This window comes from Brevibacillus fortis, assembly GCF_003013395.1.
Lineage (GTDB): Bacteria > Bacillota > Bacilli > Brevibacillales > Brevibacillaceae > Brevibacillus > Brevibacillus fortis.
This window is the reverse complement of sequence record NZ_PXZM01000007.1, coordinates 1-100,152: the sequence shown is the minus strand read 5'-3', so window position 1 is coordinate 100,152 and position 100,152 is coordinate 1. Positions and strand designations below refer to the sequence as shown.

General features: G+C 44.3%; 80 protein-coding genes and 3 pseudogenes. 26 read left to right on the top strand and 57 right to left on the bottom strand.

Annotated features, from left to right (window positions below; all coding sequences use genetic code 11):
* Positions 1-171 precede the first annotated feature (171 nt).
* The 4 genes from C7R93_RS06485 to coxB form a co-directional block, all read right to left on the bottom strand.
* On the bottom strand, positions 172-489 hold the full coding sequence (locus C7R93_RS06485; RefSeq protein WP_106838039.1) for a cytochrome C oxidase subunit IV family protein: 318 nt from the start codon (positions 487-489) through the stop codon (positions 172-174).
* Between the two features lie 3 nt (positions 490-492).
* Positions 493-1,116: a cytochrome c oxidase subunit 3 gene (locus C7R93_RS06480; RefSeq protein WP_106838038.1), complete on the bottom strand. Its 624-nt coding sequence runs from the start codon at positions 1,114-1,116 to the stop codon at positions 493-495.
* Complete coding sequence (gene ctaD / locus C7R93_RS06475) at positions 1,116-2,960, bottom strand: cytochrome c oxidase subunit I (RefSeq protein ID WP_106838037.1); 1,845 nt, start codon at positions 2,958-2,960, stop codon at positions 1,116-1,118. The genes C7R93_RS06480 and ctaD overlap by 1 nt, the downstream gene beginning before the upstream one ends.
* 71 nt (positions 2,961-3,031) lie before the next feature.
* Complete coding sequence (gene coxB, locus C7R93_RS06470; protein WP_106838036.1) at positions 3,032-4,060, bottom strand: cytochrome c oxidase subunit II; 1,029 nt, start codon at positions 4,058-4,060, stop codon at positions 3,032-3,034.
* 338 nt (positions 4,061-4,398) lie between these two features.
* Between coxB and C7R93_RS06465 the strand changes: the two genes are divergently transcribed.
* Positions 4,399-5,235 carry an oxidoreductase gene (locus C7R93_RS06465; protein WP_106838035.1) on the top strand — a complete coding sequence of 279 codons (837 nt, stop codon included), beginning with the start codon at positions 4,399-4,401 and terminating at the stop codon, positions 5,233-5,235.
* 60 nt (positions 5,236-5,295) lie between these two features.
* Here C7R93_RS06465 and C7R93_RS06460 read toward each other — a convergent pair whose 3' ends face one another.
* The 6 genes from C7R93_RS06460 to C7R93_RS06435 form a co-directional block, all read right to left on the bottom strand.
* The gene (locus tag C7R93_RS06460) at positions 5,296-5,646 is read right to left on the bottom strand and encodes a DUF2512 family protein (RefSeq protein ID WP_106838034.1); all 351 of its coding nucleotides are present in this window, start codon (positions 5,644-5,646) and stop codon (positions 5,296-5,298) included.
* 47 nt (positions 5,647-5,693) lie between these two features.
* Positions 5,694-5,921 (bottom strand): hypothetical protein, encoded by a 228-nt coding sequence (locus C7R93_RS06455; protein WP_106838033.1) that lies wholly within the window; start codon positions 5,919-5,921, stop codon positions 5,694-5,696.
* Positions 5,922-5,949: 28 nt separating this feature from the next.
* Positions 5,950-7,131, bottom strand: a complete 1,182-nt coding sequence (locus tag C7R93_RS06450) for a Ger(x)C family spore germination protein (RefSeq protein ID WP_106838032.1) — start codon at positions 7,129-7,131, stop codon at positions 5,950-5,952.
* Between the two features lie 35 nt (positions 7,132-7,166).
* Positions 7,167-8,675 (bottom strand): spore germination protein, encoded by a 1,509-nt coding sequence (locus C7R93_RS06445; RefSeq protein ID WP_106838031.1) that lies wholly within the window; start codon positions 8,673-8,675, stop codon positions 7,167-7,169.
* Positions 8,676-8,817: 142 nt separating this feature from the next.
* A complete protein-coding gene (locus C7R93_RS06440) occupies positions 8,818-9,462 on the bottom strand; it encodes a SurA N-terminal domain-containing protein (protein WP_106838030.1) in 645 nt (214 codons plus the stop codon).
* Positions 9,463-9,571: 109 nt separating this feature from the next.
* Complete coding sequence (locus C7R93_RS06435) at positions 9,572-9,991, bottom strand: hypothetical protein (protein ID WP_106838029.1); 420 nt, start codon at positions 9,989-9,991, stop codon at positions 9,572-9,574.
* Positions 9,992-10,210: 219 nt separating this feature from the next.
* On the opposite strand from C7R93_RS06435, the gene C7R93_RS06430 reads away from it, so the two are divergent.
* Both C7R93_RS06430 and C7R93_RS06425 read left to right on the top strand, forming a co-directional pair.
* The gene (locus C7R93_RS06430) at positions 10,211-10,957 is read left to right on the top strand and encodes an ABC transporter ATP-binding protein (protein WP_106838028.1); all 747 of its coding nucleotides are present in this window, start codon (positions 10,211-10,213) and stop codon (positions 10,955-10,957) included.
* The gene (locus C7R93_RS06425) at positions 10,954-12,093 is read left to right on the top strand and encodes an ABC transporter permease (RefSeq protein WP_106838027.1); all 1,140 of its coding nucleotides are present in this window, start codon (positions 10,954-10,956) and stop codon (positions 12,091-12,093) included. Before C7R93_RS06430 ends, C7R93_RS06425 begins: the two co-directional genes overlap by 4 nt.
* A 324-nt stretch (positions 12,094-12,417) precedes the next feature.
* Here C7R93_RS06425 and C7R93_RS06415 read toward each other — a convergent pair whose 3' ends face one another.
* Both C7R93_RS06415 and C7R93_RS06410 read right to left on the bottom strand, forming a co-directional pair.
* Complete coding sequence (locus C7R93_RS06415) at positions 12,418-14,142, bottom strand: methyl-accepting chemotaxis protein (RefSeq protein WP_106838026.1); 1,725 nt, start codon at positions 14,140-14,142, stop codon at positions 12,418-12,420.
* Positions 14,143-14,351: 209 nt separating this feature from the next.
* Positions 14,352-15,116, bottom strand: a complete 765-nt coding sequence (locus C7R93_RS06410) for a class I SAM-dependent methyltransferase (RefSeq protein ID WP_106838025.1) — start codon at positions 15,114-15,116, stop codon at positions 14,352-14,354.
* 180 nt (positions 15,117-15,296) lie between these two features.
* Between C7R93_RS06410 and C7R93_RS06405 the strand changes: the two genes are divergently transcribed.
* Positions 15,297-17,429, top strand: a complete 2,133-nt coding sequence (locus C7R93_RS06405) for a multicopper oxidase family protein (protein WP_106838024.1) — start codon at positions 15,297-15,299, stop codon at positions 17,427-17,429.
* A gap of 54 nt (positions 17,430-17,483) precedes the next feature.
* Here C7R93_RS06405 and C7R93_RS06400 read toward each other — a convergent pair whose 3' ends face one another.
* From C7R93_RS06400 to C7R93_RS06365, 8 genes are read right to left on the bottom strand one after another with little or no spacing between them, the layout of a single operon-like run.
* On the bottom strand, positions 17,484-20,333 hold the full coding sequence (locus C7R93_RS06400; RefSeq protein ID WP_106838023.1) for a VWA domain-containing protein: 2,850 nt from the start codon (positions 20,331-20,333) through the stop codon (positions 17,484-17,486).
* A complete protein-coding gene (locus tag C7R93_RS06395) occupies positions 20,323-22,197 on the bottom strand; it encodes a vWA domain-containing protein (protein WP_106838022.1) in 1,875 nt (624 codons plus the stop codon). The genes C7R93_RS06400 and C7R93_RS06395 overlap by 11 nt, the downstream gene beginning before the upstream one ends.
* Positions 22,198-22,213: 16 nt before the next feature.
* Entirely contained in the window at positions 22,214-23,095 is an 882-nt protein-coding gene (locus tag C7R93_RS06390; RefSeq protein ID WP_106838021.1) for a DUF58 domain-containing protein, read from the bottom strand.
* Positions 23,092-24,075: an AAA family ATPase gene (locus C7R93_RS06385; protein ID WP_106838020.1), complete on the bottom strand. Its 984-nt coding sequence runs from the start codon at positions 24,073-24,075 to the stop codon at positions 23,092-23,094. The genes C7R93_RS06390 and C7R93_RS06385 overlap by 4 nt, the downstream gene beginning before the upstream one ends.
* Before the next feature lie 31 nt (positions 24,076-24,106).
* Complete coding sequence (locus C7R93_RS06380; protein ID WP_106838019.1) at positions 24,107-25,810, bottom strand: hypothetical protein; 1,704 nt, start codon at positions 25,808-25,810, stop codon at positions 24,107-24,109.
* A gap of 3 nt (positions 25,811-25,813) precedes the next feature.
* Positions 25,814-26,674: an ABC transporter permease gene (locus tag C7R93_RS06375; protein WP_106838018.1), complete on the bottom strand. Its 861-nt coding sequence runs from the start codon at positions 26,672-26,674 to the stop codon at positions 25,814-25,816.
* Positions 26,671-27,597 (bottom strand): ABC transporter ATP-binding protein, encoded by a 927-nt coding sequence (locus C7R93_RS06370; RefSeq protein WP_106838017.1) that lies wholly within the window; start codon positions 27,595-27,597, stop codon positions 26,671-26,673. The genes C7R93_RS06375 and C7R93_RS06370 overlap by 4 nt, the downstream gene beginning before the upstream one ends.
* Positions 27,594-29,969, bottom strand: coding sequence for a DUF7408 domain-containing protein (locus C7R93_RS06365; protein ID WP_208637793.1), 2,376 nt, complete (start codon positions 29,967-29,969; stop codon positions 27,594-27,596). Before C7R93_RS06365 ends, C7R93_RS06370 begins: the two co-directional genes overlap by 4 nt.
* Before the next feature lie 223 nt (positions 29,970-30,192).
* Between C7R93_RS06365 and C7R93_RS06360 the strand changes: the two genes are divergently transcribed.
* Genes C7R93_RS06360 through C7R93_RS06340 form a run of 5 tightly spaced genes read left to right on the top strand, consistent with a single transcriptional unit; the run spans position 30,193 to position 34,006 of the window.
* Positions 30,193-30,906 carry a hypothetical protein gene (locus tag C7R93_RS06360; protein WP_106838016.1) on the top strand — a complete coding sequence of 238 codons (714 nt, stop codon included), beginning with the start codon at positions 30,193-30,195 and terminating at the stop codon, positions 30,904-30,906.
* A gap of 17 nt (positions 30,907-30,923) precedes the next feature.
* Complete coding sequence (locus tag C7R93_RS06355) at positions 30,924-31,631, top strand: cytochrome c biogenesis CcdA family protein (RefSeq protein WP_106838015.1); 708 nt, start codon at positions 30,924-30,926, stop codon at positions 31,629-31,631.
* 17 nt (positions 31,632-31,648) lie between these two features.
* The gene (locus tag C7R93_RS06350; protein ID WP_106838014.1) at positions 31,649-32,218 is read left to right on the top strand and encodes a peroxiredoxin family protein; all 570 of its coding nucleotides are present in this window, start codon (positions 31,649-31,651) and stop codon (positions 32,216-32,218) included.
* A 20-nt stretch (positions 32,219-32,238) separates the two neighbouring features.
* Complete coding sequence (locus C7R93_RS06345) at positions 32,239-32,934, top strand: response regulator (protein WP_106838013.1); 696 nt, start codon at positions 32,239-32,241, stop codon at positions 32,932-32,934.
* Entirely contained in the window at positions 32,918-34,006 is a 1,089-nt protein-coding gene (locus C7R93_RS06340) for a sensor histidine kinase (protein ID WP_244191461.1), read from the top strand. Before C7R93_RS06345 ends, C7R93_RS06340 begins: the two co-directional genes overlap by 17 nt.
* Here C7R93_RS06340 and C7R93_RS06335 read toward each other — a convergent pair.
* The 9 genes from C7R93_RS06335 to pdxR all read right to left on the bottom strand — a co-directional run bounded on the left by C7R93_RS06335 (position 33,998) and on the right by pdxR (position 42,694).
* A complete protein-coding gene (locus tag C7R93_RS06335; protein WP_244191460.1) occupies positions 33,998-34,447 on the bottom strand; it encodes a proline dehydrogenase family protein in 450 nt (149 codons plus the stop codon). The two genes, C7R93_RS06340 and C7R93_RS06335, sit on opposite strands and share 9 nt — an antisense overlap.
* A gap of 204 nt (positions 34,448-34,651) precedes the next feature.
* Positions 34,652-34,876 carry a hypothetical protein gene (locus C7R93_RS30005; RefSeq protein ID WP_158264010.1) on the bottom strand — a complete coding sequence of 75 codons (225 nt, stop codon included), beginning with the start codon at positions 34,874-34,876 and terminating at the stop codon, positions 34,652-34,654.
* A gap of 332 nt (positions 34,877-35,208) precedes the next feature.
* Complete coding sequence (locus C7R93_RS06320) at positions 35,209-35,763, bottom strand: glycerol-3-phosphate responsive antiterminator (protein WP_106838010.1); 555 nt, start codon at positions 35,761-35,763, stop codon at positions 35,209-35,211.
* Positions 35,764-35,776: 13 nt separating this feature from the next.
* Positions 35,777-37,447, bottom strand: a complete 1,671-nt coding sequence (locus tag C7R93_RS06315; RefSeq protein ID WP_106838009.1) for a glycerol-3-phosphate dehydrogenase/oxidase — start codon at positions 37,445-37,447, stop codon at positions 35,777-35,779.
* Between the two features lie 147 nt (positions 37,448-37,594).
* Positions 37,595-39,094, bottom strand: a complete 1,500-nt coding sequence (glpK, locus tag C7R93_RS06310) for a glycerol kinase GlpK (protein ID WP_106838008.1) — start codon at positions 39,092-39,094, stop codon at positions 37,595-37,597.
* A gap of 54 nt (positions 39,095-39,148) precedes the next feature.
* Positions 39,149-39,979 (bottom strand): MIP/aquaporin family protein, encoded by an 831-nt coding sequence (locus tag C7R93_RS06305; protein WP_106838007.1) that lies wholly within the window; start codon positions 39,977-39,979, stop codon positions 39,149-39,151.
* A 255-nt stretch (positions 39,980-40,234) separates the two neighbouring features.
* Positions 40,235-40,597: a DMT family transporter gene (locus tag C7R93_RS06300; protein ID WP_106838006.1), complete on the bottom strand. Its 363-nt coding sequence runs from the start codon at positions 40,595-40,597 to the stop codon at positions 40,235-40,237.
* Positions 40,598-40,612: 15 nt separating this feature from the next.
* Positions 40,613-41,182 carry a TetR/AcrR family transcriptional regulator gene (locus C7R93_RS06295; RefSeq protein WP_106838005.1) on the bottom strand — a complete coding sequence of 190 codons (570 nt, stop codon included), beginning with the start codon at positions 41,180-41,182 and terminating at the stop codon, positions 40,613-40,615.
* Between the two features lie 90 nt (positions 41,183-41,272).
* Positions 41,273-42,694 (bottom strand): MocR-like pyridoxine biosynthesis transcription factor PdxR, encoded by a 1,422-nt coding sequence (gene pdxR, locus C7R93_RS06290; RefSeq protein ID WP_106838004.1) that lies wholly within the window; start codon positions 42,692-42,694, stop codon positions 41,273-41,275.
* 115 nt (positions 42,695-42,809) lie between these two features.
* On the opposite strand from pdxR, the gene C7R93_RS06285 reads away from it, so the two are divergent.
* From C7R93_RS06285 to C7R93_RS06275, 3 genes are all read left to right on the top strand, one after another.
* On the top strand, positions 42,810-43,385 hold the full coding sequence (locus C7R93_RS06285; protein WP_106838003.1) for a GNAT family N-acetyltransferase: 576 nt from the start codon (positions 42,810-42,812) through the stop codon (positions 43,383-43,385).
* 143 nt (positions 43,386-43,528) lie between these two features.
* On the top strand, positions 43,529-44,806 hold the full coding sequence (locus C7R93_RS06280) for an erythromycin esterase family protein (RefSeq protein ID WP_106838002.1): 1,278 nt from the start codon (positions 43,529-43,531) through the stop codon (positions 44,804-44,806).
* A gap of 277 nt (positions 44,807-45,083) precedes the next feature.
* Positions 45,084-45,587, top strand: a complete 504-nt coding sequence (locus C7R93_RS06275; protein WP_106838001.1) for a hypothetical protein — start codon at positions 45,084-45,086, stop codon at positions 45,585-45,587.
* Between the two features lie 140 nt (positions 45,588-45,727).
* On the opposite strand, the gene C7R93_RS06270 is transcribed toward C7R93_RS06275, so the two are convergent.
* From C7R93_RS06270 to C7R93_RS06260, 3 genes and pseudogenes are all read right to left on the bottom strand, one after another.
* On the bottom strand, positions 45,728-46,396 hold the full coding sequence (locus tag C7R93_RS06270) for an MBL fold metallo-hydrolase (protein ID WP_106838000.1): 669 nt from the start codon (positions 46,394-46,396) through the stop codon (positions 45,728-45,730).
* 316 nt (positions 46,397-46,712) lie between these two features.
* Positions 46,713-48,095: a ribonuclease H-like domain-containing protein gene (locus tag C7R93_RS06265; protein ID WP_106837999.1), complete on the bottom strand. Its 1,383-nt coding sequence runs from the start codon at positions 48,093-48,095 to the stop codon at positions 46,713-46,715.
* Positions 48,085-48,696 (bottom strand): annotated as a pseudogene (locus C7R93_RS06260) (Zn-binding domain-containing protein); the annotation flags it as partial. The pseudogene C7R93_RS06260 and the gene C7R93_RS06265, both read right to left, overlap by 11 nt.
* A 129-nt stretch (positions 48,697-48,825) precedes the next feature.
* Here C7R93_RS06260 and C7R93_RS06255 point away from each other — a divergent pair.
* From C7R93_RS06255 to C7R93_RS06240, 4 genes are read left to right on the top strand one after another with little or no spacing between them, the layout of a single operon-like run.
* Positions 48,826-50,127 (top strand): hypothetical protein, encoded by a 1,302-nt coding sequence (locus tag C7R93_RS06255; RefSeq protein ID WP_106837998.1) that lies wholly within the window; start codon positions 48,826-48,828, stop codon positions 50,125-50,127.
* A complete protein-coding gene (locus C7R93_RS06250) occupies positions 50,124-52,838 on the top strand; it encodes a hypothetical protein (protein WP_106837997.1) in 2,715 nt (904 codons plus the stop codon). Before C7R93_RS06255 ends, C7R93_RS06250 begins: the two co-directional genes overlap by 4 nt.
* Before the next feature lie 14 nt (positions 52,839-52,852).
* Complete coding sequence (locus C7R93_RS06245) at positions 52,853-54,559, top strand: site-specific integrase (RefSeq protein ID WP_158264009.1); 1,707 nt, start codon at positions 52,853-52,855, stop codon at positions 54,557-54,559.
* Positions 54,556-55,320 carry a hypothetical protein gene (locus tag C7R93_RS06240; protein WP_106837995.1) on the top strand — a complete coding sequence of 255 codons (765 nt, stop codon included), beginning with the start codon at positions 54,556-54,558 and terminating at the stop codon, positions 55,318-55,320. Before C7R93_RS06245 ends, C7R93_RS06240 begins: the two co-directional genes overlap by 4 nt.
* Positions 55,321-55,655: 335 nt before the next feature.
* On the opposite strand, the gene C7R93_RS06230 is transcribed toward C7R93_RS06240, so the two are convergent.
* Complete coding sequence (locus tag C7R93_RS06230; protein WP_106837993.1) at positions 55,656-57,938, bottom strand: DEAD/DEAH box helicase; 2,283 nt, start codon at positions 57,936-57,938, stop codon at positions 55,656-55,658.
* Positions 57,939-58,156: 218 nt separating this feature from the next.
* Complete coding sequence (locus C7R93_RS06225) at positions 58,157-58,516, bottom strand: helix-turn-helix domain-containing protein (protein ID WP_106837992.1); 360 nt, start codon at positions 58,514-58,516, stop codon at positions 58,157-58,159.
* Between the two features lie 136 nt (positions 58,517-58,652).
* Here C7R93_RS06225 and C7R93_RS06220 point away from each other — a divergent pair, with 136 nt between their 5' ends.
* The 6 genes from C7R93_RS06220 to C7R93_RS06195 all read left to right on the top strand — a co-directional run bounded on the left by C7R93_RS06220 (position 58,653) and on the right by C7R93_RS06195 (position 64,038).
* A complete protein-coding gene (locus C7R93_RS06220; protein WP_106837991.1) occupies positions 58,653-59,654 on the top strand; it encodes a DGQHR domain-containing protein in 1,002 nt (333 codons plus the stop codon).
* 110 nt (positions 59,655-59,764) lie between these two features.
* Positions 59,765-60,058: a hypothetical protein gene (locus C7R93_RS06215; RefSeq protein WP_106837990.1), complete on the top strand. Its 294-nt coding sequence runs from the start codon at positions 59,765-59,767 to the stop codon at positions 60,056-60,058.
* 296 nt (positions 60,059-60,354) lie between these two features.
* Positions 60,355-61,551: a ComF family protein gene (locus C7R93_RS06210; RefSeq protein ID WP_106837989.1), complete on the top strand. Its 1,197-nt coding sequence runs from the start codon at positions 60,355-60,357 to the stop codon at positions 61,549-61,551.
* 80 nt (positions 61,552-61,631) lie between these two features.
* Positions 61,632-62,621 carry a DNA-processing protein DprA gene (locus tag C7R93_RS06205; RefSeq protein ID WP_106837988.1) on the top strand — a complete coding sequence of 330 codons (990 nt, stop codon included), beginning with the start codon at positions 61,632-61,634 and terminating at the stop codon, positions 62,619-62,621.
* Positions 62,622-62,624: 3 nt separating this feature from the next.
* The gene (locus C7R93_RS06200; RefSeq protein ID WP_106837987.1) at positions 62,625-63,140 is read left to right on the top strand and encodes an HAD family hydrolase; all 516 of its coding nucleotides are present in this window, start codon (positions 62,625-62,627) and stop codon (positions 63,138-63,140) included.
* Between the two features lie 676 nt (positions 63,141-63,816).
* Positions 63,817-64,038 carry a helix-turn-helix domain-containing protein gene (locus tag C7R93_RS06195; RefSeq protein WP_106837986.1) on the top strand — a complete coding sequence of 74 codons (222 nt, stop codon included), beginning with the start codon at positions 63,817-63,819 and terminating at the stop codon, positions 64,036-64,038.
* Positions 64,039-64,621: 583 nt separating this feature from the next.
* Here the strand turns inward: C7R93_RS06195 and C7R93_RS06190 are convergent.
* From C7R93_RS06190 to C7R93_RS06180, 3 genes are read right to left on the bottom strand one after another with little or no spacing between them, the layout of a single operon-like run.
* Positions 64,622-64,999 carry an epimerase gene (locus C7R93_RS06190; protein WP_106837985.1) on the bottom strand — a complete coding sequence of 126 codons (378 nt, stop codon included), beginning with the start codon at positions 64,997-64,999 and terminating at the stop codon, positions 64,622-64,624.
* A gap of 21 nt (positions 65,000-65,020) precedes the next feature.
* A complete protein-coding gene (locus C7R93_RS06185; RefSeq protein ID WP_106837984.1) occupies positions 65,021-70,471 on the bottom strand; it encodes an RHS repeat domain-containing protein in 5,451 nt (1,816 codons plus the stop codon).
* A 21-nt stretch (positions 70,472-70,492) separates the two neighbouring features.
* The gene (locus C7R93_RS06180; RefSeq protein ID WP_106837983.1) at positions 70,493-72,406 is read right to left on the bottom strand and encodes a hypothetical protein; all 1,914 of its coding nucleotides are present in this window, start codon (positions 72,404-72,406) and stop codon (positions 70,493-70,495) included.
* A 744-nt stretch (positions 72,407-73,150) separates the two neighbouring features.
* On the opposite strand from C7R93_RS06180, the gene C7R93_RS06175 reads away from it, so the two are divergent.
* On the top strand, positions 73,151-74,281 hold the full coding sequence (locus C7R93_RS06175) for a hypothetical protein (protein ID WP_106837982.1): 1,131 nt from the start codon (positions 73,151-73,153) through the stop codon (positions 74,279-74,281).
* A 526-nt stretch (positions 74,282-74,807) separates the two neighbouring features.
* Here the strand turns inward: C7R93_RS06175 and C7R93_RS06170 are convergent.
* The 15 genes and pseudogenes from C7R93_RS06170 to C7R93_RS06095 form a co-directional block, all read right to left on the bottom strand.
* Positions 74,808-77,180, bottom strand: a complete 2,373-nt coding sequence (locus tag C7R93_RS06170) for a DUF2726 domain-containing protein (protein WP_106837981.1) — start codon at positions 77,178-77,180, stop codon at positions 74,808-74,810.
* Between the two features lie 242 nt (positions 77,181-77,422).
* On the bottom strand, positions 77,423-78,634 hold the full coding sequence (locus C7R93_RS06165) for a hypothetical protein (RefSeq protein ID WP_146142410.1): 1,212 nt from the start codon (positions 78,632-78,634) through the stop codon (positions 77,423-77,425).
* A 107-nt stretch (positions 78,635-78,741) separates the two neighbouring features.
* On the bottom strand, positions 78,742-79,167 hold the full coding sequence (locus C7R93_RS06160) for a DUF3908 family protein (protein ID WP_106837979.1): 426 nt from the start codon (positions 79,165-79,167) through the stop codon (positions 78,742-78,744).
* Between the two features lie 91 nt (positions 79,168-79,258).
* Positions 79,259-80,230, bottom strand: a complete 972-nt coding sequence (locus tag C7R93_RS06155; protein WP_106837978.1) for a toll/interleukin-1 receptor domain-containing protein — start codon at positions 80,228-80,230, stop codon at positions 79,259-79,261.
* A 283-nt stretch (positions 80,231-80,513) separates the two neighbouring features.
* A pseudogene (locus tag C7R93_RS06150) lies at positions 80,514-82,190 on the bottom strand (DEAD/DEAH box helicase); the annotation flags it as partial.
* Between the two features lie 441 nt (positions 82,191-82,631).
* Entirely contained in the window at positions 82,632-83,990 is a 1,359-nt protein-coding gene (locus C7R93_RS06145) for a PepSY-associated TM helix domain-containing protein (protein ID WP_106837977.1), read from the bottom strand.
* A gap of 542 nt (positions 83,991-84,532) precedes the next feature.
* On the bottom strand, positions 84,533-85,474 hold the full coding sequence (locus C7R93_RS06140; protein WP_106837976.1) for an NAD(P)-dependent oxidoreductase: 942 nt from the start codon (positions 85,472-85,474) through the stop codon (positions 84,533-84,535).
* 26 nt (positions 85,475-85,500) lie between these two features.
* Complete coding sequence (locus C7R93_RS06135; protein WP_244191459.1) at positions 85,501-86,412, bottom strand: sugar phosphate isomerase/epimerase family protein; 912 nt, start codon at positions 86,410-86,412, stop codon at positions 85,501-85,503.
* A gap of 17 nt (positions 86,413-86,429) precedes the next feature.
* On the bottom strand, positions 86,430-87,164 hold the full coding sequence (locus tag C7R93_RS06130) for an HAD hydrolase-like protein (protein ID WP_106837974.1): 735 nt from the start codon (positions 87,162-87,164) through the stop codon (positions 86,430-86,432).
* Between the two features lie 34 nt (positions 87,165-87,198).
* On the bottom strand, positions 87,199-88,524 hold the full coding sequence (locus C7R93_RS06125; RefSeq protein WP_106837973.1) for an ABC transporter substrate-binding protein: 1,326 nt from the start codon (positions 88,522-88,524) through the stop codon (positions 87,199-87,201).
* A gap of 31 nt (positions 88,525-88,555) precedes the next feature.
* Positions 88,556-89,377 (bottom strand): carbohydrate ABC transporter permease, encoded by an 822-nt coding sequence (locus tag C7R93_RS06120; protein WP_244191458.1) that lies wholly within the window; start codon positions 89,375-89,377, stop codon positions 88,556-88,558.
* A 16-nt stretch (positions 89,378-89,393) separates the two neighbouring features.
* On the bottom strand, positions 89,394-90,281 hold the full coding sequence (locus tag C7R93_RS06115) for a carbohydrate ABC transporter permease (protein WP_106837971.1): 888 nt from the start codon (positions 90,279-90,281) through the stop codon (positions 89,394-89,396).
* The gene (locus tag C7R93_RS06110; RefSeq protein ID WP_106837970.1) at positions 90,282-91,436 is read right to left on the bottom strand and encodes an alkaline phosphatase family protein; all 1,155 of its coding nucleotides are present in this window, start codon (positions 91,434-91,436) and stop codon (positions 90,282-90,284) included.
* Positions 91,433-92,521, bottom strand: coding sequence for an ABC transporter ATP-binding protein (locus tag C7R93_RS06105; protein ID WP_106837969.1), 1,089 nt, complete (start codon positions 92,519-92,521; stop codon positions 91,433-91,435). The genes C7R93_RS06110 and C7R93_RS06105 overlap by 4 nt, the downstream gene beginning before the upstream one ends.
* Before the next feature lie 293 nt (positions 92,522-92,814).
* On the bottom strand, positions 92,815-93,402 hold the full coding sequence (locus C7R93_RS06095) for a TetR/AcrR family transcriptional regulator (RefSeq protein WP_106837967.1): 588 nt from the start codon (positions 93,400-93,402) through the stop codon (positions 92,815-92,817).
* A 154-nt stretch (positions 93,403-93,556) separates the two neighbouring features.
* Here C7R93_RS06095 and C7R93_RS06090 point away from each other — a divergent pair, with 154 nt between their 5' ends.
* On the top strand, positions 93,557-94,120 hold the full coding sequence (locus tag C7R93_RS06090; RefSeq protein WP_106837966.1) for a hypothetical protein: 564 nt from the start codon (positions 93,557-93,559) through the stop codon (positions 94,118-94,120).
* An 84-nt stretch (positions 94,121-94,204) separates the two neighbouring features.
* Here the strand turns inward: C7R93_RS06090 and C7R93_RS06085 are convergent, their stop codons facing one another.
* A complete protein-coding gene (locus C7R93_RS06085; RefSeq protein WP_106837965.1) occupies positions 94,205-94,966 on the bottom strand; it encodes a DUF4241 domain-containing protein in 762 nt (253 codons plus the stop codon).
* Between the two features lie 180 nt (positions 94,967-95,146).
* On the opposite strand from C7R93_RS06085, the gene C7R93_RS06080 reads away from it, so the two are divergent.
* Complete coding sequence (locus C7R93_RS06080) at positions 95,147-96,325, top strand: oxalate decarboxylase family bicupin (protein WP_106837964.1); 1,179 nt, start codon at positions 95,147-95,149, stop codon at positions 96,323-96,325.
* Positions 96,326-96,372: 47 nt separating this feature from the next.
* On the opposite strand, the gene C7R93_RS06075 is transcribed toward C7R93_RS06080, so the two are convergent.
* Together C7R93_RS06075 and C7R93_RS06070 are read right to left on the bottom strand one after the other, a co-directional pair.
* A complete protein-coding gene (locus C7R93_RS06075; RefSeq protein WP_106837963.1) occupies positions 96,373-97,605 on the bottom strand; it encodes an MFS transporter in 1,233 nt (410 codons plus the stop codon).
* Positions 97,606-97,670: 65 nt separating this feature from the next.
* Positions 97,671-98,270, bottom strand: a complete 600-nt coding sequence (locus C7R93_RS06070; protein ID WP_106837962.1) for a TetR/AcrR family transcriptional regulator — start codon at positions 98,268-98,270, stop codon at positions 97,671-97,673.
* A gap of 120 nt (positions 98,271-98,390) precedes the next feature.
* On the opposite strand from C7R93_RS06070, the gene C7R93_RS06065 reads away from it, so the two are divergent.
* Positions 98,391-98,600: a hypothetical protein gene (locus C7R93_RS06065; protein WP_244191457.1), complete on the top strand. Its 210-nt coding sequence runs from the start codon at positions 98,391-98,393 to the stop codon at positions 98,598-98,600.
* 50 nt (positions 98,601-98,650) lie between these two features.
* Here C7R93_RS06065 and chrA read toward each other — a convergent pair.
* A pseudogene (chrA, locus tag C7R93_RS06060) lies at positions 98,651-99,514 on the bottom strand (chromate efflux transporter); the annotation flags it as partial.
* 149 nt (positions 99,515-99,663) lie between these two features.
* A partial coding sequence (locus C7R93_RS06055; RefSeq protein WP_146142409.1) for an RNA-guided endonuclease TnpB family protein occupies positions 99,664-100,152 on the bottom strand: 489 nt, incomplete at its 5' end.

Here is a 100,152-nt window from a genome sequence, read left to right as displayed (position 1 = left end):
TGACAGGGGTCAGTGCATTTTTTCCGGAGCGGACAGTCAATCCCTCAGCGGGGCGTAGGCCGAAGCGTAGACTGGAAATTCGCTTCTTCCCCTCCACTACAGCTACTTACAAAACCAACAAAAAAAAAAGAGGACAGACCCAATGTCTGTCCTCCCGCATCGCTCCACTTCCTAGATCCACACCCAGAAAATAAAGACGAAAATCGCTAACAGGATTACGAACAATCCTGCAAAAATACTGATCCGTGCAAACTCATGACCTTTTTGATCCATGTGCATCCAGACATACAGCTGGAAGAACGCTTGAACAAAGGCCAGTGCTACGATGAATGGTACGGTAAAACCTACTGGAATCGCTTCATACGCCACTGCAATAAATGCCAGTGCAGTCAATACGAGAGATCCGATGAAAGCAACCAGATGTCTTTTCGGACCATCGTGTTTAACTTTCGGCTTACGTACCTCTTCATTATGAGCTTGTGCTCCCATAGATTATCCCACCTTTCCACCGATCATACCCATGAGATATACCACGGTAAAGATGAATACCCATACTACGTCGATAAAGTGCCAGTACAGACATGCCAGATAGAACTTTGGTGCAGTTACTACCGTCAGGCCCTTTTTCGTCGCTGATAATTGCAAAAGGATGATCCAACAAATCCCGAACGCTACGTGAGCTCCGTGGAATCCAACCAATGTGTAGAAGGCAGATGAAAATGCACTCGTTGACATTTTCAGTCCTTCATTCACATAGTGCACGAACTCGTAAATCTCCAAAGCAAGGAATCCAAGACCGAGCAATACGGTGATTGTCAGCCATAGCTGAATCTTCTTCAGGTCTTTCTTGTGGAGAGCCAGTGTGGCCATAACACTTGTCATCGAGCTGGTGAGCAAGAGTAGTGTTGCCACAGCAACGAGATTCATGTCAAACAACGCTTGGGACGTTGGTCCACCATTTGCCTGATCACGAAGAGCGATAAATGTTGCAAACAAGGAACCGAAGAGAACTGTCTCTCCACCGAGGAAGAGCCAGAAGCCAAGAACCTTATTCTTGCCTTCAAGGGTGGCTTTTTCTGGTTCGTCAGGCAATACTGCATGATGATTGGTAGCCATTAAGCCTTAACCCCTTTCTCTTCAAGTTCATCCTCGTGAATGTGATAACCTGGATCGTCTTTCACAGAACGTGTGAACATGCAACCCAGTGTAAAGAGCATTCCAATAACGACTACCACGTAGTTGTGGTAGATAAAGCCATAGCCTGCCACGAACAAACCGAGAGACATCAGGAATGGCAAGAACGATGGCGATGGCATGTGAATATCGCCAAGAGGTTCCGCAGGCGTCATGCCTTTGTTACCAGCCATTTTCTCCACCCACAACGCATCCAAACCGCGAACGAGAGGGGTTTGAACGAAGTTGTATTCTGGAGGCGGCGAAGGAATTGCCCACTCCAATGAACGTCCATCCCATGGATCTGCTGGAGCTCGCTTGGAGCTTTTCGCTGCAACGACTACGTTGATCAAGAATAGGATGGTACCGATCGTCATTCCAAATGCACCAATCGTACTGATAAAGTTCCCCATATCCAGGTTCTGATCTTTGAGGTATGTAAAGACGCGGCGCGGCATCCCCATCAGACCCAGGAAGTGTTGCGGGAAGAAGGTAAGGTGGAAACCAATGAAGAACGTCCAGAAGTTCCATTTACCGATTGTTTCGTTCAGCATTTTACCGAACATTTTCGGCCACCAGTAGTAAAGACCTGCGAAGAGACCGAATACGAGACCCCCTACGATAACGTAGTGGAAGTGAGCTACTACGAAATAACTGTCATGGTATTGGTAGTCAGCTGGCGGAACCGCAAGCATAACCCCTGTCATACCACCGATTGTAAATGTTGGGATGAAGCCTACTGCAAACAGGTTTGCGGTAGGGAAGCGGATTTGACCGCCCCACATGGTCAACAGCCAGTTAAAGATTTTGATACCTGTAGGAACAGCAATCAACATGGTTGCAAGTCCAAACAGTGTGTTGGCGATAGCACCGAGACCTGTTGTGAACATGTGGTGAGCCCACACCATGAAGCCCAAGAAACCGATCAGCGCAGTTGCAAATACCATGGAGCTGTAACCGAACAGGCGCTTTCTTGAGAAGGTAGAAACCACTTCAGAAATAATACCGAATGCTGGGAGAATCAAAATGTATACTTCGGGGTGACCGAAGATCCAGAACAAGTGCTCCCAAATGACAACGTTACCACCCGCGTCAGGATTGAAGAAGTTTCCGCCGAACAAACGGTCAAACATCAGCAGAACCAGACCAACCGTAATCGCTGGGAATGCGAAGAGGATCAAACCGGATGTAATAAAGGACGACCAGGTGAACATTGGCATACGCATGAATGTCATACCTGGAGCACGCATGTTGATGATAGTAACCAAGAAGTTAATACCACCAATCAGCGTTCCGAGACCGGCAATTTGCAAACCGAGTACGTAGAAGTCTACGCCGCTTCCACTGTATTGATTTAAAGCCAAGGTTGTATACGAAGTCCAACCAGCATCAGGTGCGCCACCCAAGAACCAGCTTGTGTTCAGTAGCACTCCCCCGAAGAAAAATAGCCAGAATCCGAGTGCGTTAACAAACGGGAATGCTACGTCGCGTGCACCGATTTGAAGGGGAACAATCGCGTTCATCAAAGCAAAAATGATCGGCATAACTGCCAAGAAAATCATCGTAGTGCCGTGCATCGTAATTAATTCGTTAAACGTCTTGGCACCAATCAGTTCAAGCTCTGGGTACATCAACTGCAAACGAATCAGCAGGGCTTCCAAACCACCGGCCAAGAAGAAAATTCCACCAGCAATCAAATACAGGATCGCAATTTTCTTATGGTCTACTGTCGTAAGATAATCCCACAGCCCCGAGCGATTTGGTGCATGAGAAGCATGTGCAGACACGGGTTTACCTCCTTTTTAAGCGTCACTGCCTATGACGATTGTCAATGCAACAAGTTTTATGAGGTTTTACTTTACTTTTTCTCGCTTACACTCAATGTTTCCATGTACTCTACAAGCGCTTTCACTTGCTTGTCATCGAGGTTGAGGTTAGGCATTTTATTGCCCGGCTTCATTTTTTGCGGATCTTTCAGCCACTCTGCCAAGTTTTCAGGCGTATGCGCTTTGATACCTGCTACACGTTCGCGATCTGCAAAGTTAGTCAGGTTTGGACCCATCTTACCGCCTTTACCTGCCACAGCGTGACATCCCAAACAGCTCTTATCGAAGATTTGTTGACCTTCTGCAGCCAATGGAGAAGTTGCAGTTACAGGTTCTTTTGCCTGAACGCCCTTCATGTTCGCTACCCAAGTGTCAAAGTCTGCTTGTTCCATTACTTCTACCTTGAAGTCCATCAAGGCATGGGACGCTCCACAGAGCTCCGCACATTTACCATAGTAAATGCCTGTCTTGTCTGCTTGCAGCCACAATTTGTTTTCTTGCCCTGGGTTCGTGTCAATTTTACCGCCCAACGCCGGAATCCAGAATGCGTGCTTAACATCAGATGCGCTTAATACGAATTGAACCTTTTTGCCTACTGGCAATACCAAGTCTTGTGCAGTCGCTACTCCAAGATCAGGATACTCGAATTCCCACCAGAATTGGTGAGCCGTAACCTTTACTTGAACTGCTTCCTCTTTTGGATACTCCTTGTGCAGAGCGAAACCGGTAGTAACAGTTGGAATCGCCATGATGATGAGGAGCAAGAAAGGAATTACCGTCCAAAGAATTTCAAGTGCATGATTTCCTTCGACCTGCTTAGGAATACCTTGCTGTCCGGGACGCTTACGATAACGGATAAGGACGTACGTAAAGATCAGCATAACGACAATGAAGACGCCGATCATGATAGCGGAGGACAGCTTCATCAGGTCAAACTGCATCGCAGCTACCGGACCAGAGGGCTTGAGCGCTGAGAGCTCATCTCTGCCACACCCGGTTAACACTAGCGCCAGCAAACCAAATAGGGAAAGCTGACGCCAATACTGTTGCCAACCCTTCATACCAATGAACCCCTCTTTCTTCGTGTTGGTAACGTTCTAGCCACGCCCTACAACTAGAAGTCTTCGTACTCTTCTATTTGCATTAAGAAATCGCCTTCAATACTTTCCACAATCTATAATGCCCAAACGGGAAAAGTATTAGCAGCCATTCCAAAAACAAACAGGAAAGTAAGGGGCAGTATTGCACACTTCTACCCAAGCGTGGTAACCATTTAAGTATACATAAATTTTCCTTAATACAAAGTCTATTTGTTATGATTTTGTTAACAAATTTATGAACAAATTTGTGAACTTTCAAGTTAATGATTACCTAATAACCCATTTTATAGGAGAATTCTATGCAAAAAAGACCGATTGCACTAGTCACTGGTACCTCAAGTGGCTTTGGCATGCACGCATCAGTCGCATTAGTCAAGGCTGGTTTTCAGGTAATTGCTTCTATGCGTGACCTAGCAAAAAGAGACCCCCTTGACAAATTTGCAAGCTTGCAAATAGATCCTGAACATCTGGAAGTCATTTCCCTTAATGTTACGCATCCGGAACAAATTCGAGAAGTGATTGCCTCTATCCTGGCACGGCATGGACGTATTGATCTTTTGCTGAACAATGCCGGCTATGCGTTAGGTGGCTTTGCTGAGGAAGTCACTTCTGAGGAATGGCGTAAGCAGTTTGATGTCAATGTGTTCGGCCTGATTGATGTCACTCGGGCAGTCTTGCCTTATATGCGGCAGCAACAATCTGGACGGATTATTAACGTAAGCAGCATCAGTGGGCGATTTGGTTTCCCCGGTCTCTCCCCATATGCTGCATCCAAGCATGCAGTCGAAGGCTTCAGTGAATCGCTTCGACTTGAAATGTTACCCTTTCAGGTCCAAGTCGTCCTTGTTGAGCCCGGCTCCTTTCGTACAGCAATCTGGGAGAAAGGCATGCAAGAAAAACAGCTTGATGAAGCCTCTCCTTACGCCTCCCAAATGAAACAACTGATGCGTCACGTAGATGCAATCATAGAAAAGGCACCTGCACCTGACGCAGTCATCTCAACGATTGTCCATGCTGCCACCACTCCCAAGCCACGATTCCGCTACCCGGTTGGCCGAGGCGTGGCACTCACGATCGCCGCAAAAAATTGGCTTCCGTGGTCATGGATTGAACGAATCGTGACAAAGCGATCGTGATGATTTGTTTTATGCATAAAAGAACACACCCCTGAAAGGAGTGTGTTTGCACGTTGAACACTATACACTTTCCGTTCGTCCTGTGCGTATCAGCCAAACATGTTGGATATATTCAGCTACGCCAAAAAATATCGCAACAAAGCCTGCCCCGATAGCAGCGATTTGAGCCGTCGGCAAAAACACAATGCTTCCATAAACGATCAAAAAGCCGATAATCAAGTCAAACATGGTCGTCAGCCAAAGACTCCCTGCTGTAAGAATCGCCCTATCTAAAAAATATCCGGCGACTGCCAAGACAAATCCGACTCCGACAGACTGATATAGATTTGCGAAATTCACTTCTGGAAAGAGAGCATCTGCCAAAACGACCAACACCGGACTAACAAGCAGCTTCATCAAAAGACCGTCCACGTCTATTTACTCTCCTTTACTGGGGGTGTACTCAGTATGCCCCTCGCTTACTTCAGCCATGTCATGACTCCATCGTATACCGGCTTGTAAACCATTTCCATCCAATAAACAGGATTGGGGACAACCTCTTTTTCGGCTCCTGCGTACAAGCCCACACTGATGACAAGCACCCCAAGAAAGACAGCGATCTCTTTGCGCTGCCGCTTCCGAATCAATCGGGGCAGCTCGTATGCACAAACCATGATGGATACAACGATGACAGCAAATGTAGACATACAAACTCCCCCTGATTCTGTTACACAGTCATTTTTCTTCAAACGCATTATTGATGGTCCCTAAACGTCTGATTTTCACATTGGCTATGACATGGACAGGAAGCTTGGCAAATTCCTTTCCCCAATCGTCCCCTATCTTCTTCCATACTTTCGGGTATTTTCGGTGGATCGCTTCGCCGAATCCATATATGTCTATTCCATTTTTTTTGGCATTGGCAATTGCTTTTGTCGCCAATGCTTCCATTGATTTTTCCGACTCTTTTTCCAGCTCCTTGATCGTATCCTTCTCTGTCAGATCTAGCTTGCATTGCACTTCCCCAATATCGTTTTCCAAACCGATGTGAACGATGATTTCAGGCGTGCCATTTTTCATGGTAGCCTCGATTTTAGCGTCGGCGCGCATGACTTCCATCGTCAAGAGTCCTCCCCCCTTGCAAGGCATGCTTCCAACTGTGCTTTTTACTTTGCCTGTAATGTAACTATATGCTTTGCTGTCCGATTCACTCAGCCATGTAATCAGCTTGTCTCCTCGGAACGTAGCCAATGTCGTGTATTGAAGCAGGACAGGTGTATCTATTTCTTCGACATTTTTTCGTTCGTCTCCCTCACTTCCTGGCCCAGACAAGCGGATACCTGTCAATACTGCTTGCTTTCCCTTGCTGGTAAAGTCGGTAATCAATTGATCCATCGTAATTGCTGCGGTAGGCGCCCATACTTTGGAAGATGTCTCCAAAGAAGCAAACATTTCTGTGGAAGGAATTTGTTCAAGCGGTGTGATCACTTTCAAGATATTGCGGGCCGTTGTTCCTCTAGCTACGGCGATATAAAAATCAGTTCGAAACTCATGGTCGCGTGAGACAAAATCAGTGATTGGAGAGATCCCTTCCCTGGCCACTTCCTCGCCAAATATGAGCATCCTGGTGTGCGCCATGTATATTTTACGCGGAGATACCGTAGTCATTTTACGCACAGCCTCAAAGATGGTCGGAGCGTTCATGGTAAAGAGCGTAACGGGCGAACGTCCAGGCTTCCCTTTGTTGGCTGCGACCTCTGCCGGGTCTACTACTTGGACCGAAACTTGATAGCCTCCTTGCACTTTATCAATACCGATCCCGACAGCAATCGCCAAATCGTTTAGTTCTTTTCGATCCCAACAACCAGCTAGGATAATAACGAGCACGATGCAGAGAAGAACTTTTATCCCTTTCACTGCTGCCCACTCCTTTACATGCTGTGAAAAGCCTCTTACTTCTGGGGTGGTAATGGCTTTATCCCTCTAGATTGGCGGCGCAGATTGTTTTTGGTAATCGATTCAGGTCGTTTGTCCATGGCCCAACGAGGCAAGCGAAGAATCGTGTCTCTTTGCTCTTTCAAAGAAAACGGGGCAAACGATTCCATATACGGTACGCCAAATGAGCGCAGACTGCATAAATGCAGCACTAAGGCAAGCATCCCTACAATGACTCCGTATATGCCAAAGGAAGCAGCCAGAACCATCAGGGGAAAACGAAGAATCCTCACGGTAATCGACATGTTGCTCGCTGGGAAAATAAAGCTGGATATTGCGGTAATCGAGACCACAATGACCATCGCTGCCGAAACAATCCCCGCTTCCACCGCTGCTTGTCCGATGACCAGCGTTCCCACGATGGAAATGGCTTGACCTACTGCGCGCGGCATGCGGATTCCAGCCTCTCGCAATATCTCAAAAGCCACTTCCATCATGATCGCCTCGATAAAGGCTGGAAATGGCACTCCTTCCCGCTGTGCCGCCAAGCTGATCAGCAGCTGTGTCGGGAGCATCTCTTGGTGGAAGGTCGTAATAGCGATATAGAGGGAGGGAGCAAGCAATGCTATGAAAAAACAGGCGAATCGCAGCATGCGAATCAACGTACTAAAATCAAAGCGCTGATAATAGTCTTCCGCTGAATGAAAAAACTCCACAAAGAGAGAGGGCACGGTCAAAACAAAGGGAGTCCCATCTACAAGAATCGCTACGCGTCCCTCTAATAGATTCGCGGCCACCACATCCGGGCGCTCCGAGTTAGCGATGGTGGGGAATGGTGTGTAGGCTTCGTCCTGGATCAGTTCCTCAATCATTCCGCTTTCCATGATGCCATCGATGCTGATTCGATCCAGTCTATTGCGTACTTCTTCTACAACCCCCTCTTCTACAATCCCTTTCATATACACAACCGCGACTTCTGTCTTGGTTTCCTCGCCGATTCTGTTGATTTCAATCCACAGCTTTTCACTGGAAATACGTCTCCGCAGCATCGTAATATTCGTGCGAAGTGTCTCCGTGAAGCTTTCCCGCGGTCCACGAATGACTGTTTGCGATGACGGCTCAGTAACTCCTCTGTCCTTCCATTCCTGCAAACCGACGTGAATCCCTTGCGAGGAGCCATCCATGAGAATGATGACACAGCCAGACAGCAATGCAGTAAACAATGTGGGAAAATCAAATAAATCTCCCATGTCCCCTACGGTCAGGACTGACTCTTTTAAAAAGGGAATGAACTCGTCCTCGCGTATCCCTGCCCATTCCTTCAAACGCGTCTTGTATAAAAGACTATCAATTAATACGGCTTGTACCAGGTACGAATCAACCATGCCATCCGCATAAAGGACAGCTGCCCGAACAGGTTCTAGGCTATTTATGACTACTTCTCGAATCACAATGTCATCGCTGTATCCGAGCGATTCTTTTACATAGTGAACGTTGTCGTCTAAGCTGCAACCAATCTGAGCCATTCGGATTTCTCCTCACATCGGCAATTATGAACACAGTTTTTCCGATTGCTCCCATTACTAAACAAAACGATCATGACCATTTTCACAGAAAAAGACCTCGCACTCATTTAAGAGGACAAGGTCTTTGCGTATATATTCTACACTATGGAGCAGGTGTTTGTTCATCACCTGGCAATGCTGCATCGTCAAAGGAAGGGTCTAACCATTCTACTTTGTGTTTTTCCTGAAGCGTGTTTAACCAGGTACCGTAGTTCTGACTGCGATTTTGGTCAGTCAGCATCATCTTGATCTGGTCTTTCACTTTATCAAACTCAGGTGCCGGTGACCCCAGCTGTTCTTTATTTGTATCGTAATAGGTTTTGACTTGCTCCTCGGTGACCGGGAATGCTTTATCCAGCAATTTATCCCGTGTCATGAGCACGCTCAACTTATCTCGCAGCTGAGCTTCAGTCATTCCCATACTTTTCAAGTAGTTTTGAAATGCCTCAGGTGAACCTACCTGTTGTTTCATTGAATCAATCTCTTTATCCATATCTTCTTGCGTCACCACGGCGTTTTGCGCCTTGGCTTCCTGCTTGATCAACGCTTCCGCAACAAGTTCATGTATCATTTGTTTTCCGTACATTTTCTTCATTTCACTGTAAAGCTGATTTTGTGTAATGGAGGTATTGCCGGCCGTTACCAATACAGGGTCATTACCTTTTGCCCACGATTGATAAAACCCTAAAACAGCTAACCCCGTTAATAATATGGCAACCGAAAGCATGGAAATATCAAACTTCTTCACTTGGATATCCTCTCTTTCTATAATCTGCCCTCCAAGTATAGAAAGAAGTTACGGTAGAAAAATGGAAAGCGTATTACACAACTTTTCCACATTTTAAACATATTATGCGCTACATAAAAAATCGGGTGAAAAAAGAGGAGAGAACGGAGGCGATGACAGGACCTAAAACTGCCCAAACCTGTAAAAAGCGTTCTTGCTTCCTGTCTTTTTCTACTTCCATATACTGAGCGAGTGATTCTTTGTCCCGATTATCGTTATTTAGCAATTGCAAGATAATATCTTTGTCTTTTTCCGTTTTCTCTACTTTCATTTCAAACTCAGTCTGCAGTTTGTTCAACACTTGCAGTACATCATAACGCACATCCTCCATGCGTCCCAATCGGTGTTCAATTCGTTCCAACCATTTCGTGACTACAATCATTTGTCCCTCAAGCTGATCGATTCGTTCATCGAATTTGTCTAATTTTAAATAGATACGTTGGATATGCTGATCTATATCTTTCTGATTTTCATACGGTCCCGCTGTCATAGATTCCACCTCCCCCGTCCGTCCTTTATACTACTTGTTTATGTAGCGGAGAGGAGCCTTGCTTGTATGGTTATCCCTCTTTGTTCAGTCTCGTGTAAAAAAAGGCGGTAAAACAAATGTATTTCCAAATCCTGAATTCAGCTAAAATAGATGGAAGACTATCTAGCATTTCTCTCAAATAAACGGGAGCATGACAGTTTATTCATAAAGGAGGATACCATGACAACAACCTTGTTGGAGGTAAAAAGGGTAACGGGTGGGTACTCTTACAACCACGCTGTAATTAAAGACGTCTCCTTTCACATACGCGAAAAAGAAATTGTGGCGCTAATCGGGCTGAATGGCGCAGGCAAAAGCACGACAATCAAGCATATTTTAGGACTCTTGGAACCAATCGCAGGCGAAATCAGCATTGCAGGGAAAACCTTTCAATCAGACCCCGAAAACTATCGTTTGTCTTACGGGTATATCCCCGAGTCTCCCATTTATTACGAGGAGCTTACGCTGTGGGAGCATATCGAGTTAATGGCAATGAGTCATGGGCTTTCGCAGGAAGTTTTTTATGAACGAGCTCGTCCTCTCTTAAAAGAATTCCGCATGGAAGAAATGAAGGACCGCTTTCCCCAACAGTTTTCCAAAGGTATGCGACAAAAGCTCATGATCATGATGGCGTTGCTCGTACAACCGTCTCTGTACATCGTGGATGAACCGATCCTGGGGCTGGACCCTCTGGGGATTCGTTCCCTGCTCTCGTGGTTAAACCGTTGCAAGGAGCAAGGGGCTGGCATTCTGATGTCCACACATATTTTGGCGACCGCCGAGAAGCATTGCGACCGATTCATCATCTTGCACAAAGGCGAGATTAGAGCCCAAGGAACGCTAGAGGAGCTTCGGCGTATTACAGGGCTCCCAGATAGCTCCTTGGACGACATATACTTGCATATCGTAGAGGATGACAGCCAGTGAAAATAGACGTAGATCAATTATTTCGCAAACGATTCCATGCCTTTTCAGTAGAATTCATTCGGTATGCCCAGTACATGGCCAATGGCGGTTTGATGTTCGTCGCGATCTTTTTGATGGGGCTGCTCGCCTTCTACTACCGCAGCATCATCACGCTGATACCAGCCTGGTTCCCTTTGCCGTATGTCATAGCTCTCGTGATTGCAACCGTCGTCGTGAGAAGCCCCCTGCGCACGTTTTTGCAGGAAGCGGATTTGCTTTTTTTGACTCCGCACGAAGTCAGGCTGGATCGCTATTTCCGGAAGGCGCTCGTCTACAATTTTGTCATTCAGAGCATAGTGGTGTTTATCGTTCTGCTGCTGCTCATGCCTATGTATACAGAGGTCGTAGGCGCACAAGGCGTGCAGCTGTGGGTTTATTGGTGCATTCCCCTACTCTTGAAGGGCTGGAATGTTTATAGCAGTTGGATATTCTTACGCTTGCCAGATCAGAAGAAGATCGGATTATATACGCTCGTTCGATTTGTCTTTTCGTATATCCTCTTGGCTTGGGTATTGAGCGAAGGGCAATTCTTACGCTTGGGTCCTATCCCATTTGGCGTTCTGATCTGCGCTGCGCTCTTGATCTGGCTCCATTCGCGAATGTTGACCTATAAGAAAAAACATTCCATTCAATGGTATCGCCTGCTGGCCATCGAAAGCGGCCTGCGTAACCGCTTTTATCAGTTCGTGAACAACTTCAGGGATGTTCCAGCCATGCAGCACCAGGTGAAGTCACGGTCTTGGCTCATTACCCTGACCAAATGGCTGCCTTACGGTCAATCAACCGCAGGACGTCATTTGTTTGCTAAAAAATTTATTCGCTCAGGTGACTTTGCAGGCATATACTTTAGACTCATCCTGCTGTCAGGCTTCGTCGTTCTCATATTGCCCGGTCCGTATGCAAAAATCATTGCTGGCCTGCTCTTTATTTACATGACAGCCAGCCAGATCAGCAGTCTCTGGCGCCACCAGCTAAAGCGCAACGGATATGCGATCTTTCCGATTCGGGATAGTCAGTTAAAACAGGCATTTAGCTGGCTGCGTATGGTGCTATTAGGTGTGCACGGTGTAGTTCTTGTGATCATTGGAATTTTGTAGTGTAGGCTTGCAGTCAAATGAAAAGCCGCGTGGAAGAAGCGCATTTCCAGTCCAAGCGCCTCTGGAGCCCGACAAAGCGGAGGTCTGAATGGCGGGAGTGCTTTTAGCTTCAACTCTGCAAACTCCTCATCGAAACCTCTACTTTTGAAGCGGCTCCCGCCATTCAGACCGGAGCGGACAGTCTTCACCCACAGCGGGGCGGAGGCCGAAGCGTAGACTGGAAATGCGCTTCTTCCCTCCACTACAGCCAAAAAAAAACAGCTCTTCTCGGCACCGTTTTGCCAATAGAAGAGCTGTTTTTCATTGATAGATAAAGTAATTACTTTACAGTCGGAACGTATCAACCTTGTTGCGCAGCTCCTGAATGCTGTCTGTCACCTGCTCGGTTTCAGACACGAACTGATCAACGTTTCCACTGACCTCGTGCATCGTAGCAGATACTTCTTCGGTTGCTGCTGCTGTTTGTTCCGAGATTGCAGTAACCGTCAACACGGATTCATTCACCTTGTTCTGACCTTGCTTCATCGTCTCTACACTTGCAATAACATTCGCAAGCGACGTCTTCAAGGTATGCGTCATGTCAGACAGAGCCGTAATGCCTTGTGTGACGGAATCCAATCGCTCTGTACCCGCGTTGTAGCGATCCAGCGTCGCATTTGTTTTTTCCGTAGCTTGTCTTACCTGATCTTGAATATCTTTGATGCTCTCCTGGATAACGTGTGTTGCTGCTCCTGTCTGTTCAGCCAGCTTGCGAACTTCTCCCGCTACCACAGCGAAGCCTCTGCCCGCTTCACCAGCACGCGCACTCTCGATGGCTGCATTCAATGCCAACAGATTGGTTTGTCCAGCGATTTGCTGAATCGTTTCAATCACGTCGTTAATTCGGCTCGATTTTTCTTCGAGAATCGCCATTGTATTTTGCACTTCATGAAATTGTTTGTTCGTCTCTGTTCCATCTGCCAAAAACTCTTGCAATACTTTGTAGCTGCTCTCTCCGATATCGGACACGCGATTGGATACCGTATCCATTTCGTCAATCGCCTTATTCAATTCAGTCAGCTCGCTCAGGAATTCTTGAACCGTTTGCACCGTCATCTCCATCGCAGTTGCAGTCTGTTCATTCCCCTGTGCAATCTCTTGGCTGGTGACTACGATATTTTTGTTTTGTTCACGAACGGAAGTGGCCCCTTCCCGAATGGAATTCGCCATGCTGTCGATATGCTCGGTTGTCTCTTTTACTCCGCCAATGATTTGACGAAGCTGAGCCGTCATCTCACTAAAAGCAACGACAATTCGGCCAATCTCGTCTTTTTGGTTGGAAACAGAAATCTCTGTAGACGTGAGATCACCAGAAGCGATACGCATAGACGCCTCTTGTACAACTTGCAGTGGACGCAGCATCTTTTTGATCAAGAAGAATACAGCAACCAAAGCAATGATCGTTACTACAATCATCGCGAGAATGATGCGTGGCATGGTTTCATCCAAAACCTGATCGTTAATCAGCTCAACTTTATCTGCCGCCGTATCCACACCAAGCACGGCAATCACTTGACCGGATGAATCTTCAATTGGGGCGAATGCACTTAGGTAGTCCCCATACACAGGGTCTTTGACGATTGGCGTGCTGTTTGAGCCGCCTTCCAGAGCAGGAGCAATTTCAGCCCTGCCGGTAGAGGTCGTCTCTTGACCGATTGCAGAGGCTCCCTCTGCTCCTTTCGCCGTTCCATCGACCATAATTTTTACTTTTTCACCGTCTGCATGAAGAATATAAACATAAAGGGCACCTGTCTTTTCGGTGTAATCAAGCAAAGTATTGCGGATCTTCCAGTAATCATCACTCTCTTGTGGTTGAGATATAAATTTCGCTATCAATTCAGAATCGAGCCCTTGAGAGATATGCAATGCTGTGTTGATGCTTGAGCGCGAGAGTGTCTTTTCAACAGTGGTTACGCTGTTTTGGTAAATCATGAAAATATTGATTGCCAACATGACGGCTATGATCACCGCTACAAGAGCAACGACCCGTGTTGCCAAGCTCTTACTCATCCTGTTTCACTTCTCCTTCGCCGGTTACGATATGTGTACTGCGGACCACCCACCCGGGAGTGGACGCATTGTTGCGGGAGGTTTTGCCTTTTCGTAAAAGGATCAGCATTGTGTTCTCACACGGTGCCACTCGATAAAAAAAGCACCCAAAAAGGGTGCTTTTCCTCAACACTCCCTACCAGTCTTATCGACAATCGGTAGTGAATTAATTAGGACTTTTGTTGGGCGATTATGAGAAATCGATGGGTAGGAATATCGATATAACCAACCTCTTCGATTTTCTTGTGCAGATCGAGCAGGGCATCGGCGTACTTTTCTACAGTAAAGTCACGAATCTGCCATTCGATTGCCTTCAAGTAGTAAACAATGGCACCTATGTCGTAGAAACGGGAAAAGCTCATTTCCTCTTTTTGCTCCAAAACCGTAAGACCGGCTTCCTCCAGTTCATTCACTGCATAGGCAAGATTCCAGTGCAAGTAGTCTGGTGGGATCGGAGCTCCCAACAATCGATTCAGCTCGAGATTGTCTTGACCGCCTACTTGCTGGGTAACAAATGTACCCCCTGGTTTCAACAGGCGCTTCATTTCAGGCGGCAAATAAGCTTCGTGTCGGTTGATGATCAAGTCGAGTGACTGATCCTCAAAAGGCAATATTTCTTCCCCGTCTACGGCAAATACACGAACACCCAAGGGCTCCAGATTGGCTTTTGACACGGCTACATTCGGCTCATAGCCTTCTGTCGCATACGTCTCCAAAGGAAACGGCGCCAGCATAGAAAACAGCTCTCCACCACCTGTTCCCATATCCAGCATAGAGCGAATACCGTTCATGTGGTTTTTCACGATGTTTACGTAGTTCCAGCTAAGTGGTGCATCCTGCATCCTGCCTGTCGCAGTCAATCTGGCAAAATCCCACCCAGCGAATGGTGCCTCGATTTCTTCTTGAAAGCTTTTGATCCAATCCTTGTTCTCCATGTCTGCTTCTCCTCTCGTTTATACTAATCTGTTCGCGTCCATACCAGACGAGGCGGGAGAAGCTCGAGCACGTGCACTTCTCCGACTTAAGGCGGAGTGAAAATACTGCCTCGGTACGTTTGGTCCTCAGCCGTTTCTCTATATCATTAGTATCGAACTAGTAAACAGGAGGATCTGATCATGGCTGATTTTGAAGTGCTTGCCGGGATTCATCAAGGATTGTTTCTGGTCCTTCTCATCGTCATGCTGCTCCCGACAATGATGGCAAACCAGCTCGTTTTCCTTCCGACGAAACGGGCTTTCATAAGCAGTGCTCGTATCACTTTATGTTTTTCATGGTCGGCCCTTTTTGTATTGGCGGGTCATTTGGTGATGACGTGGGTTTTGTTTGAATCCTTTGGTTGGCTTTACATAAAGGATAAGCTGCTTGGCTTTTTACCTTTTATTTTTGTTCCATTGCTCTGCTGCCTGCTCTCTACTTTTCCGCGACTGTGGGAGTTGGCCGGGAAAGGCAGCAGAGAGTCAAGGCAGTCACTAGTAGATACGGAATATACCCGAATTTTGTTACACGTGAAAAATGTCAGGCATGCAAAAGCAATCTCCACGAATCTAGACGACACGTTAGATGCAGAGTCGCGAGGAGACGCATCTTGCCCCGAATTGCTCGTTCCGCTGCAAGCAAGCGTCTTGGGCTGTCTGATTGCACTCTTCCTTCAAGTCTTTTTTCCGGCAGTTACGCTGGAACCGTCCATCTTGTTTCTCGCTTGGGGCGTTTTTTTAGCCGGGGTCTCCCTGCTCTGGATTCGGCAATCGTGGAAGCATCAATACCACTCCACTGCGGAAAATTGGGTAAAACCACGTCGGCTGCACCGCTTTATCCGTTTTGCCGCGTTTCTCCTGATGACTGCTTTTATTGCGACGATCTGGGGAAATCAAGCAATGGTAGCGAGTCGCCTTTCCGATCATTCACCTTTGCGAGATCAGAATCAGGACGATCACGCTCTCCCCGATTTCGTTTTCCCTGTAACGGCAAGTGCCCAATCGATGCCTTCCACAGGGATACTTGGAAGTGTCGATGAACCAACAAAGCCAAACAAAGGAAAGCCTGATCGAACGTTTTCACTGAGCGCACAGAAAACAAGCGTCCGTCAAGTATCAGGCAAAACCGTGGAAGCATGGACCCTGAATGGTCAATATCCCGGACCTGAGCTGCGTATGAAGCAAGGTGAGCTCGTTGAAATCATCCTTATGAACAAGGATATTTCCGAAGGGATAGACATCCACTGGCATGGTATGCAAACTCCTGCTAGCGATAATCGCATTGCAAAAGGAGAAAAATCTGTTTATCGTTTTCGCGCAGAACAAACAGGAACGTATTGGTATCATTCTCATCAGCAAATTCCTGGGCAAGTAGTGAATGGGCTGTTCGGTGCCCTTGTGATCGAGCCGTCGGAAGCAACAGCTACGGGCGCCCCTATCCGCGATATCGCCATGATTCATCACAAGGACGACAAGGCAGGCGCAACGTTAAACGGCTCACATACGCGAATAAACGAAACGATTGCTCCTGGGACAACGGTTCGTCTACGTTTTATAAACGCCGAAAATGCTCCTGTTAGCTATTTGCTGCAAGGAACTCCTTTTCAAGTAGTCGCGATTGACGGGACCGAGGTAAACGAACCGAATTTGATTGCCAATCAAGCCATGCAGCCGGGGGCAGGCGGTCGATACGACATTCAGTTTACGATGCCCAATCGTCCCGTGCTATTTGCTCCTGCTGCAAACCAACATGACAAAGGGCTACTGCTAAGTCCAGATGGGTCCGAAGATGCTGTGCCCTTCATCGATGCAGAGCTTTCTGTCTTTGACCCTGCACGCTACGGCAGTCCGATTGCCACACCCTTTGATCTCTCTTCCCATTTTGATCGGGAATACCAACTGCTCATCGATGGGCAGTACGGGTTTTATAACGGTCAATTCGAGCGTTTGTCGACCGTAAATGGCGACTTGCTTCCGGATACCCGCATGATACTTGAAGAGGGAGATCTCATAAAGCTGACCTTCGTCAACCGTAGCTTCAAGGATCAATCGATATATCTGCACGGTCATCACATGCTCATCTTGAGCCGGGACGGAAAAAAAGTGACAGGAAGTCCATGGTGGACGGACACTCTCCAGATAGCGCCGGGTGAAACCTATGAAGTCGCTTTCCGCGCGAATAATCCTGGTGCATCGATGGAAGAGAGCCTGCCTAAAGGTGAGACCGCTTTTGGCATGGCAATCCCGCTGGTGTATGAAGAGCAGCAACAATAAGAAAACAGCAGCCCGTAGCGATTCGCCAGGCTGCTGTTTTCTTTTATTCTCTTGTTACTGAGACTTTTTCCGGTTCTTTGCCGCCAATAATCTGTTTAGCGTTTCGTCGGGCTGGGTCTGCGTTTGCTTCTCCAGGTTCTCTTTTGCTTGCTCGTTCTTGACTGCGGCTGGCTTCACCCGATTTCCAGCCGTCCCTACCGGATGAATGGGAGGAGCAGATACGACTTTCTGGTCATCTGTCCGGTCTTCACGTGTCCGTCTTGTCGCAGAGCGCTTCTCACCGAGGCGAGTCAATACTGCCTGTTGTTTCGCATCGGCAGACGTGGACTTGCGCTGTCTCCTTAGGTTAGAAAGCCTTGCCCACCACTGATCCGGCAACTGCAGACGGCGAACGGCGATATCGATTGGCAGCAGCAAAGCCGCCAACATCAGCAACCACTCACTGATCGACTGTGTGTCCCATTTATCTGGAAGCGTGCCGCCAAAAGCTTCTTCCGGTTTGCTAATCTGATTCCCTCCACCAGCACTTAGCCACTCTTGAAGCTCTTTCTCTCCATCGGCAGGCATTCCGTATTCGGGTGAATAGGAAACGGTCAATCCTGTCGTTTGGCTCGCCATGACTCTGCCTTGATTTTTTTGTGAGATCTGAATCATGTAAGTGCCCGGATCAGCCGTCTCGAATTCACCCTCCATGACGCCTGGCGCAATCGGCTTAAGCTTGATGACCTCGCGCTTCATCTCTTGATTGAGAACGACTGCCTCCATCTCTTGAGGCAGGCTTCCCCCGGTTGGCATCGTAACCGTCACATTGCCTTTTGCACCGTTCACACTCGTGGTCGTCTTCCAAGCGCCTTCTGTAATTTGTGGGAAAGTCCATGCCACGATTTCGTTCCACAGACGGCTGTTTCCTCCCCAAGCTACCCAGTCCGGTGACCATTTCCCTTCCAGATCACTCGTCCAGGCGACAGAACGGCCCAAACCATACTGCCAACGGGTGAGAATCGGATCATCGTCAGCGCTCACCAACGATGATTCTGCTGTTTGCTTCGGTGTCGTCGCTATATAAGCACGCACCGGTGGCAATAACTGCTTCAGCGTAGGCCATGCTCCCACCCCTGTAAAGCCAGGTACTTGGGGCTTCTCCACAATAAACGTACGACTGGCTAAGGCTGTTTCTTTACTGAAGATTTTCGGGATCGATTCGGCATCGTTTGCAAAGTAAAATCTACCCTTCCCTAACTCGGCAATCATCTCCAGCAGCGATCTATCCGAATCGTCACCCAGCGCCACTGTTGAAACGGTAATATTTTCAGCCGTCATTTGTTGTAGCAGACCCTCGTAATCGTCGTCGAGCGCAGACTGCCCATCTGTGAGCAAGATAACATGCTTACGCTGCGTGTTCATCGCCTTTACACGTTCATAGCCCAGCTGTAAGGCAGGGAAAATATCGGTCCCGCCATCCGCTTGGATTCTGCTGATCTGCTGTTGGATTTCATCCAGCTTCGTGACGGACTGTGGAGCTACGACATCCCATGGTGCATCGTCAAAGGCGATCACCCCAATGTAGTCCTGTGCATTCATCATGGTTGTCGCTCGAATCGCGGCTACCCTAGCCAGAGCCATCTTATCCGCACCTCTGGCATCCGCGCTCATACTGCCTGACTTGTCGATGACCAGTTGGAGGCCGAGCGAAGGGAGCTGTTCCTTCCCTTTTAAATCCATGTGTACGGGTAATGCCTCTTCGATTGGTGTCTGGAACCAGCCACCCATGCCGAAGCTGTCTTTGCCGCCTGTCATGATCAAACCAATGCCCAAATCACGTACAGCGGTCCGCATGCGTTCCATATCCGCATCAGTCATGCTGGTAGCGGGCACATCTGCCAGTACAATGGAGGAAAATTGCTTGTAGCCCTCTAGCTCCTTTGGCAGAATTGCGAGATCGCGCAGCTCCACCTTGATATTGCCTGCTTCCAGCGCTTGAATGAGGTTGCTGGCGGCACCCGAATGCCCTTCGGCTACGAGTACGACTGGTGCCCCGGCTACCTGCGTATAGGCTGTAGCCTGATTGTTCGCCGCTACGGTATCTCGTCGCGGCTCGATTTCCACGCGATAGCGATGGAACCCCTGCTGCATCGCTTTTTGCGAAAAAACGAAACGGTTTTTGCCCTTGTCGATCTGTACTGTTTGCTGGCCTGCCTCGCGATTGCCTTCATACAGGCGAAGGGTTGCCTCGGTCGCTAGCGTACTCTCCACATCAACGGTGATGCCGTATTCCTCGCCCGCATACAGCCTTTGCGGTATCTGTACAGATGTAAGAACGACCTCATCCCCATTGGGCTGCTGCAAGGAAACGGCCTCTACAGCGATTCCACGCTCCCGCGCCAGTCTCGTCTGCCGTGCCGCATCTCCGTTTGTTTCCAGACCATCTGTCAACAAGACGACTTTTCCTCTGGCATTGGTAGGGATCATGGCAGACGCCAAGCGGATTCCTTCTGCCAAATTGGTAGCATTCCGGTTGACATCCACGCCCAAGGGCTGTACCTCCTGGCGTATCGTCAACGGTTGATCGACCGCCGCCTCCGCACCTACTGCAATAACAGCATACTTATCCTCTGCCTGCTTTTGCCCGATCGCCTCGCGCAAAAAGGAGAGAACCCGCGGATCGTCCTTCATGGAAGCCGATCGATCTACAACAAACACAATCGTTTTCGCCTGGACAGGTGTCAGTAGCTGTGTCCCTGCCAACGCCAAAACCAGAAGGAGGAATAGAATCGAGCGAATGGTAGCGATTGTCGCCTTTCTACTGACGGGCATTTGCTTTTGACGTCCCCACCAGCTGATAATGACATACGCAACGGGAAGCAATAGCAACAGGAATAGCGGCTGTATAAAGTTAATACCCACGCTGGTACACCCTCCATTCCACCAATAACACCAAGAGAGCAAACGCCGCCAACCAATAGGTCAGCTCCTTCGTTCCCAGCGCTCCTGTTGTGTCAGTCGCTGTTGCTTCCTCCCTCTCCTTTTGTCCTTCGACATTCTTTTGGACAACGCTCACAGACTTTGGTGTAATATTCGATTCTTCCTCATTCATTTGGACAGTAAAATACGTACTTTTAGTCCCTGTATCCATCCCTTCGTCAAGGCGATACAATCCGGTCAACTCCGGTAGCTGCATCGTTTTGGACGTGGCGTCCTCCGTTAGAGACTGCTGGTGTCCATTCGGATACGTCAAGGTACGTGTTGTCGCTCCCGGTGAAAGTGGGATGGTCAAAACCTCTCCCGGATGTGCCAGGGGGATAGGGGCCGTTTGACCAGGAGACAACCAGTTGACGACATTTTGCATGAAAATCGGAAAAGCAGGACGAAGCGGAAAGTCCGAAGCATGCAAATCAAATCCGATGATGACCATTCGTCGACCGTCCATGATCCCGGCTCTCACCAGATCGACATCGCCTGCGCGTACCAATGACTTCATACCGGGCATCTCGTCCAATACGTATCCTTTTGCGACATGCACATCTCGCCAATCTACGTGCTTGAGCAGCGGGTCATCCGGGGTTACTGGTCTTGGCTGTTGATCCAATTCTTTTTCTCCAGCAAGGGGCAACCACTCTGATTTCTTGTTTGGAGCAATCAACAGGATGTTTCCTTTTGGCAGCTTGTCTGGCACGACTCCGTCAAAAACCCACAGGTCACGCGCAGGCGCCGCAGCATCCGGTGCCTGCTGAGCCGTTTCCACCTCCAGGCTGCCAACGGTCTGCAACACCTGATGCAAGAAACGGTTCCCTTCTGGCGAATACAGCACTGCTTTTCCCTTCCCGGCAGCAAATGGGACACTCCACATGACATTATCCTGGGAAAGTCCGTCCTGCTCCGGTTCGATGACTGCACGATAGACGCTGGACACCGCCAGCTTCTGAAACGAAAAGGTCTGGGAGCTACCCGCTCCAATCGCAAAAGAATCCGTATCCAGCAACTTGTCTTGCTCATCAAAAACAGTGACTTTTCCTTTTGCAGGCATACTGCCGTGATTGTCCACCCGCAGCAATCCCTCTATCCCTTTTTCCGTAGGCTGGGTCACAAAAACGCCGATTGCGGCATTCTCGCGGGTGCTTCCCATCTGCATGAACTGAAAGCTCCCGGAAAAAGCAGGAACTGAGCCTCCATCCAACTTGCGCTCCCCGCTTCCGTCCCCCATCCAAACCACTCCACTGCCTGGTTCATTCTCTGCAATGGCTCCTGCCAATGACAAGGCTGCGATTTGATCGGATGTCCCAGAAAAAGGCGCAAGCTTTTCAATGGCCTGCAAGAGCAGTTCTTTGTCTGCACTTTTCGAAACCAACACATTCGGCTCACGCCCTGCCTCGATGAGGGTCATCGTCTGTCCGCTTCCCAGCTTCTCTACGAGCGCTTTTGCCTGCGATACGGCTCGTTCCAGCCGCGTCTCGTTCCCTTCCTTCGCCATCATGCTCCCTGATGTATCCACGACTATAATGGTATGGTCGGATGTGATTCCCTCAGTGAGAACGGCCGGTCGTATCAAAGCCAGTACGAGCAAGCAGGCAGCGAGCAGTTGCAGCAGCAGCAACAGGTTGCGCCGCAGCCTTTCCCACGGTTTTACCGCTTCCCAGTTTTGCATCGTACGCTGCCACAGGAGCGTACTTGGTATGACACGATCCTCTACTTTTCGCTTGAGCAGATAGAGGACGATAATGGCCGGGATAATCAGTGCAAACCACAAGTTGCCCAAACCCATCCACTGCATGTTGTCTCTCTCCTCTCTAGCGAATCAAGCCGGCCTGACGAAAGACATGGAAGACGATCGACTCCAGCGATTGTTCAGCCTCGACGCTGACACTGGCAATTCCTCTTCCATAAGCAAACGCGGACAGTTCTTGTTGATAATCTCGCAAGCTCTTATGGTACTCTTCCATCAAAAGGCTGGTCAGGGATACTTCTTTTGCCTGCCCTGTCTCTGAATCTATCAACCGCAGCTCTCCCGCATACTCAGGCGCAAGCTCTTCTTTGGAAAGCACCTGGACCAGCGTGACCTCTTGTCTGGCCGCCTGCAAATACGCGATGCCTTCCGTATAGCCTGACTCGAACAAAAAGTCCGACAGCACGATGGATATGCCTGCTTTGCCGCTGACCGCCCCAGGCTGGCGCATTGCCGTTTGAATATCACCTGCCCCACCTTCTTGCAGGGAAGATAGGAAGTGGAGAAATCGATGCGCCTGGCTCTTTCCTTGCAGCCCGGTAAGTGCTGCCGTAATGCGGCTGTCAAATGCATAGACCGACACATGATCGAGGTGACACAAGGACAAATAGCCCAGAGCCGCGGCAATCTCGACAGCACGTGCCATTTTGTTCGGTTGCCCGTAGCCCATCGAACGACTGCAATCGATATACAAGTTCACATGTAGCTCTGTTTCATCCAAGTACTTTTTCAAAAACAGCTTGCCTGAACGGGCATACGCATTCCAATCGAGCTGCCGCAAATCATCGCCGGGAACATACGCCCGAAAGTCCGCGAACTCCATGGAGCTGCCCAGCTGTCTCGCCTTTCGCTTTCCTGCCTGGCTGCCGCTGACCGCTTTGCGACTAGCCATCTGCATTCGCTCCAGCCTAGCGAGCCATGACGGATCAAGCAGGTGTTGATTCATACCTTCTGCGTCCCCAGTTCGTCCAAAATATCCATAATGACGCGGTCTGGTCGGATGCCGTTTGCCTCTCCTTCAAAATTGAGGAAAATACGATGGCGCAGCGCTGGCAGAGCAACTGCTGTCACGTCCTCATACGCCAGATTGTATCGGCCAGCCAATAGTGCACGTACCTTTGCCAAGGAGACAATCGCCTGCACGCCACGCGGTCCTGCGCCGTTGCGCACATATTTGTTCACTGAGGCAATCGCCTGTTCGCCCGGATGCGTCGCTAAAAGCAGCTTCACGGCGTAATCCAGTACCACATCAGCTACCAGCACTTCACGCGCTGCCTGCTGAATCTCAGCAATTTGCTCGGCTGAAGCCACTTTTTCCACGGTAATCACTTGGCTCGTGGTCGTTTGCCGCACGATCATTTTCAGTTCTTCTTCCGTCGGATACGGCACGTCGATCTTCAATAAAAAGCGGTCCATCTGCGCTTCTGGCAAGGGGTATGTCCCTTCCTGCTCCAGCGGGTTCTGTGTCGCGAGAACGAAGAACGGCGCTGGCAGCGGACGAGTCACTCCCCCGGCTGAAACCGTTCGCTCCTGCATGGCCTCCAACAGGGCACTTTGTGTCTTCGGCGTCGCCCTGTTGATTTCGTCAGCCAGCACGACATGAGCGAAGATCGGACCATGCTGGAACTGGAAGGACTGCTGTCCCTTCTCGTCGACCAACAGGATGTTCGTTCCAGTAATGTCTGTCGGCATCAGGTCCGGTGTGAACTGAATCCGTTGAAAAGACAGCTCGAAGGTTTGGGACAATGTCCGAACAAGCAGCGTTTTGCCCAATCCGGGAACGCCTTCCAAAAGCGCATGTCCACCTGCAAACACGGCCCACAGAAGTTGCTCGACCACATCTTTTTGTCCTACGAATACCTTCCCAATTTCCTGCCTGACAAGCTCTACTCGCTGCAAGCAATCCTCTAGTGTTTGCTGCGCCATCGCCGTGTCTCCTTCCTGTTGTTGAATGATCTTAAGGCTCTATTTTGCTGAAATAATCCTTCACGATCTGTTGATAATCGCCGGGAATACTGCCCTTTTCCATACTCTCGCGGGCAAATTGCTCATATTGGCCATACACTTCCTCGTACGGCAGCGTTCCACCGGAGGAGACTTGTGTGTTTCCGCTTTGCTGCGACTGGGAAGGTCCTGACCCGAGTGAGCCTCCGACCGTATCAACAGGTCCGTTTTCTCCACCTATGCGATCTGCCGGGACGGTAACGAGCTCGTGTCTACCTTTTCCTAAGCCTGCCCCGCCACCTTGACCGCTCCCTTGACCGCCAGAGCCATTTCCGTTGCCATTCCCATTGCCGTTCCCGTTCCCTTGCCCCGAGCCATTATTTCCATTCCCAGGCTGGTTTGCCGGGTTCGCCCCTTGATTTGGATTGGCTCCTGTTCCCGGTGTTGCCGCAGTTGGCTGATTCCCGGGTGACCCCGATGCTGGGGTCGCCTGGCCTGTTTCTGCCGTACCTGACCCAGCTCCACTCGCTCCAGCAGTTCCTGCTTGTGCGCCTGCACTGGCAAGCGTCATCTGCGACTGATTGAGCGAAGCCGCGGCATGTATAGCTGCGAGCATGGCTTGCTGAGATTGCTGGATGCCCGTCATGGCCTGCATCAAGCTGTTCTCGAGCGCAGTCATCGCTTGAGGCACTTGTCCTTGGGCTGTTTGCTGGGCTGCCTCTGCCAGTTGTTTGGCGATATCCTCCAGCTCCTTCGAGTCAGCAGACTCTGCCTCTTTTTTCAATTGCTCTGCTGCGCTAGCGAGTTCGCGGGCAATCTCTTCCCGCTCTTTTTGCGGCATGCCCTCCATGGCTTTTGCCATTTTTGCCAGGGCCTCCGTCATGGCCTGTCGGTCTTTTGCCTCCATCGCGCCAGCCAAGGCTTGTGTCCCTTCTTGATTACCCAAACTGCGCTGGAGTGCTTGCAGCGCTTTTTCCTTGTGCTGCTCTGCATCTCTGACCTTCTCCAATTGTTTTTCGGCAGCGCGCAGTGCATTTTGACGTTCTGCCGGGTCGTCTGCCTTCGCAAGGGCCTTTTTTGCCTGCTCCAGCATTTCCGCAAGCTGCTTTTTCTGCGCATCGGTTAAGCCTGTGTTCTTTTTCACATCCTGCTTGAGTGCCTCTACTTCTTCCTCGACCTGCGCGATTGCTTTCTCTTCCTCTGCTATCTGGGCTAGTCGCAAGTCTTGAGGGTTCGGCCAAACAAACAGTACCAGGCACACCAATAGCAAGCTGCTTGTGACGTACACCTTTCTTTGGACCAGCGACCAGATGCGGACACTCTCTACGACTTGCGGCAAATTTTTACGCAGATGCTGCAGGGCGTCTTCCCTCTGCATACCCGCTACCATCGACTGATTCTCTTGATTCTCCCATGCTGTAACCACTCGCTGGGCCAAACCATTCCCGTCTGCCACTTGCGCACATTGGAGCCATGTAGGGCGCATCCAAAGTGCACGCACTAAACCTGTGATAACAACAAGCACTGGCAGCCCAATCGCGATCCATTGGTAAAACGGAATCGGCCAGATGCGGGCAAGGAGGAGGAGCACGAGACTCGCCCCCATTCCCCATAAGCCATAGACAATGAGCTGCTGTATCCATACACGCAAGCCCAGTTGCTTACGAATGGGTGTAAGCAGTGACTTCAGCTCGTCGTTCGCTTTAGAGGTAAACATGGCTTATTGCTCCTCTTTTACTTTACGAAATCTCGGTTTCACTGGCTGAATGAGATAGATGGAGAACAAAAGACAGATCAGTGTAATGATCCCGAAAAACAGGCAGTAAACTGCGTACGGGTCCACGTTCCCAAGCCTGGTCTGCGGCCCTTCATCAAAAATGTTTAACATCGCAAACAGTGGGTTTAAATTATGCAGGAAATCAGGCCATTCCGGCATGGTCGCGGATGACATGCCACCCGACCGGCGCTGGTACCGAATGAACTCTTTGATAATCTCCGCCAGTATGCTCGATCCGATCGCATATCCGAACACCACGGCATAAGTGACGACCGTAGCGATACCTGTCCGTTTGATCAGCGTGGACATGAGCACACCGATGCTGCCAATGCCAAACATCGTAATAACGTAAAAGCCAAACACCTTGATCACTTGTGCAGGTGAGATTCCGCCATACAAAAAGACGATGGCATAGAGCGGGATTGTGGTAATGACTAAGAAGGTCATGAAGCTGAGCGACGCCAGCCATTTGCCTAAAATCAATCGTGTGGCACTGACATTCGTGGTCAACAGCACACTCAACGTCTGGCGTTCGCGTTCACCGGAAATCACACCTGCCGTCAGTCCTGGTACGACGAAGCAAATCATCCCGAGCTGAAACACAGACAGCATCATGAACAGCTCGCGTGTATCATTCGGATTGTAGTAGTTGCCGCCGTTTGTCATAAAGAAAATCAGCGTGAGCGTCATTGCGCCCAAAATAAGCAAATAGAGCAGGATGATCCACGGTGACCGATTGGTCCGCATCCGCATTTTCCATTCATTGAACAAGACAGGGTTGCGAAAACGTCTCAAGTCGCTCATGAGCCCACCCCTTTCGTAATTTCCAGGAAGATTTCTTCCAAATCACCAACTGCCTCATTAAACGCTGCAACAGGATAGCCTGACACCGCAAGCTCCCGCAACAGCTCAACCTGTTCTTCGTCATTGCCTGTAAAGCCTGCAACGACCCAGTTCCCTTCGCGTGTCACCTTGGTAATGACGGGCATCTCACGCAAGCGCGTCATTGCTTCATCAACCCGATCCAACAGGCGGACGCGCAATACCCGTTGTTCTTGCATTTTCGAGTAAATCTCATCGACTCGTCCAAAGGCAACCAGATTGCCTTCCTCCACAATCCCGATGACGTCGCACATCTCCGCTAGCTCGGGCAATATGTGCGAGCTAATGATAATCGTCTTGCCCATGTCCCGCAGTTCCTTCAAAATCTCCCGCAGCTCAATTCGTGCACGCGGGTCCAAACCAGAAGCCGGTTCGTCCAAAATGAGCACTTCTGGATTGTGAACCAGCGAGCGGGCCAGCCCGAGACGCTGCTTCATCCCCCGCGACAACGAGTCGACAAAGGCATCACGCTTGTGGGTGAGATTCACCAGTTCTAATAACTGCGGAATGATTTGTTTTCGCTCTGCTGCCGGAATATCGTAGTTCGCGCCGTAAAAATCGAGGTACTCTTCCGCTGTCAAATTGTCGTAGACACCAAAAAAGTCTGGCATGTAGCCGATCAGCTTGCGCACTTCTTTTGGATGCTTGGTCACTTCGTAGCCGCCTACGTATGCCCTCCCACTGGTCGGCTCCAATAAAGTCGCCAAAATGGACATCGTCGTGGATTTTCCTGCCCCGTTCGGACCGACGAAACCAAAAACGGTACCCTTGTCAATTTCGAGCGAAAGTCCTTTTAGCGCCTCCATTTTGCCGTAGCGCTTGCGCAAATTTTGGATTTGGATCACTTCTTGCTCACCTTCCCTTCCACACTGACACTTGGAATCCCAATGTGGCGATCATCTTCAAACTGGTGGGCAAATTTGATACGGACAATGCCGTCGCCCGAAACATAAGTCGTGGTCTTGTCGCTGGTCATGACGTTGTTCATGAATGCTTTTTCAAATGGTTCGAAAGCTTTTGTCTTCCAGTTGTAAACCTCTTTTTCAAATGTCGTATTGTCCTCTGACCAGGTGTACAGATACAAATTAGTGATGACAAGATTCTGTCCTTCCTGATTCAGATTGATGTCAAAGGTAATATCCCCGGCAGGGAGTCTAAAGCCATCTCCGAAGTCATCTACCGGAACAGAGCTGCCCGACATCGTCACATCAAACGATCCCGTCGGATAATAAATGTGTCCGTCCTTGGATGGATTCACTTGCAGTGTCGAAGTGACCATAGCAATGCTGCTGTTCTCTGTATTTTCGTTCGGTACAACAGCCTCTACAACTTGCTCATCGGTCCAGCCCACGAGTTTTACCACTTCAGACTGACCTCCGCGTCTGTCCCTCATGTCGAGCATTTCCACGATGGCTTGTTCACGCGTTTGTCTATCATAGCCATTGGACTGCATGTGCTGCGGCAGTGCATGCCCCGTATTCACCCGATGTTGGTTCCGTCTTGCTTGATGTTGAGAGGCAAACGGCAAGTTCACTTCGATACTGCTGCCAGCCGCCAACTGTGGAAACTCTTGTACCGTTATACCTGTCGAGATCGTGACGTCACGTAGCGAGTACTTCGTATGGTTCGTCACAGTTCCTTTCAGGGCGCCATTCTCATACGACAGGTTCGATTCTATTTTTCCTACGTCCGATAAGGATTGCTCCGTCGCAACCTTGCGCATCGACCAGAATTCTACATCCCGAAAATCAATATGAGTCTGATCTGGCTGCATGGAAATCCACGTTTTCGGAATTTGAGCGATATGATTTCTTTCAGTGACGGGTTGGGTGATGCCCTCTCCCTTTATAGTCAAACGATAGTCGTCATTACTCGGTACGAATAATGCGGTTACGCTCATCGCATTCGCCTGTCCGTTGTTTTGCAGCTCAATATAACCTACCTGGTGCAACTTTACACCCACTCCGCGCTGGATGGCACCAATCGAGAAGATTCCGATTCCAGCCAACACCGAGAGGGCAGGGACAATCACCCACATGTAGCTTTGCTTGCGGCCTCTCCGCAAAATATAGAAAAGGACTGGCCCTGCAACCAGGGCATAAATTCCGAAAAATAGAGCGAACCAGCCAACCTCTGGAATTTTCAAAGATGGGACTCGATCAGCAGCATCCTGAAGTGGCCATAAGTTGTCCAGCATGCTCCCTTTTGAAGAGTTGATGGTAGAGCCAAAAGCCTTTATCAGTGTATCTGCCCAGAAACGGCTGTTTCCTGCCCAACTGGCTACTGGTTCAGCCGCTAAATCATAGGCGACATACAATACTTTTCCAGCTCCCGCGTTATGGACAATCATGAGCGGTATATTGCCTTCACTGTACAGAACCTTCCCTGCCTTCAATGTCCCATTGCTTACAGTAAAAGGCGATGTCAGTGCAACTGGATTGGTCTTATCCGCTTTTAAACTAGAAAGTGTCTGTACACTCGTCACTCCAGTCACTTCTACTGGCGACAAGTCAGCCAAAACGCCTCCGGCTTTCTTGTACTGCGCTCCTCCAGCTAAAATTAGCATCCCGCCAGAATTCGTCCAATCCCGGATCGCTTTGATCTGTTGTTCGTTTAATGAATCCAAAGCAAAATTATTGATAACGAGCATGTTGATCATCTGTAGCTGTGTACCTGTCACTGGCATATTGTCTGCTTTCATCGTCAAGAGCTGGACCGGGTTATGAATGGAGCCCTTCGGCAGTACACCAAGGAAGTTAGCTGTGTCAGGATTTTCTGCCAGCACGCCAATCATCAACGTATCTTCGCTGTATGAAACGCCTGTTACCGGAGTTTGCGCGATGATCTTATTATTTTGCATCAAGGCTACAAAAGAACTGCTATACAGCTCTGAGCCAGGAACAACAATTGTTACCTGCTTGGTCACTCCGCTTGCAATCGAAACCGGCTGATAATTGGCAACTGCGAAGCGACTGTCTCCCTGTTCCCCCGTGGCGACAAAAAGCTCCCCTTCAATATCCGCCCCTCCATTTCTCACCGTGACCACAACGGGTACCATCCCCGTATCCCTGTACTTTCCTTCAATTCCGACTGTTACTCCTAGCTGAATGTTTCCCTCTGCCACGGCTGTCCCCGTTAATCCTAAAGGAACACCTGCTACCAACAGGAGGAACGCACAAAAGGCCAGGAGCCACCGCTTGCACTGCGCCGTTTTCATTCGTTCAAAACCTCCACGGACCAATTCTTTTGGCTTTCTATCTTTTCTTCTCATACAGATATTGACGTTATTTCCTGACAAATAGCTACAGTTTTTTCAAAATGAAGTCATTTGGTCACTAAGTTCTAGTGGATTTTACACGGCTGTTGGAAAATCCTTCTCGTAACCGAAAGCTTAGCTTTTTTCGCTTCTTTAATGAATCTTAACAATCAGGTTCTACAGTATGGGAGAAAGGAGGCGGAACATCATTCAAGACGTTATCATCTGGGGCCCGTTGATTATCAAGTACGAATGCATCGCAATCGCCCTTTCTGCACTGACAGCTTATATGTCCATGAAGTATTGGATGAAGAACCAGATCGTTGTAAGCAAGCTCATTATGGAGGATATCGCCAATGTACTTTTTTGGGCTTTCCTGATTTGGAAGTTTAGTGTCATTCTTTTCAATCCCGTTAGTGTGCTGAACAATCCATACTACCTTCTTTATTTTACCGGGGGAGAGCGCGGAATTTGGCTGGCTGCAATCGTAGTCCTTTGTTTCCTTTACATTCAATCCCAAAGGCGCACCATCTCCTTTTGGCTGTACGCCGCAGTCATGACGGTGGGCTTGTTCACCTATCAATTCGTCTATTCTCTGTTCCCACTCTTGTTTAACCATCCAATGCAGTCACGCCTGTATGATCTCAGCCAACTTTTTCTGGCGATCGTGCTGCTGATCTGGATGTATCGCACAAAAGAGCGCATTGGGAACCCCCATGTCATCAATCAACTCATCCTTTGGTATAGCATGGGACAAATTTTTAGCGGCTTTCTGAAAGGTTATTCTATTGCGGTGTTTTTGGGTTTATCCCGTGAGCAACTATTCTTTTTAGCCATTACCCTGTGCTGTTGGTTTTTTCAAAATCTCAGCAAAGAAAGAAGCTTGCAAGAATCGTAAGCATGGAGGATTTTTCAATGGATCAAATTTCAATCTTATTTGCTATAGCGGCAGGAATGCTATCGTTTTTCTCCCCTTGTATTTTTCCGCTTTTGCCCGCTTATGTGGCCAATCTTACGGGCTCCTATGTGAGCGGCGACAAGATGAGTGTTTCCAAAAAAGTGCTGATGGTTCGTTCCCTTCTTTTCATACTTGGCTTTACTGTGGTCTTCATGATGATGGGCGCCTCTGCCAGTATGATCGGGCAATTTTTCGCTGCGAATCGCGGGGTTTTAGAAAAGGTCGCAGGCTTGCTCATTATCATATTCGGTCTACAGACAGCTGGGCTACTAAACCTTCGTTTTCTCATGTTTCAAAAGCAGTGGGAAACCAAGGGACCCAAGAACGGATGGCATTCATTTGTGGTCGGTCTCGCTTTTGGAACAGGCTGGACACCCTGCGTTGGCCTCGCTTTATCTTCGATTCTTCTATTGGCCGGATCTGCTGAAACGATGTACAGTGGAATCTTTTTGCTGCTGCTTTATTCGCTCGGCTTAGGAGTGCCTTTCCTCTTGATTTCTTTACTGATTACAAAATCGTTAGGTGTCATGAAAAAAGTAAATAAATGGTTGCCACGGCTGTCTCTGATAAATGGTTGGATTTTGATTGCGATGGGCTTGCTGCTGTTTACGGGGCAATTACAAAAATTAAGTGCCTGGCTGGCGCAATTCGCTCCAGTGCTATAATGAAAGGATGATTTCCCATGAAGAAAAATATAGTCGTAATTGTACTTTTGCTCGGACTGGTTGGATGGGGAGCTTACGATACCATACAGAAAAATGATGTTCGGGAAGCAAGACGATCGAGCAGTGAACAATCGACGCCTGACTCTTCCCTGACTGTTGGGATTAATCAGGGCAACCTGGCTCCTGACTTCGAGTTGAATACACTGGATGGACAAAGTATAAAGCTTTCCGATTTGCGAGGAAAAAAAGTCATCGCAAATATGTGGGCAACCTGGTGTCCACCGTGTAGAGCAGAAATGCCGGACATGCAAAAGTTTTATGAGAAATACAAAGATGAAAATGTCACGATTCTTGCTGTAAATATGACAACATCAGAGAAAAATGTAGAGAGTATCCCTGCGTTTTTGCAGGAATTTGAGATTACATTCCCGGTTGTCTTGGATGAAAAAAATGAAGTAGCGGACATGTATCAGGTAGTAGCACTACCTTCCAGCTTTTTGATTGATTCCAATGGCGTGATTCAACAGAAAGTGATTGGTCCGATGAATTATGAGATGATGGAAAAAATGGTTGGACAGATACATTAGTGAGTTGGGAGGTTTTCGAAATGGCAGTCAAGGGGACTGGGATATTAGTTGTCGAGGATGACGTGAAGATTCGTAAACTCATAGTCCTGTACCTCGAAAAGGAGGGGTATGAGGTATACGAAGCCGGAGACGGAGAGGAAGCCCTCGATGCCTTTCGAAAATACGACCCTTGCCTTGTTATTCTGGATTTAATGCTCCCAAAAGTAAGTGGAGAAGAAGTTTGCAAAAGCATTCGGGCTGATTGGAAGGAAGAAATCCCTATCATCATGTTAACAGCAAAAGTAGAGGAACAAAGCCGGATAGATGGCTTGAAATCAGGCGCAGACGATTATGTAACGAAGCCATTTAGCCCGGGTGAACTCGTTGCACGGGTAGAATCCATTTTGCGTAGAACGAACCAACGATGCAGCAAAATTACGTATCGGGGCTTAACGATAAAAGCATTACGCGGGGAAGTTCACTACCAAGGCGAGAGCATCTCGCTAACACAACACGAATTTCGCCTGCTGTATTTTTTGATGATGCACCCCAATCAAATACTGACCAGGGAACAGATCATTGATGAACTGTATCCCCACAACGAAAAGGTCGTGACGGAAAGAACAATTGATGTGCACATCGGCAAGCTGAGAGAAAAACTGAAATGGGATGGTGACAGCGAGCTCATTGAAACCATCCGGGGAATGGGGTATCGCTTTGTTGCTTATCAAAAATAATCCTGTTCGCATCAATATTTTATGGAAACTTATTTTGATAAACGCAGCTGTAATCGGAATCGCGATCTGGCTTGCTGGCGTTACTGTGAAAGACTATGCCTGCTTGCTATTTGCAAACTCCCCCTCTGTAAGTCCAGAAGAGAGTGTTGCTTTTACGCAAACGATGCAGACTTTTTTGATCAAAGCCAGTTTGGCAACAGCGGTAATTGCAGGGATTTTCCACTACTTTTTCGTCAAGAAGCTGCTTCAACCACTCAAGAAATTAGGGAGTGCTACACGACAAATGGCTCAAGGAGACATGCCTGATCCCCTATCCATTCGTGTTCGCGATGAAATCGGACAGTTGACGGCTGATTTTAATCAGTTAAGCCTGAAATTGAAACAAGTCGAAGAGCTACGAAAAAAAATGCTGTCTGATATTGCCCATGAACTGCGTACCCCATTAACCAATATTAACGGGTATCTGGAAGCGCTAAGCTCTGGGATTATTCAGGGCTCGGCCGAGCTGTTCCAATCCCTTCACGAAGAATCCATACGCATTACCCGTTTGATAGAACAGTTGCACCAATTAAATGTCTGGCAAGGAAAGAAAATATCGAACGACAATAAAATGAGTGTACTCGCTATCGATAAGATTATGGAATCTTGTATCGAGCATTTTTCTTTGGAGTTCAGGAACAAAGAAATAGCTATATTCTCCGATATAGAGACAGCTCAAGTAATTGGAGATGAAGACGGGCTAAAACAAGTGCTGCATAATCTCCTGACGAATGCGCTGCAATATGACGAGGGTGGCTGGGTGACTATTACAGGAAAGCACACTGAGTCTGTCTACCAGGTTACCGTCACGAATATCGGCCAGCCGATTCCGAAAGAAAAAGAATCCCTCATCTTTGAGCGATTCTATCGGTTAGATTCGTCTCGGAGCAGGGATACAGGTGGATCGGGATTAGGCTTATCTCTCGTAAAGGAAATTATCGAGCAACAGAACGGAAAAGTAGGGTTGCAGTCACAAGGGGAGCAGCATTCTTTCTGGTTTACCATACCTTTGCAGCATCCCACATCAAATTGAACGTTTTCCTATGCCATACCCTACATCCTGAAGCCTCGCCGGATCAAACATATCCGCTATCGCCTGATGCACATGAGGCGGGTGCTCCGCCAGTCGATCTGAACGTGCCAATGCGATTTCCTGAGGTTCCTTACATGCGCCTTTGACCAAGCGAATTTTTCCTGGGAGTTCGAGCACTCGTTTCACATCATCCAAAGAGCGGTGCAAATGCGCTTGAATCGTCATGCCCACATTTTCATGTCGCTGTGCCAAGCGCTCATACATACTTATGATCGCCTCTGTTTTCGTCGATTCCTCTATGCTGATCAACAAATGCTGGCCGCTATGCCTTGCTCGTTCCGACAGATGCGTACGGGATGGATATGGAGCAGCTTCCGTCAATATCTGCCTATCGCCCCTTGGTCTGCACATCGTAGCTGCTTTTCCAACGATTCGCTTCACACCAGACGTCCTGGCTGCACTGGAGCAAGCCAGAGTGCGGGTCTACCCGCTACCCGGTCGAGGAACACGCTATGTCAAAGGTAATCATACGGATAAAATTATTCTCGGATACGGCAACACTAATGAGGCACAGATCGAAGAAGGGGTCGTGAGGATCAAGGCTGTTTTACGAATATTCCGCCGGAGAGAACAAAACAAGCACAGTCAAATCTTTGAAGCGAAAAAGCCTGTATCTCTTGATTCACCACGTTTTCCACCTTTTCCAAAAGAAAGAGCCAAATCTCGAATGCTCCACAAGATTTGGCTCCAAACCATTACACTTCCGTTTTTATCTTCTGAAAAAAGAGGATAATTAGCGCCAGCCACCACAGCATCTAGGATGGCAACGCCGACAGAAATCTGGACATCTGCGTCGACGATCCCAGTCATGCCCACGTCCTCGATCCCAGTCTCGACCACGACCCCAATCATCTCTTTGCCATGGATAATAGGAAGACTGCCCAGACCGACTGGAATACGATGATGGCCAGTTCCCGCTTGGATAATTCACGCAACCGCCTTCTTTCCTCTTATTTTTGGTGACTATATGTGTATATGCACGGTGACATTCATCCGCATAGACTAATGACCTCTATACAAATAAAAGGGTATCCACCTATCTCCTCTATCACCGTCATCTACCTATTTTCTTTACGGACAAACACAAAAAAACCGGTATTCCTTCGAGCAGGAATGACCGGCTTTTGACAACCTTGATGCCCTTATGATTTCGTCCACAATTCTCTGCGAGACGTCGTTACGGATGTCGCACCCGCTTGAATGGCGCGATCTACATCTTCCTTCGTGCGAATAAAACCTCCAGCGATGACCGGGATCTGGGTTCGCATAGTAATTTCTTCGATCAGGTGGGGAATGATTCCTGGCAAAACCTCGACGTAATCCGGTTTGGTTCTCGCAAGCTGGGTAAGACTGCTATCTAATGCCATCGTATCAATGAGAAAAAGTCGTTGGATGGAAATCAGCCCTTTTTTCTTGGCGGCAAGAATGGCACTGTTCCGTGTGGTGATAATTCCTTCGGGCTGTGCTTCTTGCGCAAGAAACTCCATCGCATATTCATCAGACTTCAAGCCGTCGATGAGATCAGCATGGATCAGCAGTTTTTTCCCGAACGCTCTGGCCCGTTTTCCTAATGGCTTTACTTGCGCTACATGGGCATTCAGCAAAATAATGCGCTCGTAGCAGCTTTCCATGAGTTCATCAAATTCTTTTAATGTCCGGGCGGCAGGAAGTATGACTTGATTGATCTGGTTTGCCAATCACGAATCACCCCTATTGAAATGTTTTCGCAAGATGATATTCCTCTTCAAACGCTTTTATTTCATGTTCTTTCCTCTCATCTGACCATTGCAGCTCATGAGCGAGCTCTTCTCCCACCATTCGATACACGGGCTCCAATGTATCCCTCTCGAAGAATAGTCTGCCACTGCGACGAATCAGAAAATCGCTCATGGTCATGACCATTTCTTCCTCTACAGCGTAGCGCAGTTCTGCTTTCAGCAGTGCTTCGATCGGAGACACATTTTGAGCATTTTGTGTCAAAAGCTCAAGACACATCGATACGATTTGCTCACTGTTGCTTCCATATTTCCCGACAAGGACGCGAATTTGCTCCTCGGTGATTCCCCATTGGCGAAGCCGCTCTGCCTGTGCTTTCACAAATACAGGAATCTTGGCTGCCGAGTCAAATTTTCCGCCAGCGAGAACGATTTTGTCTGTCCGACATGCTCCAAATGCTCTGCCCTCTTCTTCGGTCAACTGCTTGACCACCACATCTACAATGCGCTCGGCCATCTTGCGGAAGCCCGTCAATTTTCCACCTGCAATCGTAATCAGCCCGCTTTTGGAATAAAAAATCTCGTCCTTGCGTGACAGCTCAGAAGGTGACTTGCCATCTTCGTGGATCAGCGGTCTGAGTCCTGCCCAGCTGGAACTGACATCCTGTTCCGTCAGCTTCACAAAAGGAAACATTTCGTTTGCTGCTTTCAATACATACTCCATGTCTTCTCTCGTCACCGTTGGGCGTTCCAGCACACCTTTGTAATTCGTGTCAGTCGTACCGATATACGTACTGTTATTGCGCGGAATGGCAAACAGCATGCGCCCATCGGATACATCGAAATAAACGGCCTGCTTCAACGGTAGCCTGTTATACGGAACGACCAGATGGACACCTTTTGTCAGGTGGAGGCGCTTGCCGTACAGGGAGTGGTCTTTTTCTCGAAGCTGATCCACCCATGGCCCTGCTGCGTTGACAATTTTTTTGGCATGAAGAGAATACTCTGCACCCGTTGTCAAATCCTTGGCGTGAATCCCGACGACCTTGCCATTTTCATAAATAAAACCAGTGGCTTCTGTATAATTCACGCACAGTGCCCCGTTCGAGCTTGCTGTTTTCATGACCTCAATCGTAAGTCTAGCATCATCTGTCCGATATTCGAAATAGAGTCCGCCGCCCTTGAGAATATCTCGGCGCAAAAGCGGTTCTGCCTCCACCGTTTTCTCTTTGTTCAGCATGATGCGACGTTCTTTTCGTTCGACTCCAGCCAACACATCGTAAACATACAGGCCAACCGAAGTAGCCAGCTTACCATAGGTACCATTTTTCACGATGGGCAAAATCATTTTTTCCGGGATGACGATATGTGGCGCATTGCGATACAAAATGGCTCGCTCCCTGCCTACTTCCCGCACCAGTTGTACATCGCCCTGCTTCAGATAGCGCAATCCTCCATGAACGAGCTTGGTAGAGCGACTGCTGGTGCCCGCAGCGAAGTCCTGTTTTTCCACGAGTCCGACACTCAGACCTCTCGCGGCTGCGTCGAGGGCAATACCTGCTCCCGTCACCCCACCGCCAATCACCAAAAGATCGAGTTGATTGTTTGCCATTTTATCCAGACAAGCCTGGCGTTGACTTGATGATAATGCAAGTTGATCCTTCATCGTTCTTCTCATCCTCTCTAAAAGAAAAAGACAGCCAATATCCAAAAGAAGCAATGCAATGTCATTGCCCTTCTGATACTGGCTGTCTCCGTAGTCTCCACAGCATGATTAACTTATCTTTAACTTTAGACCTCTTTTACACAAAAATCAATGCCTAATCTTGTAACCCATCGTTGCCGTAACAGCTTGCTTCCAGCCTGCATACAGCTCCTGACGCACTTCCTCCGCCATATCTGGTGAGAAGGAGCGCTCTACTACTTTATTGTTAACAATATCTTCCTTGCTGCCCCAATACCCGACGGCAAGCCCAGCCAGATAAGCTGCTCCCAGCGCAGTCGTTTCATTGACACGCGGACGCTCAACCTCTGTATTTAGGATATCAGACTGGAACTGCATCAAAAAGTTGTTCGCCACAGCTCCACCGTCTACCGCCAGCTTTTGCAGCCGGATGCCGGAATCAGCCTCCATCGCTTCCAGCACATCCCGCGTCTGATACGCCAGAGACTCCAGTGCTGCACGAATCAAATGATTTTCCGTCGTTCCACGGGTCAATCCGAAGATTGCTCCCCTTGCTTCCATATCCCAATACGGCGCTCCCAAGCCAACAAAGGCAGGAACCATGTAGACGCCATCTGTGCCGTCAACCGCCAGTGCGTGCTTTTCCGAATCCGATGATTTTTCGATCAGCTTGAGTCCGTCACGCAACCATTGAATCGCAGCACCAGCTACAAAAATACTGCCTTCCAGGGCGTACTCTACCTTGCCATCCACTCCCCAGGCAATGGTCGTCAACAACCCGTTTTTGGATGCAACTGCCTTGTCTCCGGTATTCATCAGCATGAAGCAACCTGTTCCGTACGTGTTTTTAGCCTGCCCTTCCGCAAAGCATGCCTGCCCAAACAAAGCTGCCTGCTGGTCTCCGGCAATCCCGGCAATCGGAATCTGGAATTCGAAGAGCTTCTCGTCTGTGTAGCCGTATAATTCGCTGGAAGGACGGACAGCTGGCAGCATGGTTTTCGGGATTTGCAGCATGTTCAACAGCTCATCGTCCCACTCCAGGGAATGAATATTAAACATCAACGTGCGCGAAGCATTGGAATAGTCGGTTACATGGACTTGGCCATTGGTCAGCTTCCAAATCAGCCATGTATCGATGGTTCCAAACAAGAGGTCGCCTTTCTCGGCTCGCTCCCGTGCTCCCTCCACATGATCGAGCAGCCATTTTACCTTCGTGCCGGAAAAATAGGCGTCAATCAACAATCCTGTTTTTTCGCGAACGGTTTGCTCATGACCTTGCTCTTTCAACTGGTTGCAAATATCGATGGACTGTCTGCTTTGCCATACAATCGCATTGTGAATCGGCTTACCTGTGTGCTTATCCCATACCACGGTTGTTTCCCGCTGATTGGTAATCCCGATCCCTGCGATTTCTTCTGGTTTCACATGATTCTCCAGTAAAACCGCTTTCAAAACCTCCAGCTGCGATTCCCAGATTTCCTCTGCATTGTGCTCCACCCAACCTGGCTTCGGATAGATTTGCGTGAATTCCTTCTGGGCAACACCGATAATGGCACCTGATTTATCGAATAAAATAGCGCGAGAGCTCGTGGTTCCCTGATCGAGGGAAAGCATATATTTATTGTCCATGACAACTGTTCCTCCTTCACTCATATGGAATCGCCTTCATTGTTTTCTTTATGTCTAGGAACGCGCACTTTCGGATGCGAGTCGCTCCTTGCTGCTGATTGATTTTTTGCTTGTCATACCGATTACGATGGCAATCACCATGAAAGCCGCTAATGCTATTACACCTGTCAGTGAATGATCTGTAAACGTCCATTTGTAAAAAAATGCTCCGCTAACTGCTCCAATGATAGGTCCAACAACAGGAATCCATGCGTAGCGCCAGTTGGACTTTCCTTTGCCGTGGATGGGCAAGAGCGCATGGGCGAGACGAGGTCCTAGGTCACGCGCCGGATTGATCGCATAGCCGGTAGTTCCGCCAAGAGATAAACCAATGGCGACAATCAGGAAGCCAACGATAAACGGATTCAGTCCTTCTGCAAATTTATTCGCTCCAATCGCCAGTAGACCGAGCACCAAGAAAAACGTACCTAATATTTCGCTGAACAGATTCGCGACGGTATTGGGAATTGCTGGACCCGTTGCAAATACCCCTAATTTGGCTCCTGCATCATTCGTCTCACGCCAATGTGGATAATAAAAGATCCAAACGAACGTCGCTCCCATAAATGCCCCAATCAGTTGAGCCGCCACGTAGCCCGGCACATGCTCCCACGGAAATTGACCAATGCTGGCCAGTGCAATCGTAAGTGCCGGATTCAAATGCGCTCCGCTAATACTCCCTACTGCATACGCTCCGCACGCAACTGCCAGCCCCCAACCCAGCGCAATCACAATCCAACCGCCGTTTTGGGAATACGCCTTTTTCAAGTTCTGTCCGGCGCAAACACCTGCCCCCAAAATGATCAAGATCATCGTCCCGATCAATTCCCCTACATAAATAGACATGCCCCATCCTCCCCCTTTTTGGAAAAAACGTAAACCTTCTTCCGTAAAGCGCTTACAATCCGCCAACTCCTTTGCTGATTGTCTGGAGAGAAAATAAAAAAGCTAATACTCGCAAAACAAGAGCCAATGCCCTCATTTTGCAAATATTAGCTGATCTCCCAATCTCCACAGCACTATTAACTTAAGACCTACTATATAGCCACTGCTCAAAATTTGTCAATAATTCCTTTCCCTCACTTTTGCCAGTTCTCGCACTCATTTCGCCTCAGCTACTCCAGTATCCTTCGCAGATTGCGCGTGAGAGGTGTCTCCCAGATTCAACAGCACGCAGCCCACGATGATCAGTCCGACAGCAATTACTTTTTTGACAGTGAAGGCATCCTTGAAGACCACCACACCAATGACCGCGATGATCGCCGTGCCGAGGCCCGACCAGATGGCGTATGCAGTCCCTACTTCCATTTCCTTGAGCGCCAGGCTCAGCGACGAGAAACACAAAATATATAAGATAAACATCATCACAGTGGGGACAGGCTTGCTCAGTCCGTCAGACAGCTTCATCGATGTTGTTCCAGCCACCTCTAGTAAAATGGCCATTAACAAATAAACCCAACTCATTTACGTTCCTCCTACTTACTTGTTTGAAGATGAAGAATCTACGATGCCTCCTAGTAAAATATCAATGACCGCATCCAGCGCATCGCCAATCGACAGATGGTGCTGGTTCGCCAACTGCTGATCAATCAGTTGATTGAGCGTTCCGGTATACATCTGTATCAAGATCGGAAGCTGGATACGACGAAACACACCCTCCTCTACCCCTTGCTCCAGAATAATCCGAACATGCTCCCACTCCTGTTGATTAAACTCGTCGATCAGCTTCCATTGCTCGGGATAGTAGCGCTTCAGCTCGTACCACACGCGCAGGTCGGTTCGTGAGAAGTTGTTCGGGACCAGTGCCAAGAGCTGTCGCATCTTCTCTACCAAATCTATGTCAGGATCATGTAAAATCTGATCTTCCGCTTTACGCAAATCCTCGATGTTTTCTTCAATGACCTTGGTAATCAAGGCTTCTTTCGATGGAAAGCTCGCATATAACGTCTTGGTGCTAACGCCTGCGCGCCTAGCTAAATCGGACATGGTAAAACGGACGCCCTTGGTCTCAATCTCATGATAGGCGCATTGTAGGATTCGCTCCTGCATGTTCTTACCCCCTCGCGAAAACAAGGAAAATATTTTGTTTTTCATATTTTCCGAAACGCATTCTTAGCATAACGGCGTACTCGTACATTGTCAACAATCGCCAAACCAGACATGGCTCAGTGCCTTGATACCCGGATCGATTTTTTCCAACGGGATGCCCGCAAAGCCGAGGAAAAACTCTTTTGGCAGGGGATTAGGCGGCACCAGCCACGTAAATGATGCGGACGAGGCTCTCACGCCAGCCTGAATCGCCAGCTTTTTCAACTCCTCGTAGCTTCGCTCGCTGTTTACCCGCAGCAGGACGTGAAAACCCGCATCGGCTCCGATGACAGTCGCTCTTTCGCCAAAATGCTTTTGCACAGCCAGAAGCAGCGCGTCATGCTTTTTGCGGTACAGCTTGCGCATTTTGCGGACATGCTTTTCGAAATATCCTTTTTCCATAAAGGCTTCCATCGTCCGCTGATGCAGTCGGGATGAGGATGGTTCCAGCAGTGTCTCGCGCAGCAGGTTGTAGTACGTATCCAGCAGAGATTCTGGCAAGACCATGTACCAAATGCCTAGTGCAGGCGCCAATACCTGCGCAAAGCTCCCCATATAGATGACATTCGCATGCGGGAGCAAGCCCTGCATAGACGGAATCGGTCTGCCGTGGTAACGAAACTCTCCGTCGTAATCGTCTTCGATAATGTATCCTCCCACACTTTTGGCCCATTCGAGCAATTTTAGCCGCGTGGATACAGGCATGATCATCCCACGCGGGTATTGATGAGCCGAAGAAACTGCGGCCAACCCAACTCCTGACTCATATAGCTCACTGACGCTAATTCCGTCCTCGGTAAGCGAGATCGGCACCACGTCGAATCCGTGCTGGCGAAATGTATTGGCAAACAGCAAATACCCCGGGTTCTCTACCCCGATGCGTTGGAACTGCGGCTTGACCATTAAACAGATCAGGGACAGCAAGCCAAACTGATCCGCCCCAATCACCACTTGATTCGGTGAACAAGCGACACCCCGGTACCTGCGCAAGTAGTCAGCGATTTGCTTCCTGAGCCCCGCCTCCCCTTGTGGATCTCCATAAAAAAGATTTTCCTGCTGCTCTATGTGAAGCGTCTCGTTGTACAAACGCCGCCAAATCATGGTTGGAAATAACGAAAAATCATTGCGGGAGAGATGAAAGTCATAGTCGTACTCCCTCTCGTCACGCAGCACAGGCCGCTGGATGGTTTGTGTGCTCGCGCCAGCACCCGGCTTCACCTCAGGATCAGGCAATTTCTCCACATAGTACCCACTCCGCGGTTTGCTTTGGATAAAACCTTCCGCCAGCAACTGCTGGTATGCCATCTCCACGGGTGTAGTGCTTAAGCCAAGCAAGTCAGCCAGCTTGCGAACGGATGGCAGCTTGCTACTTACCGCCAAGCGTCCTGCAACGATTTCCTTTTTCAAATAAGTATAAAGCTGTACGTATTGCGGCTCATTATCGTTCTCCTGCCAGTTCGGGGTCAAGAGCATATCGATTCCCCCTCCATCTGTCCTTTTCATTTTTACAAAACTGCATATTTTCAAGTATACACTTGCTCGTTATCCTAAGAAAAAGAAGTTTTGGACGAACAGGAGGACAACGACTATGTCTATGACACAGGAGAATTCAAGTGCAGCGGTTCGCTTTTTGGAAGGGGAACGCGTCTTTTTGCGGCCGATCGGCACAGAAGATACCGAATTATACTTCCGCTCCTTGTTCAACAAGGAAACGCGAATGCTGACTGGTACACAAAAGCATTTCACGCGTGAGCAAATTCAGCGATACATCGAGAACAAGTCGCAGGACTCATCAAGCGTCCTCCTATTGATTTGCCTGTGTGAAAATGATCAGGTGATTGGCGACGTTCAAATTGGAGATATCGATCCGAAAAATCGCAACGCGTATATCCGAATTTCTATTGATCAAAATGCCTATCAAGGCAAAGGCTACGGAAGCGAAGCCCTTCTGCTGATGCTCGATTATAGTTTTGGCATCCTCAATCTGCACCGCATCGAGCTAAACGTATTCGCCTTTAACGAGCGTGCCATCCACACATATGAAAAGCTCGGCTTCCAGCGTGAAGGCGTGCAGCGACAAGCTCTTTATTACAATCATGCCTATCACGACTCTATTCTCATGTCCATGCTGGTGGATGAGTACCGGGCGAAATATGTAAAGTAACAAAGAGAAAACGCACCTGAGAATTATCAAATCCAGGTGCGTTTTTTCATGTAGGTAAACAACTTCACAAAGGCGTATAATAGTGAAAATGGTAAGAAAAACCACTTACAAACAAAAGATCAGCTCAAGAAAGAGAGAATGACATGAAAAGAAAACTCCTACTCACCATCAGCTTGTTCATGATCCTCAGTGTATTGACAGGGTTCCATCCCGCATCAGCCAACACGTTGCAACCGTCATTGAAGGCAAATTTTGTCCCTGTTTCAAAAATGGAGCTTCCTGCAAAAACCATCATCGGGTTTGGAGAGGCTACCCATGGCAACAAGCAATTTACAACGCTGAAGTTAGATATTTTTAAGCATTTGGTAGAAAAACAAGGTTATCGCGTATTTGCCATCGAAGGTGATTTCGGCGGTGGACAAAAGGTCAATGAATACATTATAGGCGGCAGCGGAACTGCCCAAGATGCCGCAAAAGCAATCGGATTTACGATCTACCATACAGAAGAAATGGCCGCCCTTCTCTCTTGGATACGCTCCTTTAATGAGCAGCGCGATGCCAAAGATCAAATTCATTTCTATGGCTATGACATGCAACGCTATGACCATAACAAAAACGGGCTATTCTCCTATTTGAAAAAAGTTGATCCGACACTCGCATCCAAATATGAGAAGCTGCTTACGAATCTGAATGATAAGACGGTGTATGATCAAAAGATCGTCCTCGTACAGGAAGCGCTCTCCCACATAAAAAGCTTGATGGAGCAGATGAAACAAAACCAAACCGTTTACATCGCGAAAAGCTCTGAGAAAGAATATGAGCTGGCTACTGCCTTCGCTGAATCAATCAAGCAAAACGCTACACTGCGCGGAACAAACGCGAACTATAGCAACACCCGTGATCGCTATATGGCGGACAAAGTGATGTGGATTTTATCCTATGAAAAGAAACATTACGGTCGCAACAACATGTTCATCGCCGGACATAATGGACACATTGAAAAGACCTCCACTTCCGTAGGAATGACAACCTGCATGGGGGCTCATCTCGCAAAAGCCTTTGGGGACCAATATTACGCAATCGGAAGTGAATTCTACGAAAGCACCTTCCTTGCCAATGACGCCACTACCAACGAGCGCAAAGCGTTTACTGTAAAAAATCGCGGCAATGATCGGCTAGCTGTTCTGTTTGCACAGACAGGCATGGAGGACGGATTCCTTGACTTTGCAAAGGCAAAGCAACACCAGGATTTTTACACCTATCTGAATAAAGCGCAGTCCATCAGTGCAATCGGTGATGTTTTTAGTGGATGGTATGGAAAAATGGAGAAGCTGTATACGTTGCAGATGGTTCCTGCAAAAGCTTTTGATGCGATCATTTTCGTGCGAACGGCTACTCCTTCGGTCATGATGACGGATTAACGGGTGAGGACATTTGCCTGTTTATAAAATTACGGCAGCCGATTACACCGGCTGCCGTTTTCTGTGAGTATGGAGCTATCGATATCCGTTAGTTTAATAACTTATGCTCCTCAAATGATATTCACCTATCTCGGTAATTTCACATAAATTAGTTACCATTAATCAACATAAAATGTGCAAAAATCTGAAGGTTTAATCTCACCACCATCAATGGAAAGAGGACTATCTTCAATAACATTGGGCCAACTGCCTGCCTTTAAGCAATGGAGGTATTTGTATGATTAATTTCTATTCTTTTCAGGGGACCGTTACAATGATAAGTGATTTCATTACAGGGCAAAATGGTGAAGGAGAGGGTTGTTATCAATTAATATCTGTAGATAACACTTTAGGAGCATTCGTTAATTTCGTAGTATCACCTACAACTTACTTTGTAGACCATGTAATGGTGGCAATAGGCGATCGCGTAACTGGATATTATGATGGGAATGCGCCTGTTCCTTTTATTTACCCTCCACAATATCGAGCACTTGTCATGGTAAAAAACAGCTCGTTTCAGAATGTAAAAGTAGATTATTTTAATAGTCAGATGGTGAGTAGTGACGGGCAATTACAAGTAAATATTTCTCCATATACACAAATCGTGTTAACAAATGGGCAACCCTTTACTAAAACCCCCGTGAACCGAGATCTAATTGTTATCTATGGACCTTCCACAAGAAGTATCCCCGCCCAAACCACACCATATAGAATAATAGTTTTATGTGAGAATTTATTCTAATTTGCTTTTTGCATAATATTAGGTATAAAAAACTCGTACATTTGGGGCGAGTTTTTTGTGCTGGAATCAGAAAACTTCATCCTCAAGTGCTTGGGCGTATACTTTTCGCGTATTTGGACTAATCCCTAGGATACGTTTTGTTAGCGTAACCCCTGGCTAAGTTCTACGATCTGATCCTTAACATTTCCACTACTGAATCCCCCGTGATAACAAACCACGTCTGCAATGTCGAGTTCTACATATTTCTTTAAAGAGAGACGAGCTGCACTCATATCCGGTGTGGTCGGGACATGAATGCCACCCAGAGACCCATTTACACTGTACATCGAATCCCCGGCTACGAGAGTCTTGCTTTGCGATAAATAAAGGCTGATATGACCGGGAGTATGCCCAGGAGTATGGATGACGCGAATTCCGCCACAAAACGGCAGTTCCTGACCGTCACTCAAGGTATGGTCCACTCTGCCTTTCGGGGGATTCTCAAGGTGCCCGTCTTTTAAAAGGGGTATCTCCCCCTGAATATACGGCTTATCCGATTCGTGTGCATAAACTTCAACATGATCGCCGCACTCCTGCAAAATCTCAGGAAGACTGCCTATATGATCCACATCCTGATGCGTCAAAATCACAGCTTTTAGCTTGTCGAACGGTACTCCTACCTTTTCCATAGCAACGCGTAAATCTTCCATTTGCCCTGGGAAGCCTGTGTCAATTAAAACAGCCATTTCCGGGTCCCACAAAAGAACGGGGTGAATGATATTCCCATGAAAATCTAGATGAAGCATTTCTACTCCCTTTGAAATTTCCATCGTATCAGGCCTCCACAAAAATTTACTTTTACGTAAATCAATATTATTATGGAGGTTTTTTTGTTGTCAACATCCGTAAACATCTTCTCTTTAAAACGGGGTCGTGCGAGACACAATCAGGCAAACCACTGCCAACTGATCGATGGAAAGTAATCGCCCCAACATTCATCATGACAGGGGAAAACAGCGGGCTGTTTTTAGTTTCAGCATGATTTGTTCTTGATGCTCTCCCCCGTAAACTTGTGCACCCAATCGTCATTCGCAGAGCAACCCACAAGAAGTAGAAACACCATCAGAAACAAGACAATGTGCCTTATCACTCTTCCTCATCCGCCCAATCCAAAAATCCGCTCAACAAGCTCGCTTCTTCCGCTTCATTTCCGCGAAGCTTTGCTTCCAGCCGGTCAATTCGCTTGTGATACGCCTCTGCGTCGGCCTTGGTCCTGTTTCGCAACAGACTCCCGCGCTTCTTCCACTGCTCATACGCTTGCTTCGCATAGTGCAAGGCCTTCTCCCAATCCTTCAACTGGTGCTCATACAGCTTGGCAGCCTCAATATACACCTCTTCCGGGACATATCCGGTGGACTGAATGCACGATTCCCAAACGGTTAAGGCCTGTTGCCAATCCTTTTGCTTTTTGTACAGATGACCGATGGCGAGCTTGGCCCGGTTGCTCCACGCATGATCGCTGTCTGCGACGAGACGATAGCCTGCCATAGCCGCCTCCTGATCACCAAGCGCATCGTACCATCTGGCAATTTCGTAACGTTCCTCGGAAGATACCGTTATTCCCCCTTGCCCAACTAATAGCCGTGTCATGTGAATATACATCGTGATCAGAGACAGGACGTCCGTCTCGTTATGTCGCAATACACCTTCGATTACTTCAGGGTCTTGGGCATGCAAAAAGTCGAAATACCGCACCGGTGCCAAATAGCCGGGCAAATCATCCTCGCGAAACACATCCAGCTTTTCCTGCTCGATAATGCCCAATCGGCACGATTCCAACTCCGCCTTCCACAGTCTCCTCGCCCCGTGCAAAAGGTCAAAATGACCAAAGGTAGGCAAAGCTGGCACCTGATCGCGCACCAGCGTATGCCTCGTCCGCACTTGTGGCCAGTCAAAGGTCTTTCCGTTAAAGGTCACCAGATGCGAAGACTTCTCGGCTTGCTCCAAAAACGATTGGTACAAGGTCACCTCTGCATGCGGTCCCGGAAGAAAATGCTGGCGCACCACGACGTGCTCCCCCTCGAAGCGACTGTATCCTAAAAGAAAAATCGCATTGCCTGCCCCGCCTGACAGCCCTGTCGTCTCCGTATCGAAAAACAGCAAGTCTTCCGGCTTCCGGCCCGCAGCGGATAGCGGATGCTCTCGACCCGCCCCTTCCCACATACGGATCGCTTCATGCAGCTCGGAAAAGGCGTAAGCGCCATGCTGCTGATCGACCGGATAGCGAACCTCGCGAATCATGACGTACTCGTCATCCCAGATGTAGGCCGAAGCCTGCATTTCCTTCCACTTATCAGCAAAAGGTATCTGTAGCTCGGCGCTGCTATCCGCTGGTAGAGCCGCCCTCAGCTCTTCCCCCGTCTCTTTCTGGAGAATGGGCGTTTTCGATTCGACTGCTGGCGTTACCGCTTTGTCCGTTTCCAGTGAGAGATGTCCCTTCATCCGTTGCAGCTTGGATTTAAGAGACATAAGTACTTCCCCCTTGAGCGATTCGCAGCAAGGTTATGGCTAGCCCCTTGCTGCCATCATCTGTCGCTCCTACACAAGATGGACAGCCTGACTCACACGGGCAAGACACAATCATCCGCTCTGCCTGCGTCAAAATCGTCTCCATTTCCTTGTACACTTGCTCGCTCAGGCCTATGCCGCCCGGATAACGGTCGTACAGAAAAATCGTCGGCTCCTGCGAATGAACGGCCTTTCGTTGCGGTATCACGTGCAGGTCCATCGGGTCACACATGACAAACAGTGGAGCCACGTGCTGCAACACATGCGCCAAACCGACCAAGCCACGCTCCACATCCTCTGTCCCAATCTCGCCGAGCAGCGCTTCGGAAAAGCCGATCCACGCGGCATTTGTATGCAGCTCCTCTTCCGGCAAATGAATCGGTCCCGAGCCGATGTTTTCATGCGTCTCGAACTTGATTTTCTTAAAGATCGTCGCCATCGCATTCACAGCCACTTCGCCATAAGCCAACGTGCTCTGCGCATGAAGACGCGACTGATCCTGCTCCAATACCTTGAGCGAGACGGCCAGGTTGGCGTCCGTGTAATAATCGACTTGGACTTTGTAATGTCTATAATAGATAGAAATAGAATCAATATTAAATAAGTAAACTTCATCATTGGTATAATGGGAAAAAAGTTTATTATTTTTATCTTTTAACCAAAAGTCAGGATAAAAATAGGAGGAAAATCTTTGGAAGTCAGTCATTTATCTAACCGTCTTTCTAACTTTTCTTATTGTGTGAAGGAAACTCCCTATCGTTATTACGAAAATGCCAACACCAGTAATCATACTTTAAATGTTAAAAAGGTCATTAGTATAGGTCTACGAGATAATGATCTCGATATCGTGTATCCAAGTCCTCTAACAGATTTTATAAAAACCATGTTCTTTGATAAAGGATTGGGAATCTCATCTCAACGTAATGCAGCCCATGTGATATGTAAATTTTTAAATTATATCCATAAAGAAATTGATCACGCCAATCCAGAATTTTTGGATCTACAATTTAAAGGCTTAAATGGATTGAAACTCCTACACGCCTCTGACTATCTAACATACCGAACAAAACTCTGTTTATCTAGAAACACAATAAAAAATGAAGAGCACTACCTGACAAACTTTTATTACTTTTTACAGGACCTTGGCATACTGGAGATAAGCCCCCAAATACGTCTTCAGGAGAAAAATAGTAAACCGATATCTCCTTTTTCCCGTCCACATTTGAGAACTCAGTTTCCTCCAAACATCGCCCCCGGTACCCTTAGATTAAAAGACTTTGGGAAAAATCGGGATCTACTAGTAAAGCTATTTATCGAGACCTCTAAAGAAATTCATCCAGAAATAACGTTGGCAATTTCATTACAAATTTTTGGAGGTTTACGTATGGGTGAGGTCCTTAATCTAAATTCTACCAGTGTTTATATTTCTAACACTGGCATGTGCATTGCCGATGTTAAGGATAGGCAGAGAGAATTATTTCACCATATAAAAAATACAAATATGATGCAAGTAAAACGCCCCAGAAAACAACAAATCCTTCCAAGTCAATATTTAACCAGCATCTTTGATAACCATATACGGGTTCTCTCAAATATGAATACAAATAATACTGCCTTATTTATCAATTCTCGACTCAAACCACTAACAATTACCTCATACACAAAAATGTTTACTAGAATAAAAAATGCATTCCTAAGCAAAGTATTAGAATTGGAATGGCTTGAGGATTACGAACTGTTGAACCAACATCAGTGGCGCAGTCATATCGGTAGAGGTATATTTACAAATTATCTAGTTGATATGGGACTAACAGCGGTGGAAATTGCTCATGCTCGTGGGGATAAAAATCTGAATTCCGCCCTTGACTATTTGGACAACAAAATGACAAGAGATAAAATCGAGTACTACACAAATCTATTCCATCAACTTGACGATGATTATCGAGGAACGATACCAAGTATAAAAATAAAAAATTGGAAGGTGATAACGTGAACCACGATTTAATTCCAATGTGGACTCTTTTGAATGGCCAAAATAAATATGAAAGGTGTATCACGAAAGAAACCCTATACAAACTTTCAGACCTTGGAAAAATCGAACTTATAAAAAACACTGAAGGAATCATTTACGTCGTAAGGAAATCTCTTGAAGATTACATTACATTTGAAGAGTCTATTCTAAGCGACTATTATAACTTACCCAATGCAATAAAAACGATGTGTGAAGCTTGTGAAGGGACAATATTAACCAGCTCTAATCATAGAAGTATGAAAGAACTGATACAAAAAGGACTTCTGCGAATGATTACAGTTGAGGTACCAATACGTGGCAGTCATTCATTCTATTGCAAAGAAGATTTACATCGATTTCTAAAAGAGTACGTCTATATTGAATTTCATACCGAAAAAAAATATGGATTTAAGTGCGGAATCGTTCAGAGGATTTCAAAAGAACATCAAATAGAGATTGTTAAGGTTGGTAGATATTATTTTTATCATAGAAACATATTAAAACTGCTCAGGGATTATCAATCATTTAGTCCTAGCGATTACTTTTCTATCAAAGAGGCGATGGACCTCTTACGATTATCAAAAAAAGATCATAAGATTTGGCACAAGCTAAACAAAGACCATCAACTTTCCTATATTAATCGAGGGCCCGAAAGATATTACTTCAAACAAGAAATATATGCTCTCCTAAATAAACAAAACGTATTTAAAGATCAACACTATTCCGCCGATGAAGTAAAAGAAATGCTGGCGCTATCTTCGCATGTACCTAAGGAATTAATAAAAATAGCTCAAGTCAGAATCCCTGTGTATGCTTCTCCTTTATTCCCGAAATTAACTGTTGCATTCAAGAAAGATACGGTAGATCATTACAAAATTGAATATTTCAAAAAAAGAGAGTTTTATTCTGTTCCGTTTTCTAATTTTATTGATTCATTTCATCATAAAATCAAAATTCTTAATCTTGATTTTAACCTATCACCTATGACAGAAAAACTTTGGATACAGTACGTTGAAAACTTCCTAACATTCTCCAATGCCAATCCGCAAACCAAAGCAGGGTACGTTTCTACTCTAGTTAATACGACTGTTCACCTTGCACATTTAGTTAGACAAGGTGAAGCATATTATTTAAGTTCTGTTGAAATAAATATGATGCTTAAAGGTATAAAACGAATTCACGGAGAGTTCCTGTATTGGTTTTTGAAAGAATTGTACGATGTTGTTTATGAAAATATAGGTACCCCACCCTCTTACGAAAAACAAGACATCCTCAATCCCGGAAATAGGGAGCAATCATATTATTTAGATATTAAACCTTATACCATACAAGAGTACAAGCTCATTGACAATTATTTAAAAGACATGAATTTGCATAAATTGAATGCGATAAACTCTGCAAGGTCGAAAGGTGAATATGCTTCCGCTTGGTTGTTCTGTTTGATACTTTTATGTAATGCTTGGAGGCCAAGTGATGTAATCAAACTACCTCGTATCGATGTTTTGCGCAAAGGAACTCTTGATATTCCTAGTTTAGAATGGTTAGAAATGAATGAAATAAATTATGATTTCGCTGAAAAAATCATTAATTTCCTAAAAATCCCTTATGCTAATGGTAGTGTCAAGGTGAACAAGACGCAGGTAAAGAATAAACTTAGCGTCTCTGATAATCTAGTTATACTAATTGCCACCGCATATATACTTTGTGAACACCACTTGCGCAATATTAAATCAAACAGCCTTTTAATCATGAATATCCCTTACAAAGAATTGCAACCGAATCGAAGGTTATATAAGATGCTCTTTTATAATTTTCCTGATTCTATCCACTTTAAAGCTCAAAAGATGAACACCACAATCATTACCTTTCTTGAAAAAATAGCAAGCGAAAATGGGGATAGTAGTATAGCACTTCAAATAAGCAAAGATTTTAGACGACATGTAAGCGAAGAGACTACCAATAGATACATTCGAAGATCTCAGGATGGCCTATACTATCTTACGAAACAAATTTTTGACAGAGGACATTTTGGCTTTGTGTATGACATTGTTGCGAGTTTATTGACAGGCGTTGAAAGCAAAAATGCACTTCGAATGAAACGTAATCAAGAAATAGAATCGGTAAAAGCAGCATTAGGCAAATATTATCAAATCGAGGCTTCTGCTGGATTCCTTCTTCAATTAAGTGAATGGGAACATACAGTTGAAGAGATCATATTCTCTCTTGGACACGAAAAAGCAACTTCCCTTTTGATAAATATCTTACTTAACAAACTACCTAGTAAAATGGAAGGGATACAATGTCTAGTCTCAATCAAAGGTTGTATAAAAGTAGGAACTGGAGTTTCTTGTGCTGATTGTGAATATGCCATTCATAATTTCTACTCTTTATCAACAATAGCAAAAGGGTTTGTAGAAACACTATCTGCTTTTGATGAGAAGTTTAAAACATCGACCTTGAAGTTTGAAAAAATAAAAATTTCAAACGAAATGCATATCAAATTCTTGCGCTTCCAAGAAGCAATTAGGAAATTTGGTAAAGAGGTTGTATACAAATTTACTGAAATGGAAAGGGAAAAAATAATAGATCTCAAGGAAAAAGTTAAACTGCCAATGATCGAATTCCGAACCATTGAGAAGTCTGTTGAGCAACTACAGATATTACAAATTGGCATCACTACATTATCTGAATAAGAAGGAGAATGAATATGCCATCTTCAAGAGAAAAACGAAAATTAGAATTAATACATGATGAAATAAAAATGGATGTAGCGTCTGATTCAAATTATTCTCCTTCAGATAGTATCATCATCGCAAAGGAAATATTAGATGAATACCGCATGAATGAAATTAATCCTTTGATCAAGGGGAAGTTCGAGGATGATGAATGGACATTCTCATGTCATTTAAAGATCGGCCACGTCATCAGAATATCTTTTCATAAGATTAAATTTGATAGTTACCCAAATATCATGTTCTCCAAGGATTATTTGCAACTAATAATTAAATGCTGGTGTACTGAACAACTATCTAAAATGCAACCTCATTCAGTGAAAACTTGTATAGAAGTTTATTTAGCAGAAATCGTTAGCCTTACATACTCATTTAGCAATATAGGTCACTATTTAACATTCTTGGAAGGCAGCGATTATTCCATTGATTCTAAGTATCTGAGACTAAATACACTTCTTAATTTTCTGGATTATATTGACTTAATCATTGATGAAAAACTTATCAAAGATATTTTGTCCTTCCGGAAATCTCTCTTACATAACCGAAAGAAAAACGTTAGGCAGCTCCCTACTGCTGAAGAGATTTTTCTGTTTTCTTGGAGCATTGAGGATTTCTACAAAGAGATTTTACACGAGGAGAACATCGAAATTCTAAAGCTACAGTTTTACCCTATATATATTTGGTGGATACTCACCAATATAATCCCAATGCGACCAAGTGAATTTTGTTCACTGGAACGAGAACACATATATCAAAAAGATAATCGATACTTTATACGGTTACCAAGATTAAAAAAACCAAAGTATAGATCAGATTATTTTCAAATCATTACAGAAGCTGAAATGAATAAAGACACTTTTGATATCATTCAAAAATATATTCGTGAAACAGAAAAAAAATTTGGTGCTACCAAGTATCTTCTCTCGTATCCTTGTTCAATATTAACTTATCCTGAAAATCGCTATAATAGAAAGATTAACAGTAACTATGTTAATACTTGCAATTTTCATGATTTGATCGGCAGATTTTATAGAGATGTTGTCAACAAAATTTATGGAATTAAATTAGAAGGGAACCAACAACTCACAGGAAACGATACACGCCACCTTGCTTTTACTGCTCTTATGCTACAAGGCTACAGTAGACCTGAAATCGCTCGTTTAGGTGGGCACTACTCATTAACAGCCCAGATGCATTATCAAATGCATCCAGACTATTACTTCGCTGTTTCTATTAAGAAACTAAAAGATCAGTTTCAATTACGAACGATTAATCCTCAATTATTTGGAGACCATGATGTACTGTATAACAAAGTTGTGACTGATGTATTGGCAAGAGAAACTGCATCAATGGCTGGAAAACTATCTATTGGTTATTGTACCGATCCTTTAGTAAGGTGCGAATCCCCTACGCATATATTTTGTAAGCATTGGAGAATTGATCCCGAGGAACTTAAACATAAAGAAACGAAAGATCTCCTAATGAGAATGATCCTTGAAAGAAGAAATCACATTAACGAACTGGCAGATTTTCTCTTTCACCTAAATGAAAAACTTATTTTTCCTAATGAATCCGAATTGAATGAAGAAATCTTATTGAGGAGGACAAAAGCAAAAGAACTAGACGACAGCCTTCATCAAATTTCAAAATTGGAGTTAGTTTTAAAGGGGGATCTATTATGAAAAAAAAATCTGGCCGAACCGCTGGAAGAATCCCTAATAATCAAAAAGCAGATCCTATAGAATTACATCGTATTATTGCTTTGTTTAAACAGCAATACGGAGAATTAGAAAAAATCACTGGTGAAAGGGTCCATAAGTACGCCCTACAGCTAGAGAAACAGAAGATAATCAGTAAAGCTTTTGGTGAAAACTTTTGGACTAAAAAACAGTACCTTGGATATCAGATTATTGAAGAGCACAAAAACATGTATTCTTTTATTGTTAAAGAGACTCAAAAACAAAAATACAAAATTCCTGATGTAGCAGCAATTGTAAATAAAAGAGATCCAAACAATGAGTTAATTCAAGAACTACTCCCTCTCCAAAACTTCGCCTTAAAAATGATTGCAAAAGAAAAAAATTTTGAAGAACAGATCTTAACTCTGCAAGCTCAACTTGACTCAAAATATCAAACAATTATTCATTTAAGGGAAAAAGTTGCAAACCTTGAACAAGCCTTATTTGAATTAATGTGGTACTCAACAGACAGAAGGAGCAGTCTAGAAAACACCATGTCATTAACTCAAAACAAAAAAATCCTAGAAGCTGTTTCTCAAGTCTTTTCCAATCCTAAATCATTTTATAGCTGGTATTCTGAAAAGGTGGCATTAGAGCTTGAACAAATCACAGACGCATCTCAGAACAAGAATGTAGTATCTTTCGAGAAGGCAGCAAAACAAAAAATTTTAAGTAGTCTCGCTAATGATTACGACGATCTTTAAGACAAACTTAACACTTAGGCTAATAATCGATCCTATACCCTATACGAATCAAAAAATCCCTTTGCAAAACCAAGGCAAGGGATTTTATCTTTAAAATATTATGTACCTTTTTCATCATCTTTTCTTACACTTAGGCCCTCATGACGTTCTTTAGTTGATCAAAGGAATATAACCACGTGTTTTTGTGTGATGGGATATCGAACCTCCCGTACGTTACATAATCGTCCTCCAATATGTTTATCGAACATTGCTTATCTATCAAAAAACATACTAACGATACACTCAGAACAGGATTTGATTCGGTTTCTCTTTTGCTAAATCGGTTTAGCTTATCCTTAAGAGACATAGGCGCTTCCTCCTTGGGCAAGACGCAACAAGGAAAGGGCTAACTCTTTCTCACCATCATCTGTAGTACCGATACATGAGGGACAACCAGTTTCACACGGGCAGGAGCAAATAAGCTTCTCTGCTTGAACCAGAATGGTTTCCATTTCCTTATGAACTTGTTCACTTAATCCGATACCTCCAGGATATCGGTCATAGAGAAATATTGTTGGCTGACCAGAATGAACCGCTTTTCTCTGAGCGATGACATGGAGGTCACCTGGATCACACATGACAAATAATGGAGCGACGTGTTGAAGGACATGAGCAAGACCAACAAGTCCTCGTTCCACGTCTTCCTTTCCAATCATCTCGAAGACACTCTCCGGATAACTAATCCAGGCTGCGTTGGTATGAAGCTCTTCTTCAGGAAGATGGATAGGACCCGACCCAATGTTTTCATGTGTTTCAAATCTAATCTTCTTAAAGATCGTCGCCATTGCGTGCACCGAAACCTCGCCATAAGCAAACTCAGCTTGTTGTAAGCGTCGTGCTTGATCTTCTTCTAAAACTTTCAGCTGTACTGCCAGATTTGCGTCGGTGTAATAATTCACCGTGATTTCTCGCACGTATGCTTTTTTCTCTTCGTAATCCAATTTTTCCACTTGATACTGAATTCCTTGGTGCAAATAGATAGCTTCTTCATGTAAAAGTGTTAATGAGCTAAATCTGTCCATCTCTCCTATTACTCTTTCATTTCCACGTTCCGTAATATCAATAATGACCACATTTTCCTGCGAGGCTGAACGAAGACTAATGTTGTGCGCAGGAAAAGAATCATTCATCCAAAACCAGTTTCCCTTTGAATGATGTAAAATTTGTTCTTCGGTTAAAAACTCCAAAATCTCCACAATTTCCGCACTTCCGAACAGATCTCCCTCCTTAAACGGCAGTTCATAGGAAGCACACTTGATATGATCGACCAAGATAATCAGGTTATCTGGATTGATTCGAGCTGTTTCTGGACTTCGCTCAAAGAAATATTCGGGATTTTGAATGACGTATTGATCCAAAGGCGAGGAACTTCCAACTAGGACCACCACCGATTCACCCTGGCGTCTTCCTGCCCGCCCTGCCTGTTGCCACGTACTTGCAACGGACCCCGGATACCCTGATATTACACATGCTTGCAATTGACCGATGTCTACCCCTAATTCGAGTGCATTTGTGCTAACTACTCCAATAATATCACCTTGTCGTAACCCACGCTCAATCTCCCTTCTTTGACTAGGGAGATACCCTCCTCGATATCCTTGTATAGTTTTCGTCCCTAATTTCCGTTTGATTATTTCTTGGAGATATTTCAAGAGGATCTCAACACGAACTCGGCTACGGGCAAAAAGAATTGTCTGTATTCCATTCGATAGAAACCTCTCAGTGATATCCCTAGCTTCAAGTGTAGTACTCCGCCTGATGTTCAACTGTCGGTTAACGATAGGCGGGTTATAGAAAATAAAATGCTTCTTTCCTGATGGAGCACCATTGTTATTTACCAGTTCCATTTTTTCTTCGGTTAGTTGTTCAGCTAAATCCTTTGGATTTGCGATAGTTGCAGATGTACATATAAATTGCGGGTGACTCCCATAGAATGCACAAATCCGTTTCAATCTGCGTATTACATTTGCAACGTGGCTGCCAAACACCCCTCGATATGTATGTAATTCATCAATCACTACAAAACGGAGGTTTTCAAAAAAAGAAACCCATTTTGTGTGATGGGGTAATATGGCAGAATGAAGCATATCAGGATTGGTTATAACGATATTCCCTGCCTTACGAACCATTTGGCGAATATTAGCTGGGGTATCCCCATCGTACGTTTCAGATTTTATGGAAAATCCCATTTCACTAACAAGTTCAAGAAGCTCGCTTTTTTGATCTTGCGCGAGCGCCTTGGTGGGAAAAAGGTAAAGAGCACGTGCCTGTGTATCTTCCGATAAGGTCTGTAAAATTGGCAAATGATAGCACATGCTCTTCCCTGATGCTGTTGGCGTTACTGCTACAATGTGCTTCCCATCTCGTATCAAGTTATAAGAAGTTTCTTGATGCGTATATAAAGAGACGATCCCTCTTCTGTTTAAAGTTTCTTTGATTCGATTATCCATATCATTTGGAAAGGAAACGCTTTTCGCTTCACGCGCCGGTATAACGTTCCAATGGACAATATTAGCTCGGAAACGATCGTCCTGTTTTAATTGATCTAGTATTTCTTCAATCTTCATTTTACGATTCATCTTCGTCACCTTCTTTGAATCAATTTTACGAATGGACGTTCGGGATGTAAATGGCTTTCGCTTAAATAACGAAAACCATCCAGAAAGTTTTTTCCCATCTCATACACGTATACTTTGTTGCTCCTGTTTAGTCATTTTAACATCACTGTGTTTTTAGTACTAAAACGTCCGAACATAGTACATATAAAAAATAGCCCAAGGTCTGTTGATCCTTGTGGCTACTTTTTATATGTATCAATTGTTGTGAGTATCTCTCTCGCAAATCCTGCCACCATTTTTATATCTTGAACATCTCTATGTATTAACAATTCATGCAGCGTGTCCAAAATGGCTTCCTTTTGTATTCTTTCTGGACTTTCAATTATTTTATACGTTTTAAATACATCTGTAGGATTCAACTCTAAAGCAATTAGTATTCTTTCTAATGTATCGAGCTGCATATAGGTTTGACCCCTCTCGATCGAACCAATATATGACTGAGGAATACTCACTTTTTCGCCAAGTTGTTCTTGTGTCAGTCCTTTCGCCTTTCTTTGTGAACGAATTCGTTGACCAATAAATTTCGCAAACTGAGACAAAGTGACCCCTCCCCTTCTACAAGAGTAGGTAACATCTCAGCTTACTTACAGACAGTAATTCTAGATATTTCAATTTGAAAATATATGTTTTTACATCTAAAATATGTTGTGTACATTACGATTAGGGAGAAATCATATGTCTACAAACACTTTGCTAAATTCCATTGTTATAGAGAATGTCCTCCAAAGCAAAATGCGAGGGAAAGTGACCTACCAAAGTTACTTACCCTCCACAATCGCATTGAATTTAACCTATGTGAAACCTTATGATCAGCCTTCAGGCAAGGGATATCAAAGACCTATTGATCCAAAGAGGGCAAGTGACTTCGCCTTATACCTCTCTAAAGGTGACGATTCTTTGTTTACCCCTATATTGCTAAACGCAGCTGGTAACTGGGATTTTACTTCTTACGATAAAACGCGTCCCTCTTTAGGGAGACTAGTTTGCAAGGCAAAAGCATCACTCATGGACGGACAGCATCGTATCTTTGGTATTCAACAGTACATTCAGGAAACTCAATCGGAAATTAGTATCCCCTTTCTAGCATTTCATTACCTTGACGAAGATGAAGAAATTAACTTGTTTGACACTATTAATACAAAAGCAAAAGGAATAGGTCCTTCTTTAAGTAAATACTTGAGAAGAGATTCTGATGAGATAAGTTGGATTGCCACTGAATTGCTTACGTCGAGAAAAAGCCCATTTTTTGAAAACGGTAGTATTATCGGAAAAAGAAGCAAAGGTCGCCACATAACCTTACAGAATGTGTATCGGACTGTTAATTTACTTACTTCAAAAATACCAACCTTACCTAAGCAAGAAAAATTAATTGCGGCCATAGAATTTTACTCTGCATTGAGAGAGACCTTCCCTAACGAATGGGTTGATTATAAAGGTAGTAAATTGACTCATATCGTTTGTCTTGATGCCCTTTCCATGGCCGGTAGTCAAGTCATTGTTAAATCGCTAAGTGAAAATAAACGCCACATTGATATTAAGCTATTGAGACGTTACGTCGTTAACTTAAAACTACAAGTTGATTGGTCTACTGATGGACGTCTTAAATATGTAAAAGGTATGAGTGGTTCTAAACAACTTGCGAATGAACTCAAAGAAATCATGCTTCCTGATGAATAATACCCGAATCGAATCCCTACGATTTTTGTTTTTGTTTAACAAATTTATCTTTTTTTGATAAAGGACTTCATTTTTCAGCTGTAGAATTTACACATTAAGGAGGTGAAATAATGTCAAATTTTAAAGACATTGTAAATCAAGAGGCAATTCCTCATCAGTATAGAGAAAATGCAAAGAATTGTTTTATGTGTAATTCGACAGTAGTAAATGGTGGTACATGGGCCGGAACAAGTAATGACCATTTAGTCACAGTTTGTTCTCAACAATCTTGTCAAGAATCCTTAATCAGTTGGGCAATTGATACTTTCCTTTCAAGTCAAACTAAAGATATTTTTACAGTCAAAGATGATTTCCTAAAATTCGAAGATGCAACATATAATAAAAAAGCAAATAAGAGTAGGTAACATTTCATTTACCGTATACGCAAGCCACAGCTTAGAACAATAATTATATTGTTCTAAGCTGTCTTTTCGTTCTAACATAGGCAAGGCTTGTGACGATCAATGTAAAAACCCACTTAAATCAGCTTTCGTGCGACTAAAAATAACAACTAAAAACCTATAGATAAAATAATAACCAGGAGAAATTCCTGTGTTTTTTTATTTCAATATACAATATTCGACATTTTTATCTTATTTACTTTGCTATAATTCGATTAAATAGACTTAATTTCGAGCCACTCAATAATGAGGTGACAGCAATGTTTATTGAAGTTAATGATTTAAAAGGCCTGATCATTAAAGCCAATTTATATGATTCAGTAGACAACGATTTTTGGAATGAAATTACTTCATCACTTAATTGCGCTCTTATAATTGATGAGGGGCAATTATCAATTTGGAAAAGTAATTTCGGAAATCGAGTAATTTATATAGAAAACGACTATTGGTCTTCTATAGACTCAATCGTTAATAAAGCAATTTTGGAGTTACAATTGCAGCCTTGTGATGTTGCATTTGTTAGTGACCAACATTCTGAAATAAAGGATGTATTATCCGCAGCATTTGGGACAGTTCTTATTAGTGAAAATGATGTTGAATATAGTCAATACGGTGAAATGCCTGATTTTAGGTTCAGAAAATTTACTGATTTTAAAAAGGTGACAACTGATCGAAGTTTCGGTTACTTTTCGGAGGTTTTTTCTACAAGGATTGGAAAGAACAAATTATCGAGTAGAGGTAGGATATTCCATTTTGAAGTAAATAACTTGCGAGCAAAATATCGTGTTTTTACAGGAGGAAGATACTTTACTCGTGAGCATTGCAAATATAGTTTTCATCAGTTATCACATCGCATAAGAAAAAGTAAAGATGAAACGTCGGAAGATACACTTTTTACTGAAATTTTTGTGAAGATAATTTCAGCCATGCTCAAAAATATGAAAATCGACGGTCTGACACGAGTTCCACCTAAACCTAGTAACACAAGAGACCGACTTGGCCCTATCGTAGCAAACGTATCAACCCATTTAAAGATTCAGGACTTGAGCAAATCATTGAACTGTACTGAAGACTACCCTTCACAAAAAGGCTTAAACGCCATTGAAAGAGAATTAAACGTAAGAGATAAATTTTCTGCATCTAGTAACGTTGAGAATAAAACAATTATTCTTTTGGATGATGTGTTCACTACAGGTGCAACAGCTACTGAGTGCGTTCATACACTACGCAAAGCAGGCGTAAGTGATGTAATTGTCGTTACAATAGCTGCGAATCAATTTGGAGTTTTTCGTGACTCTCCATTTTTACCTTGCCCTGAATGTGGTGAACAACTAGTTTTAAAACTTAGCAAATACGGAAATGCATTTTTCGGTTGCACAGAATATAGTTCTGGCTGCAAAGGTAGTATGTATTACTCAGATGGTCGAATTGAACTTAATAAGCTAAATTTAATTTGAGTGATTAAATTAGCGTACCAAAATAAGTTATAATTAAACTGTTTATTATACGACCACACCATGGAAATTGGAGGAGCTTTATGAACAACGAGCAACTAATACTAACTATCATGTCTTTGCCTAGGATTGGTCGAAAGTCTGTCCATAAACTACTTCAAATTCCGGAATTCAGTCAAATTTCTTCACTTAAAGAAATACTAATAATAATGAACCAGTTTTTTTCTAAAGAAGTGTTTACTTTAGAAGATATTCAATTAGCAAGAGAAAAAGCAGAAGAAATTCTCTTGAAATGCGTTAAATATGAAATAGAGGTTCTAAGTTTCTTAAATCCACTTTTTCCAGCACGTCTTAAGCTTATTCCGGACCCACCAATTCTTTTATACGCAAAAGGAAATCTGAAATGTCTAAACGAGGGTTTACCTATCGCAGTTATTGGGACAAGAGAACCTACAGAATACGGTGTTAAAATGGGGAAAAGCATCTCATCTCTACTAGCATCTTCAGGAATCACAATTGTTAGTGGATTAGCTACAGGCTGTGACGCAGTGGCACACTTAGGATGTCTAGAAGGAAAAGGAACTACTGTTGCAATTCTTGCACATGGGCTTGATACAATCTATCCAAAAGAAAACAGATCTTTAGCCAATCAAATTTTAGAAGAAAACGGATGTTGGCTCAGTGAATACCCCCCAGGCGTAAGGGGGATGAGAAATTTTTTTGTGGAACGTGACCGTTTACAAAGTGGTTTAAGCATTGGTGTTATTGTTGTTGAGACTGACATAAAAGGAGGTACGATGTATACAGTCGGTTTCTGTTTAGATGAAAACAAACCACTTGGGTGTCTTAATCATCCTGATCACCTTCTAAATGAACCAAAGACTCGTGGCAATCAAAAGTTAATTTTTGAAGGAAAAGGAATTCCAATTACAAACTTCGACTCTTTGGAGGAATTTGTAAATTTATGCAATCGTAGAAAAAATCACAATCAAAAAGATAAAACCATATTAAAAGATTCAGTAAAACCCCAGGAAAATGAACCTAATCAAATTTCTTTATGGGAGGATTTTTAAGATATGGCAATTATATTTGATTTAGATCAAACTCTGATAGACTCACGCGCTGCAGAGCCATATCGAATGGGGAAGAACCGCGATTTGAATAAGGTCTACGGTATGATACCAACTCTTACTCCGTATCCTGGCATTAATGAACTTATCGAAGAATGCAATCAGAATAACATACGGATCAGTATTGTCACTGCCGGCACAATTCATTATTGCAAACGTGTTGTGGAGCATTGGCAATGGAAAATAGATCATTTAGTATGCTTTCATGATTATGCACCTCTAAAAAAACCCCATCCTAAACCTATACAAATGGGAGTTGCTCGCCTTAATAAGGACACAACAGATATAATCGCTATCGGGGATTCCAGTACTGATACAGAAGCGGCAAGAAAAGCTGGAGTTTTCTCAATTGGTGCTCTTTGGGGGACCATTGATAAGCAATCTCTTATTGCATCAAAACCAGATTTATTATGTGAGAATGTAGCTGAATTAAGAAACTTCATAGCTTCAAAATTTTTCTAAAATCATATAGTCTCCTTTTTAAATGGACATTTTTGATCAATAATTCTTAATTTCTGATAAAAAAACCTCACCGATTTTGGTGAGGCTTTATTCTTATAAGGGAAAAAATAAAAGACTAAATAGGGGTCACCTCACGAAACGGAAAAAATCGTACTTTAAGGGGTAACGCCAGCAAATCAGGTTTACTGGCGTTACCCCTTAAAGAATTATTAATAGAGCGTAAGGGTCTAAACTTGCCACGTTCCACCTGATTGTTTTGTTGCCAAGTATAGTCGCCTGTCAGATTGATGTGTTCCCAACCAAGTAAATTCGCGTTTTGCTGGCGGCACCATAGCCAATTACATGACTTGTAATGTCTTACCGTACAATTTTCGCATTTGGTTGGCGGTACCCCTAAGAGCGAAAAGAATTACGGCTCCTCAGATTACGAGCTTTTTCCTTACAGGTTTCTTTCGAACGATTTCAGTAGCGTTATTCGACAACTACGTTTCCTCCTCGATTACTCCGATTCTACCAGCGATAATACCGCTTTCTCTAGCGATTCTCGTAAGCTTTCGGCTTCCTGTGGAGTCAGGTGAAACCCTTTCCCTTCTAACCACGGTTCTTCAGCGGATTTCCTCCATCATTTCTGGACAGCAAGATATTTTTCCCCGTTCTTCTCGATCAGGAGCGGATTATGGCGAAGAAAGTAAAGATAAGGATACGTGATCTTATAGAGAGCAAGGGAATCTCGTTACGGGAATTATCTCGACTAACGGATATTCGTCATGCCGCTTTAAGCGAACTAGCGAATCAGAAGCGCCAAAACATTAACCTCCAGCATATAGAGCGGATAGCGGATGCCTTTGAAATCGGGGATATTCGGGAAATTATCGACTTAATAGACGTTAAAGAGTAAATCACCTTCGGATAGGGTGATTTTTTTGTTAGAAATGGTTACGGGCGCTTTAAACGGGGTAAATTTCCCTCTTCTCGTTCAACCATCAAAAAATGATAAATGAAACAGCCCCTTCGCCCAAATACGGGTGTTTAGGGGCTGTTAGCGTCTAGGGACTATTCTTCCGTTTCCGCTCGGTAGACCTCTCCTAGTCCGACCGACTTGTAATATTCAGGAATATAGGTCGTATCGTTCGGCGGTTTTATTTCGGGGGACTGGTTCCATCACATGAGCGCTTGGAGTTTTAAACCGTCTACACGCTACTCCTCGTTTAAAATGGTTACGGGCGTTTTAATGGGGGTAAATTTTCACCTTATCGTCTCACCCAGATATTCGGGTTGCACTCTGATCAGCCGATACATCTGTAAATCATCACCATCGCCCCCCTGTTTCATCAGAAAAGCCTAGCTTCGCTCTATCAGGGTCTTGATATTAATGGTGGTGCGTGGTGAGTTTAGCCCTTGCGAGCGGGTGAAGTCCCAAAACGAAAAGAAACCCCCGACGAGTTGTTGAGTACTCGTTTGGGGTTCATAACAAACTATTCCTACTTCAATTCTTCGTAACGCTGTTTACTAAAACGCTCAAACCATCCATCTTCAGTATATAATTCACCAGTTAAGCCATCACTAATCTCTCGAATACTCTCAACTTCTTCTGATTCAAGTTTTACTGCAACGTCAATAGCCTCTTCCTGTTCTAGCATCCAAAGCAGATAATGTAATGTTGTATTGACAACCTTTGGAATCATTCTTTGAACCAACTCTCGTTGTTCAGGAGTGAATTCTGATAGCTGATTGTATATTTGTTCAGAATGCTCCCCTTTCATTTTCCCGTTGGTTACATAGTCCCAATGAATTATTGCTTCATCTCGGACTTTACTCATCAATGCTTCTCCAAAAAAATCTAGTGCTTTCTTACTCATTCAGACGCCTCCTACATTTTATTAGTTCCACGGTATTCTCGTTGGGTCTTTAACAAGCTGTTTTCGAAGATCTAATAATGACTTGGTAACCAAAGATCTTGACTCGGCACGAGTAGCCCCACCAGCCACCAATGCTTCAACAGCAATTCTCGTATGTTCCCTTAAGGTATTAGGTCTCCCACTTTTAGCTAACTCTTTAAAAAGTCGTCTTTGCTCATTAGTCATTAACTGGTGATCCCATCCCATTTCTCTCATAAATTTCTGACTAATAGAGAAGCCTTCTTTTTCACTATACGTCGCATGTCCTTTAAATCCTGCTTTGGCATGGATGTGATGTCCACCTACATCCTTATACTTACCCATTTCATTCCTTAGGTCTCTTCTAATCTGATTTTTGAGTGCTTGTCCAACATTTGTCATTAGACTATCTAAAGATGTCATTAACTTAATGTTGTAGACCACTTTATCAATCTCAGAAGCAACACTATACATGTATTGATCTCTAAGATTATCAGAAGACATTTCGGCAACTAGCTTTGTACCTTTATCCCCTTTTTCCCACATTCTTGTATATACCCTAATCTGGTCTCTAATATTGGATGGGAGTATATCATCCCCCTCTTTCCAATGACCTGTCGGGTCAATATATCTCAATGGATTATTCTCCACATACGTATACCTATTCAAACTAAGCGGATTATCAACTTGCCCTTTATACGTATCCTCCGATATAAACCGGCCTACCGTCGGATCATAATACCGCGCTCTAAGATAATAGAACCCCGTCTTCTCATCATAGATCTCTCCACTATACTTAAACGGATTGGACATTCCCTCTGTCTGTGAGGTGACATTTCCCCAAGTGTCATACTCATAGGTATTCAGATCCTGTCCGTTTTCATCTGAGATCAAGACAACATCTCCGTGGCTGTTATAACCATAATACCCATTTTTGTTAGTTAACAGGTCTTTTCTAAATAACAGCTCGTTCCCCCAGACATTCTGAGCTTTTGCGTTACCCGCTGCATCCAGCTCCTCAATGACTTTCCCATTCAGGTACACGTATTTTGTCTCGTCGCCATTATCTACTTTTGTTGCACGCAAGCCGTCTCCAAAATACGTATACGATGTTGTTGTTCCTGTCTTTTCGTTTGAAGTACTCCGTAGTCGGTTTCGCTCATCGTACGTATAGTTTGTTGTTCCAATATCTGTAGGTAGTTTCCCTTGGAAAGCTGAACGATTTCCTCGACCATTATAAGAGTACTGATTCGTTGAGCTTGGTACTACCTCCTTGGTCAAGCGATCAATTTGGTCGTAATCATATTGGTAAGAAGTTCCGTTTCGCTTGATGGACACGACATTCCCAAAAGAATACTTGTTAGATTCGCTCCAGACAGGGTCTTGCTTGTTAAGATGTGTCACATTCTCAACTTGTCCAAATGAATCTAAGTTGCGCACATTCATTCGACCATTAGGATACTCGACCTGATAACTCTCTCCACTAGTCTTCATCTGATAATCGTACTTGATCTTCCCAGTAAGTGGACTACTTACTTCCTGTAAACGGTCAGATGAGTCGTAGCTATACGTCACTTTTGTAGTGTCTGGGTACGTGAAGGTGTCCATTAGGTCGTCCCAATCTGTATACCCGAGTTGATAGACTCGACCAAAAACAGTCTGGCTCTTCAGCCGCTGGAAAGGATCATAAGTGTAGGAGACTTCGCGGTAGTTGCTAGCAGACGAGTTAGCGTCAGCTCCATTACTATTCGTTTCTTTTTGGATCAAAGAGGTATTCGGAACGTACTCTTTTGTCTCTAAGTTTGTAAATGCACCTGCTGCATTTTCAGTAAATTGTTTGGTTACTTCGTTAAACGGTGTATATAGATAGGTATGACTATTTCCAGCTTTATCTTTAAATCCTTTTGTTGTCCCGTTTGAATTGTAAGTATACGATTCGGTTGCACCTGATGGGACATCCTGCTCACTGATTTTCCAAGAAAGGGCATTGTAATGGTTCTTGGTAGTCAGCACTTGGTTTTCCGTTACCGTCACTAGATTTCCGAGCGTATCGTACTCATATTGGTACTTGTTCTGCTCAGGATCTAGCAGGTACACGAGGTCACCATTGTTGGTGAAGCGATAATCCCAGGCCCTACTCATACCAGTATGGTCTTTAACAGATTTGCGGATGACCTGATCAAAATCGTTACGCGCTAAATAAGTGGTCAGGCTTTGCGTGCCATCCCCAGTACGTTTTACTTCTCTTTCCAAATGTCCTTGCCGATCGTGGTATTGCGTTGTTTGTAAACCGTTCGGCTGGATCGTCACTTGTGTGTTGGCTGCTACATTGTTCGTTCCATCGTTCTTGGTGTTTGCATACAAGTAAACAGTTGTGCCAATTGGATCTTGCTTTTTCCATACGGAACCATCTTCATTGTAAGCAAATGTTGTGGCGCGATTATTATCTGCATAAGGTGCACTCGACAAGAGATGGTTGCCATTTAATGTATACGTGTTATACAAGAGCGGGCGTACTTCTCCATTGGTTCCGATTTGCCCTTTGTATTCGACCTCTCCGTATGGTGTGAAATGGGAAAACATTTGCGTACCATCTCGTAGTTTCATGGTCACTTTACGTGACGAATCATCGTAGGTATAAGTGGTAGCTCTTGTCTGCTCCTTGCTAGTAACCAGTTCCTTTGTTTTTCTGCCAATGACATCATACTCAAACTGGACTACCGTGTTATCTGGATAGGTACGAGATGTCGGGCGTCCCAATGTATCGTACCCGAACACATGGGATATGGTACGCATTTGACCAGGTGCCGTCTCTACTTGCAAATTGATTTCTGTAGGATATAACCCCATGGCATCGTATGATGTAATGTTTTGCGTAACTGTTTTGGCATCTGTTCCCGTGCTTGTTTCTGTAACTGTCTTGAGCAGCTTGTTGGTATCATATGTGTAGGTCCGATCTACCTGTTCGACCTTGGTCGAAGTTCCGTCAGGATAGGAATCGATGATCTTTTCTGTCGCCAACAAGAGGTTGCTTCCGTAGGTGTAACTTTCTTGATGATAATGATTCGGATTACCAGCAGCTGTTTTCTTCACGTTACTTGGCATCCGCCATGACGAACTTGCCCACGGGAAGTAATATTCTGTATGGGTTACATTTCCCTTTGTGTCTATTTCCTTGATGACATCACCGAAGTCATTGTAGTCATATTCTGTTGTTTGCGCATACCGAGGGATACGCACCTTAACTTTAGATAATTTTTTGGTATCTGGTGCCAACAAGTACGTATAGACATCCTGGTCAGCCGTTATCGAAGCTGGACGACCAGGGAAAGAATATACGTGTGTTGGCTTTGTTTCGCGATCATTGTAAAGATAACTTGTGTAGCTGACTGGGTAATAAGAATAAGTTTTATCGTCTTCAGTTAGCTTAAGCTCTCCTCGAATCGTGTCCGTATCCGAACCTGAACCAATATATTGCTTCACCGATTGCAATAAAAAGTTACGATCTTTATTGACGACAAATGTTTTTTCCTCATTCGGTAGACCTTCTTGGACAGTACCTGTTACCACACGAGAACCGTCTCGGTTTATTGGCTGAGTAGCAAGTCTGACGGCTTCCGATTTAGGTGACTTCCAGATTTCTTTATTTGCCTCTGGATAATACTTGGTGTACGAGTACCACTCTGTGGTTGGCTGATCTGGATGAGGTGTCTTTGCAAAACGGAAATTTACGGCTGTGACAGGTTGATAACTCGTGTAAGTCAACATTTCTTTATCATGATAAACACGTACGACACCTCGATCCAACATTCCAGGGGCATCAGGTTGGTACAAGCTGTACGTATAAGTCATAGACAAGCCTTCTACCGGGTAGTTAACCTGTTTGAGCAGCTTATAATTTACCGTTGCCTTCACATTTTTGTCCGTAGTCGTATATGATGTGGACTCTATTCCCCCGTCATCGAAGTTAATAAGACCATTAGGTGCTGGGAATGTATAATTCGGTTTGAGGTTAAACTCAGTTTTTCCATACAAATTGGCATCGTGATAGATGTATTCGGCGATTACTTTGCTCTCAGTGCCAGAAGTACTATGTTCCAACACCCTGTCCTTGTTCGTGTTGATTCCCCATTCATATTGCAAATGCTTTAACAAGGTTTTCTCGCTGCTGTCTTGATAGACCTTGAGATGCGTTTGCAAAGCCGATCGTTCTATCTCGATATAGCGTCCGACGCTGTCCGTGATTTCGATTGGCTTTTTCATATCTTCCGGGATACGGTACCTAACCACATCTCCATAACGATTTGTTTTTTTGACGAGATACGTAATGTATGAATCGCCAACCTCTTCGCCAAATTCATAATTGTTTCCATCAATGACAAGCGTAACGACATGTTTGTCTTTAAACTCTCCTGTCGAGCTACGATAGCCTGACATAGTTGCACCTTTATAAGGTGTATTCACCCAATCCCCTTGAACAGATTTGGACTCCAGTACCGTTCCATCCTCTAGGGTAAACAAGTACCTATTTCCGTCACCTCTTTCTCCACAACTATATCTGGAAAAATCTGCGAAATACGAACATGACGTATTTGATTTACTGACTACCTGAAAGCGAGGAAAATTGAAGCTCCAACCGCTTGGCATGGAATCAATGCCCGATTTCAAGAAAGTGGTTTTATTGGTTCCTGCTGATGAATAGTATATACTCCGAGTCATTGCATCCAGGGAGGAATACGTGCGCTCAAGGGTCAAATCCATCCCATGCTTACCTTCCAATTGAAGGTCAACTTCTTTCACATTCGCCGCACGATACAGCTCATCCACCGGATTATCCGTATTCGTTCGCTGATACTTATAGGTCAAACCTTCCGTGTCGTACATCGCATCTGGAATACTCGCAGCAACCCCTGAGCTAGTCAGGGCACTTCTTTGTTGTGGAATTGGTTGATTCTGATTTACGGTATTGCTCCGCTCATAAAAGATTTGAATCGCAGGCAATAATGCTGCTATTTTCTCAACCTTCATTTTTGGTATGTCGCTGATCTTTTTAACTACAATTTCATCAGTCCATTGATATTTCTCAACTTGCTCATTATGAGACAAGAATTTATCGAACTGTGGGTAAAAATACGCAGCGATTTGAAGCATCTCTCTAGTAGAGATTTGGTATGCCTCCCATACATCGTTTGCGTTCAGAGAATCCCAATTCTCTGAATGGACTTTATCCTTCGTGTATTGGGGTTTATCTTCAGGTCCTCTTTCTTCATTCATTTCTTTTTCAGTTAGATACGTAGAAAGCCATTTTTTTGTTGTTCCGTCTTGCTTGGATGCAACTGATGATTCCGTACCCTCTGGTTGCTCATTTGCTGTTGCATATGCTATACCCGGTGATAACAAGGATATTGCCAAAACTATATTGATATTTTTTCTTAACCATTGTTTGATTCGCATGAAGCCAATTCTCCTCTTCCTTTAGTAAACCGTTTTCTTGATGAGATTTCCGTTGCCATCATAAATGAATTCGCTCAGGATTTTGTCGTTTTGCTTTATTTGGACCAATTGCCCTTTAGCGTTGTAAACATACTCCACTCCGAGGTAACGGGCTGTGAGTGTTGTTTGAACAGAAGTGTTATTTATGGGCGAAAGGACAACATAATAATCCTGACCTTCTTGTAAGGTTATGGTTACTTTAGAAAAAGAGGATGTGTCTCCATCATCACTAGAAACAAGCTGACGGGATTGTCCATAATCTTCATAAATAGCGAGCTCTGTATTACTGGTATTCGTAAAAATCTCAAAACTGCCAGATACAGAAGGAGTGAATTTTAAGATTTTTTTATTACCCGATTGTAATTGAATTTCCGTTGCTGTGGTTTCCAACAAGGACTCTGTATCGGTGAAAGAGATGGCAAAAGCATTTGTCACTACATCAGAGTCCGTTCCTGAAATCTGCTCTTTTGGAATCGTAATGTAAACATCTTGTACACTATGTTTCTTTTCATGAGCAATTGCATTACCAATGAATCCTACCGAAAGTTGAGTATCACTGTTACGCGTCACAATTGGTTGTATTCCTGTGGGCAAATTGGTGACCGTCACAGCAGAGGCAACATCTGGGGAAAACATACCATTTGTCAGGTTCACAATTTGCTTTGAAGAAATGCTGCCATCATTTGCTGTTGCTTCCTGAATCGTAGGTAACACCACCGCAGCACTTGTGTCTAAAGCCACATTCAATCTCGCATGTACAGGCTGAGACTGGTTGTAAGGATAAACGTAAACAAAATGTGTAGCACCAGCAGTCATACTCACCTTGATTTCGGAAAACAGAGAACCGTCAGTGGCTTCATCATTAAAATCAACGAGCCCCTTCATTTGCTCCTCTCGAAACATAAGTAGCATCGTGTCAAATGGTGCCCCGAATCCCCCGTATGGACTCGTGTTAAAACGGTAAGTTCCTGTTACAGGCGCAGTAAAACGATAGGCTGGTACTACACCGACAGGTAGACTAATATCTATAGGCCGTGCAAGACCAAGTTCTGTCTTTACTTTACTGAGAGACAAGCTGTAAGAAGCTGTTTCACTGTAGTGTCTATCAAAGCTGAACACGGAAATGTAGTAAGTGGTATTTGGTTGAACGGAGAAAGTGACGGTTTCTTTCAGACCAGGTTCGCTACTCGTACCGGAACCTACAGCTTTGTTAGGTTCTTGAACAACAAGGATGTCATAGTTCTTGTCCTCAGGGACACCTAGTGTGACCGTTAAATCACCGGCAAGAGTACCCGAATCGAAACGATACATATCAAGATCCTTTGCGAATGAGAGCTTGGAGGAGTATAAATTTCCACTTGAAATGGAATAACTCGTAGTCTTGTCTTCATTTGGTTCAAAGGGGTCTACGACGGAAGCAACTGAAGCTGAAGCTGCAGGAACAGCTGCAGTGCGTAATGTCGTTGTGTTCACCTGCTTTATTGGTGGTGTTTTTAGGGGAGAAAGCTCAGGCATAAGTTGTTCCCAGTATGCATTTACTTGTTGCTCCATTTGTTTTTGTAACTCCTGAATCTTGCTTTTTTGTTTTTCAAAATGCTTATTAATTTTTTCTTGATGTTTTAGCCTATTCGAATCTTTTGGTGCAGCGTGGAGCTTCGTGTTCTTTTGCGAGAACGAAGATATTTGCTTCTCGATCTTTTTCGCCAACTTCTTATCTCCCTTTTTTTCAGCAACGACTTGGAAGAAAGATAAGGTTTGCTGAAGTCCCAGTAATTCTCTATCCATTTGGGATACTTCCGCTATAGGATTTTGTGACGTTTTTGCTTCTGCCATAGGAAAACATGTGAGCAAAATCAGCATACCTACAAACGTAAAACTCATCAAACGATTTACCATTATTATGCCACTACTTTCATGATGAAATAATTGAACGATTCAAGTTACTTGACAGTGCATTTGCAACAAATTGTATATCCCTGAGGACATCACCTCATATGTATCGTTTATCTATCAAAAACCCAGAAGAAAGTATATCAACATTGAGCTAAAAATGATTGTCAAAAAATATGGTGCTCTTGGGCTGTTTTCCCAACAAACTTTGACGAATTCTTCAATAATAAAAAGCAAAAAGGGGCTGTCCGTTACGTGGTATTTCCTCCCGATAACTAAAAAAAGCAAAACCCAAGAATGCCGTAAAATCAGCATTCTTGGGTTATTAATTTCAGTGCAATTTACTCGAAAATGGACTTTTTGACAGCCCCTATATTCGTTATAATAATGCCAACTTAACCTGCAAGGCATGCATTACAAAGATGAATACTATAAAGTTATTTGAAGTATTCGCTTGCATTTGGATCTTTGTCAGCGTTTTTTTCTGCCGAAACACCGGTTACCTGGCCCGCACTGTTTATTGCCATCCGAAACTCATCGCCAACTACCTCAATGCGATTTACAAAGCGGCTTTAGATGACATCACCTACAGGAGCCCGCACTATGCAGTCCAAAATTTGAAAATAAAGCTTTAGACTGCTCGCTAATCCCCGTCGGCGAGTCCTTTTAACGTATAGAAAGGAGGACATTTGTGAAAACTATGAACTACTAACATAACTGATAACATAAAACAGTGAAAGAGTGGATAATTTGTCATTTGATGAGAGCAATATTCCTGATGTACAACGACGCGTCGCTGTCTATGCTCAGGCTAGAAATTTTCTGACTGGATTTTGCACTTTTCATGCTGACGCTGTCTCAAATCAGCGCCGATTAGAAGTGATTCTCTTTCCTTCAACATCAGCTAAAATTCATTACGAGCGTGTGGCTGATCTCGGTATTACCGATGAGAACGACATTCCAGAAGTTGCACGTCGGGTGGCGAAACTCGCACAAAACCTGAAAGACCCGAGTGGAAAAAATTATCTTACCGGATTTACTACCTTCCATGCTGACAACATAGGAACTGGACGCCGACTAGAGATCATCCTTCTACCAGACGACAGCACCTTAGCTAAAATTCACTACGAGCGTGTGGCTGATCTCGGTATTACCGACGAGAACGACATTCCAGAAGTTGCACGTCGGGTGGCCAAATTCGCACAAGACCTGAAAGACCCGAGTGGAAAAAATTATCTTACCGGATTTACTACCTTCCATGCTGACAACATAGGAACTGGACGCCGACTAGAGATCATCCTTTTTACACAAAATGTAGCAGCATTAGACTATGAATTCAAACTCGGACTGGGCATTATCGGACGTTTTTCTTTTCAACCAGAGATAAATAGTAGCCAGAGGTTCAAGTTAATCGAACGACATATATTTGCAGTATCGCGAGCCATAATTTGCGATACACTTGGAGACCATAAGCAGAAATTGCTTAACGCTTATACAAAAGCTATTGACCATGGCGTTAGTACAGATCCCAATGAGAACGCTAGTGTGCCTGTGCCGGAAAGGTCGCGTATTAACGTAAATTTCAGCGTTTTGTTCCCGAAAGGCGACATAGAAATTGCTCAGACTTTAATTCATGAGATGATGCATTGTGCTGGAGAAGGATTACAGTCTGAGCTAGACCATCCGCCTCGCCGCTTACCACCTCCCGGTCAGAGTTGTGCCGTACCCGAACATACCTTCGATTGTCCTTTCGACGGTGGGCCTTACTATAGTAGCCCTCCACTTCAGGCTGAGCTGTGCATCGCAGGTAGCCAAAGTGACATTAGCAATTGTATGCTAAACAGTCGTGGTGAGTTCACCGTTTATGAAAAGAATACTTAGAAAGTTAACCATCCAGCAACATAACGATCTGGTTTTTTTGCCCATTCCTCCAAAACGGTGGATTAAGCAAAATTGTTAGTCTGTGTAATAAACGTTATCTTCTGAGGGACGTGGACCACATTTACCCCGAGTAATAGAATTAGGAGTAACAAGTAATTTCAGTAGACACCAACACTTAAATAACGCCGTTTCACGAACGGAATGGTGAACGAAAAGCAGCCGATATTTCGGCTGCTTGTTTCGTTCTGATGCAGACAGTTTTGGGAATTGATTCTCTGAGTTTACGGAATCAGAGAAAGTATAACATTGGCGGCGAAATGATTAAACTATTCTGACCACTCAAATAACTCTTTCTCAGTCTAGTACTTTTTTTCAGTCTACAATTTTTCCTCAGCTATCGTTACCCTCTTTTTGAAATTAAATCATAATACATTTTTGGGGGTTAACACCTTATTTTGATTTACTCCTATAATTTGATGAAGGAAATCCGAATACAATATTTTCTTTTTCTCATTCATATACCCAATCAATACCATAAATAGTTAATATCCCTTAATCCAGGGAATTTAAGAGAAATTTTCTCTTTTATATTCTCCCTTCCTAATTCAATAACAGAAACTAGCTCAGTAGATATCTGAATCTGTAGTATATCGCCATCTATCTCCATTATCTTTGACTGTCTCGCAACCATATTTCCCACAATCTTTTCCCACTCAACTTTAACTTCCTCAATTTCTAACGAAGTTAGTGATATACCAAATTTTTTCACATCTAGTTCATTGAATAAGTCGACCTCATAATAATGTGATTCTCCTTGGATCTGAGATAGTAATTCTCTAGTAGCTATGCGAACCTCCGACTTTAATTTTTCTAAATCCATAGCACTATTAAAACGAAGTCGAATTAATGGAATACCACCTGTAGAAAAAATGAAGTTCTTCTTTTTCATATTTTCTGTTGCTACCTTAGTGTCATTATAGTCGCTATCCTTTTCAAAAGCTAAAACTGGTAAATAGGTAGTTGTGTTGATAATAACAAAGTCTACATGAGCCATAAAAAGGTAAGTCAGATGCTCTCCGTCTAATACATCTCTTAATTTCTCTATGTCAAAAATGGTCTTGAGACTCATGTTTGGAAAAATAAAATGCTGAGGGAACAATTCAATTAAAGCACGATATAGTGAAATTTCAGACTCATGATAGAAAATTGGTCTAAAAAATCTCGTTTTATCTATTTTGAGGATCTCACGCTCTAACTTTGGATTAATATAATCTCCAACTAATTTTTCTATCGTTGGGGCCATTTTGATTCCGTTCTTATCAATAGTAATAAGGTCTAAACTAACAAGATAATCGAGATTTTTCTTCAAGGTGGTGGAGCTTTGTCTTGTTAAATCAGATAAAACTTCTATGCCTACCTCTTGTTCTCCAAGTCGGTAAATTGAGAATAAAATTTGTTTGTGCCAATTCTTTGTCTTTTTAAAATAGTTCTCAGTTATTCTTTTTGGTTTTTCCGCTTCATCTAAAATTGCTTTTTCGGTAGATTTTAAATTATTAATTACAGTCTTATCTTCTGGATTAAGCTTAAGTGCTTTTTTGTAAAGATCCAAAGCTTTCTCTAGATTTTTTTCCACTTCTCTGTAATATACACCTAAATTGTTATAGATTGCTCCAGATTCATTACCATCAGCTATTGCTTTTTCATAAATTTCTTTTGCTTCTTTCTTATAACCAGAATTCGATAGTGAATAAGCTGTTTCAAAGAAGTAATTGTCCATCGGAATTACGCTAATTTGATACATCCTAGAGATAATTCGGTACTGTTTATCTTCATACAAAAGCTCAAATCGTCCTACAACAAAATCAATTAAATGCCTCTTTAACGTAGTATCTGACATATCTAGGACTTTAAGAGCATAATTCTGTAAGATATTTTTCATGGTTTGAGTATCTGCAATTGAGTAAAGATCATCAAAGCCAATAATTACATCACTATGAAGTTTCTGTTCAAACTCAGATAATACCTTTTTCGATTTATAATCAAAGGTTTTTTTCATTAAACTGAAAAAATTATTTACTAGCTCCTTGGATTTGGTTTTATTTAGTCTGAGGTCTCCTTCGATATTATTATCGTATTCCAGCTTGTTAATATACTGAAAGTATTGTATAAAAGGCTGTAGAAAAATAATATCAATTGAAAGACTGTTAATACTCTCATATGTTTTGAGACTCGATTCAAGTGAACCATTCCCAAAATAGCGTGTTATTTCATAGTGAGTCTTAACAGTAGCTATTAGATGGTTAGCTAATAGATCCACTTCGTTATTTTTATGTAATAATTCTAAAAAATCCAGGTAAGCATTTACAAATAAACAGTCATCACCTAATGAGAGGCTACATTCCTTTTCCCCCACCTCAAACAAATGATATAGACCGTTATATACAACAAGTCCTTCCAAAGATGAAGGATCTGTTAATTTTAATACCTCATATAACTGTTGCTCAATCGGTTGCTGTGAGTAATATGTTGCTAGAAGCTCATTATAAATAAGTAATAATACAAGCCGATCTTCAATTCTTTCTCCATCTAGAACCAATCTATCAAAAAATTTTGATACTCTATTTTTGAATACGGTCGTTGCTTTCTCATACTCACCTATTCGTATATATATCTCTTTGGTAGCAATAATAAGGTAAATTATATGTAAGCCCTTATTTTCTACTGGTAGTAAAACCAACTTTTCAAATTCTTCTATAACATAATCCAAAATCGGTGTGATGTTCTCTGGCGAGTAAAATTGGTGAAATACCTTTCGGGATTCTTCCATACTTCCTTCAGTTTTATTAGGAAATAATAGACCCAAAAGATCATTTAAAGTCTCTCTTTGGTCCAATTGCACTTAAAATCCCCCTTAATTTTTCCATCTCAATGCAATTTATTCTGCTAAACCTTATGTTCCATTTCCCCATAAATACAATCCAATTTTCCCCTGTTGTAAAACGTAAAGTTCAGGGTTTATGACGTTTATTGCCCGTTAGGGCATCAACCTTAGCTTGTAACTTTACGTACACCGAACTATCTATAATGGACGTCTTTATATACCTCTCTTACTGTTGTTTTCAATCAATTCTCTAAGAGTAATTACCAATCAATACATGGATCTGAACCATCCTGGATTAAAATTGCATAGAATTGATTTGCCGTTAGTAAAGGATCTAGCAATTTTTCTAATGTCTCATGGTCAATTTTTATTAAGTCTAAATTTGTATCTTGATATGAATATGTACCGATTACAACTGTTAAAAGATACTCGTCGTAGTCTTCTTGTCTATAATCAACAAAATGCAAATATTCTAACTGATAATAAGAAAGGAATCCAATGATTTTTTGTAACAATCTAATCGGTACACCCATACCAAAGCTTAGTTCTAATTTTGCTGGAATTTCTTCGTAGGATGCTAATTCGAGTCCCTTTATGTTCGTAATACCAACTTTGCTTAAAGAAGTAGTGATATCATAAAACTCTGCCAATAACTCATTAATAATTACTCTAGTCTTTGAGAGATCTAAATCATGTATCTCAAAGAGGGGTTTAAATAATTCAGTCTGACCATAATAGTTTTCTATCATAAAAATTTCATTAATAATTTTCTTTTTAAATTCACTGATATCATTGTCAATTCCGATAACCCCCACAGTTCCTTCTTCGGTCCCACATTCATCAGTATATTCATCTTCTTTAAGAGCGTTTATTTTAATATCTTTCTCATGAAACGTTGAAAGAGCTCCTTGGGTTAATCGTTTTGTAATTTGATCAATTTTTTCACTAAGTTCTAGAATTGTTTTATCACGTTCAGCAAAATAAGCAAGCTGTTCTTCTGTTGTAATTTCTATATCTAAAAATTCCAACCTTATACCATAATTGATTGGATTATTTAATATGTGAACAAGCCTTTCAAGATGGAAAACCTCAACGTAAGTACTTTTGCTTACTGACATTAACTTTTTTCTTTCAGTAATAGTTAGTTCCTGATTTGTTATAAAGATTATCCCTTCAACAGAATTCTTGTAGACCCCCTCTAGATCTGAAAGAAATTTTTTCTTTATAGTTTTAAAGTCTTTATGACCTCGAGGGAAGTATGCAGCTCCGATCCAGATTACTCCATCCTTAGCACAAATAAAATCTTTTAAGCTGTCCTTCCCCCCTAGTGGATGCGAGGGATCAATTGACGTGTATCCTGATGAATGTATAATATGACCCGCAAGCCTTTCAGCAGCCTTTTGTCCCTTAGTCCATTCCAGTAATCGATTCCACGTCTCATCTCCATCGGTTCTTCTTCTGCCATGATTCATTTTCCGTCCCTCATATAAAAAGTCCTCATTATTTTTATGTATTGCCAGTGAATCCATTCATACTTCTTCACAAGACCTGGATATTACCAATTTTCTTTATTACTAGGCTAATCTTTCTTTAACAGCGTAAATATTCCTTGTATCTCCGCTTCATATTTATCAGACCAGTTTGAATTTGCATCAAGAGCATTATTTAATACAATTTCATCACCTGTTGTAAATCTTATTTCCAAATTAATAATCATCTGATCTTTCTTCTCATACTGTAATTCCAGTCTATTTAAATGCTCATATTTCAGTACTTTTATGATGACTTGGCTACCCGTGTTCAGAAAAATAGTAACTTTATTATCTTCGAATACATAGACTTCCACGTCTTTATCTTCAACAAAAATATTCTTTGGATAAAAACCTAGAACATTGTCTTGATTCACATGTTTCCGTAAAAGATTTGCTAGAAAAGAAAGCCTTGATCCCCCCTCAAAACTCACCTTTCTAAGATAATCTGTGAATTCGATAAAATTTAGTCTCATTAATATATCCCCCTTTCACATTAATCTCACGGCCTACTATCGAATACACTCAACATGCTTCGAGCACCTAACGACTATTTTTTCAAAAAAATTATTGCAAGTAATGTGAGATGTGTCTTTTCCAAAGTTCTTCAACTACAGACTTTGCATCATGCCTCTCTTTGTTCCCAAATATATTCATGGTCATACTTAATTCCAGTTCATTATTATGTGAAACATTACAATAGATGATTTCATTCATAGATCCATCATTATGTGGGTCTATATACAATCCATAAGCGATATTAATACTTTCTTGACGTCCAAGAATTCCCCCGAGCCAAACTTTAATACTTGTTTTTATATTGCCATCCACATATAGCTTATATATCCATTTTTTCTCTGTTATTTTCTCAATGATGTATTGAAAAGTTTGATTATTTTCAGCAACTTTTTCAAACAATTGAGGTAACAATTTTGTAATTTCATGAAAACTCTTATCTAAAAATTCGGCTTTATCTATATCAGTTTTTTTGAAGACTTTGGATATCTGAAGATCATCGAAGGGATTGGGTTCTAATATTTCTTTTTGAGGTTGTAAATTAGGTCTTTTTCCTAACGGAGCAAGTTCATATAAATCTATTTTTAAAATTCTATGTAGTAGTTCCTTAAATGCTTTCTCGAAGTTTGCGTTATTAGAAAAATCGATTACGTAATAATCCTGCAAATGATCAGGAAAAGCTCCTTCAAAGCTACCCGAATGCCTTATAATAAAAATTAACTTATCGGGATTCCTTCTAAGAATTGGCAAAGATAACATAGTCTCAAAACCAACTCCCCCCTGAAAACTATTAGCTTTCTTAGCATAATTTTCAGTCAGGACCATAATAATATAATCCTTATCCATCATATTTGTAACCATCATCTCATTAAGATTAGTAGTTCCCTTTTGTGTTTCAACCAAATCAATCTTTGCATCTACACCATTTTCCCGTAATTTATTCATTAGCTTAAAAACCCATTGTTGATGCAGATCACTATCCCAACTATAACTAATAAAAGCAGAATAAGTTTTTTCCTCCATTATTTCTTCCCCTACTTTTCTATTATAATGTCTCACAAAAACTGCTTGTTTTCGAATCTTAATACTATTAAAAGTATATCACCCTCTTGAAATAAGTGGTAAATACTTCTCGTATATATTATTTTTTCGTCACATTAAATTCATTGGTTCAAATAATTATGCAGATACTATTTTATGTCTGAGATACATTAATTTTGGCCAAAAACAATTTGGCGAAAATTAATACAACCCAATGATGACAATTGACTATAATATTTATCTTGTTGAAAAAGACTTTACAAGCAATATCTCGGACGTACGCCTTCTTTTCCTCGTAGTCCAGCTTTTCCACCTGGAATTGCGTCCCTTGATGCAGGTAAATGGCTTCGTCATGTAAGAGCGTCATGGAGCTGAAACGGTCCATTTCCCCGATGACACGCTCATTTCCCCGTTCGCTGATGTCGATGATCACGACATTTTCCTGTGAGGCTGACCGCAGACTGATGTTGTGGGCCGGGAATGAATCGTTCATCCAGAACCACTTGCCCCGCGAGTAATGAAGCACCTGCTCCTCGGTCAAGAACTCCAGAATTTCCACGATTTCCGCGCGACCGAATGTGTCCCCCTCTCGAAACGGCAGCTCGTATGCCGCACATTTGAGATGATCAACCAAAATGATCAGGTTATCGGGATTGATCCGCGCTGTCTCAGGACTGCGGTCGAAAAAGTACTCTGGATTGGCAATCACATACTGATCCAGCGGCGTTGAGCTGCCGACCATAACAACGACAGATTCCCCCTGCCTTCTTCCCGCCCGTCCTGCCTGCTGCCATGTGCTTGCGACCGAGCCCGGATAGCCAGTAATGACACATGCCTGCAACTGTCCAATATCTACTCCAAGCTCCAGCGCATTGGTGCTGACCACACCCATAATGTCACCATTGCGCAAGCCGCGTTCGATCTCTCTGCGCTGGCTCGGCAAATAGCCACCGCGATACCCTTGGATCGTTTTAGGCCCAAGCTTGCGGCGAATCAGCTCCTGCAAATACGTCAGCAAAATCTCTACACGTACACGGCTTCTCGCAAACAGAATCGTCTGTATGCCATTGGTCAAAAACTGCTCAGTAATGTCTCGCGCCTCTAATGTGGCACTGCGTCTAATATTGAGCTGCTTGTTGACCACAGGCGGATTGTAGAAAAGGAAATGCTTGATGCCTGACGGAGCACCATTGTTGTTGACCAGCTCTACCTCTTCTTCTGTCAGGGCTTCCGCCAATTGCTTCGGGTTGGCGATGGTAGCCGATGTGCAAATGAATTGCGGATGACTTCCATAAAAGGCGCAAATGCGCTTCAACCGCCGAATGACATTGGCGACATGGCTGCCAAAAACGCCACGATATGTATGCAACTCATCAATCACGATGTATTTGAGATGCTCGAAAAAGGAAACCCACTTGGTGTGATGGGGCAAAATGGCGGAATGCAGCATGTCTGGGTTAGTGATGACGATATTTCCTGCCTTGCGTACCATCTGCCGGATATTTGCTGGTGTATCACCGTCATACGTTTCGGATTTGATCGAAAGACCCATTTCTGTAATCAGCTCGTGCAGCTCCGCCTTTTGATCCTGCGCCAAAGCTTTGGTTGGGAACAAGTAAAGAGCCCGCGCTTGCCTGTCTTCCGATAACGTCTGGAGGATCGGCAAATGATAGCACATGCTTTTGCCAGAGGCCGTGGGAGTAACCGCTACGATATGTTTTCCATCGCGCACATGGCGAAAAGATGTTTCTTGATGTGTGTATAAGGAGGAAATGCCTCTTCTAATCAGGGCATCGCGGATTCGCTCGTCCAATTGTTCTGGAAAAGAAACAGTCTTTGCTTCACGGGCAGGAATCACCTTCCAGTGCGCTATGTTGTTGCGAAATCGCTCGTCTGTTTTTATATGATCCAATATGGCAGATATATCTTTTTTCAGATTCATTATCATCACCTTCTTGACCTTATTTTACGAATGGACGTTCGGGTTGTAAACATGGAATAACGATCCACTTCAAACAGATACTACTATCAATTTACGTGGTTTGTTTACATACAGTAGATTAATGAAAAAGACTTCTAGGCTCTGGAATGGAAAGGGAATACTACAAGCACCTTCGAAAATTGCTCCGTTCTCTGACGAATCAGATAAAAAGAATATCAGTACAAAACGATAAAATAATCGAACTTCTCGAAGGATTGAAAAAACGTTAAAAAAGCCTGTAAGCATACAAAAAGCCACGAAAAGGAGATTCGTGGCTTTTGTGAATGTAGGAAAATTGAGCATTTGATTTACGTCGATTCCATTAGTGCCGATCTTTCAGGTTATTTTGACGATACAACTCGTCCTTGCACTGCCATGACAGAAAGCACCCACCTCCCTCGTCTAGGCCGTAGTACTATCCTTTTTATTTCCTTTGCGAATGAAGTAAATTATTCCTTCAATAATTGCTACCACAATTAAAGAGAGTCCAAATAGTGGCATAATAACGCCTAATATCACCATGAAGACAATGAAACTACTCGAAATACCACTTGATACTTTTGGAGGAGCTGAAAATGAGCCTTCTTTTTTACGAGACAGCCACGTCTTAAATCCCCAAAAAATGACGAGTAGGAACAACAAACAAACTGCTAAGTTCATTAATTTATTTGGCCAGCCAAACAAATGACCTTCATGCAATGGAATACCCCATGTAAACCATTTTGCTAAAATACCATATTCCTCGTAGCCCACTTTCGAAATCAATTTTCCGTTATATTGATCAAAATAGGTGGTGATTTCATCATAGGGACTAACATCTAAGCCCGTTACACCAGTATTGCTACCTTTGGATACATTAAATACGCCATCTTCACTTCTTGGGTAAATAATTGAGTACGGTCTAGAAATATGTTCCATCTCAATCTCGTGCATTAACTGTTTGATACTTATCATATTGCTGTTGTTTGACATACTAGGCATATCTCCGTGATGTGCATGAGATTGACTAGATGTTGGTTCCTCATTTTTTCGTGTCGCCCAAGGAATTTCACTCATGTCTGAAGTAGGCGGCTGTTGCTGTAATAAAGGAATACCGATAGAAGGATTTTCTTGAGCTGCAGAGTAAATAAAATTGCCCATAAGTGCAGACCAAGGTAAGCCTGTAAAAATAATAACAATCATTGGAATTGTTATTATTGTACCAACTAATGCATGCCATTTTTTATTCTTTTGTTGCTTTGTCAGATTCTGTTTATTCTTTAGTATTCTTCCTTTAAATGTCATGTAAATACCAGAAGACAGCAGGAAGATTGCCCAGCATGCAGCTAATTCAACTAAGTAATTTACAACCGTTCCACCAACAAATAGTGAACTATGAACTTCTCTCATCACATTTGAAAAAGTATATTTCGCATCTTGACTACCGACAATTTGATAATGCTCGTCTAAAAATACGTATTTTTGATCGCCATCTTTATTTGTCATCGTTAAGCGAGTATTATACGGATCATCTAAAACAATAATCTTTGAGACAGAATAGTCTTTGTATTGCTCTACCGCTTTCTCAATACCTTCATCAATCGTTAATAGCTCTGTTTTATCGCTCTTTCCAAAAAACAAATGATCGTAAGCTCTATTTTCTACATCTGTATAAAATAGATAGCCAATACCACTTAGCGTTAATGTAATTAGTAGTGGCGCAATAAATAATGCTGCATAGAAATGCCATCGCCAAAAGCGATTATAATTGCTTGTTTTCATTATCAAACCTCCACGGCCGAGATAAGCCTCATGTGTTAATTCGTTACATGGTAAGATACAGGCGTTTTTCTTTGTTCACTTCTTCCTGGATGTTTTTTCTGGCTGAAACATAGCCACTCCTCTTACCCTCCTTCTTGAACATCTCCTTGATGAGTATATGTCTTCCTCAAGTAAAGCTAAATGACTCAAAGTAGCTATTTTACTATGAATATTTTGTCAGTGTATTGAAATCACGAACGCTGATTGTCATATTCTCCCTTGATTCACTACCTAAAATAGCCATTCCAAAGGCCTCCGAGCTGGCTGCTTTAAAACCAGCAGTCATCATCGATAATTTCCACATGCCACAAGGTGGAGAAATTGCCAAGATATCAGGAAGCAAACTCGTTGAATTGAGAAAATTTTCCCGAAAGTGACCAGCAAACCCTGATTGACTTGATCAAAGATAACGCCGCGAAATTAGGTATTGTTTTTTAGCCAGAAACGTTCCAGAAAGAATAAAACCAGTGTCCCACGGTGGAATACCGAGACACACTGGTTTTTTAGAAAAGCTGATTCAAATGACTATACGGCGTTTCATTTCGTTGGATTCGCTCTATGTTTTCCACAAAAAATTGGTATCTTTTCTCGTGAAATTTGGTTCCGTCAGGCATGCCTGCTGTATGCGGCGTCAACACGACATTTTTCAAGGTGCGCAGCTCACTGTCGACGCTAAGCGGCTCCACTGTGAACACATCGAGGCATGCGCCGCCAATCACATTGTTTTTCAGCGCTTCGATCAAGTCCTCTTCACAAATGATCGGCCCTCTCGCTGTATTGACAAGAAGTGCATCGCTTTTCATTTTGGCTAAAAACTGCTTGTCCACTAAATGTCTTGTGGATTCATTCAGAAAAATATTCAGGGTGATCACGTCAGATTTGGCAATCAGCGTGTCCAGATCAACCATTTCGGCATCATCACTCTGCCTGTTTGGATCGGTGTCATACGCCAGCACCTTCATCCGAAAGGCTTTTGCCAGCTCCGCCACACGAGAGCCGATTGCGCCAAAGCCGATGGTACCGATGGTTTTTCCTGCGAGCTCGCCACCGACGTAGACGAGCTTCGTCTCATCCTCCCGATTTTTCATCGCTTGATCGAGATAAGAGATGTTTTTGTAATATCCGAGAATGAGCGCCATAATATGCTCGGCTACTGCGTTCGCATTCACGCCAGCCGCGTTGCTCACCCAAATATTTTTCTTCGTGCACGCCTCAATATCCACGTTGTCAAAACCCGCACCCGTCTGGACAAACTTCAAGTTGTGCGCTTTGTTCAGCAAGTCCTCATTTACCTGGATATGTTCAGGAATCAACACATTCGCTTCACTGATGAATGATTCGATTCTCTCAGGCTCCACGATTCGTATGCTCCAATCCTTCGGAAATGCTTGGGTCACGCGTTGCTTGGAATAATCGGTAAAGTATCCCGTAATCAATACATTCACTTATGTCACAGCCCCAGTCTTTTCGTTTATGCATTGGCCCACGCTTCGTAAAAAGCACGCTTTACATTGGCGATTATAAGCATTGGCGATTCATTCTCAAGCCGCCCCACCTCAAAGGTCATCACTGGCTTCCTGGTCGGTTTGGGGCTCTTGAAAAAATCAATGTCATGCAATGTCTTGATAAATGACGTCAGCTCATCCACGCCAACCTCCGAATCCTTGACGTTAAACGGGATGTGCTTATCCCCGAAATAGCTGGCTTGCCTGTCTTTCAAGTAACAATTTCCGAGATGAATGTGTGTCAAATAATCTTTGGCCTGCCACAACGATTTGTGCGGCTCTTCGCCCATAATTGGCAGATGGCTTTGATCCAACAAAAGCCCAAAGTTGTCGTACTCGCTGCGGATTACACGAGCTACATGCACCGCCTCATGAGTAGGGCCGAGCAAATAGTTGCGGTCGACATGCCGATCCCCGATCTCCAAAGAAATGCACAGCTCGTACGTATCGGCTTTTTGTTTTGCGAACTTGCATAGCTCCATAGCCGAAGCAATAAACGCGTGGATGTTTTTCGGTTTATTCTCTTCGCCTTCGAATTTGCCCGTCACGATATGCATGATTTTCGCGTTCATTTCATAGCAGTGGTCGATCAGCATTTTGCCTGATTCGATAGACTTGTTGCGAACGACCGGGTCCAAGGAACTGAGGTCAATCTGCAATTCTCTGGCTGCATCTCCGCCGTTGAATATAACCTCGACACCACTGTACGCCATATACTTTGCAGCCTGCTGCCTCGTCTCTTTGTCCGCGATATAGGACACTTCGACCGCCGTAAAGAAGGGGTCTTCGAGGATCGCATGGAGACTCGGAAGCATCTGCTCTGGCCTGCTTTGTGAAAAAGGAAACAGCTTGGGCAAAACAATTGCGATACTCGCCATCTTCTCCACTGGATAAATCATACGATTTTACCGGACAAAATGAGTTCAGGCAGTTCTTTTACCGTGTCGAGCACATGCGTATGATAGTACTTCCCCCATACCTCGATTGGCGTAGAGCCTTGCATCACGCCGATGACCGCTTTGCAGCCTGCATTGTAGCCTTCGAGCATATCTGCTGGCGTATCGCCGAGCTTGATGACTTGTCTGACGTTTTGCACGTTCAAATATTCCATCGCCTTAAAAATCATGAACGGAGCCGGACGTCCTTTGCCTTCTGGTACCATATCCAGGTCTACCGCATAATCGATCAAGCCATCCTTCACCCAACCGAGCGATTCCATGATGACGCTGTTGATCTCTTTATGGAACCCAGTCCCAGTCGCTACCTTGATGCCATTTTCTTGGCACCATTTCAGCGTTTCGGTTGCGCCTTCGATTTCGCGGCAATTTTCCTGATAGAACGTAATCATGTATTCGGTATAGCGTTCGTACAGTTTGACAGCGTCCTCGAACGAAGAATTGTCGATATCGATTTCAAAGTTTTTGAAGTCGATCATATTTCCTTTTGTTCTCGCAATCAAATATTGATAGAGATGAATCTTGTTCGTCCCCATGTGCGTACTGATTTCATCTGGTGTCACGTTCAATCCGTATTCCACAGCCGCTTTGTGCAGACAATCTCTGACTGCGTTATCATCCTCTACTAACGTTCCTGCCAGATCAAATACAGCCAATGCGATGTTGTTTTTCATTTTTCCATCTCTCCAGTTCGCTATGATTTATGATTTATTGCTTCAGTGCCTTGTCGAGTTCTTTCTGTGCCTTTTCTTTCGCCACTTTGAGCGCTTCTGCCGCAGGAACGTTTTCGATCAGCACCTTGTCCTTCGCCAACTCAATTTCTGCATAAATTTTGCCGCCTGTCGGGTCTACAAAAGGAGCAATTCCATTTGTTTTCGCCTGTTCCAAAGGTACCGAGAAGTACGGATTTTCTTTCAATTTGTTCTGGTAAATCTCTGTATTCACCGCGCTGTCCCGAATTGGAATATAGCCTGTCTGTACGGCCCAGTACGCTGTTTTTTCCGCTTCCGAGAAGAACTTCACGAATTCCCACGCGCCCTCTTGCTGTTCTTTCGAGGATGCTTTGAACAGGTTGAACATGACTGAAATCGCGACAGGTCTTGGTGGTTGCCCATTGAAGCCTTTTTGCATGCCGGTTGCTACCTTGGTGAAATCCAGATCTCCGCCGTCACCAGAAGAGCCTGTGTAGCCCGCGGATTTTCCTTTCATCACGTTGTCGATGGTTTTGTACCACCATTCCCAGCCATTGCCGCCATAGACGGTATCCATGATTTTGTCCTCATGAATGTACTTGCGAATGCTATCCCACGCATACACCCATTCTTCCGAGTCGATCGTGACAGTCTTACCGTCTTCGCTCACGATATCGCCGCCAGCAGAACGGGCGTAGTCGATCATATGCTCCGTGTACCACATGATGGACCAGCCGTTTATTCCCTCTTTTTCTTTGATGAGCTTGGCTGCATCCGCCAATTGCTCAAAGCTCGTGAGCGCATTGTAGTCGATCTTGTATTTGTCAAAAATATCTTTGCGGTAGTACATCATTTGCGTACTGACATAGGCAGGAACACCCAGCATCGCATCGTTGTATTTGCCTTGTGCAAGCAGCAGAACATCGTCCTTTTTATACTCCGGCTGATTGATCCGCTCATCCAAAGGCAGCAATGCATCGCTTTTCGCCAGCTTCATGAATTCCGGATACGCATTGATCGCCAAGGCTGGGGGCTTGCCTGCTGCCAGCGAGGCCTGTAGTGCCTGCAACGTCTCGCTGTAGTCACCTTGGACAATCGGAACGACCTCGTATTTTTCATTGCTGCTGTTAAAGTCCTGCACGATTTTTTGCATCGTCTCCCCGAGTTTGCCTCCGAGACCGTAGTAGAACTCCAGCTTGATTTTCTCGTTAGGGGTGGATGCTGCACTCGCGTTGCTGTCAGAAGCGGCGTTGTTCGAACAACCGACGGCTCCGGTAAAAATAAGCGCAGAACTCAGGATGGAAAGAATGACGCTCTTGGTGTTTCGCTTCTGATTTTTCACAATGACTCCTCCAATAAATAGCTGTCTTGGTCTATTTGTTGACATACAGATTAGCCATGGAATGAATGATTCTTTTGCTTGCGATTGCGAGCAGGATCAGCATAGGTGCCAGTGAAATCGCACATGCCGCCATCGCCAATGGGAAGTCCATCCCATAGCCCGCCTGACTCATAAACAACCGACGCAATCCAATCGTGACGAACATGTTTTCCTCCGACTTGATCAAGAGCGAGGGCCACATATAGTTGTTGTAGCTGTAAATAAAAGTGATCAACACCAGCGAAGCAATCGCGTTTTTGCAATACGGGATATACACGGTGAAAATGAGTCGTAGATGCCCCGCTCCATCCAGCTTGGCAGCATGCACCACATCCTTTGGCACCTGCGCAAACGATTGCCGCAGGAAAAAGACGGCAAAGATGCTGATGAGCTCGCTGAGAATGTAACCGATGTGTGTATCCAGCAAATTCGCTTTGGACAGCAAAATAAAGGATGGAATGTACGTTACGGCAGATGGAAGCATGTACGTCGCCAAAATAAGCACGAAGCAGTACCGAACCCATCTTTTCTGCGCCGTCGCGAAAACATACGCAGCAAAAATGGCCGTAAAGATTTGAAAAACGATGACGATCAGGCTGACAGAAATGCTGTTCCACAAATAGAGCAGCATCTTCGTTTCCGTGAATACGCGGATGTAATTCTCAAAATGAAAGGTGGAAGGCAGCAGACTCCCGCTGTACACCTCGCTTTTGGGCTTGATCGAAATCAAGAACATCCAGAGAAACGGAAACACCATCAGTACGCTTAACAAAATTAACATTGCATAATGTATGCCTGTTTTTAATTTTGCCAAGGACAAAGCTCCCACCTCATTTGGTAAACAGTAGTTTGGACAAGAAGAAATTCAGTGCACTGATCAAGAGACACATGACCAAGAAAATCATCGCCAACGCTGACGCTGGTCCCGTTTCAAAATATTCAAAAGCGAGCACGTAGAAGTAGTACAAGATGGTCGAAGTCGCACCTGATGGTCCGCCCTGTGTCAAAATATAAATCTGATCATAGGCTTTGAGAGAATTCAGCGTAAAAAAGATGAACAAGAATACGAGAATCGGTGAGATCGCAGGCAAGGTGATTCTGAATAATTTTCGTAATCCTCTCCCTCCATCCAAATCATTCGCTTTCTCTACTTCCGGGTCTAATTTCGCCAGAGCGGAGGAAAGCAGCAAGATCCCCAGCCCCATGTACTGCCAGATGGTGACGATAATGACGACAATCATCGCCGTCGTCTGTCCCCCCAGCCACTTCACTGGCTCCATACCTATGCCTTTCAGGAGATAATTGACAATCCCCGAATCGGTATCGAATATGCTGACCCAAACCATGGACACGACCACAGTGGGCGTGATCCACGATGAAAATGCACTCGCCACAAAGAAATGGCGAAACTTCTGTATTTTGTTTAACCGGATCGCCACGAACAGCCCAAAAATGATCGGTGGAACGACTGTAAAAAAGGTAAACACCAGCGTGTTTAGCAGTACTTTCCCGAAAAAAGCATCGCTCATCAAGTTTTGGTAGTTTTCCAGCCCTACATAGTCGTAGTCAGGTGAAATATAGTTCCAGTCTGTAAAACTGATATGGAACGTTTTGATCATGGGATAGATCCAAAAAATAACTAACGGAATCAATGTCGGCAAAAGTAACCCAAGCGACCATGCGTTATCCTTGATCGTTTTGCTGATTGGTCTGCCCATTTACTCGTACTCCTTGAAGATGTCTTTGATCGGTTGCCCGTCACATGGATGAGCGATTCGGAACAACTGCGCAAGTGTGGGTGCAATGTTTTCGATGTGTGTCTCTTCGATTACTTTACTTTTCGTAAACGCATCCCCTAAGCACAAGAGAAATCCGTTCATCTCATCGACATTCGCGGGATGATACCCGTGCAGGCTTTTCATCTCCTGGTATTTAGGCTGTTCGGGAAACGCGATATCTTCCCCGCATACCATATGCTTCAAATCGAGGATGCCGAATGGCTTGCACGCTGAAGGCTTGTCCCCAGCCAGCTCATAAAATCGATGCACTTCTGGTATCTGGTTAAAAAACGCCATGATTTCTTTGTTTTGCTGATGAGCTAATGAGCTATAAAACAACAACGCCCCGCTGCCGTCCCCGACGAATCTGATTTGTTTGTTTCGGAAATGCTGCTTCCACTGGCTTTTGGCCAAAATCTCATTTGGGTAAAAAAACGATTGAACATCACTTTGACCATGATCCGAGAAAATGATCAGGTTGAATGGTTTTTGCGTCTCTTTCAACGTTTGCTCGATTTGATCAAGATGCGTAGTCAACAGCTCCAGACAGTGCATCGCCTCTGGTGAGTCTTTTCCATATTGGTGCGACAGCGCATCATACCCGACAAACCTTGTAGCGATCAAATCATAGATTCCCGCTTTGATTGCCTGTGTCGTTTCGTGGAGTGCTACACGATCGATTTCCTCTACAGAAACGTTTGCCTTCAGCTTTTTTTTGCTGCTCGATTCCGTAACCAAATGGTGAATATACGGATTTCCGGACGTCATGGGCCAATGTATGCAGCAGCTCGTCCCAGCATTTCTCGCCAACGAGTGAAAAATCGTCTGCTTATGAAGGGCTTCGTTGCAAAGAATCTCGTGGTCGCCGTACAACGCCACTCTTTCCATCGTTTCTGGGCGAGCTACAATATTATCAAAGACACCATGCCGATCGAACTGGTTCCCGGTCATTGCTGCCGCATGTGCGGTAAATGTGACTGAGGGAAACGTCGTGATCAGTTTTTTGCAGCAGGAATAGCCATTCTCTAACCGTTGCTGCATGTAACCTGCAAAGCTCCGATAACTGATGCCGTCTAGCGAGATGAGTACATTCATGGGCGGCACCTCAGATTTTTTTGCGTCTGCCTGTCAAATACATGGACATGGTTGGCGCTAATCCCTGCGTTCACCTTTTGACCCTTTGCATATGTCTGGGTAAAGCTCTTCTTCACGATAAAACTGCTTGTTTTATACTTCAGGTGCACGAGTACATCCGTTCCGATAATTTCCGTGAACAGTACCTCCATCGCGAGTGCATCCTCACTGTCTTCGGTGAGAAAGCAATGCTCCGGCCTGATTCCCGCGACAATCTCAGGAGCTTGTTCCATCACTTCGAGCGGGAGATTGGTTTCCAGCAACACCCCGTCTACCTCCACATAGACTTGGTTATCCCGCTGAATCAGACTCGCATCCATATAATTGATGGGTGGTGAGCTGATGAAATTGGCAACGAACATATCCACTGGGCAATCGATGATTTCCATCGGCGTTCCGATTTGTCGGAACTTCCCTTCCGCCATAATCGCGATTCGATCCCCTAAGGTAACCGCCTCCACCTGATCATGTGTCACGTAAATGAACGTGGAATCCAAGCGCTCGTGCAGCTTTTTGATCTCAATTCTCATTTCATTTCGTAGCTTGGCATCCAGATTAGACAACGGCTCGTCCATTAAAAATACTTTTGGCTCCTTCACGATCGCCCGCCCGATGGCTACCCGCTGTTTTTGCCCGCCAGACAATTGGCTGGGGAACCGTTTCAACAACGGATCGATTTGCAAAATATCCGCCGCTGCCTTGATACGCTTTTCTCGCTCTGCTTTTTTGATCTTTTTTATTTTCAGGCCGTATGCCATGTTTTCGAATACGGTCATATGCGGATAAAGGGCATAGTTTTGAAAAACCATCGCAACTCCCCGATCCTTTGGCTCCACTTCATTCACACAAACATCGCCAATGTACACATCGCCTTGGGTGATCTCTTCAATCCCGGCAATCATTCTAAGCAGCGTAGATTTTCCACATCCGGACGGTCCCAATAACACCAGGAACTCTTTGTCTTTGATTTCCAGACTGATATCGTCCAGGGTGTATTTATCGTTCGTATATTGCTTAGACAATGACTTCAGCATAATACTCGACATATTGAAAACCCCTTCATCATTCAATCTTTATTGGACAATTGTTATTTTTTTCATATTCACACCAACATTCTCATTTTTGTTCAAAAATCTTTGTACACTCATCGTAATCTAGCATTGTTAACTGCGTGTCAAAGCCCATTGTGTTCTTTGTAAACCAACGCACACGACGAAAAAAAGCAATCAGATCAACCTTTCCTTGATCCGATTGCTTTTCTTTATGGGAGTGTTTGTATGCGTTTCTTATCTTGTATAAAGATTTGACCATCTTTTTCGTAAAAGAAGTGTAAATTCCGTTACTGAAACAGTGATGCAAGATGATGCTCCAGCACTTTCGCAATCCGTTCTCCATTGACTCGCTGCGGTTCGAGAAAGGCATGCAGCGCCAGACCATCGATGACGGCATAGAGCTTCTCTGCTTCCATTTCTTTGTCTAGCTCTTTGCGTAGTAGATTCAGTTGATCGGCAGAGTCCAAAAGGTTGCGGATGGCGGCGTATATCCCGTCGTGCTGTGCATCGAAGCCTTCTTTTTTGTGTCGGAAGTACACGGTAAAAGCAAACCATACTTCCATTTCGACCATCTTTTCTTGATTCGTAGGGAGAAGCTCCAGCAAGATTTTGCTGATTCTCTCTTTTGGCGCCCATTCTTCTTTGGAAGCGATCACAGCAATTCGAGCTGTCGCCCTCTCTTTTACGAGCTGCATGGCATACATCAACAGTTCATCCTGTGTTGCGAAGTAATGTCGCAGAGCACCTAATGAAAGTCCTGCTTCTTTTGCTATGCTCCTTACCGTCGCTCCCTCCATTCCTTGCTCGACAATGACGCGCCATGTTGCTTCTGCTATTTGTTCTCTTCTTTTCTCATGATCGATTATTTTTGGCATAGTTGTATTTTATCAAGATTTGCAAAGGACAAGCAACTTTAATAATACGGTTGTATTATTTTAGATTTGATGATAAAATTTCTTTTATTAGTACGTTTGTATTATAAAAACCTCTCCTATAGGAGAATACTCGTCATCAAAGGAGACTTGTACGATGAATTTTGTTGCATGGATGATTGTCGCATGCGAAATTGCTTTTTGGGTGGTCATTGTACTTGGTCTTTTCACAAGATACGTGCTCAAACAAAAAAAAGCCGGGCTTTTTCTTCTCGCCCTGACGCCTGTTGTTGATGTGGTTTTGCTCGTCGTCACGAGCGTGGATTTGTATCGGGGAGCTACCGCTACGATTCCTCATGCGCTGGCTGCCGTATATATCGGGGTATCGATTGCGTTTGGGAAAAGCATGATTCAATGGGCAGATGAAAAATTTCAGCAATACGTCACCAAGCAAGGTACGGCTAAACCAAAACGGTACGGCATGGAGTATGCCAAGCATTACGCTAAAAGCTGGTTTAGACATCTCTTCTCCTATATAATTGGGGCGGCTTTATTAGCGGGGACCATTTACTTTGTCGATGATGTGGAACGGACTGCTTCTTTATGGCATATTCTCCGGCTATGGACCGTTGTTCTGGGGATTGATCTGTTGATTACAGCCAGCTATTTTCTATTTCTAAAGAAAGATAATCGAGGCACCGCTCCCAAAAATAATTGGTGAGGGGCTTTCCTGCCCAAACAATGTCTTCGTTGATTAGCCCATGAGTGATTCCTGTTAAAAGAATCACTCATGGGCTCCTCTTATTTATGCATGAACTTCGTCTTCGCTGTCATCCTCACCAAATGCAAGCTCGATATCAATAAATTGAATCACAAGCTGGCATATTTGATCATTTTCATCCACCCCAAAATAGACAGGATAGGCGCCGTCTCCAAATCCCGTCTGAAACATCGGAATGGATAAATCGGTGTCTGGTATCGTCCAGTTTATATAGTCTCCAGCGCTTCTTTGGTATTTTGGATGGTCTTTGTAACTTTGTGCAAAAACATCAGCGAAATAGTCATCATAAATATTGCCGTCTGGATTCTCTTTTTTCCACTGATCATAAAATTCTAGATAAGCATCCCTCGTTTTGACATCTACCACTGTAGCAAGCCCCGCATCCACATTAAACCCAAAATACTCACCTTCCCCGAGGTTTTCGAGATCTTCATTTCCAATAAGGGCTTCCGTAAATTTTTGGGGAGTTTTATCTGTAAACTCCACCTTAACAGCTGCATACCTGTAATGGTCTTCTTCCACTGTTACCACACAAACGGTTAATGGGAAGATTCCCGTAGGGACTTTACGAAAATAAGGGGCACTGTTTCTCTCCAGATACACAAGTGGATCACGGACCATGATGTTTCCAGTCGGAATCGTTATTTCCCCCAAAGAAAGCAAGTTGATTGCTTTACCACTCATTTCAGTTGATGTGAAATAGGTATGTAATTCAATAGGGGGTGTTAACATCTGTTGTTTTTGTTCATATATGGCTAACCATTGATCGTTTGGAATCGTATTCATCTTTCGTACCCTCCTAAAATTGTATATTTGTAAAACACTCCTAAAATTATACAAAATCACCCATAGAAACGGTAGAACGGTTTGGATGTTTGCATAACGGGCAAGCCGAAGCATAGGCATGGTTAGTGGATGAAGTACGACAAAACATATGCCTGTCCAGGGATGAAGGAGGTTGCCCGAATGAATCCGCCAGACAAAGGGAATCAAATTCCTCAGCCGATGAGGAGTGATGGGGCCGGATGGGTCGATCTCGGCCCACGGAACGTCATGCGTGATCGGCAAAATCCGAATATGCTGGTTCCTCCCGTCACAGATGCGGGCCTGCTGCCCAATCTGAAATTTTCCTTCTCGGATGCCTTTATGACATTAAATCATGGCGGTTGGTCCCGTGAAGTTACCATACGCGAGATGCCAATCGCCACTACACTTGCGGGTGTAAACATGAGCCTGACGCCAGGCGGTGTTCGCGAGCTGCACTGGCATCAACAGGCAGAATGGGCCTACATGTTGCTCGGTCGCGCACGAATTGCGTCTGTTGACCAACGCGGCCGCAATTTTATCGCCGATATCGGAAAAGGCGATCTGTGGTATTTCCCTCCCGGCATCCCCCACTCGATTCAGGGACTTGAGGAAGGCTGCGAGTTTTTGCTTGTTTTCGACGATGGGCATTTTTCCGATCTGAATACGCTATCGATCTCCGATTGGTTTGCACATACGCCAACAGATGTGCTTTCCGCAAATTTCGGTGTACCAGAATCAGCCTTTGCCGACATTCCCGACAAACAAGTGTACATATATCAGAGCGAGGTTCCAGGTTCCATCGAAGCAGATGAAGTGAAATCTCCATACGGAACCGTCCCCCTCCCTTTTTCCCATCGTTTACTCGCCCAACGCCCCCTCATTACACCTGGCGGCAGCGTGCGCATCGTCGATTCCCGCAACTTTCCGATCTCCAAAACAATCGCGGCAGCACTCGTAGAGCTACGTCCCGGTGCGATGAGAGAGCTGCATTGGCATCCCAATAACGACGAGTGGCAATATTACATTTCAGGTCAAGCGCGGATGACAGTTTTTATCGGAAACGGAAACGCTCGAACTTTTGACTACCAAGCAGGTGATGTTGGCTACGTTCCTTTTGCGACGGGGCATTATATCCAAAATACCGGGACGGAAACGGTGTGGTTTTTGGAAATGTTCAAGAGCGACCGCTTTGTCGACGTTTCGCTGAATCAATGGATGGCGCTCACCCCGCATGAACTCGTCGCTTCCAACCTGTGTGTTGGTCCTGAATTGTTGGATGCTTTGCGAAAAGATAAATGGCCCGTTGTCAAATATCCTGGATATGGCTATGTACCGTGAATGCAGTGAAAAGACCAGCCCTAATGGACTGGTCTTCTTTTTTTTCATCATCCAGGAATGGACGGTTGTCTGGAAGCCGCATTGGCATCCTTCAGATTGCGCTTTTTAACTCCTAGCGATAAGACGAAACAGATAAGCAAAATCATACATGCTAGCGCATACGGATAGTTGATATCCACATCGAATAAAAATCCAGCTACGATAGGACCTGCAATATTACCAAGACTCGTAAAAGCTGAGTTAAGGCCAGCAACATACCCCTGTTGATCTTTTGCAAGCATCGACATTTGAGTACTGATAGCCGGTCGCAAAATATCGATCGCCAGAAATACGATGAAGGTAACGGCAAAAATCATCCAAAATCCATGAACAAAAAGCGTCAGAACAATAAACAAACCAGCAAAGAGCAGACAGACCGAAATGACCCTTTTCTCGCCAAAACGATTCATGATCCAGCTAAAGGCAGTAAGCTGAACCACTGCGCCTGCTATTGACCCGAATGTAATGATAAAGGCGATATCTTTAGGCTCAAATCCAAACTTATGGTCGACAAATAATGAAAAGACAGTTTCAAAATTAGCCAGTCCGAAAGACATCACAAACACTATGATCAAACTGAAAAAATAAGGCTCTCTATAGGAGTACATTAACTGGGAAAGCAGACTGCTTCGTTGTTTTTCACTCGAATAGGAGTCAGATAGTGATTCTTCTTCCGTAGGTTGCGATTCCTTGAGGATTAAGAATGTTATGCATGCAGCAATCATTCCCGCAATTGCTGCGGAATAGAAGGGTACGCGAATACCAAATTCAGCAATATATCCTCCAATGCCTGGACCGATAATAAAACCAGTAGTAATGGCTGCCGTAATATACCCCATCCCGGCCGCTCGTTCTTCTTTCGTTGTAATATCTGCTGAGTAAGCCATTACGGCCGGCATAATCAGTGCGGCACTGATGCCGCCGAGCAACCTAGAAGCAAACAGTAGGACTGGAGAATTCGCTATACCGAACATCGCTTCTGAGATAGCAAACACGACCAAGCCGATCACAATGATCCTTTTTCTGCCGAATAAATCGGCCCATCGACCGGCTACTGGAGAAAAAAGCAGCTGCGTCAACGAAAAGGCTGCAACTAATAAGCCAATAGTCCCCCCGGTAATTCCTAAGCTTTCCATGTACTTTGGCATAATCGGTATAACAAGCCCGATCCCCGTAAAGACAAGGAAAATATTGAACATCAGGATCAGTAGGGCTCCCTGTTTTTTTAATAATAAAGCCATTTTCTCTTCCTCCAATCCATTACCAAAACACTGAATATCTATTCTAGATAATCGCGTAAAAAAAGCTAGCGGGACGGTTTGACAATGCCAAATAAAAACACATCCATTGCTAACCGAAAAGTAGCCAGCGCTTCCTCTCGTTCCATTCGTCGCGTGTGTTGATTTAAACCATACATCAGACTGTCCAAGATAATGGCGACTCCAGTTACATTCGTCATTTCAAATTCACCGTTATCGAGCCCCTTCTGGAGCAACTGTTGATTAAAGTGGATATAACCTTTGATCATCTCGTTGATACGCTCCTCCACATCCGAAGGCTTCTCCGACATTTCGAAAAATTCATCAGCAGCCTTGGTCAGCGGATGATTCATATAGTCGATTGCAAAATGTTCAGCCATTCCATACAATTTATCGATCGAGGTCGTGTAGAGCTGTTCCTTGGCCAGCCATTTCTCTTCCCATTCGTTGTTGCAAGCTTCAATCAGATGTAAGAACAGCCCTTCCTTGCTCTTAAAATGATAATAAATGTTACCGCCGCTGTATCCAGTAGCTTTCACGATATCTTCTATGGATGTGGCCTTGTAGCCTTTTTGCATAAATAAAATACTGGATGCATCCGCTATCTTCTTCTTTGTCCGCTCCGTTTGCTGCTTCTTTTTATTCAATGAACCTTCACCAACTTCCCATCCAGAAATACTGAACTTTCATTCAGTATTATAAGCGTTACAACCATCCTTGGCAAACCTTCTTATGCGATAAGAAAGAGCTATGGAGGGCATTTTGGTTTGAGTCAACATAGTGGAGGAGAAGAAAAAGCACAGGTCTCTTCGACTCTGACACGCCAGCAGGGGGGATTCACTGGCCGTCTCCACTTCAAAAAGGGGACCGTCGAGCCAAAGCCACCCTACGGGCGGATGTTTCTCAAGGAAGCAGTGTTCGACAAGCGGGTCCCCTTTTTGAAGTTCCGACTGGGCAGGCGTTGTCAAGGTCTATGAGCTCTGTGCTTTTTCTTCTCACCAGCTTTATAACAAAAGCTGACGTCAGTCTAAGACAGCAACAGACCGTACAAAGCGCCAGTAACCACAACCAGCCATGGCGGCAGCTTCCAGTGCTCCAGCATGATAAACAAAATAGCCGCTACCGCAAAATCCAGCGGAGCAAAAATGGTACTCGTCCAAATCGGATTGTACAGGGCTGCCAGTAAAATACCGACGACTGCTGCATTCACACCTACCAGCATTCCTTGGATTTTGGAATTTCTCCTCAAGGAATTCCAGAACGGCAATGCGCCGATGACGAGTAAAAAGGCCGGTAGAAAAATCGCAATCGTAGCCACTACTGCACCGACTCCTCCTGCAATCATTGCTCCCAGATAAGTGGCAAACGTAAACAATGGCCCCGGTACCGCTTGTGTAGCCCCATAGCCAGTAAGAAATGCTTCTTCCGTCATCCACCCTGCCGGGATTACTTCCTTCTCTAATAAGGGAAGCACAACATGTCCACCGCCAAATACGAGAGAGCCTGAACGGTAAAAGCTGTCAAACAAAGCTAGTAACGAAGAGCCTGTCCCCTCTCTGAGGATAGGCAGCAGGATCAGAAGCCCAAAAAACACGCTCCAGCAAGCAATCGCTAGGGCCCGATTGATTGGAACCCGAAATTCCGGCAAACCAGGAGTTTGATGATGCTTGAAGAAAAGTAAGCCTGCTAAACCCGCGAGGATCATGACTGTGACCTGACTCCATGCAGAATGCCACAACAGCGTAATAGTAGCAGCGATGATCGCGATCGTCACCCGTGTTCGATCCGGGGCAAGCTTTTGTCCCATCCCCCATATGGCATGAGCAACAATCGCGACAGCTACTAATTTTAGACCGTGAATCCAAGAAGCACTGCCACTGTCAACTCCTTTTGAGACTCCCACGGCTAAAGCCGTAAGCTGACACCTTCGGTATCAGTGGGATTCTTGGGTGGTAGTCGAAAGTGCATTTCTGCTATCCGTAGTTCCCCCAAGTTTAGGGCTGTCTCATCAGCCCGTCCTAAGACAGTGCGTATAGCATCTTAGGCTGACAGACTGTTACCATCTGCCACAGGTTGACGCATGATATTGATGGCTCCAACCCGATCACGATGCGCATGGAATCCGCATGAACATTCGTACATTCTGTCTTTCGCTTTGTTCTTCTCTCTACAGGCAGGACAAGATTGAGAAGTGTAGGCGGGATTGACCTCCACAACTTGTATGCCAGCAAGATTTGCTTTGTAGGAGATACATTGTTGAAGTTGATAGAAAGTCCAATTATGCAGGTTCTTTGCGTTTTTACGGCTTGTTCTTGCCGTCTTGCGAATATTCTCTAGTCGTTCAAGCTTGATGATTGACACACCTTCCTGAATAGCTGTATTGACAATTTGACGACTGATCTTGTGGTTTTGATCTTTCATCCAACGTTGCTCTTTATTGCCTAACTTCCGAATGGCAGACAATTTTTTGAGTTTACCTAATTGGCGTCTACGCTGTTGGTGCTTTCTTCGTATGTACTTGTTCTGTCT

Coding starts and splice junctions, on each gene's coding strand:
- C7R93_RS06415 (WP_106838026.1), bottom strand. CDS start 14,142: ATGAGTAAGAGCTTGGCAACACGGGTCGTTGCTCTTGTAGCGGTGATC.
- glpK (WP_106838008.1), bottom strand. CDS start 39,094: ATGGACAATAAATATATGCTTTCCCTCGATCAGGGAACCACGAGCTCT.
- C7R93_RS06480 (WP_106838038.1), bottom strand. CDS start 1,116: ATGGCTACCAATCATCATGCAGTATTGCCTGACGAACCAGAAAAAGCC.
- C7R93_RS06350 (WP_106838014.1), top strand. CDS start 31,649: ATGAAGAAAAATATAGTCGTAATTGTACTTTTGCTCGGACTGGTTGGA.
- C7R93_RS06405 (WP_106838024.1), top strand. CDS start 15,297: ATGGCTGATTTTGAAGTGCTTGCCGGGATTCATCAAGGATTGTTTCTG.
- C7R93_RS06145 (WP_106837977.1), bottom strand. CDS start 83,990: ATGAAAACAAGCAATTATAATCGCTTTTGGCGATGGCATTTCTATGCA.
- C7R93_RS06240 (WP_106837995.1), top strand. CDS start 54,556: ATGAAAAAAAAATCTGGCCGAACCGCTGGAAGAATCCCTAATAATCAA.
- C7R93_RS06315 (WP_106838009.1), bottom strand. CDS start 37,447: ATGAAGGATCAACTTGCATTATCATCAAGTCAACGCCAGGCTTGTCTG.
- C7R93_RS30005 (WP_158264010.1), bottom strand. CDS start 34,876: ATGACTGGGATCGTCGACGCAGATGTCCAGATTTCTGTCGGCGTTGCC.
- C7R93_RS06465 (WP_106838035.1), top strand. CDS start 4,399: ATGCAAAAAAGACCGATTGCACTAGTCACTGGTACCTCAAGTGGCTTT.
- C7R93_RS06205 (WP_106837988.1), top strand. CDS start 61,632: ATGAACAACGAGCAACTAATACTAACTATCATGTCTTTGCCTAGGATT.
- C7R93_RS06105 (WP_106837969.1), bottom strand. CDS start 92,521: ATGTCGAGTATTATGCTGAAGTCATTGTCTAAGCAATATACGAACGAT.
- C7R93_RS06080 (WP_106837964.1), top strand. CDS start 95,147: ATGAATCCGCCAGACAAAGGGAATCAAATTCCTCAGCCGATGAGGAGT.
- C7R93_RS06245 (WP_158264009.1), top strand. CDS start 52,853: ATGCCATCTTCAAGAGAAAAACGAAAATTAGAATTAATACATGATGAA.
- C7R93_RS06090 (WP_106837966.1), top strand. CDS start 93,557: ATGAATTTTGTTGCATGGATGATTGTCGCATGCGAAATTGCTTTTTGG.
- C7R93_RS06130 (WP_106837974.1), bottom strand. CDS start 87,164: ATGAAAAACAACATCGCATTGGCTGTATTTGATCTGGCAGGAACGTTA.
- C7R93_RS06295 (WP_106838005.1), bottom strand. CDS start 41,182: ATGCAGGAGCGAATCCTACAATGCGCCTATCATGAGATTGAGACCAAG.
- C7R93_RS06180 (WP_106837983.1), bottom strand. CDS start 72,406: ATGGTAAATCGTTTGATGAGTTTTACGTTTGTAGGTATGCTGATTTTG.
- C7R93_RS06215 (WP_106837990.1), top strand. CDS start 59,765: ATGTCAAATTTTAAAGACATTGTAAATCAAGAGGCAATTCCTCATCAG.
- C7R93_RS06455 (WP_106838033.1), bottom strand. CDS start 5,921: ATGTCTACATTTGCTGTCATCGTTGTATCCATCATGGTTTGTGCATAC.
- C7R93_RS06305 (WP_106838007.1), bottom strand. CDS start 39,979: ATGTCTATTTATGTAGGGGAATTGATCGGGACGATGATCTTGATCATT.
- C7R93_RS06395 (WP_106838022.1), bottom strand. CDS start 22,197: ATGCAGTGGATGGGTTTGGGCAACTTGTGGTTTGCACTGATTATCCCG.
- C7R93_RS06095 (WP_106837967.1), bottom strand. CDS start 93,402: ATGCCAAAAATAATCGATCATGAGAAAAGAAGAGAACAAATAGCAGAA.
- C7R93_RS06360 (WP_106838016.1), top strand. CDS start 30,193: ATGGGAGAAAGGAGGCGGAACATCATTCAAGACGTTATCATCTGGGGC.
- C7R93_RS06285 (WP_106838003.1), top strand. CDS start 42,810: ATGTCTATGACACAGGAGAATTCAAGTGCAGCGGTTCGCTTTTTGGAA.
- C7R93_RS06230 (WP_106837993.1), bottom strand. CDS start 57,938: ATGAATCGTAAAATGAAGATTGAAGAAATACTAGATCAATTAAAACAG.
- C7R93_RS06270 (WP_106838000.1), bottom strand. CDS start 46,396: ATGGAAATTTCAAAGGGAGTAGAAATGCTTCATCTAGATTTTCATGGG.
- C7R93_RS06375 (WP_106838018.1), bottom strand. CDS start 26,674: ATGAGCGACTTGAGACGTTTTCGCAACCCTGTCTTGTTCAATGAATGG.
- C7R93_RS06075 (WP_106837963.1), bottom strand. CDS start 97,605: ATGGCTTTATTATTAAAAAAACAGGGAGCCCTACTGATCCTGATGTTC.
- C7R93_RS06220 (WP_106837991.1), top strand. CDS start 58,653: ATGTCTACAAACACTTTGCTAAATTCCATTGTTATAGAGAATGTCCTC.
- C7R93_RS06390 (WP_106838021.1), bottom strand. CDS start 23,095: ATGAATCAACACCTGCTTGATCCGTCATGGCTCGCTAGGCTGGAGCGA.
- C7R93_RS06265 (WP_106837999.1), bottom strand. CDS start 48,095: ATGTCTCTTAAATCCAAGCTGCAACGGATGAAGGGACATCTCTCACTG.
- C7R93_RS06110 (WP_106837970.1), bottom strand. CDS start 91,436: ATGAATGTACTCATCTCGCTAGACGGCATCAGTTATCGGAGCTTTGCA.
- C7R93_RS06365 (WP_208637793.1), bottom strand. CDS start 29,969: ATGAAAACGGCGCAGTGCAAGCGGTGGCTCCTGGCCTTTTGTGCGTTC.
- C7R93_RS06410 (WP_106838025.1), bottom strand. CDS start 15,116: ATGGAGAACAAGGATTGGATCAAAAGCTTTCAAGAAGAAATCGAGGCA.
- C7R93_RS06300 (WP_106838006.1), bottom strand. CDS start 40,597: ATGAGTTGGGTTTATTTGTTAATGGCCATTTTACTAGAGGTGGCTGGA.
- C7R93_RS06280 (WP_106838002.1), top strand. CDS start 43,529: ATGAAAAGAAAACTCCTACTCACCATCAGCTTGTTCATGATCCTCAGT.
- C7R93_RS06195 (WP_106837986.1), top strand. CDS start 63,817: ATGGCGAAGAAAGTAAAGATAAGGATACGTGATCTTATAGAGAGCAAG.
- C7R93_RS06355 (WP_106838015.1), top strand. CDS start 30,924: ATGGATCAAATTTCAATCTTATTTGCTATAGCGGCAGGAATGCTATCG.
- C7R93_RS06200 (WP_106837987.1), top strand. CDS start 62,625: ATGGCAATTATATTTGATTTAGATCAAACTCTGATAGACTCACGCGCT.
- C7R93_RS06345 (WP_106838013.1), top strand. CDS start 32,239: ATGGCAGTCAAGGGGACTGGGATATTAGTTGTCGAGGATGACGTGAAG.
- C7R93_RS06155 (WP_106837978.1), bottom strand. CDS start 80,230: ATGGAGGAAAAAACTTATTCTGCTTTTATTAGTTATAGTTGGGATAGT.
- C7R93_RS06085 (WP_106837965.1), bottom strand. CDS start 94,966: ATGAATACGATTCCAAACGATCAATGGTTAGCCATATATGAACAAAAA.
- C7R93_RS06185 (WP_106837984.1), bottom strand. CDS start 70,471: ATGCGAATCAAACAATGGTTAAGAAAAAATATCAATATAGTTTTGGCA.
- C7R93_RS06160 (WP_106837979.1), bottom strand. CDS start 79,167: ATGAGACTAAATTTTATCGAATTCACAGATTATCTTAGAAAGGTGAGT.
- C7R93_RS06275 (WP_106838001.1), top strand. CDS start 45,084: ATGATTAATTTCTATTCTTTTCAGGGGACCGTTACAATGATAAGTGAT.
- C7R93_RS06430 (WP_106838028.1), top strand. CDS start 10,211: ATGACAACAACCTTGTTGGAGGTAAAAAGGGTAACGGGTGGGTACTCT.
- C7R93_RS06435 (WP_106838029.1), bottom strand. CDS start 9,991: ATGACAGCGGGACCGTATGAAAATCAGAAAGATATAGATCAGCATATC.
- C7R93_RS06485 (WP_106838039.1), bottom strand. CDS start 489: ATGGGAGCACAAGCTCATAATGAAGAGGTACGTAAGCCGAAAGTTAAA.
- C7R93_RS06210 (WP_106837989.1), top strand. CDS start 60,355: ATGTTTATTGAAGTTAATGATTTAAAAGGCCTGATCATTAAAGCCAAT.
- C7R93_RS06380 (WP_106838019.1), bottom strand. CDS start 25,810: ATGTTTACCTCTAAAGCGAACGACGAGCTGAAGTCACTGCTTACACCC.
- C7R93_RS06165 (WP_146142410.1), bottom strand. CDS start 78,634: ATGAATCATGGCAGAAGAAGAACCGATGGAGATGAGACGTGGAATCGA.
- C7R93_RS06190 (WP_106837985.1), bottom strand. CDS start 64,999: ATGAGTAAGAAAGCACTAGATTTTTTTGGAGAAGCATTGATGAGTAAA.
- coxB (WP_106838036.1), bottom strand. CDS start 4,060: ATGAAGGGTTGGCAACAGTATTGGCGTCAGCTTTCCCTATTTGGTTTG.
- C7R93_RS06385 (WP_106838020.1), bottom strand. CDS start 24,075: ATGGCGCAGCAAACACTAGAGGATTGCTTGCAGCGAGTAGAGCTTGTC.
- pdxR (WP_106838004.1), bottom strand. CDS start 42,694: ATGCTCTTGACCCCGAACTGGCAGGAGAACGATAATGAGCCGCAATAC.
- C7R93_RS06445 (WP_106838031.1), bottom strand. CDS start 8,675: ATGGCTCAGATTGGTTGCAGCTTAGACGACAACGTTCACTATGTAAAA.
- C7R93_RS06135 (WP_244191459.1), bottom strand. CDS start 86,412: ATGGCGAGTATCGCAATTGTTTTGCCCAAGCTGTTTCCTTTTTCACAA.
- C7R93_RS06115 (WP_106837971.1), bottom strand. CDS start 90,281: ATGGGCAGACCAATCAGCAAAACGATCAAGGATAACGCATGGTCGCTT.